This window comes from Paraburkholderia megapolitana (assembly GCF_007556815.1).
Taxonomy (GTDB): Bacteria; Pseudomonadota; Gammaproteobacteria; order Burkholderiales; family Burkholderiaceae; genus Paraburkholderia; species Paraburkholderia megapolitana.
This window is the reverse complement of sequence record NZ_CP041743.1, coordinates 1,092,795-1,204,971: the sequence shown is the minus strand read 5'-3', so window position 1 is coordinate 1,204,971 and position 112,177 is coordinate 1,092,795. Positions and strand designations below refer to the sequence as shown.

The following is a 112,177-nucleotide window of genomic DNA, read 5'->3' as shown; positions in this document are numbered from 1 at the left end:
CGCGTTTCGCGCAATGCGCTCAATGTGCGGTCGCAACTCTCGATCACGGCCCCAAGTAGCAGGCTCGGCAGGATTGCGATCCGGTAACCCATTTCGGCAACGTCGCGCAAGCCGATGTCCGGCGTTTTGCCACCACGCACGATATTGAGCAGACACGGCCCGTGTACGGCACGCGGCACCGCCGCTACTTCGTCGAGCCCCTGCGCCGCTTCGACGAATGCGATGTCGGCGCCGGCATCGAGCGCCGCGTTCGCGCGCCATATGGCTTCGTCGAAACCGATCACGGCACGCGCATCGGTTCGCGCGATCAACACGAAGTCCGGGCTCGTGCGCGCTGCGACCGCTGCACGGATCTTCGCGATGAATTCCGCGCGCGACACCAGTTCCTTGCCATCCAGATGACCGCATTTTTTCGGCGCGAGCTGATCTTCGATATGGATGCCCGCGACGCCGCGCAGTTCGTATTCGCGCACCGTACGCGTCACGTTCAGTTCGTTACCGAAGCCGGTATCCGCGTCGGCAATCACCGGCACACTCGCGCTACGTGCAATCACGCCGGCGTTCTCGACCATCTCGGTCATCGTCAGCAAACCGTAGTCGGGGTAGCCGCGCGCCGCCGCCGTACCTGCGCCAGTCATGTATAGCGTGCCGAAACCGGCCTGCTCGGCGATGCGCGCGGTCAGCCCGTCGTATACACCGGGTGCGACCAGCAGTTCGCCAGTGGCAAGCTGCTCGCGCAATTTCATTGCTTGTTTCATGGGGTTTTCTCCTTCAATGCGTCGGTGATTCGAAAGCGTTGAACAGGTCGCGTGTGCGCAGCGACCGCAGGTCGAGCGCGAGACTAAAAAGTCGTTGTGGATCGATGTGGCTGCCCGCCCAGTCGAGACAATCGGCAAGCTTGGCCGTCAGTTCGTCATCGGTTAACGGGTCCTGCGTCGAGCCGTGCAAGGTCTCGATAGAGCGTCGTTCGCAGGTTCCGTTGCGCAGTGTGAGCGTGATGTCCGCGCGACGCGGCAGCATGGGGGTGTCACCGTCGGATGCATCGACGCACTCGAAAAACTGCTGGATATGCGGGCGGTTGACGGCTTCATCAGTGAATGTGGCAAGACGGATGTGTCCATCGGCCAGTGCTGCGGCCACTGCATATTCGAGGCTGAACTTGCCTTCGAGCCCGGTTTTCGGTCGATGGTGCGTGAGCGGTATCAGCGCAGCGCGACTCGTGTAGATCGACACGCGTTCGACGTCGGCGAGCGTGACGCCGCGCTCGCGTCGAAACGCGAGCAACCCGTCGAGCACACGATGAGTCGCATAGCACATCGGATACTGTTTGACGTCGAGACCGCTGCGCTCCAGTTCCCGCGCATCCGGGCCGAGCGCATGCAACGCGGCGCCAATGTCCTCGCCGTGCGCATACAGGTTCGCGTAGCCGTGTGGGCCATCCAGCGCATCGGCCGAAGCACAAAAGCCTGCCTGTGCGAGCAGCGCTGCGCGTACCGCCGCCGCACTCGCCTGGCCGGCCTGAAACGACTTCGCATCGGAACCGACGTTCGCGCGCACACCCGACGACTGCGCAACGGCGAGCCCGATCGCGTGCACGATCTGCGCCTCGTCCAGACGCAGCAGATGTCCGCACGCCACCGTGGCAGCAACTGCGCCTAGCGTCGCGGTGCAATGCCAACCCTTCTCGTACTGTGCGGCCGCGATCACACGCGCCAGCCTGCACAGTGCTTCGAAGCCGACCGCGTAGGCGGACGCGAGGCGTTCGCCCGACAGATCCTCCGCCTCGGCAAGTGCCATCAGCGCGGGCCAGAGCACGACGCTCGGGTGTCCACGTAGCGGCACAGTAACGTCGTCGTAATCGAGTACGTGACCAGCGACGCCGTTGTAGAACGCCGCCGCTTCCGCGCTCGCGGTTGCTGGCTGTCCCCACAGGTGCGCACGACTGCCTTGCATCGACGACACATCGACATCGACAAGCCCGGCGTGCTCCAGATAGCGCAACGCGGCACGTGAGGCAGGTTCGTTGCGTCCGGCCACGGCACACGCGAAGGTGTCGGCAAACGAACGCGCACAGAGCCGATAGTGGTCGCCGTCGATACGCGCCGGGTCGAACCCGTTGGCGAACGTAGCGATCTTCATGCTTGCAGTTCGGCGGAATGGGCTCATAGGTGAGCCTCTACGGGAGTCGCTGTAACAGCACTCGCAATGGCGGCGCGAGGCACATACACGACGCCCTCCATCAGGCGACGCGCGGTGCGACTGAAACCAAGCCGTGTGTACACGATCTCGTTCGCGGCGCCGGCGCTATGCGCTTGCACAGCGACCGCCATCACGCCAAGCGGATGACCGATACGCAACGTGCCTCCCGTTGCGTCAGGCACGGCCTGATGCACGATGGACCCCGGTACGCGCGACATCGCAGCCGTGCACATCGAACCGGTACCCGCCATGCTCTCGTGGCAGCGGTTGTAGAAGATCAGACGCGCGCGCAGATCCATCGTCGCTGCGTCAACCGTTTCACCTTTCGCATCGGCATAGGTGGCCGGGGGCGCAATCAGCACCACCAGCGGCAATGCCGGCGAATCGCGTTCGGCTTGCGTCCAGTGCTCGCACAGGCCAATCCGCTGGGCGGCCTTGCCGCGCGCTTCGCGTAGCGTGTCGAGCAACGCGCGCATGGTGTCGATCTGATCGGGAAGCTCGCTGCCGCTCACACCGACGTCGCTCGCGCGCAGGAACACGCAGGGATTCGCGACATCGCCGAGCGTGACTTCGAGCGTGCGGCCGTCTTCTAGTGCGATCGTGTCTACCGCACGACCGGTCGGTAGCACGTGGCCGGTTTTCGCTCCGATCGTGTGCGTGTAGTCCATGAAGATTTCCGCGCCCGTGCCCGGTACGCCGGGAATCGCAAAGTCGCCGGTTACGCTTGCCACGCCGTCGCTTACCGGAACATGCGCCACAAGAATCTTCTTCGTGTTGGTGTTGAAAATGCGCATCGTGGTGATCGGCCCTGTTGCATCGACGAGGCCCGTATCGATTGCAAACGGTCCGACACCCGACGAGATGTTGCCGCAGTTGCTCGTGTAGACGACGATGCCGCGCGCCGGCGGCACGATCGCATAGGTGTAGTCGACATCGGCGTCGGGGCGCGTCGACGGTTTGACGATGGCGATCTTCGAGGTGACGAGACGCGAGCCGCCAAGCCCGTCGATCTGCAGCAGATCGCTACTACCCAGCGCAGCCATCAGAACGGCGTCGCGCTGCGCGCCAGGCTCGGGAAGATCGCGATCGTGAAAGAACAAACCCTTGCTCGTACCCGCGCGCATGATCGTGCATGGCACGGCAAGCAGTTCGGGATGTCTCGTGACCAGCATGATGTACTCCTCCGAGTCGTGGTTGATGTAGCGTGACGCTCTCGCTCATGAACGGCTTGCGTTCGCGGCGCTACGCGGACTGCCGGTCGCACCGAGCGCAATCGAATCGGCCTGGCTGTCGAGTGGCCGGTTACGCGTCTCGATGCCAAACAACCCAACGACCAGGCCTTGCACGACCAGCAGCGCTGCAAGAATCGCGGTCACCCGGTTGACTCCACCGCCGTTCAGGAAAATCGCCACGACGACCTGGGGCGCGAGCATCGATGCGAGCCGCCCCGCCACGTTCGACATCGCCGTGCCGCGCAGGCGCAACTCAGTAGGAAACAGTTCGGGCACGTAGGTCGAAAAGGCCAACGCGCCGCAAAAGTACAACGCAGCGAACAGCAGCAATCCGAGCACGGTCGCCACGACCAGCGAATGCGCGTGCGGATAAAGCAGGCCCAGCACCGCCGCGACGAACGACATGCCGGCGATGCCCCGCTTCCTGCCCCAGCGATCCGAGAGCAGTACCGCCAGCCCCGCGCCGAGCAGCGCGCCGGTCGCCATCAGCGATGCATAACCAAGCGACGACGACAGCGTCAGCCCTCTGTCGACGAGAAACGTCGGCATCCAGATGATGAAACCGAACAGCGCGCTAAAGCCCACGACGTTGACCGTCATGCCGAGCAGCGTTGCACGCAGCAACCGGCGGCTGAACAGATCGGACACACGAAAGTCGCGCCGCGGGCTCTCGATGGCGACGGCCGGCTCAGGTAGCGCCGCCCCGCGCGCCACTTCGGCTTCGATCTGCGCCACGATCGCATCGGCCTCATCGTATCGACCGACCGATTCGAGCCAGCGCGGCGATTCCGGCAGTTTCTTGCGCGCGAACCAGGTAGCGAGCGCGCCGACGCCGACAATCACGAACATCCAGCGCCAGCCGAACGCGGGGATGATCAGGTAACCGGCGACTGTCGCAGCAAGCAGGGACGAGTTCGCGGCAAGCGTGAGTATCGCGGCCCACCTGCCGCGCCGCGCGGGCGGAATGAATTCGCCGAGCATGCCGTAGCCGACGATCACTTCGGCACCGAGCCCGAGCCCCATCAGGAAGCGCAGACCGATCAGCCAGTGAATGTCGGGCGCAGCGGCTGCCGCCAGCGATGCAAAACCGAACAGCAGCAGGTTGAACTGCAAACTGAAGCGGCGCCCGAACCGGTCGCCCGTCACGCCGGCCACGATTGCGCCGATCAGCATGCCGAGAAAACCTGCGGAAACGAAGTGCGCGTTCTGCGCCATCGTCGACCAGCCGCTACGCACCATCGCGACCATCACGCCGCCGGCCAGATAGAGATCGAAGGTGTCGAAGAAGATGCCTGCGGCGATCATCGCGGCGAGCCGGCGGTGGAATGCGCCTTCGGGCAATCTGTCGAGCCGCTGGGCAGCGGTGTAGCGCATGGCGTGTCTCCGGGCCTGGGCGTACGCAAGCGTCGCACGTCCAAATTTGCTCGTGATGATGTTGTTATATTACTAGTACATCTTAGACGAAAGCACCCTATCGTTTACCTGAATTCAGTCGATTTCGAACAGGGCAGCCTGATGCTCCCGGAGAGCCTCACCTCGCGGGAAGAGTTCGCCTCCCCATACTCACCATTCGTTAAACAATGTGTGGTGCATTGACCGGCCGTAACCTACGACAGCATAATTTTCACGCAGGTCCCAGGGCGTTATATGCCGAGCCCATTTTTCTAATACTTAATGTCGTCAAGGGGAAAGTATGAAATCGATTGTCAAAATGATCACAGGCGTTTCGCTAATCGCAGCGAGCTTTTCTGCGTTCGCCAGCGGCTCCACAATCGTTCTACAATGTTCGACGCCCTCCGGCGGCACCTGCACTGCGACCGCGAGTACAGTTCCGCTGAACAACCCTGCCAGCACCCTCAGTTTTATCTGGCAAGGGCAGAATGTGTCCATAACCAACCTGAACAGTACGTCGGTCACTGTCCAATGTTTAACCAATCAAGTGGGGACTCTTACGGCGTTTAGTGGGTCGCCAAGCGTGCAATCGTCTACTCGCGCCCCAGTAGCATCTGCAACGGTAACCATCGACTGTAGCCCCGCCCCTCCAGCACCGGGGTCGGTGAGCTAGCACTTCGATCCGAAGGGGAACACTTTGCGTTCCCCGAATTGCGGACAACGCGCGCGATAACGCCACCACAACGCCATGTTTGGCTTCAATCGATATGACGCCTCGTGGTGCGAAGAGCACAGAGATCACGCCGCCTGAGTGTCGATTCGAACCGGCAGCACAGTGCTCCCGAAAAGACTCACCTTGCGACGAAATGAAGAGCCATCGAGGGCATCGCGCGCACAATCGGTCCGTTTATTCTGCGGCAGCAGGCACTTCCGTACCGAGACGGTCGAACAGCGCGGTATATTCCGCGGACGGCAGCAGTAGATTCTTCACCAGCTCCGTCCCGCGTCGCTTGCGCTTGCCTTTGCGGTCCCAGCGGTTGTCTACCGTGGTAATGCTGATCGCACGCAGGCTCGGGTCAGCAGGCACCGCGACCAGTTCGAGTACAAGACTCTTCTAGGTGGGTTGGGAGCGATAGGCTTCGGGGGCGATCCGCGTGAGCGCTCGAACGCGGCGCGCAATGCATCGGATGTCGCATCGACGGCTGCGACATCGACCTTGAGCGTCGTTTCGGCCCACTTGCCGGCGCGCTCGGAATAGATCCGCCTGCTCCCGACCCATGCCACCAGTAGCGCGACCGCGAAGATGATGACGGCTTCCCCGAACCAGATCCACAGCATGTTCTGCGTCGACGCTTCAGCACCGTGACTGCCGGGATGAGCGGATATCGCGACGTGATAGTTCTGCGCGAGCCAGTTGATGAAATCCGCCCACTTCGACGGGCCCGCCAGCACCAGCTGCCAGGCCAAGGCAATGCCGTGATCGAGTTGCAGCATGATCCAGATCAGCCAGTACCGCCATAATCCAAATGCCGCAAGGATCAGCGCCGCGGACAAATTAAATGGCAGTGAGCGCGATTTACCAGCCTGTGCTGTCTGTAGAAAACCCGTCGCATGGTTCGAGAAGACAGGTAAACTCCGCCGTTGAATAACAAACACCTGCGCGTGCATTCGCCGGTTCCTGCCTGGACGCACGCCTTTTCGGGGTCCCCGCCGCCGATGCTCCATTCACTCGATCGTCGTTCTGGCCAGACACGGCGACCGGCCCGCGCCGCGATGCTCGCGGGCGCTGTGTCGGCGCTGACGGTGGTGGTGCTGGTGGGCGTGCTGGCATCGACCGCGTACGCGGATGCCGATACCGGCACCGACACATCGGCGGGCAGCACGCCGCTCGTGCCGACCGATGCCGCCCGCGCACTGCTCGCGAAACCGGATGGATCGCCCGTCGCCGCGCTCGCGGTGTTGTCGCTCGATTGTCCGATGGGTAACGGGCCGGTGCGCACCACATGCACCGACAGCTATCTGTTGAGCCTGCAGGCAAACTCCCGCATCAACGGTTATCGCGATGCAGACCAGTTGCCGCCGGAGTGGTATCACGATGCCGCGCCTGCCCGCGTCGCGATGCGCAACGCGCAGTGGCTGACATGGCTCGGCCCGCTCGCCGCAACCGCGCCATTCGATCCCTACCGGATCGCGGCGCAATTCTATTTCGAACAGACCGGCAATCTCGTTGCCGCACAGGACATGCTCGCGCCGCTTCAGCAGCGGCACGACAGCCTGCCCCCCGCCGAGCAGGCCCGCTTGCGCTACCTGAACGTGCGTCTGTGGCTCGCGATGAACCGCGACCGCGATGCATCGAATGGTCTGCGCACGATCGAGCAGGCGGACGGCACGCTCGACCCGACTGTGCTCGATTACGCGTGTCGTTTGTGGTTTGTTCGCGCGCCCGCTGAAATCGAACCGTGGCGCACGCAGTTGCCGCCGCCCTGGCCGGCGCTGCTCGACCGGCGCGCGGCGCCGGCCGCACCTGGTTCGACAGACAGCGAGTTGAGTGGCCTGCTGTCCACTCACCCAGCGTCGCCCTATGTCACCGATGAAGAGTTCCGCAGCGCCGACCTGAAGCTCAGGCTCTTTGTCGGCGAACGGATGTCGGACTGGCCGTTTGCAACGGACGCCGCCTCGCAGTTGCTGGCGGCGTTGCCGCAAGCGGGTATCGGCGTCGAGCAGTGGTGGGATGTGCAGAATCGTGCGTGGCACGCAACGCACATTGCGCTGCCCACGCTACCCGACGATCCGGCCGCGCTCGCCGGCATCGCCGGCGATACGCAGGCGCTCGACGCTTTACTGCTGCCGAAGCCCGTCGATAATCGCGCCTTTACATCCAGTGCGCTGGACGGCGCATCGGGCGAAGCCGCCCTGCAACGCCAGATCGAACTGCAACTCGCACAACGCGCACCCACCGGTGCTGCACGCGCTCAGGCGTTGCTCGCCGCGGAACGCAACGCCGGCAATCCGACGCGGATCTATCGACTCGTCGAGCACGACCCCGCGATGCTCGACGGCGTGCTCGCCACCGACTGGCCATCGCCGTTACTGCTCGTCGCCGTGCAGTCATACGAGACCAGCAACGACGATACGCAGCGCGCGCACCACCGGATGCTCGGGCGCAAATACTCCGATGCGATACCCGATCTCTCGATCGACGACCCATCGCAGTCGAGTGTTCCGCATACGCAGATCGATACGCAGGAGAACCGGATTCACGCGCTGCTACAACTCGACGAACCGCGCGAAGCGGGTCGCGTCGCATTGCATGATCTGCAGCAGGTTCACGGGCGTCCCGATCTGAACAATGGCTTGATGGAGAACGCGCTCGCGCAGGTCGTGGAGGTAATCCGGTATCAGGACCGCTATGGCCGCAGTGACAATGCGCGGGCGCTCGCCTGCGCGGCGCGGCCGGTCGCGGGCACGCTCGTGACCGACAGGACCGCATCGGGACGCGCGGTGCTGGACCATACGCACGGGTGTGCTGCGCAGTAGTGTCTATCGTCGCTCGCAGTGGATAGTTCGAGACCGGCGGCTCGCACGCGCACCGCCGCTCAGAGCGCGCGATACACCGCGACGGCGATCAAGACCAACGTCTGCAACGACGACAGCACGACTGTCTTGCGCAGCAACCCCGCGACACCGCGTACGCGTAGCTCGATGGAGCGGCCCGCTTTCGTCGCATCGATCCAGCCGAGTTCGAGCAACGCCTGATCGAGCGTTTGCAGTGCGCTGAACTCGGCGCGTAACTCAGCGGGTAGGTCCGCAAGCGCGGCAAAGAGACGCCGGTCGATCGCGACGCGAATCAGCAGCCAGAGCGCGCTCAAGCTAACCGCAGCGCTCACGCACGCCGCCGCCACACCAGCCCACGATCCCCACGCGAGCCCGGCCGCCAGTCCGAACGTCAGCCACGCGGCGAGCTGGGTCCATAGCGAGGCGATCAACGCGGCGTCGAGCATGCCGCGCGCCGCCGCGATCTTGAAGCGCACCGGGTCGCCCGCTTCACGCATGACGGTTCGACTCCGCTCGCGCAGCATCAGCAGTAACGATCGCGCGCTGCGCGATGTAATGCTGGATCGGTGCCACGCCTTGCGTGGACAGCACGATCTGCGGTCGCGCGGCGCGCAGCAGTGCGACCGCCTCCTGTGCATCGTCGAGCCGCAGATGGTCGGCGAGCCAGCAGCACGTGCTCAACGCACTGCGCGAATAACCGAGCGCACAGCAGACCAGCACACGGTGGCCGCTCGCACGCAGCGTATCGATGGCGGCGACGGTCTGGCGGATCTGTGCGAGCGTCGGCAGCACGAGGTCGAGCTGCGGCACGCAGACATAGGCGAGCGTCGGGCGTAGTCTGACCCAACGCGGCATTTCCGCGGCGAGATCGACGACCGCGGTGATCCCTGCATGCCGCAGCGCGTGCGAGGTCGGTATGCGACCGACGAACACGTCGTCGCGAATCAGTGTCAGCGCAGGATGGCGCCACGTCCACAGACGCGAATTGACGAACATCCCGAAGATCGTGGGCGCAAACAGCATGAGCGCAGGCCACGGCATGTTGCCGTGCCGATCCTTCTGGAATAGCGCCGGATCGGTGCGCCAGTAAACAATCGCGACACACAGCAGTGCCAGCGCAATCCAGCCGAGCAGCAGCGACCAGGCCGGCGCAACGGGAATCGTGAAGCAGGCGGCCGCAATTCCTATGGCTGCGCCCATCGCGTATCGCCAGGCGAGTCGCTGCGCCTGGCGATACGCGGCTGCATCGACGGCCGATGTGCGAACGCCAGGCATCGGAAACAGGAACAACGCAAAACAGCCGACCGCTGCTCCAGTCGGAACGTCGATCATGTGATGCTGGTACGTCGTGAACACCGACAGGCCGATCATCGCGAACCAGACATGCACGACACCGCGCCAGAAGCCGTGCAACCGGGTCGCGTAGAGCACCCACAGCACGACGAGCAGACCGATATGCAGCGATGGCGCCTGATTGAACGGTTTGTCGAAACCCGCGAGCAGTGTGAACAGCGCGCCCGAAACGCCGCTCACCGGCGGACGGTCGAAACCGAAGCGCAACGGCCACACGACGAAACACACGAAGGAAATACACTGCGTCGTCAGCAGGCGTTTGGCGTGGCCGAGCAGTTCATCGCGCTGCGTCCACAGGAAAAACGACGCTGCATACAGGAAATCGATCGACCAGTACGGCACGATCGTCCATGGCCAGAAGGGGATGTGCCGCTCCCATGCAAACGCAAACGAAGGCACATGCGCGTGTTGCCCCGCGAGCCAGTTCGAAAGCCCGTAAGTCACGAAGAACACCGCGCCCAATCCGGCAAGCAGCAACACTTTCAGCGCAAATGTCGCATTGCGCTGCGGCGTGGAAGTGGGCAATGCGTCGCCGTACACCGGCACCTGTCTGCGGATCTCGCTCATTGCGTCGCCACCCGCTGCGCGAGACTGACGGTGAAAATGCCCCAGTCGTCGATACGCTGTTCGAGCTTGCGAAAACCTGCCCGCGCAACGAGTTCGTCGAGTTCGGCCTGTGAGCGTCGCCGCATCACCCATGCAGGTTCACCGCGATGGTTCTTCAACGTACGCGCGATGAATTCAAGCTGCGGGTGCCACGGCTGACCGGTGTACACCAGATAGCCGCCCGCTGGAACCGACTGCGCGAGCCCGCCGAGCGAAGCGCCGATCGGCGCGTTGTCGCTAAAGAGTTCGTACAGGCCCGAGACGATCGCGAGCGTCGGTTGCGGTGCGAGCTTTGCTAGCGACTCTGCATCGAACGCATCGCCCTGTTCGAAACGGGCGATCGGACCGAAGCCCTTCTCGACGATCAGCGCGCGGCCGGCTTCGACGTTCGGCGCGCTGTAATCGCGCAACAGGATGTTTTCAACCGACGATCGCCCACGCGCGGCATTCGCGATCGCATCGAGCACATAGCGCCCATGGCCCGCCGCGATATCGACGATCCGCACCGGTTCGCCGGCCTGCTGCAGGCGCTGGATCGCCTCGGCGATCAGCTCCTCGATGTTCACCTTGCGTTGCCGGATGCCGCGCCAGCCAATCGCGTCGAGATAGTTACGATCGATCAGCCTGCCGATACCGAAGCGCCCTTCCGCGCGATTGCGATACACGTAGTCGAGCGCGGACCCCGAATCGAAGCCACGTTTGAAGCCAAGCGCGACACCTGCCGAAAACAGGCTCGTCACACGCAAGCCACCACGCACCATCGCCCAGTAAAGACGCATCGGCAACGATGCGGGTGGCTGCTTCAGCTTCGCAAATTCGTCGTGGAACGGCCCGCGCAAATCGGCTTCGACCAGCGAGACCGCTGCGCCCGGCGCATCGTACTCGCGCAGCACGAAGGTGCGAATCTGCGCGACGGCGGTGCCACGCTCAAGTTCGCCGAGCGTGTCGTGATGAAAATTGTCGAGCACGATCCGCTCTTTGCGCGTGGAACTGAGACGCTCGAAAAATTCGTCCTGTGGTTCGCGGCGCACGACCCAGTCGTCGCCGGAAATCAGCAACTGCGTAGGCACCTTGATCGCGGCCGCATCTGCCACCACGCGCTTCGCCGTATCGTGCAGATCGAGCAGCATGTTGACGGCGATCGGACGCGTGATGAGCGGGTCCTTGCTGTAGCTCTCGATACGTTCGGGGTCATGTGTGAGCAGCTTCGGCTTCACGTAGCTATTCACGAAGAAGAGCCCGCGTAGCCGGTACATCAACCGCAGGCCCGGTATCGCGAGCGGCACGTAGAGCTTGATGCTGAAGGCCGGCGACGCGACCACGAGGCAGCGGACGGGCGGTGCATAGTCGTGCACCCACGTCGCGGCGAGCACGGCGCCGACGCTCTGTGCGATCACCGCGATGTCTTCGACGGCAATGCCGTAGATCGTGCCGATGTGATCGACGAACGTCTGGATATCGCGCACGGACGTGGCCGCATTCGGACTGTAGCCGCGCTGGCCCGGCGAGCGGCCGTGACCGCGGGCGTCCCATGCGAAGAAGGCGTGCTCGGGCAGATCGAGTTCGTCGACGAGGTGCGCCATGCGCGCAGAATGCTCGTGCCCGCGATGAAACAGGATCACGGCGCCTCTACATCGCGCGCCGGTGGCCGGCCAGTAGCGATAGAACAGGGCCTCGCCGTCATGCGTGGCAAACGTGTGTTCTTCGGCAATACGCGCTGTCATCGGAATGTCCTGAAACATTGGAAAGGCGCGTCGTGCAGCGGCGCCCCGAACCTGGCGTCGGGTTCCCCCGTCACCGGCACCTAACGCACTTCGGCTACACCGTTGCGCACGCGCTTGATCGTCGTGATCGCAGCCAGCACGACGAGTGCCCACCAGATCCACCCCGCGACCGGTGCGAGCGGCAACCCGAGGCCGATCCACAGACCGAACGCACCAACTGCCACGGCCCGGTCGCTCTTGCCGAGCGGCCCGTCGTAGCGTCGGCTCGCCCCGGCGAGCGGCCCGACCAGCCCCGCGCATTCGACGACCGCAGCCGCGAGCGCAAACGCCCAGATCTGGGCAGGAAGGAAAACGGGAACGGCCAGAAAAGGCAGTGCGAGCGCGATGTCCGACACCACGTCGCCCAGTTCGTTGAAGTACGCGCCGAGCGCGCTTTTCTGGCCGAATTCGCGGGCCAGCATGCCGTCGATCGCGTTGAGCGCCATCCGCAAGAACAGCCACACGGGGATCAGCAGAAACCAGGCGCGATGTGCGCCCAGCCCGGCAATCAGGCCGACCAGAATCGAGCCCGCCGCCGCGAAAACCGTGACCTGATTGGCAGTCACCCCGGACTTGGCCAGCACGCGCACCAGCGGGCGCAACAGGTTCTGAAATTTCGGCTTCAGTGCGTATACGCTCATGGTCTATTTTTCGCCCGGTTTGACGCAATCGCCGCGTTATCGGCCGGTTATACGCTTTACGCGGATGGCGCGTCGGAATCGTATATAGCCGGCACGGAAACGGATTTTATCGATTATTCAAAGTGGCGTTATCGTCATTTAATCCGCGGAAAAGGTCAAGGACCGCATCGGTTAACCTTTTTTACAGCACGGGCAGTATCGGATTGTGCATCTGCGTCACAATTTATCGATCGCCGGCCGATGTATGGTGCGCGCCGAGGAAAATCGTCATAATCCGTCGAGCGAAACACGCGATCCCGACGGACGCGGTTTAACGGGTTCGCCTCGATATATTCAGGCAGCGCTTCTGGCGTCGCGATAAACGGGAATATGAAGAAAAAATGTTAACCCTCCCCGATATGAACAACGCTGCGACCGGCGGCGTCGAGAGGCGAATCCGATGAGTATCTGGCACGAATGGCAACGCGATGGCTTACTGGGAATCGTCCATCTCGTGGCGGGCGCCTATCCGGTGTGGCACAAGGGCGCTCCGAGCGCGGCGCAGCGCATCTATTTTTCGAATCACACGAGTCACGTCGACACGCTCGCCATTCTCACCGCGCTGCCGCGCGAGCTGCGCTCGCAGATCAGGCCGGTGGCCGCGCGCGACTACTGGCAGACCAGCAAGACCAAGATTCACATCGCGCGCAATCTGCTGAACGTGGTGCTGATCGATCGCAAGCACGAAAGCGACAGCGATCCGCTCGACCCGGTGCGCGAAGCGCTGCGCCTCGGCCACTCGATCATCATCTTTCCCGAAGGCACGCGCAGTGCCGAGACGCTGCCGCAAGCGTTCAAGAGCGGCCTGTACCGGCTCGCCACTGAATTCCCCGATATCGAGCTGTGCCCCGTCTACCTCGAGAACCTGCAGCGCATCATGCCGAAGGGTGCGATCTGGCCCGTGCCGCTGATCTGCAAGGTGCACTTCGGCGCGCCGCTGTCGCTCGCCGCCGATGAAGCGAAGGCAGATTTCCTGCAGCGTGCCCGCGACGCCGTCGTCGAACTCGCGCCGGCCCACTGACGGACCGGCACCCCGCTTCCCTTAAACCACCAAGACAAATCATGCGAACCGTGTTCTGGGAACTCGTAGCCGGCGTAACCGGCTTTCTGGCGATCGCGTCGGTCATCGGTGCGATCCTCGCGTGGCGCGACGGCGGCAAGAGCACGACGATCGCCAACCTGAACCAACGTATCCGCGCATGGTGGGGAATGATCGCGATCATGGCGATCGCGATTGGCCTCGGGTCGGGCGCGACCTACATCGTGTTCGCGATCGCCTCGTACCTGACGTTGCGCGAGTTCATTACGTTGACGCCGACATCGCCGAGCGATCACACCACGCTGTTTATCGCGTTCTTCATCGCGATTCCCGTGCAGTACATCCTGCTATGGGTGAACTGGTACGGGATGTTCTCGATCTTCGTGCCGGTGCATCTGTTCATCACACTCTCGCTGGTATCCGCGCTGACGCAGGACACGAAGGAGTTTTTGAACCGCAGTGCGAAGATCCACTGGGCGTTGATGGTTTGCGTCTACGGGCTTAGCTACGCACCCGCACTGCTGATTCTCGACATCGAACACTACCAGGGCGAAAACGCCCTGCTGCTGTTCTTCTTCCTGCTCGTCGTGCAGATCAGCGATGTGTTCCAGTATGTCGTCGGCAAGCTGTTCGGCAAGCGCAAGATCGCGCCGCAGTTGAGTCCGTCGAAAACGGTTGAAGGTTTTATCGGCGGTGGACTGCTTGCGACGTTATGCGGTGCGTTGCTCTATCGCGTGACGCCGTTCAGTTTTGGTGCGGCGTTTTTTATGTCACTGGCGATCGTGTTGTCGGGTTTTGTCGGCGGTCTCGTGTTGTCGGCCGTCAAGCGCTCGCTCGGTGCGAAAGATTGGGGGTCGATGATCTCGGGTCACGGTGGCGCGCTCGATCGGGTCGACTCGATCTGTTTTGCGGCGCCGGTGTTCTTTCATCTTGTGCGTTATCTGTACGTAAAGTGAGTCCGCGTGGCGTTTGCAGTCATCGGACTGGCCTGCCGAAGCAGGCCAGTCCCAGCAGGAGGCAGGTTCTATAGCTTCGAACCGTGCGGAGCCGACCAGATCTGATTAACCTGCGGCGATGCATCCGCCGCACATTGATAGATGTCGACCGGCGTTCCCGCAGTCGATACGGTGCCTTCGAAAACATCGAGACACCCCTGGCTATTCTTCAGATTGCCCGTGAGCGTGTAGGAGAAAACCTGTTTCGTGTCGCGTACGTTGCACGAATTCAGCGTGGCCCACAGCCCGGAAGCAGGGTTGATCGAACCGGGCGCCGCCGTTGCATTGGCCGAGAGACAAAGTGATGTACCAGCCAGCGCGATCGTACCGTTAGCCTCGCGCTGCCATTGTTGAGCCGCCGAGTTCGAGCAGGTATCGACGACAACGCCCGCACCGCTCTTCGCAGCTCCACCAGAAACAGACAGGCAGAGTGCAGGTGTCGCGAACCCCGGTTGAGTCGTTTGGATCTGACCGGTCGGAACGAGCTTGCCGCCGCCCTCAATCCGCAACATCAGGTTGTCGTGCGAACCGATCGTCTGGGTTACCGACGTCACCGACGATTGCGTCGTACCGTTCCACAGGTCGCGTACCGAATAGCGACCGTTTGCCGCTGGGGAAAGACCCAATGACGCAAGCTTCAGCGTGTAGGATTGCTCGCTGCCGCCCTTGTTCAGAACGAGTGCCGCCAAGCTACCATCCTTGAGCGGTTTGACGATCACATCGAACCCCGCGTTCGCAGCCGGGTTGTCGCGCATCACACGATAGCCGCCTGCGCCGAGCGGGTCCTGATCGATGGCGACCACGTTTTTGTTGCTCAGGATCTCCAGCGAATTCCGCAGATGTGTCGTCGTAGGATGGACCAGTTTGCGGACATCGGTACTGAGGATCAGCGGTGCGCCCATGATCGACCAGAGGCCAAGCTGGCTTCTTTCTTCCGCTGTCGACAGGCCGTTATCGCCAATCACGAGCTGATCGGCATCGTTCCAGCTACCCGGTGCCATGTAACGCGACAACGCAATCGTGTCGTCATAGGACTGATAAACCCCTTCTTCGTATGCATTGGCGTTGTAGAAATCCCAGGGGTCGACGAGATTCGACGGATTCGTCGTCATGATGTCCGCCGACACCCGCCACATTTGCCCAAGCTGTTTGGCCAGCGCCAAAGCCGGGTACTTCTCGGGCTGGTCAGGCGAGTATCCGGCCGGCAGCGACGGATCGAAGAGGATCGGACGTTTCTCGCTTTTCAGGGCCGCCTGCATCTGCTTGTCGAGCGTCCCTACGTCGACATTGCCTGTCGCGCCGCAGTTATCGAGCTTGAGAAAATCGACACCCCAGTACGCGTAGGAATTCGCATCGACCTGCTGATGCCCTTGCGCACCTGCTTGCGCGCCTTGACACGTCGTCGCGCCCGCCGTGTTGTACACGCCACCCAGCAGCCCGAGGTTGTGCAGCGTGCTCATGTACGAAGTCAGTTCGTAATCGAAACCGGGTTGTGAAGACCCGGCCCATTTGGGATCGCCGTGCAGGTAGCCCGCCGCATTGCGCACCATCCAGCAGTCGTCCACCACGACGGTCCGGTAACCGACGGCACTCAAACCGGAGTCATACAGCGCCTGCCCCTGGTCTTCCATAAATTGCTGGAACGAATACGTGGCCTGGTTACCACCATTGAGCGGTGCCTGCGGTGTGCATTGAAAACGGGCCCAATCGTTGAATCCCATGGGCGGTACCTGAGCGAGCGGCACAGGTTGTTGCTGGGCATGCACATCCAGACAAAACAACCGGAGCACCATCGCTAACACCAGACCGAATCTAACCAGAGCTATTCTCGACATCGCGACACCTCTGAATGGTTCAATATTTGAGAAGTCCGCTACGTCACAAACGGCGGACCGCTTTTTATGTTCGGGTTACATACCGATACGAGCAGGTGGGAGACGGAAATCAGACAGATCAGGCGTGGCTTCCGGCGGGTTCGTCGCTTGCCGGTTGCCGGTCGGTATGTGTAAATACATTACATCGTTAAATTTTGACTGTCATCCGTGCCAAGCCTTGTTGGTGGAAAATTATGCGTAAACAGCGTTAATTCCAGGGTTTGTACTGTATGACCCGCATGTGATCTTTGAGTTTAAATTGATCATTCACGTATATTATTTACATCGACAACACCGATCATTCGACCATGGCAAAACAGGAACCGGACTCCGATCTCTTTGCGCTTATCCGCGCGCGCCTTCCCGAGCTCGCCGATGCACAGCGCAGCGTTGCCCGGGTGTTTCTCGACGATCCCGAATGGGCCATGCAGGCCCACGTTTCCGATATCGCGGCGCGCGCCGGCGTAAGCGATCCGACAGTCGGACGCTTCTGCCGCGCTGTCGGATACGAGGGTTTGCGGGAGTTCAAATTGCAGGTCGCGCAGCAGATCGCGCGCGGTAGCGCCGCGCTGCATCGCACGGTGACGGCTAAAGATTCGGTAGGCAAGATCGTTTCGAAGGTGTTGCGCAGCTCGGCCGACAGTCTGCTCGATGTAGAACGGCAGTTGCCGCTTGAACGCATCGAACGTGCCATTGCCGCGCTCGTGAATACCGCGCGAGTCGACTGCTATGGTGTAGGCACCACCTCCGGCTTCATCGCGACGGATGCGCAATCGCGGCTAGTCCGTATGGGTCTGCATGCGCAGGCTTATACCGATGCCAACATGCAGCTCTTTTCGGCGGCTACGCTCGGTCCCAGCGACGTCGTCATCGCGATCTCGCACTTTGGCCGCATGCCGTTTCTTCTGGAAGCCGTCGCGGTGGCCAAAGAGCGCGGTGCGATCGTGATCGGTATCTGCGAGCCCGGCACGCCGCTCGCGGACGCGTCCGACATCGCGCTGACCTTTTCGCTGCCGCCGTCGGTGAACGTCTATGTCGGTAGCGACGCGTGTCTCGCTCATCTTGCGATCATCGACATCCTGATCGTCGGCGTGACGTTACGGCGCGGTGCGACGAGCCTCGGTCAGTTGCGTCGTTTGCAGGACATTCTGTCGCCGCATGGGCTTGAGTTCTTTCCCACAACTAAGGCAAAGAAACGGAAGAACTAGAAGCACAGGTATGAGACAACCTGGCCGGTTCCAGCAAGAAACATCAGTTTTCACCCCGTACCGTTCGACCCACAATGAGCCACCCATCGCCAAGAAGACCGATGGTTCCGCACACAGCGATGTGGTGGCCTCACTAGCGTTTCCCAGCTGTCACATCGACTCCCGCTCTGCCTGGCCGTCGGAGATACGATGAAAGATCAAAGCAAGAGAACACTGAATGCGGTGGCTTCTGGCCACGCGCAGGTGACGCGTCGCAGTTTTATCAAAGGATCGGCGACGCTGTTTGGACTGTCGCTCGTGGGTACCCTGTCTGCCTGCGGCGGAGGCGATTCCCCCGGTAATTCCGCAGTGGCTCGCGCAACCCCGCGTCCGCTTGCGAATCAATCGTCGTATCTGCTTCCGGGCGAAGATGGGCCACACGCAGCGACTTATATGGCGTTTGCCTCGGGCTCTGAAGGTATCTGGACACCCGTTACCCCACAGAGTACCGACGCCGGTATCGACCGCATCCGTGCCGATCTGATCGATGTCGCTAAAGCCATTGGCACCTATGAACCGGTCATCATGCTGGTTCTACCTGTCGATCTAAACTTTGCCCAGAGCTTGCTGAGCGCGCCAAGCGGTGCGAATCCGGATATTCATGCGGGCTACGTCGCCCGAGTTGCCGGCGTGGGCGGTGTCACGTTGACTGCTGTAGTCGACGGGTTCGACGATATCTGGACCCGCGATACGGGTTGCCTGTTCGTGAAAGACACGGCGAACGGCAATGCGCAGTGTGCCGTGAATTTCAACTTCAACGGCTGGGGTAATGCCAATACGGATGGTCTCAATCTCAACGCGGGGATGACCGTGCCGCCATCGGTGGCGGCAAGCAGCAACAAGTCGAAGGCCGGCAGATTTTTCCAGCCGTTCTCGCACGATCACACGGTAGCGGGCCGGATGGCGAATGCGAATAACGCAAACGTCGTTCAGAGCACGCTGACACTTGAGGGCGGAGCCATCGAATTCGACGGAGTGAGCACGGCCATCCTGACTGAATCGTCGGTGCTGCACGTCAACCGCAACCCGCAGCTGTTCAACATTCCTGGCGGCGTAATTGCAAATGCAACGCTGCTGCCTACCGCCAAAAGCACCGTACTCGCGGAATTGCAGCGCACGCTTGGCGTGCAAAAGATCATCTGGATTCCCGGGACCGTTATCTACCCCGCAAACAGCGGATCGGGTGGAGGCCACGGTGCTACCAGGCCAGCGGACGAAACCGACATCACGAATGGACACGTCGATTTTTACGCGAGATTCCTGGCGCCTGGCGTCGTGGCCTACGCATACGACGCATCGAATTCGACCGGTGAGCGAGCGTTGACCGAAGCGAACTGGCAGCACCTGCACAATCAAACGGATGCAACCGGAAGAACGCTGCAATTAATCGAACTAACGACACCCGAATACTACGGAACCTCCAACGGCACGACATTGAACAACAGTCAGTTAAGTAATTTTGCAGCCGGCTACGTCAACTTCTACACCTGCAACAACGCCATCATCGTGCCGAAATTCAACGACTCAGTGGCGGACGCTGCTGCAATCGCGGCGATTCAACCTTACGCCGGCTCGCGTGCGATTGTTCAGGTCGATATTCTGGGTATTGCAGCAGGCGGTGGCGGGATACATTGCGTCACCCGGGAAGTCCCCGCTTAAGCAGTGAATCAGCCGGGTTGCTGCTGGGTCGTACAGTGGATTCCTCCACCGCCGGCAGCAACACCGTCGATGTTCAACTGAATGACATCGCGCCCCGGGAACAGGTCCACGAGAACATCGCGCGTATTGCGATCCGCCTTCCTGTCGCCGAACTGCGGCGCGATGACCGCGCGGTTGCACACGTAAAAGTTGATGTACCCGGCCGCAAAGTCATCGCTCTCATACTCCTTGCGTACCGTCGACGGTCCCTCCAGCACCACGACTTTCAGCTTGCGACCTTTGGCGTCGGTGGCCTTGCGCAAGATGTCCAGATGACGTCTCGTCACCGCATAGTCATAAGACGAGGGATCCTGATCCAGCCCGGCAACGACGACACCGGGGCTCGCAAAGCGCGCATAAAAATCGGTGTGTCCGTCAGTGATGTCCTTGCCCTTGATGCCTGGCAACCAGATGATCTTTTGTACCCCGAGCAGGCGACGCAATTCAGCTTCGCACTGCGCTTTACCAACACCAGGATTGCGATTGGCGTTCAGCACACAGCTCTCGGTGATGATGGCCGTACCCTCGCCGTCTACCTCGATGCCACCGCCTTCCAGCACCAGATGCGTTTCGATAAATTGCGCACCGGCTTTACGCGCGATAAACCCTGCGACTTCCGCGTCCTGTGCGTGCTCCTGCTTGTTGCCCCAACCGTTGAAATTGAAGCCCACCGCCCCGAGCTGGCCCGACTGCCCTTTGACGAAGACAGCTCCGGTATCGCGCATCCACAGATCGTCGATCGGTTGAACCACGAGGTTGACCGACGGGCCGCACAGTCGCGCCGCAACGTCATGGTCTTCTTCGCGCACCAGCATGTTGAGCGGCTCGTGGGCCGCAATCGCCTTGGCGATGCTGGCCAGATTCTCTCTGACCACCGGCACCATGTCGTCGCCCCAGATGTCTTCGCTCACGCCGAATGCCATCCACGTCGCGGCGTGCGCGGCGCCTTCATCCGGCATATGCCACGCGCTGTTGTCCGCCAGCGCGACCTTGCTAAAGCCACTGCCCAGTGCGCCCATCATCAAGGTTCCTCCCGAGGCCGCCAGCCCTCGCTTCAGAAAATTACGTCGTGTTGTCATGCCAATACCTCATATGTCTTGACGGGCGCGTGCCCACTAACCGATCAGGGCTTGCCTACCTTGAAGCTTAGCCACGTCCTGCCTTCCAGACGACTGGTCGCCGGCGATTCGACTACCGGGGTAAACAACGTCTGCCTCTTCTGCTCCCCGGGATAGATGCCCGGATTGTTCACCAGCATCGGGTCCATCAACTTCAATGCCGCCTGATTCGCATTCGCGTAGCGCGTTGCATTGGAGATCTTCGCGATCACGTCCGGCCTGAGGATGTAGTTGATAAACGCGTGAGCATTGTCCGGATGCTTCGCTGTCTTGGGAATGACCATCCCGTCGAACCACATTAGCGTGCCTACACTAGGTATGTCATAGGCGATGTCGCGTTTCTTGTCCAATTCTCTGGCTTTCTGCGACGCCAGATTGATCGCTCCCGAGTACCCGACCATCACGCATAACTCACCGTCCATCAATTCGTTCGCGTTGGACGAATTGACGAATACGCTGATATACGGCCTGATCTTCATCAACATGACTTGAGTGGCGGCGTAGTCGTCGGCAGTGGGATGCACCGGGTCGCGACCGATATAGCGCAGTGCTAGCGGCAACACCGTACTCGCGGAATCCTGCAATCCCAGCCCGCAGTGCGCCGCCGCGAGGCGCGAAGCAATCGCCGGGTTGAACAGCAGTTCCATGCTGTTCGCGGGCATATCCTTGCCGAGGATCGCGCCGACCTTCGTTCGATCGTAGCCGACGCCCACGGTGCCCCACATATACGGCACACCATACTCGTTACCCGGATCGGACTTCGCAACCAGCTTCAGCAACGCGGGATCGAGATTCCTGAGGTTGGGTAGCCGACTCTTGTCGAGCTTGCGAAATGCGCCGGCCTGGATCTGTTTTGCCATGAAGTCGTTGGTAGGCCAGACCAGGTCGTAGCCGCTGTCTCCCGTCATCAGCTTCGACTGCAGCGTCTCGTCGCTGTCGTAGGAATCGTAGCGAACCTTGATGCCGGTTTCCTTTTGAAACTCCGATAACGTGTCGGGCGCGAAGTATTCGCTCCAGTTGTATAGATTGAGCACCTTCTCTTCGTCCGCCCATATGCGGCCTGCACACAGACACAAGCTGAGTCCCAATGCGGCGGCAATCGCGAGCCCATGTTTTTTCATCGTGGTCACCCTAGCGATAGCACGACGAAACACCGTCGCTCGTCAGCAAGCTGCGATACATCTCCGGCCGACGATCGCGGAAGAAACCCCACGACTGCCGGTCCGCCTGGATCGCATTCAGATCGAACGTATGCAGCAGGATGGTTTCGTCGGTGCGATTGGCTTCCGCCAGTTTCGCGCCGGTGTGATCGGCGATGAAACTCGATCCGTAGAACACACCGGTTAGCGCGGTCTGTTGCGGATTGCCGTTGCCGAATCCCACTTCACGACCGATACGATTCGCCGCAACGACCGGCACCATGTTGGCCGCGGCATGGCCCTGCATCGTGCGTTGCCAGTGTCCCGCGGAATCGAAGTCGGGGCTGAACGGCTCGGACCCGATGATGGTCGGAAAGCAAAGAATCTCGGCGCCCATCAATGCAAGGCTGCGTGCAGTCTCCGGATACCACTGGTCCCAGCAGATGCCGATACCGATCTTGCCGAAGCGCGTGTCCCATACCTTGAAGCCGGTATCCCCGGGCGTGAAATAGAACTTCTCCGTATAACCCGGGCCATCTGGAATGTGAGTCTTGCGATAGATGCCAAGCACCTTGCCGTCGGCATCGGCGACAGCAACCGAGTTGTACGCGGCGTTGCCCGCGCGTTCGAAAAAACCTATTGGCAGCACGATGCCGAGTTCGCCAGCCAGCCTGGCAAAATGCGCTATGCGCGGATTGCCTTCGAACGGCTCGGCCAGCTCCAGGTGACGCACGTTCTGGTCCAGACAGAAGTACGGCATCATGAAAAGCTCTGGGCACAGCACGAGATTTGCTCCTTGCGCCGCAGCGTCGCGGATCAACCGCTCGGCAGTCGCCATGTTCTCTTCGAAAGACCAACTGCCCGATGCCATCTGCACGGATGCGACGGTGATGTTTCGCGGCGACATATGAAGTTTCCTTTGACCCGGTTCAAACCGGCTTAAACAGAAGGAGCGGTAACGGCAGGCTGCTGCTGCGTCGAGCAATGGATACTGCCGCCACCGATCGACAGCGTCGGTATCGGCAGCAATTCGACACGACGCCCCGGAAAAGCCTGGGCGAATACGTCCGATGCGGCTCGATCCTGTTCAACGCCAAACGCAGTCGAAATCACCGCGCCGTTGACCAGGATGTAGTTCGCGTAGCAATCGCAGTAGCGCTCGGAGCCATAGCGTTCGGTCACGATTGGAGACGGTAGATCCAGCAGATCGAAGCGACGGCCCGTGACATCGGTGGCCAGTTCCAGCGCGCGGCGGTTCTCGCGCATCACATGGAAGTACTCGCCCTGGTCCGGGCTAGCCGTCTGACACAGCATCTTGCCTGGCGCGATGAACGAGGCAATACCGTCGACGTGTCCGTTGGTTTCCACTTCGTCCGGATTGCCCGGTAGCCAGATGATCTTCTCCACCCCCAGCATGCGCCTGAGTTCAGCTTCGATTTCCGCCCGGTTCATATGCGGATTGCGGTTTGGATGCAGCAGGCAACTCTCGGTCGTGACGAGCGTGCCCTGTCCGTCGACATAGAAGGCGCCGCCTTCCAGCACCATGTGCGAATTGAAGATCTGCGCGCCTGCCGCGCGAGCGATGTCCTGCCCGAGTTGCTGGCAGCCGTCGTAGGGCTGGTACTTCTCGCCCCAGCTGTTAAAGCGGAATACCGCCGCACCGAGCTGACCTTGATCGCCCTGCAGGAAGATCGGCCCGCAATCGCGCACCCAGTTGTCTTCCGCCGCGACGGCGAGGACTTCGACCGTATCCCCGACGAGCGCACGCGCCGTATCCGCCTGGCTGTGGTGAGCCGTCACGATGCAACGCTGGTAGCGGGCAATCGTCCGGGCAACCAGAGCGAATTCCTCGCAAACCCGTTGATAGTGATCGCCCCACAGCATCTCGCGGTCCTTCAGGACCGGCCAGCCGAGCCACGTGGTCGCCATGGTTTCCCATTCCGCGGGCATGCGATAGCGCTGGTTACGGGCGTCAAAACGGCTCATCTCTCGATCTCCTCGTGGATAGGGTTGCCGCAGCAAGCACAACACGTGGAGCATTCTGACGCGGGTTATACTTGATGAAAAATGATGTTTATTGGTCTAATTAATCAATTTTTATCATATCTTCATGCCGCGCATCCCTTCCTTGAAGCTGTTGATGGGTTTTGAAGCCGCCGCCCGGTTGGGCAATTTTTCGCGGGCAGCCAGCGAGCTGAACCTCTCGCAGTCGGCAATCAGTCATCAGATCCAGCAACTGGAAGAGCAACTCGGGCAACCGCTGTTCCGCAGAATCGGGCGCGGTGTCGAGCTGACCGTGGCAGGCAAGGTTCTGCAGCGCAGCGTGCTGCGTTCAATGGAAACGTTGCGCAGCGGGCTCGGGCGCATCGCGACTTATCTGGACCCTGGGCTCGTGGTACTGGTCTGCCCGGCGTCGTTGCTGCACGGCTGGTTGCAACCGCGTCTCGAGCAGCTGCAACAGGCGCTTCCCGATCTTTGTCCGTTGTTGTCCACCGACGAAAGCGCGCGCTATGTGGATGAGATCGACGTCGACATGACCATCGGCGCGCGACCGCTGCAACAGCCTGGGTTATTCGAAGTGCCGTTCCTGCAGGATGAGTGGGTAACTGTCTGCAGCCCGGCGCTGGCTGCGCAACTGGACGGTGTGCCGCAGGCGAAGCGGCATCTGCACACCGGCGTGATCTACCTCGAAGAGAATCTGACCAGCGAGAGCAACGCACCGATATTCCGCGAGCAACTGTCGTCGTATCGCACGAACGCGATTTACGACGATCAACGGTTGGTGCTCGATGCGGCGTTACGCGGGCGCGGCATTGCCTGTCTCTCCAGTCTGGTCGCGCAAGGCAGCATCGATCAAGGGGAACTGGTCACGTTAGCGGACTATCCTCGCTTGCCAGGCACGACATGGTGGTTGTCACGGGTTGCGGGCCCGTCGCGTTCGCCGATCGTGACGCAGATGTTCGAGTGGCTGCTTTCGCAGGGGAATCATTCCGCGGCGGGGTGAAGGCGGGTCATTCGCCGAAGTTCGCGTTCGCGCATCCCGTACTCGTACATTCGCGCTCGCGTTGCCGCAAGTACGTGAGCCGCTGCTGCGTCATGTCGGCCGCACACTGCAAGTTCACGAAGTAGCCGCTCTGCTTTTCATCGCTGCAGGTCGTATCGCGCTGCCTGATCCACGCAAGCTGCCCGTGCCGGAGCGCATCCTGCTGGGCAGGCGGCAGCGCGTTTCTGAGCCGCGTGTATTCGGCGTTCAGGTCGCGATCCGTTTGCACGAACTGGGTGCTCATGCAGTAAACCTGATCGAACGCGTTACGCGGCTTCGCACAGCCGGCCGCATGCGCACCGAACGGCAACGACACGGCGACGAGCGCCAAAGCGAGTTGCTTCATGACAAGGTCTCCCTGGTGATAAGGCTCTGCGCACCGCTACCCGCACGGTGTCCGTGCATTCAATGCGCCTGGCACGCATCGACACCGTCGGCAATCGCGTGCGCGAGGTGCGCAATGGTATCGGGTTGCGCAAGACGCGCTTCTTCATCGGGATTGACGATCACACCTGCTTCGACCAACACGGCCGGCATCGGCGCGGTCTTCAGCACGACGAGATCGTCGAAGCGATGAATACCGAGCCGCTCGTCGATCAACGGCCGGTTCTCGCCATGAATCGGCGTCGCGTGATACAGCGACGGTTTTTCGCCGGCGGCCAGCATCCGCTCGCCGATCGCTTTTGCGCAACGCAAGCTCTGCTCGTAGTGCGGATTGCGTTGCGAAACGAAAATCGAATAACCGCGGAATTCGCGCTGACGTCCCGCGTCGATCCACGCCTGCTGGATCGAGTCGTGATGAATCGAGATGAAGAAGTTCGCATCGGGCGCGGCCGTTGAGCGGTCCTGCAGCGCGATCTCCCTGCCGTCCGCGGATGTGCGCAGCACGCGGTCGCCGTGATCTTGCAGATCCTTCGTTACCGCGGCGCTCAGATCGAGGTTGTAGCGATACTCGACGCGGCCGCTCGCACCGGTTGCGCCCGGATGCTGCGGCGTGTGACCGGTGTCGACGATGATGTAGGCGGCGCTGCACGGCAATGCGATGCACAGCGCGAGCGCTGCACACAGGCGGTGGGGAAAACGTACAAACGACAGCCCATGTTGAATCGATCTTTTCATCTGGCTTTCCTGAAGGTTCTCTCGAACAGGTCTGCTCGAACAACCGTTTGCGTTTCTCATCGATCGCAAGATAATCGTTGTGCGCGGATACCGCAATTCCCTCCCGGGCCTGATTTCATGATTCCGTTCGTGTTTCCTTCCTGTCGGTTAATCGGTTTGGGGTCGTTCCTGACGCTCATGAGCGCTCTGCTGTGTCCGCCCGCGATCGCTGCCGGCGCGGTATCTGTCGAGCCAACCGTGAGTGGGATTCAATCATCCATTCAGGCCCGCGGTGCAAAAGCAACCGTTGCCGTGCTGATGCGCAATGACCGCTGGTGGGGAATTGTCACTCGCATCCGTGACGGGGAGACTGCCTGGATCGAACTGGCGCCGGCGCTCTCCGCAGGAGAAGGAGCTGCCTACGATCTCGCTAACGCCCTGTCTTACGCGCTGTTGAGAAATGCACCGGCGGTATTGGCCGCCCTCAACGCCGATCACGGAGCGGCACTCGATCTTGCACGCGTTTGCAACAGCCGGTATCCGTACCCGATCAAGGCATTTCCGCGCGAGGCCGAAGGGTATGGAGAAAAAAGAAGCGCAGCAGTGGCCGCCGTCGACGACCCTGCACTGAGTCAGGTGAAATCCGCATGTTTGACGGCGCTGGCACGCGGACCATCGCGCGGCTACTAGCGTGCGCGCTTCATCGTCAGCCGTGCTTCGAGCCCGCCTTCGGGACGGTTCTGCAACGTGAGCGTCGCATCCAGCGCAAGAGCAAGCTGCCGGGCGATCGCAAGCCCAAGTCCGGTCCCACCGGTGTGACGGTTGCGCGACGTCTCGACGCGATAGAACGGCTCGAACACCGATTCGAGCGATTCGGGCGGAATACCCGGGCCGTTATCGAGTACCGCGATCGTCACCGCCCCTTCCTGCTGCGCCGTCACGCGAAGCGCGGCTGACCCGCCGAACTTCAGCGCGTTGTCGACGAGGTTGCCGACTATCCGTCGCAACGCCTGGGGCCGCGTAACCAGCGCCGCGTCGATGCGCCCTTCCAGCGACACATCCTTGCCGGCGTCGACGTAGTCGAACACCATGCTGTCGAGCAGCGCGTCGAGATCGGTGCGGCACGGTACTTCGGCCGAACCGTGCAGCGTGCGCGCATACGTGACCCCCTCCTTCACGAGGTTTTCCATTTCCTGCAGGTCCTGCCGCAGTTTTGCGTGCTGCTCGCGATCGTCCATCACGTCGATGCGCAAACGCATGCGTGTAATCGGGGTCTGCAGATCGTGCGAGATCGACGCGAGAATCTGGATGCGCTCGGTCATATAAGTTGCAATACGGTCCTGCATGGCGTTGAACGCCCGCGCGGCGCGCGCCACTTCGGATGGTCCGTTCTCCGCTAGTCGTGCTGCTTTCAGGTCGGGGCCGAGCGCGTCGGCGGCTTCCGCCAGATCGTGCAGCGGTCGCGTCGCGAGCCGCACGGCCAGCCAGCAGCAGGCCGCCAGCACGATCAGTTCAAGGATCAGCACGAGCGGCAGCCAGCGCGACAGCGGGACCCCGGACATCGGATGCATGTCGATGGTAAGCGGCGTGCCGTCGCTCAAGCGCAGATGCACCTGCAAATGCTCACTGTCGCCAGGCACGGCGTTAGCACTCACCGCATAGTGCTTGCCGATGCCGTCCTCAATCGACGCCGCCACGCGGGCCGACAGACGTGCGTCCGGCGGTGCTCCGGTGGCACCGGGTTCAAGCATGAACTGGTAGCTGCGTCGCGCGAGACGCGGCAGCCATGCAGCGCGTTCGGACGGCGGCAGATGATCGAGCAGCGCCACCGAGCTCGTCACCTCGCGCTCGATGTATCCCATCATCATGTTGGTGGTCGCCTGATCGCGCTCGGTCATCGTGAGCCAGAACGACAAGGTCTGCGCCAGTGCGAGTCCGACGCAGAGAATCAACGCCAGCCTTGCAAACAACGTACGCGGTCCACGCCAGACCGCCCGCAGCGACTGCCAGTTCATTGCGGACCTTCAGTCGTCGTCACCGCTGCGCAGAAGACGTAGCCTTCGCTGCGCAGCGTCTTGATGTAACGCGGCTCGCGCGCAACATCGCGCAGGCGCTGACGCAACCGGCTCACCATTAGATCGATCGAACGGTCGAACGGATCGGACTGGCGGCCCTGGGTCAGATTGAGCAACTGGTCGCGCGTCAACACGCGCTGCGCATTGTCGAGAAACACGCGCAGCAGGCGGTATTCCGCACCGCTCAGTGCAACCATCGTGTCTTCTGCATCGAGCAGATGGCGGGCCGTCGTATCGAGCCGCCACTCGCCGAAGCTCAGCATCTGTACGGTCTCACTGACCTCCATGCCGGGCGGCAGCATGCGCGCGCGGCGCAGCACCGAGCGAATCCGCGCGAACAGCTCACGCACCGCGAACGGCTTGGCCAGGTAGTCGTCGGCGCCCATCTCGAGGCCGACGATACGATCGGTTTCTTCGCCGCGAGCCGTCAGCATCAGCACGGGCACCGAGCGAAACTTGCCCGCGCGCAGTTCCCTGCACAGCACCAGGCCGTCGTCGCCCGGCAGCATCAGGTCGAGCACGATCAGGTCGGGGGCGCCGTACTCGAGCGCGGCGCGCATTTCGCGGCCGTTCGCGGCCAGCGACACGCGCATGCCGTTTTTCTCGAGGTAGCCGGCGAGCAGTTCGCGGATACCGCGATCGTCATCGACGATCAGGACGTGGTCGGTCTTTTCCATCGGTCAATCATACCCTTCGCCGTTTGACCTGCACCCGCGCAGCGTCGATCAGCGTGCAGTTGAGCGGGTACACCGCCTCGGTCGCTAAACCGCCCGCGATCAGGGCCAGCATGGCAAGCAGGCGCTTCATGCGTCCTCCACGACGGACAGGCTCGCGCCGTCGGCGACAGTCGCTTCGAGCGCATAGGGATCGACGCCTTCAAGACAACCGAGGTTGATCCGCCACTGATGTGGCGACTTGCGGGTCTGGTGGAACGGATAGATGCCGCAGTGGCGGCAGAAGTAGTGTCTCGCTACGTGTGTATTGAACTGATAGAGCGTGAGTGCTTCGCTGCCGCTCAGTACGCTCAGGTGATCCGCGTCGACGAGCGGTGACATCATGGCGCCCTTGCGGCGACACAGGCTGCAATTGCAGCGCGTCGCTGGCGTAACGGCCGTGCGCACCTCGAATTTGACCGCGCCGCAGTGGCACGATCCCAGCAGCAATCCAGCACTCATTTCATTCTCCGCATCGAGCAATGGCTGCTTTATAGCGCAAGCCGCGCGGGGTTTTGTGTCGTAATGTATCCGGTCGTACGGGGGATACAAAACATTGCACCAGGTGCTGTTTATATCCGGTGGGCCGCCGGTTGTGGCTAGCGTTGTTCGTTCGACAGATGCCCGTTATTTGCTTCAGCGGACGGCCAGTTCTGTGACTTGAAGTACTTGCCCAGCTCGTTGCCGATGTGCTCGATGCTATCGTTCGCTTCCGCGGCGAGGCCTTGTCGCAGGCCTCCAGGAATACTTAGCGCAGCGCCGCCGGCGGCCACGGCGTTACTCGACGCGAGGCCAAAACCCGCGCCTGGGAGCTTGCCTGTGGTGCTCTCCGTTTCGAAGATGACCAGGGGTTGCGCGGTGACAGCCGAACCGAACAGCGTGACGCGCGTTCGCAGGGCCGCACGACCCGCGCCATAGCCGATCAGGATGCGCAGCCACTCTGTACCGCCTCGAACCTCGAGTACGTTGCAGTGAAGCGTGAGATCGGGATGTGCGGCAGGCGAGACAATCGTCAGGTTTCGCGACTTGAGGAACGCTATCAAGCCCTCGTTCAGGCGGTTGATTACCTGGTTGGCGTCATTGAGCTGCTGCTTTTGAGCGGAAGCGTCCTGCAGCGGCGGCGCGACGTTTTCCACGATCACGGCAACGGTTCGCGGCGCGGGGATTTGCGTGGCTAGAGGCGCGGTCTGCACACTTTTTACGTGTGTACCGGCGCAACCGGCAAGGACAAAGAGCGCTGCAAGGACGAGCAGTCGCGCGGCGTGCGATTCGATCCGGTTCATGGTGACGTGATGCGGTAATGCGAGATGTCTGGCGTTGTTCAGCGCCCGATTATGCAGAACCAACATTGTCGGAACATTGCCGCCAGCAGAAAAACGTAATCAGGGTGCCGGGCGAACTCGCCCGGCACCGGCTCTCGACACCGTCACGCAAAGACTACGTCCCGCTCTTCGGCTGCTGACGGTTTGCCACCGATGCCGGACATCCGCTGCCCGCAGGCGCAGACGGTGTGCCTGGAACGCCATCCAGATTCACGCCAACGACGCGATAGCACGGCGTAGCCGTTGCGCTCGTATCGACCCAGCCGCCCGTCGCATCGGTTGTGCAGTTCGTACATGGCGTGGACCAGCTGCCGTTGGGTTGCTGCATCTGGACAGAGTAGGTGGGAGAACCCGCCGCGCCCTGAAATTCGACGTGCCCACCGGCGGTAGAAGTAATCACCGGTGCGCCAACGAGTTCATGCGCAGGTGGAGCAGACAATCCATCCACGGTATAGCTGGAATTGCGCAGCATCTGGGCCCGTTGAGCCATGTCCGCGGCGGTGTTGGAAAGCGTGGTGATACCCGTGTAGTAGAGCGCCCACCAGTTACCGTCTTCGGTCGTTTCGCAATTCGGCTGGCATCCTTCGTTCGCTGGAATCGGCAGCCATCCCTGCCCACTCGCATGACCGACGAGTGCCCAGAAATTGTTTCCCGCTATGTTTTGATCGGAAGCAACGCCGCCCAGGAATGTCTGGAGTGCCGTCGTGGTTTGATAGTCGGTATTGTCCCAACCGTACTCGATCAGCGCATAGACCTTGCCGGCGGCTACGACCTGTGCCGCGATTGAGTGAATTCCTGGCGAATTGCCTGTGGCCTTTTCGTTGTACGCCGGAACCGAAAACCAGTGCGGATACCATTCCTCACCATACACATCGACGCTGGACACAGTGAGTATGGACGACGCCGGAAGGTTGACTACGTCTCCGCTATTGTCGATGAACAACTGCTTGCTATCGATGGACTTGAAGTAACCCGATACGGTCCCCAACCAGGCAGTAAATTGTTGATCGGATACCGCTGACGTAAACACGAGGCCGGTGCTGGACGCCGTGGCCCCGGCAATATTGAGTACATTGCCATCCACCCATCCGACGAACGTCGGGTCGTCCTTATAGGCGAGACCCGTCAGCGGATTGACGTGGTTCAGTACCGTCTGCATGTGCCGCTCGTAATCTCCGATCAGGTCCGCGTTGGTAAAGAACGCCGCTGCGCAACTGGCCGCGGAGATGTTGCGCCAGGTGCACCACCAGTTATGACTCTGATTGCCCGATGCACTTCCGTTTGCATCGCCATCGAACTCGCCAATCAGCTTGATGCCGTATTTTCGCGCTTCGGCAACCACCATATCCATTTGCGCGAATGCAGTGTTATTGAACACGCCCAGCGCCGGTTCGATACACAGCGGACATCCAACCGTATCGCCAAGCGTCTGGGCACGGACCACGGTGGCGCCCATTTCATGGATGGTGGCGAGCGCATCGTCCACCTCGTATTGCGTCGGATAGCTATAACTACCGACGGGTATCGACGTCGACGGTATAGGGCCGTAGTTCTTCAATCCGAGGTACTCGATGTTCCCGCCCGAGAACCGAAACGGATGCCCAGCAACCATCAACTGTGAACCTTGCCGTGTGACGAAAGCGTTTGCATACTGCGCAGCGCTGAGGCCCGCAACATTCGAGCGTTGAGCAGCGGTACCGGCGATATCGGGCGGGGATGAATCTACTGAAGAGCCACTACACGCAGCAAGAAAAACAAGAACCACTCCGGACATCGCATACTTGATTGCCTGCATCACACTGTTCTTCACAGAACCACGCACAATCGTTGTCATGGTGTGTCTCCGTCAGAATTTCTTTCGAATATTTGATAGATTTCCTAGGGCATTTTTTTGATATCTGATTCTGCACGCAGCAGCCGGCCAGACAGATCTGGCTGCCACTCGTGGTCGGTGCTTGTCTGCCTGTTCGCAGAAGTTTTTACTAACTGGATTTGAGAATAAACGGCAATACAAGAGTGTATTAATGAAGGTGTATTTTCAATGCGTAGTTTCGCGCATTTTTTGTTTGTTTACCTAAACATACGAAACTCTGATGTCGTGTCGGTTCGACAAAAGGAAAACCTCAACCTGGCCGGCAAGACCAGGTTGAGGTTCCGAATTGTCCGCGGCGATTGACCGACGCAAAACCTAGAACTTGTAGCTCGCAATCGTCGCCAGATTCGCCGACACACGACCTTGCACAATCGGACTATCCGCGGAATCGCCGACGAAACGCGTCAGTACGCCCGATGTCGAGACCGACCAATGTTTGTTGAACATGTGCGTCCAGGTCAGGCCGACATCGACCGCATTGAAACCGCCGCCAACGCTATATTTCCGGATGCCTGAGGCCGCGCTTTGCGACCCGGTTACGCCAAACATCGTCTGGTTGTAATCCGACGAGCCGATATGCGCGACCGCCTTCGTCGTCAGCACATCCGACGCCGTCACCATCAACGGTACCTCGACAGCGACGCGATACGAATCGCCGATGCTGCGATTGCTGAGCGGTATGTCCGCACCGACGCTTACCGAGCCCACATTCGCGAAACGGTAACCCGCCGTCAGGGACGTGATTAGCGCATTCGGTACATCGCCCATGCCGCGCAGCGTGTCCGAACCGCTTCCGAACGACTCGTTGCTGTCCTTGCGACCGATGGCATAGTTCAACGAAGCGTCGATATAGAAGTTGTGCGGCAGATTCAGCGTGTACCCGACGCCGCGCGTCGTGTCGATGTAGATGCCTACCGGCGTCACCACATTGAGGTACGGGATCGGCGTGAAGTGATACTCGTTGCTGCCGAGATACCGCGGAGCGAGGTCGACGCCGGCGCCTACCGTGACGTCGTAACCGTCGGCGAAAGCAGCCGACGAAACAGCAAAACCGGCCAACGCCAGGACAAGGTAAAAAGCAGAACGTAACTTCATCAGAGATATCCGGAGACAGTAAAACTACCCGGCGTGCATGAACGCACGGGCGTGTAACGACGAGGCGCACAGCCACAACGGCCGGCGTCCGAGAGTGATGGTGCAACGACGCTGCGGATTCTACCGACCCAACATTGTGGGAACATTACCTGTCCTCGCGCCTTGCGGAAGGCACGAATGCGCGGTTGCCACCGGCTCGCCGACGACTCACAATGCAGTCGACCCTTCGCTGCAACCCACCCGCCACCCATGCGTATCCTGCTCATCGAAGACGAACTCGAACTGGCCTCCGCGATCGAGAATGCGCTGGACAAGCGCAACATCGCCGTCGATTGCGTGTCGACGCTGAGCCAGGCACGCTATGCGATTCGCGAGTGTCAGTACAAGGTGGTACTCCTCGACCGGGGTCTGCCCGATGGCGATGGGCTGACCGTCATTCCCGATCTGCGCGCAGCGGTTCCGGGCATTCCAGTCATCGTTTTAACGGCGGCAAGCGAAATCACGGCACGCGTCGAAGGGCTCGATGCAGGCGCCGACGACTATCTGGCCAAACCCTTTTCGATGGACGAGCTGACCGCACGCCTGCGTGCACTCGCGCGCCGCTCACCGGTCATGCAGACGCATAAGATCACCGTGGGCGAGCTCGAAATCGACCTTGTTTCACTCGTCGCTACCATTCATGGCGAGCCACTCGATCTACCGAGGCGCGAATTGCTCGCACTACAGGCACTCGTCGAAAGCGCAGGCAAAACGGTACGACGCGATCAGCTCGTCGCACGTGTCTATGGTCTGAACGAAGACATTCATTCGAACGCGCTGGACACGCACATCTCCCGCCTGCGCAGCAAACTCGCGCAGCGCGGCGCCGGTGTCGAGATCCGGCCGGTTCGCGGCATCGGTTATCTACTGTCCACGACAGAATGAAATATCTGCGGAACCTGTCCATTACCCAGCGCATTTCGGTGACGCTGATCGGGACGTTGCTGACTGTCGCGATTGCATCGGGGCTGCTGACGCTGACGAATTTTCTGCAGTGGGATCTTTCCGGCTATGTGATGGATGGGCGTATCGACAGCACCATCGTCGCAGCAGTGTCGCGCACATCCGGTGGTCGTCTCGTTCTGAAGTCCACCGCGGAGCTCGAAGCGCTCAAGCGTGAAGCGCCTGGATTGTGGTTCATCGTGCGTGACCAGAGCGGCGATCAGGTCAGCATGGGGCAGGTCTCTGCCCCATGCGCATCCATAGTCGCCACGTTGCCCCGTCTTTTCAGCGGAGACGTCACGGATATCAGCGAGCACGACAACCTCTCGTGCAAGTTCAAGACGATGCGTACGCATCTCGGCGAGGCGCAGATCGTCTATGGCGGCGGCCCGCTGATGCCGATCTGGAAAGGCGCCGGCATCGCCGTGCTGCAGTATCTGGAAGCGCCGTTTTTTCTGCCCCTGCTGCTCGTCAATATCGTGGCCATTCCGGTTGTGGTTGCATTGGCGCTGCGCAGGCTGAAGGACGTCGTGCAGCTTGCACGCTACGTCGACATCAATCGTCAGGGTCTGCGTCTGCCCGAAGAGGGTCTACCGCGTGAGATTGCGCCGCTGGTGCGCGCATTCAATGCCGCGCTCGAACGCCTCGACGCCGGACGCGCACAGCAGGATCGCTTCATTGCAAACGCGGCCCACGAATTGCGCACACCGGTCGCCATCATCCGGGCACGTCTCGACGCACTGGAGAGCGGGCCGCTGAAGGTGAAGCTCGAGCAGGACGTCGAGCGTCTCGGCGAGCTGACCGACGCGCTGCTTGATCTCCAGGCGCTCAAAAGCACCATACCGCGCATGGAACCGCTGAACCTCGTCGCGCTGGTCAGCGAAACACTGGCCGATCTCGCGCCCGTTGTTCTCGCCGCGGGCCACGACGTCGAATTTGTCTGCGGTACCGAGCGACTCGAGGTTTCCGGTGACGCCGCTTCGCTCAAGCGGGTCATCGTCAACCTCGTGCAAAACGCGATCAAGCACGGCGGCGATGCCATTACGCTCACGGTGACCGTCAGGACGGAAGCCGCTCATGTTCTGATGGAATTCGCCGACACCGGCCCAGGCATCCCGCCTGCGTGGCGGGACCAGATGTTCGAGTCTTTCTCGCGCTATACGCGCCATGGCTCGGGAGCCGGCCTCGGCCTCAGCATCGTGCGAGAGATCGCCGTGATGCACGGTGGCCGCGCCACTTATTTCGAACCGCCCACGCATGGCACGGGCATTCGCGTGAGTCTGCCGCGTATCGAAGCCGGCAAGGACTTCTCCATCCAGAACGTTAACGTTTGACTTATCGTTTCGTTCAAGAAGTTTGACTGTCGTAACGCCGCGCACCTCACTAGTATTTCCTCAAGGATGCCGCTCGATACAGCCGCATCCGAACCGACGATTCCACCTTCGAGATCTGGGTACCACACCCTCAGTTCCGGCCATCGTCATCCAGACACTGCCGCGCTAACAAGCTCTTGATCAGTTCAATCAGGACGATGTCGATTGCCATCGCCTGGTAACACGACTCGTGCGCGGTTTCTTTTTAAAACTTGAATCCCGAGAGGTAACGAATCATGACTGACCTGTCACGACGCAAAATACTCGTGGGCGCGGCCGCTTCCGCTGCGGCGCTCGGCGTGGCCGCTTCGGCCAAAGCTGCTTCGTTCGGCAATCCGGACCGGCCGCCCGAAGGGCAGATCAACGCAAAGAGCCCGACGAGCCTGAACGATCCTGGCCCGCAAAATCCGGCACTAGCCGGTCAGTTTCCTTCGTTTCAGAATCCGCCTGCGACGGACATCAATGGCATGCCGCTGTTCTGGGCCTCGTTCAACAATGCGCACACGCGCTTTCAGAATGGCGGCTGGGCGCGCGAAGTGACGCAAGACGACTTCGCGATTTCCGAAGACATCTCCGGCGTGAACATGCGCCTCGCCGCTAACGGCATCCGCGAGATGCACTGGCACCAGCAAGCCGAGTGGGCGATCATGCTCGACGGCAAGTGCCGCATCACGATCCTCGACGAACAAGGTCGCCCGCAGGTGGCCGACGTAAAGACCGGCGACCTGTGGTACTTCCCGCCAGGCCTGCCGCATTCACTGCAGGGTCTGGGGCCTACGGGTGCGGAATTTCTGCTCGCGTTCGATAACGGCCACGCCTCCGAATTCAACACGCTGCTGCTGACCGACTGGATCGCGCATACGCCACCCGATGTGCTCGCCGCCAACTTCAACGTCACCGCGGACGCGTTCAAAAACATCCCCGTCGACAATCTATGGATCTTCCAGGGCGATGACCCCGGACCGTTGAATGCTGCCCAACGCGCGGTGCAGACACCGCTCGGCCAGCCTGCCCATCCGTTCATCTTCTCGCTCAGCGATCTGCCGCCGACAAAGCGCACCAAAGGCGGCATGGTGCAGATCGCCGACAGCCGGAATTTCACGGCGTCCGCCAACGTCGCCGCCGCACTGGTCACGATCCACCCGGGTGGCATGCGCGAGCTGCACTGGCATCCGAACGCCGACGAATGGCAGTACTACATCAAGGGCGAAGCACGCATGACGGTGTTCGACACAGGTCCGAAAGCGGCGACCGCCGACTTCCGCGCCGGCGACATCGGCTATGTGAAGAAGAGCCTTGGTCACTACGTGCAAAACACGGGCAACACCGACCTCGTCTTCCTCGAGATATTCAAGGCCGATCACTTCGCTGAAGTGTCGTTGTCGGACTGGCTGACCCATACGCCGCCGAAGATGGTCATGGAGCATCTGAACATCACGGCCGAGACACTCGCGAAGTTCCCGAACAGCCGGCCCGACGTCCTGCCGGTTTGACGGATTCGATCAACGTCTTATTGCGTCGCCACCCGGAGCACTGCCTGCTCCGGGTTCCCTTTCGATGAGTCCAGGGTCACACGATGTTTCCACTCAAACTATTTCAAGCGAGCGCCGCGTCGATATCGGGCGCGACACAACAGACCGAACTCGCTGTGCGCGACGTGCTGACGGGGCGCCGCAAAGGTCTACTCGCGTTTCTGCCGTTCGTCGGCCCCGCGGTGATTGCCTCGGTCGGTTATATGGACCCGGGCAACTTTGCGACGAACATTCAGGCGGGTTCGTCTTGCGGGTATGAACTGCTGTGGGTCGTCGTCATTGCGAACGTCGTCGCCATGCTGTTTCAGGCGATGTCCGCGAAGCTCGGCATCGTCACGGGCCGCAACCTGGCGGAGCTGTGTCGCGAGCAATTCCCGAAGCCCATCGTGCTGGCAATGTGGTGCGGCTCGGAGATCGCCGCAATGGCGACCGATATCGCGGAGTTTCTGGGCGGCGCCTTAGGCATATCGCTGCTGTTTCATGTGTCCCTGCTCTGCGGTCTGATAGTCACCGGTATCGTAACGATGATCATCCTGTTGCTCGACCGTGGAGGTTTTCGTCCGCTCGAGCTCGTCATCGCGGCGCTCGTCGCGGTGATCGGATTGAGCTACGTGTGCGAACTCTTCATTGCGCCGCCCGACTGGCACGCCACGCTGATCGGTAGCATCGTGCCGCGTTTGCACGGAAGCAATGCGATTACGCTCGCCGTCGGCATCATCGGCGCCACGATCATGCCGCACACGCTGTTCCTTCATTCGGGGCTCACGCAGAACCGTACCCCTGCGCGCAATGACGCGGAACGCAGCCGGCTCCTGTGGTTTTCGAACCGCGAAGTCCTGATCGCGCTCGGCATGGCCGGCTTCGTGAATCTCGCGATGGTGATGATGTCGGCGGCTGTATTTCCACGCTCCGCGGACGGCATTTCGGATATCAGCGTGGCGTATCACTCGCTGATTCCGCTGCTTGGCGTGGGCGCCGCTACCGTTTTCCTGATCTCGCTCATGGCATCGGGCATGTCGAGCTCGGTGGTCGGCACGATGGCTGGTCAGGTCATCATGCAAGGCTTCGTCGACTTCAGGATTCCGGTCTGGGCGCGCCGCATCATGACCATGGCACCGGCTTTCGTGATCGGCCTGCATTTCAATGTGGTCAATGCGATGGTGATCAGCCAGGTGGCGCTCAGCTTCTTTCTACCGATCCCGCTGGTCGCCCTCGTCGTGCTCTCGTCACGTCGCGGTGTCATGGGCACATTCGCGGCCGGCAAAACGACGATCGTGATTGCGACGCTCGCCACGATCCTGATCGTCGCGCTGAACCTGGACTTGCTCAAGCAGGTTCTGTCCTGAGTGGAATCCCAGCCGATGGGTGACCGGCGGTACTTCATCAACTGGCATACGTCGCACCTTCTGCGAGCAAAAACGCCTTGAAGGCCTGAGCGACGGGTGCCAGTTGCTTGTCCGCCCGGTGGACGACATGCCACTTTCGCAGCACCGGAAAACCCGCGACATCGAGCACGGCAAGCACACCGGCCTGCAATTCCAGCGCGACTGTGTGGGCAGACAGGAAACTGATGCCCATGCCGGCGATCACGGCTTGCTTGATGGCCTCGGTATTACTGATTTGCAACGGATCATTCAGTGCGAGTCGACCGTTGAAGCACTGCTGCATCGCATACCACGTGTCCGAACCTTCTTCACGCACGACAAATCGTTCGTTCCTCAGTTCGGAAAGGTCGATGTGGTGCTTGCCAACCTGCGGATGCTGCGGCGACGCAACGATGAAAAACGCGTGCGGCGCGAAGGGCGTGCTGATGAATTTCGACTCCGTCGGTGCGTCGACCATGATGGCAAGATCGATCCGGTTCTCCTCCAGACGGCACAGCAGACCGTCGTGATTCTCAATCATCAGATCCAGTTCGACCGCTTCGTTCCGGTTCGAAAACCCGGCCAGCAGCCGCGGCAAGTGATATCCCCCCGTGCTGATCACTCCGACGCTCAGGCTACCTCCAGCGAGGCTCCTTATCTTCGCCAGAGTCTCTTCGGCTTCGCGGAAGCAGTGAATGATCGCGCGACTGTGGTGGAGCATCTCCTGCCCTGCGGGTGTGAGGTAGATTTTCTTTCCGAGCTGCTCGAAGAGCGCAACGCCCGCATGCTCTTCCAGATGCTTGATCTGCGTCGACACTGCTGGCGGCGATAGATGCAACTCGTTTGCCGCGCGGGCAAAACTCAGGCGACGTGCAACGGTTTCGAAAGTCTTGAGTTGACGCAAAGTAGCGTTCTTCACAGTGATCTGCGTGAGGTTGGGGGCTAACCGGAGAGTCGGTTGAATCGGTTGAAGCGGCCCTAGAATAAACCGCGCATGGCATCGACAGGCATGTCATGAACATTGCAAGTTTTTCATCTTCAGTGCGATGACCTGGCAATGCAATGTCGACACCGTTTCGCTAAACGAAAGTATCGCCGTCTATCGACTAATCCCCATGCGACGCAGATCGATCCGGTTGATTGGCAACCAGCGGCGCGTAATTTTCGTAAATTTCTGGATCTGGAAATGGATATTTGCGGCTTCGCAAATAATGGAATCATGCGACTGGCATCGGTAGCGTGACTCATGCCTTTGTGGCGCGTTCCGGTGCGTCAGCGTCTTCAGTTGCCCGCCACCGTGCTCCCGAAAAATCTCACCTTCAGTCATGGGCTAACGCTAACGCTTCGCGCAATGCGCTAAGCGCAGGTGTTTCATAGCCGTTGCGCCAGATCATCCATGTATCGGCGTTGCCGATTGGCTTCTGGCGTAGCCGGGTTGTTTCGGGCGCCAGTTCGATCACGCTGCGTGGGATAAAACTGATGCACGAGCCCGAAGCGACACAAGCCAGCATGGCGTGATACGAACCGACCTCCTGGATATCGATGACGGTGTCGGTCGGTTGCGAACGCAACCAGTCTTCCGCGATCGATCGATAGGTGCAGCCCTGTTTAAACGCCGCGAGAGAATGGATTCTCAAATCGGACGCCTCTCGTACCGTCGGGTGGTCCGGCGGCAACACCAGCACCAGTTGCTCGGTGTAGACCCGAACTCCCGTCAGCCCCAGTTCGGCCAGGTCCTGCGGCGTCTCACCGGTTGAGAGCGGAAGCGCCGCGAATGCGCAGTCGAGCGTGCGATCTTTCAATGCATCGATGAGCTGGCGAGACGGGGCGGTACTCAACCGAAGCTGCACGCCAGGCCACATCTGGTGATAGCGAGCGAGCGGCTCCGGCAGACGGCTCGCGACCGTGCTTTCCATTGCCCCTATGCGCAGCAGACCTTCGGGTTGCCCGGGGCGAAGTATCTGACGCGCTTCTTCTGCCAGCGCCAGCATCCCCTTTGCGTAGCCGAGAAATTTTTCACCCTGCGGTGACAACTGCATTCTCTTGTTTTCCCGCACGAACAGCGTCACGCCGAGTTCTTCTTCGAGCTGTTGAACGCGCGTCGTGACGTTGGACTGCACCCGGCCGAGCCGCTGGGCTGCCCGGGTGATGCTGAGCTCCTCCGCAACGGCGCAAAAAATTTCCAGAGTCGAGTGATCCATGTATTTCTCAAATTAAGAACAAGTTAACTTTGTTATTCTCTAATCGAGATGCTAAGCTCAGTACGTCGATTCTGCAAGTGCTGGTTGCGTATCGGACGCGATCGAAGATCAAACAAAGGATATGGATCATGACGATGACAGAAAAACCGGAAGCATTCCGCGAACTGATGGCGATCCGCGCGGGCAAGGACATTTCGCAAAACGAAGTCGCTATCACGGGTGCTGACCCGATGTTTGCGTCGCCTTTCCGGATCGGCGAGACGTTGGCGAGCGCGCTCGCCGCACGAGCGGTTGCGGCAAATGACCTGTGGGAATTGCGAACCGGGCGTCGACAGTCTATCGGTGTCGACATCATGGCAGCGGCGGCAACGTCCCTGGGTGGGGAAGATATGACGCTCGTCAGAGGAACTGACGGGGAATATCGGCCGGCGCCGATCGCGGACTCGCTTGAACAGATGGTGGCGCTTACCCAGCCCTGGCAGACCGCCGACGGACGCTGGTTCTTGCCACATTTCAACCTGCCACATCTCGAGCGTCGTGTCCTCGACGTGCTGCAATGCGAGAAAACGCCGGAGTCGGTGGCTGCAGCGGTGCGCCGCTGGCGAGCCGACGATCTGGAAGAAGCGATCGCTGCGGCCAATGCCTGCGGCGGAATCGTACGCACACCCGAGGAATGGCTCGAGCATCCACACGGCGCCTATCTCGCGTCCCGTCCTGTCGTCGAAATTACCAGGGTGGCCGACAGCGAGCCGTTGCCGTTACCGGCTGGCGGTACGCAGCCGGCTTCCGGTATTCGCGTACTCGACTTGACCCGCATCCTCGCGGGGCCGACGACCGGCATCGGTCTGGCGGAGCACGGTGCCGACGTCCTGATGGTGACGGCGCCGCAACTGCCTCAGGTGCCGCCCTTCGTACGCGATACGAGCCACGGGAAGCGAAGCTGCTTCCTCGACATCAACGTGCCGACCGATGCTGCCCGGTTAAGAGAGCTTGTCGGCGACACCGATGTGTTCATCGACGGTTATCGGCCGCATCGTCTCGCCTCACACGGTCTGGGTATCGATGATCTGGTGAAGCTACGTCCGGGTCTCGTCCACGTCAGCGTGAACTGTTACGGCTCCGGCGGCCCGTTCGCGGACCGGGCCGGCTGGGATCAGGTGGCTCAGGCCGTGACGGGCGTATGCGACATCCAGGGTACCGCGACGAAAGCGGGGCGCCCGAAGCTGACGCCCGTGTATCTGTGCGATTTTCTCACCGGCTTCCTGGCGGCTTTTGGCACGATGCTGGCGCTTGCCCGTCGGGCACGGGAAGGCGGCAGTTATCACGTGCAGGTGTCGCTATGCCAGTCCGCCATGCTGTTGCAACGGCAGGGATTGATCGACCGTTTTGAAAACGCGCCTGGACGTTTATCGCCGGAGGCGTTCAACCAGTACGCCGTGGACGACTACGGCACGCCGTTCGGCGATCTGCGAAGCCTCGGGCCGGTCATCCGTATGTCTGAAACGCCGCCTCGCTGGGACAAAACGATTCCGGTACTCGGAGGCAATCGCGCGGAGTGGCTGCCTCGCGAGTCGTCAGGCACGCATGCAGGCTAGAACCGCACCTTCACCTGAAAGCCGATCGTGAACGGAAGATCGTCGGAAGGAATCGGCGGGATGACGATGAAGTTTGCCCCCACGCGCTTGTATTCCACCATCACGATCGGCGCTGCAACAGGGCCGATCGTGTGATTGCGGCCGAGGCCCCAGTTGCCGTAGTTGTAGCCGGAGATGATGCCGCCCATCGCGGCGAGCCGGACGTAGCCCCAATGCAGAAACTCCGGTGCCCAGACACCGCCGCCGTACCACGACGGACGACGCAGCGAATTGCGAAAGCCGCCGCCTGTTACCGCCCATTCGTTACCGAGCCAGCATTCGACGCCGAGGCCTGGATTGAACTGCTCGAAATGCTTACCGGGATCGGGGTCGATGTGATACGAGCCGAGCATCGCGTCGACCCAGACGCCGCCGCTGCACCAGTCGGCTGCATGAGCGAGGGAGGTCGTCGCCAGACCGGCGACGAATGCGGCAAGCGCAACCACGCGCCTTGTTCTGTTTCTCGTATGCCAAAAGCGCATGTCTTCTCCGTCACCGGTCGAGCGCCGGTGTCACGATGGTGATGTCGATTGAGTCGGGCTGTGCCCGTCGCACTGTACCTCACAACGCGCTGCGGCACGGTGGAGGGCTTACTCTGGACGACGGGTACGGGACCTGCGACGGCAAGCGCATCGCCGTCAGCAATCAGGAGGAAGAACGATAGCGGAGCCTGATGGCAGGCCGGTGAATGCCGCTCGGGCATTCACGGCAAGGGGGATCGGCGTCTGATAGCGCAACGTGTTTCAGAGACCGAGGTCCGACAACCCCGGATGATCGTCGGGACGGCGCCCGAGCGGCCAGCGGTACAGGCGATCGGCTTCGCGGATCGGCAGATCGTTGATGCTCGCATGGCGACGCGCCATCAAGCCATGCTCGTCGAACTCCCAGTTCTCGTTGCCGTACGAGCGAAACCAGCTGCCGGAATCGTCGTGCCATTCGTAAGCGAAGCGCACCGCGATGCGATTGTCGGTGAACGCCCACAGCTCCTTGATCAACCGGTAGTCCAGCTCCTTCGCCCACTTACGGCGCAACAGCCCGGCGATTTCCGCGCGCCCCGTGACGAATTCCGCGCGATTGCGCCATACGCTCTGCGGCGTATAGGCCAGCGATACGCGCTCGGGATCGCGGGTGTTCCAGCCGTCTTCGGCGGCTCGCACTTTCTGGATCGCGGTTTCGCGTGTGAACGGCGGAACGGGGGGACGGGTTTCGATCGGGTCGCTCATGGTGGGTCCTTGGGTTGTCGCTAAGGTGGGTACAGATCAGGTTGATTCGCGTCGCGTGTGCGAGCGCGTTGCCACTGATGCAGACGCGGCATCGAGCAGTTGTTCGGCTGCGGCGCGGGCATCGAGCGCCGCATCGGGGTCGCCGCTGACGAGTGCCACCCCGATCGCCCCGTCGATCAGGATCAACCACTGACGGGACAGGCGCGCGGCACCTCTACCGCTCACGCCACCTGACGCCGCGTATTCATCGCACACCGAACGCACGAAATCGAGCAGGCGCTCCTTGTGCTCGCGCGCGACGACACGGATCGGGTCGTCTGCCTCGGCGATTTCACCGGATGCGTTCAGGAAGGCGCAGCCATGAAAGTTGTCGGAGGCGAACCACTCGCGCAACACGTCGAACATGCCGAGCAGACGGGTGCGCGGAGTACGCCCACGTTGCTCGGTACCGGCGATGAACCAGTTCATCCAGCGTTCGTCGCGCCGCTCCAGCGCGGCAGCAACGAGCGCGTCCTTCGATTCGAAATGGGTATAGAAGCTTTTGCGTGCGGTGCCGGACAACCGGACGATCGCATCCACACCGGTGGCGTGGATGCCGTCTGCGTAGATCAGCGCTTCGGCTGCGTCGAGCAGTCGTTCGCGTGCGCCGGCGGTAGTTTGCGGGTCAGTGGAGGTCGTCATGTGTGAACGGTAGAACGATCATTCCACCGCGTCAAGCAACCCATGTTCGATGTAGTGTCTTGCTGCCGTGTGCAGCCGCAAATGAGCGGTGGCGTCACGATTACGCCAGATCGGTTATCGTGGCATCGCTCCCTTCACCGGATACCCGTTCATGAACCCGCTTTCAGTCCGCGCTGTTTTCACACGTACATTTTCAGCGATCGCGATGGCAGCTGTAGCCGCTGTGGCTGTGCTCACAGCGTGCACGCCGCTCCAGATCGTGACGCATTCGGTCAGCCAGACGGAAGCTCGCGTGCCAACCGGGCAATACACGCTCGATCCGCACCACTGGAGCGTGATCTTCGACGTCGATCATTTGAAATATTCACGCTTCACGATGCGCTTCGATCGTGTGGACGCGCAACTCGACTGGAATCAGGGCGGACTGGACAAGAGTCAGGTGACGGTCGCGATCGATGCCAATAGCGTCGACACGAATGTGCCGATCCTCGACCGGCTCGTCAAAGGCGCGGATATGTTCGATGCCGCGAATCATCCGCAAATCCGCTTTGTCAGCACGCGGTTCGAGCGCACCGGCGACGCGCGCGGCACACTCACCGGCAATCTGACGATCCGCGATGTGACGCAGCCCATCACGCTCGACGTCACGTTCAACGGTTTCTCACCCGATCCGCTGACGAAGCAGGACACGCTCGGCTTTTCAGCGGAAGGCCGCTTTAGCCGCGCGAAGTTTGGATTGGGAACCTGGTACCCCGCGGTCGGCGACGATGTGCACGTGCGGATTCAGGCGGAGTTTGTGCGGCCGCCAGCTGGCAACTAAACCAGCCCGCGGCCAAACGGTAATTACGCGGCAGTCCAGTCGAGGATCACCTTGCCGCTTTCGCCCGAGAGCATTGTGGCGAACGCTTCCTGATAGTCGTCGACGGGGAAGCGGTGCGTGAGGATCGGCGAGAGGTCGAGCCCGCTTTGCAGCATCGCGACCATCTTGTACCAGGTCTCGAACATCTCCCGGCCATAGACGCCCTTGATTTCGAGGCCCTTGAAGATCACCTGGGTCCAGTCGATCGCGGTCTGCGAGGGCAGAATACCAAGCAGCGCAATCTTGCCGCCGTGATTCATCGCTTCGAGCATGCTCGTGAACCCGCTCGGCACACCGGACATTTCGAGGCCCACATCGAAGCCCTCGGTCATGTGCAGATCGTCCATCACATCGCGCAACGATTCGCGCAATACGTTCACCACGCGGGTCGCACCCATCTTGCGCGCGAGTTCGAGCCGGTAGTCGTTGACGTCGGTGATCACGACGTTGCGCGCACCGACATGCTTCGCGATCGCCACGGCCATGATGCCGATCGGTCCAGCACCGGTAATCAACACATCTTCGCCGACCAGATTGAACGACAGCGCCGTGTGCGTTGCGTTGCCGAACGGATCGAAAATCGCGGCGAGATCGTCGGAGATATCAGCCGGAATCTTGAACGCGTTGAACGCGGGGATCACCAGAAACTCGGCGAATGCGCCTTCACGATTCACACCGACGCCCACTGTATTGCGACACAGATGGCGTCGACCCGCGCGACAGTTGCGGCAGAAGCCGCACGTGATGTGTCCTTCACCGGACACCCGGTCGCCAATCGAAAAACCCCGTACTTCCTGGCCCATCTCGACGATTTCGCCGACGTATTCGTGGCCGACGTGCATCGGCACAGGAATCGTTTTCTGCGCCCAGTCGTCCCACTTCCAGATATGAATATCGGTGCCGCAGATCGCCGTGCGCGTGATGCGGATCATCACGTCGTTGTGGCCGACTTCAGGTTTTTTCACGCGCGTAAGCGTGAGGCCAGGCCCGCGTTCGAGTTTTGCAAGTGCTTTCATATGTGCCTCTGATTCTTCAAATGATGCCGAGCGAGCGGCCGACACGGGCGAATGCATCGACAGCCTGGTCGATCTGTGCGGGCGTATGCGCCGCGCTCATCTGCGTGCGGATGCGCGCGCGGCCTTTCGGCACGACCGGGTACGAGAAGCCGATCACGTAAACGCCCTCCTGCAGCAGTGCATCGGCCATGCGCGATGCGAGTTGCGCGTCGCCAAGCATCACGGGAATGATCGGGTGTTCGCCGGGTACGAGCGTAAAACCGAGTGCGCTCATCGCGCCGCGGAAGTGGGCGCCGTTCGCGCGTACGCGTTCGCGCAGTTGCGCACCTTCGTCGCTGGCGAGCAGTTCGAGCACTTTCAACGACGCGGCTGCGATGCTCGGCGTGAGCGTGTTGGAGAACAGGTAAGGACGTGAGCGCTGGCGCAGCAGTTCAATGACTTCGCTGCGCGCGGCAACGTAGCCACCGGACGCGCCACCGAGTGCCTTGCCGAGCGTACCGGTGATGATGTCGACGCGCGACAGCACGCCGCAATATTCGGGCGCGCCGCGACCATGTTCGCCGATAAAGCCGACCGCGTGCGAGTCGTCTACCATCACGAGCGCGCCGTAACGATCGGCGAGATCGCAGATGCCGGCGAGGTCTGCGATGATGCCGTCCATCGAAAATACGCCGTCGGTGGCAATCAGCTTGAAGCGCGCGCCCGCTGCATCGGCTTCGCGTAGCTTCGCCTCGAGATCGGCGAGATCGTTGTTCTTGTAGCGAAAGCGCTTCGCTTTCGACAGACGCACGCCATCGATGATGCTCGCGTGATTCAGTTCGTCGCTGATGATCGCGTCGGATTCATCGAGCAGCGTTTCGAACAGGCCGCCGTTCGCATCGAAGCAGCTCGAATACAGAATGCAGTCGTCGGTGTGGAGAAAATCTGCGAGTGCGCGTTCCAGTTGCTTGTGCACGGTCTGCGTGCCGCAGATAAACCGCACCGACGCCATGCCGAAGCCGTCGTTGTCGAGACCGGCTTTGGCGGCTTCGATCAGGCGTGCGTCGTTGGCAAGACCCAGGTAGTTGTTCGCGCAGAAATTCAGTACGCCGTTGCCGGCGGTCAGGCGGATCTCCGCCGACTGCGGGCTGTCGATCACGCGCTCGGTCTTGTGAAAACCGTCTGCGCGGATCTGTTCGAGTGTCCCGCGCAAATGGGAAAGATAGGCGTCACGCATGAATCGGGCTCCTGAAAGGGTGGGCCGGCGGCACGACAGATTGATTCTGCGATCGCTCGAGGGAGGGTAAACGTACTCGCCCGCGTCGTGTCCTGCTATAGTCGGCTGTCAGTTTTATCGAAAATTTTCGCTTTTCCGAACTAGAATTCGATATATCGAACAACTCTAAACGATAGGTCAGTAAATGGCAAGTTCGACAAGCCGGCGTCCGGCATCGCCCGCCGCTCCCACAGCCGCTGCTTCGCTCGCGGCGCCGCCGCGCGTCGGCGAGCAGATCCAGCGGCTGCGCAGCGAGCGCCGCATGACGCTCGACGATCTGTCGCGCGCGGCGGGCGTGTCGAAATCGATGCTGTCGGAAATCGAGCGCGACAAGGCTAATCCGACGATTGCCGTCGCCTGGCGCCTGACCCACGCGCTCGGCGTCAGCCTCGATTCGCTGTTCGCCGTGCAGAAGGCGCCCGAAGCGATTGCCGTGTCCGGCCCGCACGAAATCCCGACCTTGAGCGGTCACGATGCCGGCTACCAGTTGCGCGTGTGGGGGCCGATCGAACTGGCAGGGAAGTTCGAATGGTACGAGTTGACGCTGCAGGCCGGGGGCGCTCTGGTGTCGAACGCACACGAACCTGGCACCCGCGAGCATCTCACGGTCCTGCACGGCACGATCGAGGTGGAAGCGGCCGGCGCGACGAAGCGCCTGAAAACCGCGGACACCGCCCGTTATGTCGCAGACGAACCGCACGCGATCCGCAATGCCGGCAAGGGGGAGGCCAAGGCGTTGCTGATCGTGATCCATGGATAAGCATCTCCAGTGAGCAGGGCCGGTCACGCATCATGCGTTAGCCAATAAGCCGAGGTTGCGGCAATCACTGTATGTTTGTACAGTAGATGCCCGACGACCGGAGCCGAACATGAACGACCCCACCGATCACGACCTGGCCGCCCGGCGCTTCCAGACCGCGGCGCGCGACCTCGAACATATCGTCCGCAATATCTCAGCACGCTACATTGTGCGCGGCGTGCCGCTCACGTGGCGGCTGCTGCACGCAATCGAAGCCGAAGCGCTGGCCGATCTCGGCCTCGCAAGCCGGCATGACGAAATCATGTTGAGCCTGTTTCAGCGGCCAAGCGGCCTGTCTTACCCCGAAACGGACGATCCGGTCAGCTTCGGCGCGTCGAATGCGCTGCCAGCCGTGTTCGCGTTTGCGGTCACAGCCTATGAAGAGGCCGAGCGCCGCGCGGCAACACAACTCGCGTCGTCACAAACGCGCCGTCGTGCACAACCGAGGCGCGGGCGACCCTGGGGCGGCTAGCGTCCGGCGGGCTCGGCCGCCTCTCGGCACTGCGTGTGGGCGATCTCCTGGAAAGTCTCACCAGTCAGGTTCTTTCGACGGCGATATCACCTGAGTGCCCTGTGACGACCTGCAGATATCCTACAATTACGCAACTAACTGAAATAGAGATCATGTCCTCGCCGACCGCCTCAAGTACCGGGCATCCTCGTCCGCACGCCACCGATCTCTTCGATCAGGAACGTGAGGCATGGCGTCGCGATCCACACACCGCATTCGATACATGGCTCGCGAGCCAGCGTCTGCGCCGTTCGTCCGCCGACGTATATCGTGCTCAATGGGGCTTCTTCCTCGACTGGCTCAACCTTCGGCACAAGCATCTGATCACGGTCGATATGCCGACCATCGCGGAATTCGTCGCGCAACTGCCAGTACGAAAACCACAGCGTGTCCGCTATTTACGACTGATCGAGCGGGTTCTCGATCACGTGCGTTCGATCGAACTGGCATCGACCAATCCCGCGCGCTTCATCGCGCAGGACGGCGAAGCCGCGTGGCGCGACGCACGCGATAATGAACCCACCGGTTTTCTGAGTGCCGCTGAACGGGCAACGCTGATCGCCCAGTTGTTCTCACCGGTCGTGACCTTGTCGAACTCTCAACGCTGGCGAGAGCGTCGCGACCGCGCGCTCACCGCGCTCTTTCTCGGTGGCGGAATCAAGACAGGAGAGGCGGCAATGCTCTCGGTTAGTTGCGTGAGTGCCGGCTCCCAGTGGGTTACGGTCGACGCGCCCGATCCATCGTTGACGCGGCGTACCCGGCTGTCGCCGTTTGCTGTAGCCATCCTCGATGCGTGGCTGGCAGAGCGTCGACTTTCCGGGCAGACGGGAGATCTGGTCTTTCCGGCGTCGCCCGCCGGCCGGCCGATGCACAAGGCGACCGTGCTTCGCGCAGTGGACGCGCAAGTCGAAGCGTCTGGAATCGCGGAAGCAAGGGCCGCGCGGGCAAGCCCACATACGCTGCGCAACACTTTCGCGGCCGATCTGTTCGAAAGCGGGGTGGCGCCGGAACTGGTCGGGCAGTGGCTGGGGTTCGCTCAGGCGGTTTCCGCGAACCGGCTGCATCGGGCGTGGAAAGCGTGGGCGGAAAAGCAGGAATCGGTGGCGGGTAACGGTAGCGAACCAGACCCAGGCGCTCCCGCCGATGCCCCGTCAGTCAAACCACCCGCCTGATTCGCGTCCCGAACTGCCTCACCTTCTAGGTCCCGAATTCCCTCACCTTTAGGGGTTTCGGCCATTCGGGCCTCGCAAAAATCACGCTGCGGAGGTGTCGATAGCAGCGGAAATGAAGCGGGTAACCGCCTCCAGCCGGGAATCGCCCGGCCCGGAGGTGTGGTCGCATTCCGGGCAGAAGAGTTCGTACCGGTGATCGACCTGCGAGAGCTCCGGCTCACCCTCCGAACACTTTGGGCAATGCTGCGGAAGCGCAACGTGTCCATCGGCCGCGGTGCCAATCCGGGTAAGCTCCCCGGCGCTCAAGCGTCCCGTCGACGCAAGCGACCACAACAGTCCGCCGACATTCGCGTCGATCCCTTGCTGGGCATGCAACTGTGCGGTCTCCTGGGTCAGGCGGTCGATTTCATCCGACTGCTCGCGCAACTGGGCGTCAAGCCGATCGCCGCGCGCCTTCGCCGCCGCGAGCTGCTGGATGAAATCGAACTCTTTCCGGCTGTTGTCCCTGACGCCGGCCTGATAGGTCGCGGCCATGCTGCGCAACGAATCCAGCTCGACCAGCATCGGTTTGACGCGGCGCTCTGCTTCGGCAATCGCGTCCTTGATCTGTTGCGCATAATGCTCGGTACTTTGGCGCATTTCGACGTGCAAAGCGTCGATTCGGTCGCGTAAAGCTGCATTTGTCGATTGCTCGGTATCCACACGCTTTTGCAGCGTTTCGTTTTCGGCTTCCAGCCGGCGCACCGCGGTCTGCAGCCCTTCGTGATGGACTGCGCCGTGCGTATTGGCGGTAGCGATATCGGCCTCGAGTATCCGAATTCGTTCGCCGGCGGCCTGTGCCCGGTCTTCGCTGCGCTGCACCGCTTCATCCGACGCTTCGCGGCGAATCTCCGCCTCACGTACAGCCTGTTTCGCGGCGGAAAGCTCGGCGTGCATTTCGCTGCGCTCGGCGTCGAGCGTCGAACGGGCCTGATTGAGCGCTTCGTCGAACAGTGCGCCGAGCAGTTCGCCGGCACGCGTCTCGAGCGCTTCGGGAATCGCACCGGCTCCGACGCGGGTCTGTGAGGTCGAACGAATGCGTTCCCAGAAGCTGTCGATGTCTTTGGGAATATCGCTGGCACTGCCTGTTTGGGTGAGATCTCTTACCGCCGCCATGGACGGGCGGATGCCCAGATCGAAGAAGAGGCGCTTGCACGCATGCAGGGAAAGATCCTGTCGCCGGGCACCGCTTTCGCGTAGTAGTTTGAGTTCTTCGCGGATTGCCTGACGTTCCTGATCTAGATTCATATGCCGTTCCAGTGTTTGGCTACGACGAATCATAACAAATTACGTAGTGAATGCTACTTTTTGCTGTAACAGAGCTATCTACGCGAGATACATGTCATGCAATGGGCCTGCCCTTCACGTTATACCTCTGTGATCTAAGGTTTTCCGTGAAACAAAGCGAAGTATGGCAGTTAAGTCATTGTTTTGTTTTGATTTTTACAACTTCCCAATGATTTGGCACTGTTCCACGCCGGAGGGGAGATGCTTTTTTACTGAAGCACGGGTTCCAACTGCTTGAGAGTAATAAAAGTAAACACCCTTGAACCTAGTTAAAAACGTTAACGCCATGGCAAACCTTTACCTGGTAAGGGTTCCAGCGGTATGAGGTGAGGCTTTGCGGGACAGATGGTGAGTCCATCCGGGACGCGCGGGTGATGGGGTTCAGGAGCGTGGGTGAGTCACTGCGGGACACCAAGTGAGTGGGTTCAGGGGCGGTCCAGATAATCGGGATCTCCAAAGGTGAGGTTTTGCGGGACCTGGTTCCCGCTCTCCCTTGATGTGTCCAATCCTTGCTTCGATGCCGGAAATCCTGACGGTGAGGTTTTTCGGGAGGTGTTTCTGATTCGGTTTTGGGCGTGAATGGGAGGGTCCGGATAGCCAAGGTGAGCCTTACCGGGACAAAACGGGGCACGGACGTGAGGCTATTCGGGAGTCGAAGGGCTGAAAGCCCCGAAAAACAAGGGTTTCCGGGGTTCAGGTGAGATTTTTCGGGAGTGTCGGCCCGTGGACGGACTCTGATTCGACCAAGGGTAGTTCATCGATGGTCATGCTGAAATGCCAAAGGTGAGGGATTTCGGGAGCGTCGTTGAGGCAATCCGGTTGCATCAAAATAACGGCTCATGGGCGATGGGTGAGGCTTTTCGGGAGGCATTTTTGTTCTCTGGAGGCTCAAGGGTGAGCGAATACGGGAACAAGTTTGCGGTCACTTACGGCGAAAGCGCGCAGGAGACTGAATGGTGAAGGCCGGCTACGAACACATGAATCCGCTGAGGTGAGGCTTTGCGGGGGCAGCGAAACGATGGTTTCTGCGCGCCTGAATGTTCTTAAGGTGAGGCTTTTCGGGATCAGTGGGCTCATGTTGCATGTTGTGTTTCCTTCATAAGTCCCGGAAATGACTGGATATTTTCCCAGGGATCTCGAATGGTGAGTGTTTCCGGGAGCGAGGGTTCCGGGTAGCGGTTCTCCGGCAGGATCGTTCGATCACGCGTTAGGTGAGGGTTTTCGGGACCCCTGGACGGTCTATCCATTGTGAACACGGGGTCGTCCTTTCGCTTCGCATGGCACGCCCGGATACTTAAGGTGAGGGTTTGCGGGAGCGACACTTTGTTCCTGCGATTGGCTGAGGTTCGGTGATCGAGGTTTCTTGCTGCAGACACCGGGGAGGCGCGACCTCTGAAGCGTCTCGACTGCTATGGGCACGGGTGGCGGCGATCGCCCTGAGTTTCCGGGAGGACGGTCGGACAGTGATGACAGGCCGCTCTCCGTGGCTGCTGCGCCTATCCTGAGTGAGCCTTTGCCAGAGGCGGTCGAGCCGTTATCGGGTCGCACGTCCCGGCGGCCTTGAGATAGCGCCCGGTTTTGTTTTCCATGGTTGCCGTCAGGGACGCCGCCAGGAAAACGCCTCAAGTTTCGTGCGCATTTTCCGTCGCAGAATTACGACAAATTGATTGGTGAGCCGATACGGGATGGGCGCGAAGCGGTCGGATGCATCGGTAATCGATGCGGAATTTGTGGAATGTCCGGGGCACAACGGTGTCGGCGGATCGCCCAAAATCCTGAAGGTGAGGATCTTCGGGAGGCGGTCGAGGTGAGTGACGATCCGTAAACCCGCTTCACCCGAAATGGTGAGATCGGCCCTATAGACGCACATCACCCCAGCCGGTATTCTCTGCAAAAATCTCTCCTCGACCCGACGGTATGGCTACGAAGCGCGCGAAGAAAACCGATGTGGTGAGTCCGAGTTCGGCGGAACTGCGTAAAGCCGTCGAGGCGATCGCGATCCAGCCGAAAAGCGGCAAGATCACACTGCTGACCCGAAAGCTGTTCAATGTGCTGCTGGCCGTTGCCCAGCAGGCCGACGAGTCCGGCGATACCTACCGGGCGCTGCTGTCGGACATCGTGGCCAATTCGGCGTTCGATTCGAACGACACGGCGCTCGTCAAGGAGCACCTGCGGCGCATGGTGTCGGTGCAGGTCGAATGGAGCACGGGGACGTCGAGCCAGAAGCCGGGCCGCAAGTGGGGCATCTCCACGCTGATCGCCGACGCGGAAATTCTGGAAGATCCCGCTACGCGCCGGGTCTGGGTCGAATTCTCGTTTGCGCCGAAGATCAAGAAGAAGCTGCTCGACCCGGTTCAGTACGCGCGTCTGAGCCTGCAGTTCCAGAGCCAGTTGCGCAGCAGCGCGGGTCTCGCACTCTATGAGATCTGTGTTCGCTACCTGACCAATCCCAGCCATCTGACGATGCGCGAGTCGTGGGAATGGTGGCGCCCCATCCTGTCCGGCACGCCCGATACGGAAGCCGGCGACGAAGCCAAGCGCGAGTACAAATACTTCAAGCGTGACTACCTGAGGCCGGCCATCGCGGAAGTGAACGCGGTGACCAACATTTTCGTCGAGCTGATCGAGCACCGCGAAGGCCGACGGGTGGCCGAGATCCAGTTCCGCGTCACCGAGCGCAAACAGCCGATGCTCGCGCTCGACGAGCACCCCAATGTCTTCGACAGCACCCTCGTCGACCGGATGGTCAAGATCGGTATTCCGTTGAAGGAAGCGCAAACCCTGTACGCCGACAGCGAGGAAAACCGGATTCGGGCTGCCCTGCAGATGACCGAGCAGCGCATGCGCAGCACCGCGCTGCCGCCGGTCCGCAGCGCCCCGGCGCTCTTCAAGGACGCGCTGAAGAAGGGCTATGCGCCGCCGGTCGAGGAACTGCAGGTCGTGAGCAGCGGCGGTGGCGCCAAGGCGCTGCCGGGCGCGCCTGCCGACGATCTGAAGGCGCGTCTGCTCGGCGAATACTCGGCCTATCGCCGCAAGGAAGCGCGAGCGCTGTACGACGAACAGGGTGAGACGGAGCGGGACGTGGCCCGGCAGTCGTTCGAAGAGGACGAATTGCCGACACTAGGCGGCCACATGCGCGACGACTGGCGCCGGCGCGGTCTGGATTCGAAGCTCGGCGAGACCGCGTTCTTCGACTGGCTGGCGCGCCGCACGTGGGGTGAACCGACCGACGGCGATCTGCTCGCGTTCACCCTGAGCCAATCCCGGGCGGCCTGAATTCGCGGCTGAACGCGGAGACCGTGGTTACCGCTGACGGCAGCGGCAACCACGTCTATTTGAGCAGCAGAATCTGTTCGATTTGCTTCAGGATGTCATCCCGCTTCTCTCTCGACAGACCCCGCAGCCGGAGTTCGAGGCGATCGTCGCCATAAGACTTCAGATCCCCGACCGACACCCCTTCCAGCTTGATTTCGAGTCGCTGAGCGTAGCGCTGGCGGCCGGCCGGTTTGGTGCTTTCCTGCGGGCTCGCCCTGCCCTTCACGATATCGGCGACCTGGCGGGTGCTCAGATCGTCCGAGAGGATCTTGTTGATCAGACGAAGCGTCGAGTCGGCGCCGCGTGCCGAGTGGTAGCGGCCGACCTGATAGGCCATGTTCGAGCCGAACCGGTCCGTTCGCACAACCATTTCGTGCATGACGACTTCGGGTAACTTGGCGATCGACAGTGCGACCGCGACCGTCGATTCATCGAGACCCAGATGTTCGGCCAGCTCTTTCTGGCTTTGAAAATGGCCGTCATCGAGAAAGCGTTTCCAGACTACGGCGTTATCGAAAACCGTTTGCGAGTCGCGCTGGACGTTGAGATCGTAGCCGAGTTTATAGCTTTCGATGCCGATGGGCAGATCTACGACGATCGCCTTCACCGTCTCCTTGTTGGCTTCCTTGAGCGCGCGTACCCGGCGGCCGCCGTCGCTGACGAAATAGCTGCCGGGATTGTCGTAGTCGGGGATGACATGAATGGCCTGTTGCTGTCCCTGTTTGGCGAGATTGACCGCCAGTTCCGCGATAGACGACTTCAAATAAAAATGCCGCGGATTAAACGGACTCGGTTTGATCGCTTTGAGTGCAAGCTCGATAACTTGCCCTGGACGATAGCCGTGCTCAAGACGCCATGCCCGGTAGGCCGGTGATTCATTAGCATGCTCGGTGGACTCGGCTGCGTCGCTGGATATAGCGGCAACAGCGGAGACGCTGGCCGGCTGACTCGAGCGACCGGCGATTTCATTGTTCTTTGTCGAACCGGGTTGCACGAGGCCGTCGATTGCATTCAGACGATCGAGTGCGGTCCGTTTCTCGCTGCTGGTCGTGTCCGGACGCGCTTGAAAGCCTTTGGCGAACTGGGAGGGTTTCATTCAGGGTCCTTTATGCGCATAAATTCAGGGGAGCAAGGCGGCGATCTCGTCGGCGCATGCCCGGATTTCAAGGCTCGCGAGCCTGGCTCCTCGATCGTTCATTTGCAGAACGGTCTGGCCGAGCGCCATCGCCTGTTTGTAGGCTTCACGGGTGGGGATCTGTGTCTTGAGTAGAGGGAAGCCCAATTCTTCCAGCGCGCGCTTCAGTTCGCGCGTCAACATCCGCTTTTCTTCGGTCTTGTTCAGCAGGAAAACGGCCTTCAGATCTTCGTTCATCACCTGAGCCTGCTGGATCAGTTTGACGAGACCTACGCTCGACCAGTAATCCGCGGGAGATGAAGAGGTGGGAATAACCGCGATGGTAGCGGCGAGGAGAACGACGCCAGAGACCTTTTCCGTGATGGACGGAGGACAGTCGACGACGATCAGATCGTAATCGCCGACGAACTTCTTGATCTCGCGATGAATCTGGCCGCCGGCTTCAGAGAGGTTGACGACCGGGAATGGGATGCCGGATTCGCCGTCAGACGACGCGCTAGCCCAATGGATGAGGGTATTTTGCCCGTCGGCATCTACTACAAGGACTCGCTTACCTTTTTCATGGAAAGCAGCGCCAAGGTGCATCGCGATTGTGCTTTTCCCGACCCCGCCCTTCTGCTGAGTTACCGCGATGATTTCTGCAGCCAACGTTCACCTCCGTTTTTAGAAGCTGATGGATTTTACCGTGATGAATTTCAATATCAATCTTTTTGTCGTTAGGACACGACGAACTGGCCGTTCGGGGGAGGTTTTATGCGCATAAAGTGCCCCGGCTCAGAGGCTACGCAGTCTCTATGAAGGCAATTTGGTTGTGCAGTGAGGTGTGTGTCTCACGCCGGTAGCGACAGGTGCTCGTCCGAGGACCGGGTTTTATGCGCATAAAGTCACATCCGCCTCTGGCTAACGGAGGGTGCTAGCGGGAAAGTGGGAAAATAGCTGCCGGGCTGGAGCAATACCTGATTCGAAGTGAGCGGACGATGGGAAGCGCAATCAATTGGCGCAACGATCGCGCGTGCCTGATCAAAAGGGCCTACTCATCGGCCGATCGCTCCAGTTCCACTGAGCGAAGGTCCCGCGCGGCCCAACTACCCACTAACTCACGCTTTCGCACGAACGGCAGCGCCCACCGCCAAAAACCCGACGAAAGAACCATCGATGATCACGATCTATCACAACCCCCGTTGCTCGAAGTCCAGGGAAGCCTGCCAGCTGGTCGAGCAGACGTATAACGCGACGAATGAACCGGTCGAAATCGTCGAGTACCTGAAGCATCCATTGACGGCCGCCCAACTGAAAAAGCTCGTCAGGATGTTGAACTGCTCGCCACGCGATCTGTTGAGACAGACCGAGGCCGAATACAAGGCACTGAACCTTGGAGATTCGGATCTCACAGACGACCAGCTATACCAGGCGATCGAAGCTCATCCGATCCTGCTGCAACGTCCAATCGTCGTGAGAGACGGCCGCGCCGCGATCGGCCGGCCGCCGGAAAACATAAAAACCTTATTCGACTAGGAAATCGAAAAGATCTCCGAAATCTTCAAATCCGAAGGTTCAATCGCCGTTCAGTCGTTTCACCAACTGCCCGAGACTCCCCGTGAAGCGCCACGCCGACAGACCCTCGATCACAGCCGCTTTTCCCGCAGCCAACGCGCCGCCAAAGCGAGTACGACGCCACACGGAGCATCCTTAACCGCCGCCGGGTTCGCCGCCGCAACGACACGACGTGCCGCTACAATCTGCGCCAGCCACACACCTGCATGAACCACCGTGGACCGCCGCATACCGCAATTCGCAACACAATCGAATTCGCAACAAGATCGACCCGAAAACCAGAAAGGGACGCTGTGCATCTGACGACAACACTCACTCCGTGGTCCCCCCACGACACCCGGCTGATCCTTTCGTGCGCACTCGGGCTCGTGCTGATCATCGTTTTCATCAGCGCATTGAAGCTGGCGCCGTTCCTGTCGATCCTCGTCGGCACGTTCGCTGCCGGCTTCAGCGCCGGACTGCCGCTCGAAGCCATTGCCAGCGCCTTCAGCAAAGGGGCGGGCGCCTTGCTCGGCGACGTCGGCCTCATCATCGCGCTGGGTGCGATGCTGGGCGCACTGATGGCCGAATCGGGCGCGGCGGACCGACTCGTATCAACGATCCTCGATCACTCCACGCCGCGTCGTTTGCCGTGGATGATGGCGCTCGTCGCAATCATCATCGGGTTGCCGCTTTTCTTCGAAGTCGGTCTCGTGATGATGGTGCCGATCATCTTCGTGATGGCGCGCCGTTCGCAACAGCCTGTCCTGCGTATCGCGATTCCCGCGCTGGCCGGCCTGACGACGTTGCATGCGCTGCTACCGCCGCATCCAGGTCCGCTGATCGCGATCAGCGCCTTGCACGCCGATCTTGGCGTCACGCTCGGCCTCGGTCTGATCGTCGCGGTGCCGGCCGTCATTCTGGCCGGTCCGCTGTACGGTATGTGGCTGTCGAAGCGGATGCATGTCGTCGAGCCGGAGGAGATGGGCAAGCTGTTCGCGGCGAAAGCGCCAGACGGCGAATTGCCCGGCTTCCCGATCTCGCTGATCACGATCCTGCTGCCGGTCGTGCTGATGCTCGGCCGCACGGTGGCGAAGCTATGGCTCGCACCCGATACCTTCCTCTCGAATGCGCTCGATTTTCTCGGCGAACCGCTCGTTGCACTCGGCTTGACCGTGCTCTTCGCCATTGTCGCGCTGGGCTGGTCGCGCGGCATGCCGCGTGAGCGCGTCGGCGGCATCCTGCGCAAGAGCCTGCCGCCGATCGCCGCGCTGCTGCTGACGATCGGCGCCGGCGGCGGCCTGAAGCAGGCACTCGTCATTGCCGGCATCAGCACGACGATCGGCAAGATCGCGATCGGCGCACATCTGCCGCTGATCCTGCTCGCCTGGCTGATCGCCGTCGCACTGCGCCAGGCCACCGGGTCGGCAACGGTCGCGACCACGACGACGGCGGGCATCGTGGCGCCCGTCGTCGCCGGTCTCAGCGTCACGCACAACTCCCTGATGGCGCTCGCGATCGGTGCCGGCTCGGTGTTCTTCTGTCACGTGAACGATGCGGGCTTCTGGATGGTGCGCGAGTACTTCGGTCTGCAACTGAAGCAGACCGTGTTCGTCTGGTCGATCTTGCAAACCATCGTCTCGGTGGTCGGACTCGTGTTGACGCTCGCGCTGTGGGGGCTATTGACCTGACGCAGCGAGGGGCGCGGCAACTGGCAGCAATTGAAGGTGCGATGGCGCAGCGGTCACACGTGGACCGCGTAAGCTAGGCAGGCGCATCACATTGCCATCGATAAAACCCACACGGAGCCCACGATGCTCGAACTGAGACCGTCCTGTGAAGGATGCGGCAAATCGCTATCGGCGGATGCGCCCGACGCGATGATCTGCAGCTACGAATGCACGTTTTGCGAGGTCTGTGCGTTGAGCACGTTACGCAACGTGTGTCCGAATTGCGGCGGCAATTTCCAGCACCGGCCGATCCGCCCACGCGCAATGCTCGCGAAGCACCCTGCGGCTACGCAGCGGCATCCAGCGTCGATCAATCAGGAAAGCCACGCAGCGTTCTTCGAGCGCTATCGCACGACACCGCCCGGCGAGCGCTGACATCGTGAGGCTTGTCCTCGGCGACAACTCAAGACAACGCACGCAACGCAGCACACCGCGCATCATTCGTCGGCCTGCACGCTACCGGCACCGTCAAGGCCCCCCGCTTCCCGCGCCGCTGCACGCAGCAACGCGATGTGTTTGCGGTAATTGCGGCAGCCGCTGCAGGTCGGCAGATGAACCTTGATCGCGAGCCATTCGCCGACCCCCAACGGTCGATCCAGCGCATCGGACAGCAGCCGCGTGATGTTCTTACACTTCCCCATTCGCATCCTCGCTGGAAAGACCTTTCTCGGTGAGACAGGTGCGCAATCGTAGACGCGCACGGTAAATCAGCACGCTGCAGTGGTTGGCCGACATCTGCAGTTCCTTGCAGATATCCGCGGTCTCGAGATCGAGGAACTCGCGCATCATGAACACCCGCCCGATCTGTTCCGGCAGATGATTGAGACACATCTCGAACAGCGTCCAGAACTGCTGCTGCCGCAACGCGTGCTCGGGCGTCGGCCACGGACGGGGCTTCGCTTCGCGCGACCAGTGGCCGTTGTCCTTGAAGAGCTCACGATCCAGCAACGACTCGCCATCGAGTTCCGCTTCCAGCGACGACAGGTTGACCGTCCGTTGACGGGCCCGCAGCGTGTCGACCAGCTTGTGACGCAGGATGCCGAATACCCATGTCTTGTGCTCCGATTGCGCGGCGAACCGGTCGGCCTGCGTCCACGCGGCGGCCAGCGCTTCCTGGACCGCGTCTTCGGCCGCGGCCGCGTCGCGTAGCTGCAAGCGTGCAAAACGCAGCAGATCGCGCCGCAACTGCGCCAGATAGACGGGGTCGTCGAACGCCGGACCCGCAGCGGCGGTCATGCCGACTCCAGCGAAAAGAGTCGACGTGACGACGACGCACCGGTGTCGCGGTCTCCAGACGGATGCTGCGGATGATCAATCGTGTTCATGGCGAGATGGGTGAGGTACCTGTTTCCGGTTCGTCACCCATTTTCCCGCACGTTGCCGCTTTCGACCATCCGCGTTCAGTCTGTTTTCCCGAAAGCTTCTGCGATTGGTCGGGCTTCGGGCGCCGAGATGACAGCGTCGGCAGTTTTTCTTTCAATTTCCCTTAACCGACCTCATGCGCGCCCGGTTTTCACGGGATTGTCACGCCATCGCCACGAATCAATCCCCGTGCTGCAAACCCGTGAGGACCGGAGCCTGGCTTGATGGACAAGGTCGGGCGCTAACTTATCCACAAGGTTATTCAGCGAAATTGTGGATATCTTCCGTGGCATCCAGGTTATCCACCGAAGCTCCCCAAACCGCATCGTCGGCAGTCCGGTTCGGGTTGTCTTTGCCTATGATTACACTTGGCCTTCCCGCGCTTCGAGCGCTCCACCCTCAAGGAAAAGAAGATGGCTCACCACATCGCGATCATTGTCGGCAGCCTGCGCCGCGACTCGACCAACCGGCAGCTTGCGCACGCGCTGACTTCGCTGGCCCCCGACGATCTGTCGTTCGAGTTCCTCGACATCGGTTCGCTGCCGCTCTACAGCCAGGACTACGACGCCGAGTTTCCCGAGGTGGCGCAACACTTCAAGCGACGCATCGAAGCCGCCGACGGCTTGCTGTTTGTCACCCCCGAATACAACCGCTCGATCCCGGGCGTGCTGAAGAATGCGCTCGACTGGGGTTCGCGCCCGTGGGGCAAGAGCGTGTGGGCGGGCAAGCCAGGCGCGGTCATCGGTACGTCGCCGGGGGCGATCGGCACGGCGCTGGCGCAGCAGCATCTGCGCAATGTGCTTGCCTATCTCGACGTGCCCACGCTCGGGCAACCGGAAATGTTCATCAAGCACGATGTCTCTCGGATCGACGAGAGCGGCGCCATCCTCAACGACGATACGCGGGCGTACCTGCAGTCGTTCGTGGATCGCTACGTCGCGTGGGTCGCGCATCATCACGCAGGCTGAATCCGGCTTTCAAAGCGCTACGGAGGCAAAGCCTGCGGGCGGCATCCGCCCGCTCCCGTGCGTCACACGTGGTGATGACCCGTCACGCGCTCCCAGCCGTGGCGTACGGCCGCCTTGACGCGTTCCCATGTCTCGCCGGGTTCGTCGGTTGCGCTGGGCGTGCCGTTCGTTTCCCAATCGTGCTGGGCCTCGAGTTCCAGCTCGTCCCATGAGCGGTCGTGAAAGCGCGCATCGCGCGCGAGCGTTGCGCCGTACCGGTACGCGGGTACGTAGTCTTCATAGCGCGCATTCTCGCTGGCGTACTGCTCGTCGTAGTGACTGCGAAAGTCCTCTTCATCCTCCATGAACTCGTCTGGCGTATCGGCTATCGGGGCGGTCGACGGTATGAGACTGCGTGCCGCCGATGGCCGGGCAGCGGCTGCCGGTTCGCTGTCGCGCGGGTCGGGCCGCAGCACGGCGCCTGAACCCGGTGCGGCCCCGGCGGCGATGACACCGAAGGCGGTATCGTCGGTGGAAAGCGGGCGCGTAACTGGCGCGACGGCGGCCGCGCCACCGATCCCCAGTTCGTCGAGTATCGAATGCTCGCGACCCGCATCCGGATCGGCCAGTGCCGCTTCCCAACCCGGCGCGCGTTCGCCGACATCGGTGGCGCCGAGCTTCGTCAGTAGCCGGCTGGCGAGTTCCGCATGGGCTTCGCTGGCAGCGTTCACGCAGACGAGCACTGCTCCGCGCTGCACGGCATCCCTGTAGCGCTCCGCTTCCACCGTGCGTGGCCCCGAGGCGAACAGGTTGGCCAGAAAGCGTTCGATGTTCGCGAGCACGCCCGCGCCGCTACCGGACGTAGCGGTTGCGTCGGGCGTGGATTCGGGGTTCGCCTGCAACTCGATGTCGGCTTGCGCGAAGCCGGTCCGCACGAGGGTATCGCGTGCGCCTTCGGCGTCGGCATACCTGTCGAACAGGCCGATCACGATATGTTTCATGGCTGCCTCCCGGCAATGGAACGAAGCGCGAGGCGCGCTTCCTCGGGTAGCAGGCTGCAATCATCGTGCCGGTTGCGCGGCGCTTCGGCCGCCGGCCCGGCAAGCCTTGCGCAGCAAGGCCGCGCGACGGCGCCGCAAAAGAGCATCGGGCACGGCAGACGTATTTTCTACAATCGACAGCCCGTGTTGCACGGGGCCGTCACACCCAGACACAAGCTCAAGTCTCAGGCTGCGCGTGCGCCAGATCCCGCTGGATCGCCTGCAGGATCTGCTCGAGCAGCGCGATATCGAACGGCTTCGACAGCACCTTCACATCCACATGACGGGCCCGGTCGAGCTCCTCCGCGTAGCCCGTGACGAGAATCACCGGCAGCTTCGTTTCGAACGCCTGAACCGCTTCAGCGAGATCGATGCCGTTCATGGCGCCGGGCATGTGGATGTCGGAAATCACCAGATCGAACGGCAGCGGCTCGCCGGTGCGTGCCTGCTTCGCGTGTGCATCGTCGAACAGGCGCAGCGCGGTGTCTGCGTTGAACACCCACGTCACCTGGTGGCCCATCATCTGCAGCAGCGCTTCGGTGCCGGCGGCGACCTCGTCGTTGTCCTCTACTAGCAGGATCCGCAAACCGTGCGGCGTGCCGGTGTGTTCGAGCGGGGCTTCGCGCGGCCGCTCGAATTCCGGCGCGGCGGCTGCCCGCGGCAGGTACAGTCGCACCGACGTGCCTGCGCCAATCGCGCTGTCGATTGCCGCGAGGCCGCCCGAGCGTTCGCAGAACGCGAACACCTGCGGCAGCCCGAGGCCGGTGCCCATGCCCTTCGGCTTGGTCGTGAAGAGCGGTTCGAAGGCACGCGCGAGCACGTCCGGCGGCATGCCCACACCGGTATCTTCAAGCGAGAACTGAACGAACTCGCCGATCAGCGGAAAGCCGTCTTCATGGCGGAAACTGATGTTGGCCGCGCGCACCGTGAAGCGGCCGCCGTTCGGCATCGCATCGCGTGCATTGACGGCGATATTGATCAGCGCGAGCTCGAGTTCGGCGACGTCGACGCGCATCGGCCATACGTCGATGCCGATGTCCATCACCAGCGAAACCTTCGCGCCCAGCGACGCCCGCAGCAACTCGCGGCACGACGGCAGCCAGCGTTCGACGGCGAGCGTCTCGTTGTGCAGCGGCTGCTTGCGCGCGACGCCGAGCAGCTGCCGCGTGAGCGACTGGCCGCTCTTGAGCGCCCGCTCGACCGCCGACAGCTCGCGTTCGAGCCCCGGCACGCCGCGCCGGCGGACGATCTGCACGTTCGCCGAGACGATCATCAGCAGGTTGTTGAAGTCGTGCGCGACGCTGCCGACCAGGTTGCCGAGCGCCTCCATCTTGCGCGACTGACGGTACGCGGATTCGATCGAGCGGCGCATCGACGCTTCGGCCTGCCAGCGCTCCCACGCTTCCTCTTCGGCGCCGAGGCGCTTGAGCGACAGCCAGATCACGCACCACAGCACGATGGACGGCGTGAACATCGACAGGATCAGTACGCTCAGATGCCGGTACCACTCGGCCCAGATCGCGGAGGTGCGATAACCGCACGATACGTACACGGGGTAGGCGCCGACGCGCCGGAACGCGAGAATCAGGTTGTCGCCGTCGGTGCTCGAGCGGGTCCGTACCACGCCGTCGCGACGACCTTCCGCGAGCGCCGCGGCGAACGGCGATCGCGGGTCGACCGTGGCGGATCCCGATACCTGTGCCGGGTAGTGCGCGAGAATTGCGCCGTCGCTACGCAGCAGGGACATGGTCATCGGTGCGTCGCTGCCGCCCAGCAGCTCGCGATAGAACGCGCTGAAGTAGCCGGGCCGCAGCGCCACCGATACGACGCCCTCAAAGGTGCCGTTGTCGTCGCGTCGCGCCACCCCGGTGTTGAACACCTGTTCCCCGGCGACCTGGCCGATCATCACGCGCGAGACATGGTCGAGGACCCGGCCGTCACGAATCCCGGTGAAATCCTCGCGATTGAGGATCGATGCCGGCGGCGCCGGGAAATAGCGGCTGCTTGCGAGCAACGCCCCGTCGCTGCCGAAGATCGAGACCGCCGAAACCTGCGGATAGCCGCCGCCCATCACGCGCAGTTTTTCGTGGATGACCCCTTCGGCTTCGCGAATGCCGTGGTCGTCGAGGTCCTGTACGAGATCGACGACACGTGCATCGAGTGCCTCGTTCATGTCGAACACCTTCAGCGCGTGCTCTTCGGCGACGCGCACGGTACGCAGCGTGACGTCGGTGGCATCGGCTTCGCGTGCCCGCAGATCGTTGAAGGCCATGATCGAGACGTAGATGCATGGCAACACGATCGCGGCGACGAGCAGCGCGATCAGCGTGGCGCGCCGGACGGCGAAGTTGTGTTCGGGCACCGTCGGAAACGGCGCGTCCTCCTGCCTGGCAGAAGCAAGACGGCTCGCGGGCGACGGTTCGGGCCGGTCAGGTGTCATCGTAAGTAGCGCTTAAATGCACAGGAAGTATGGCCGGTTTTCATCTTACGACAAGGATCGGGACGAATCCGGAAGCGCAAACGTACACAAAAGTATAAACGGCGTATTTAGCGGGCAGATTAATTTGAAAATCCCATGAAGAGACTGGATAAAGGGCAATTCTATTCGTAGAAGGTGAGCAGCGAGTCCGCGAGAGCACTCTCGCTGGCTAAAGAAGTGCCATTGCGCCGCCGTTAACGTGCACGACCCGGCGCACGTGCCTGCCGCACGCCCCGGCGCGCCAACCCATCTGGTATTCCGATCCGCCGCCATGCCTTTGCCCATCGTGATCGCCGACGATTCGCTGCTTGCCCGCAGGGTGCTCACGAGAGCACTGCCGCCGGAGTGGGACGTCGACATCAACTATGCGACGAATGGTCGCGAGGCGCTGGCGTTATACCGCGCAGGCAAGGCGTCGGTGATGTTTCTCGATCTGACGATGCCGGATATGACCGGTTATCAGGTGCTCGAAGCGTTGCAGCACGAAGATCTGAATACGTTCGTGATCGTCGTCTCCGCCGATGTCCAGCCGATGGCCCAGGCACGCGTGCGCTCGCTCGGCGCGGCGGCGTTCATCGCGAAGCCGGTGAGCCCCGAGGCGGTACTGCCCGTCCTCAAGGAGTACGGGTTGTATGTCTGAGCCAGTCCTCACCGAAGATCAGCGCGATGCGCTGCAGGAGGTCGCCAATCTGGCGATGGGGCAGGCCGCGACGCGTCTCGCGCGGTTGCTCGATGCGTTCATCGAGCTGTCGGTGCCGCGCGTGCGGGTCGTGGCCGTGAGCGACGCAGCCGACACGCTGCGCGAGATGACCGGTATCGACGAGCCGGTCACGGCCGTGCGCCAGGGCTTTCGTTCGGATATCAAGGGCGAGGCACTGGTGCTGTGCCGCAGCGGCAGCATCGCGCAGCTTTGCGCACTCGTGAACGATCCCTATCCGCGTTCGGCCTACGAGGCGACGAACGAGGAAGAGCTGACTTTCGACGTCGCGAACGCGCTGACCGGCGCGTGCGTGTCGTGCATCCTCGACCAGCTCGGCCGGACCCCGGTGTTCTCGCCGCCAGGCATGCTGGGTGCGTCGCTGTCGCTCGACGAGGTGTTTCAGCCCGGCGTGCTCGCGTGGGAAGTTGCGTTGCTGATCGAAGTGAATTTCGCGCTCGAGGACCACAGTTTTCGCGCGCACTTCGTGATGCTGATGGCCGAAGATTCGATCCGCCTTATGAATCTCGCGCTCGACGCGCTGCTGTCCAGCTTATGAATGCGCCGGCCCTTTCCCTCAGCGATCTGGTTGTCGAACGGGTCGGCTTCGGCATCTTCGTGCTCGACCGCGAGATGAACGTGCTGATGTGGAATCGCTTCATGCAGGATCACAGTGGCCTCGCCGCGGAGAAAGTAGTCGGGCGCCCGATCTTCGACAATTTTCCTGAGCTGCCGCGCGCGTGGTTGAGCCGCAAGCTCGAGAGCGTGTTCCAGCTGGGCAGCTTCGCGTTCAGTTCGTGGGAGCAGCGCCCTTATCTGTTCAGGTTCGACCACGACCGGCCGATTACCGGCGGCGTCGACTTCATGCAGCAGGACTGCACCTTCATGCCGCTCACGCGCGAGCGCGAAGTGGTGGCGGTGTGCGTCACCGTATCCGACGTGACGCACGTGAGCATCGTGCAGCGCGAACGCGAAGAGGCGGTAGCGAAGCTGCAGGAATACGCGGACCGCGACGGCCTGACCGGCATCGCGAACCGGCGTTTCTTCGAGGCGAGGCTCAGCGACGAATACACGCGCTGGCAGCGATACGGCGGCGATCTGTCGGTGCTGCTGTTCGATCTCGACCACTTCAAGACGATCAACGATCAGTTCGGCCACGTCGTCGGCGATGGCGTATTGCGCGAGATGGCACAGCGGGTCGCGGATGTGGTGCGCGTGGAAGATACGTTCGGCCGTTTTGGCGGCGAGGAATTCGCGCTGCTGCTGCCGGGCACGCCGCTCGGCGTGGCGATGCAGGTCGCCGAGAAGATCCGTCACACGATCGGCGATGCGCCGGTCGACGTGCAGGGCGTGAGCGTGCCGGTCACGGCCAGCGTCGGAGGGGCGGCGGCGCGCGCGGGCGTGCCGACCTACGAGGTGCTGATCAACGAAGCCGACGCCGCGCTGTATAGCGCGAAACGGCAGGGACGTAACCGCTCCATCGCATTTGCCTGAACGCAGGTGGCGCGCGCCCGTCGGGCCGCATCTGCCCAGGCGAAAACCGTCGATAGCCCCCCAAACTGCGGGTCAGGGCAAAGATTGGTATACTTTTCGCCGCTTCCGGTGTCCCAGCCGGTTTCGCGCGTGTCCGCGCGCGCGGGCGGCTTGCCCTGCGGGTAGGCATGACTTCTTCACCGCCTTTGGGCGCTTCAGCGGAGATTGTCTTGGCCGTTTCCAATCTCGTCGTGGACGATACTCAAACAACCGATGCCGCTGCCGTTACGTCAGGCAGCTCGTTTTATCTGGCGATGCGCATCTTGCCGGCCGCGCAGCGCGACGCGATGTATCAGGTGTACGCGTTCTGCCGCGCCGTCGACGACATCGCCGACGGCGATCTGCCGCGTGCCGAGCGCGCCGCCGCGCTCGAGCGCTGGCGTGCCGATATCGACGCCTGCTATGCGGGTGCGCCACCTGCGCCGCTCGCGGCGCTGACGCGGCACATCCACACGTTCCAGCTCCAGCGCGAAGACTTCCACGCGATGATCGACGGCATGGCGATGGACGCCGCCGAAGACATCTGCGCACCCGACGAAGCCACCCTCGATCTCTACTGCGACCGCGTCGCGAGTTCGGCGGGGCGGCTATCGGTGAGGATATTCGGGATGCAGGAGCAACCGGGGCGCGACCTCGCGCATCACCTCGGACGCGCGCTGCAGCTCACGAACATCCTGCGCGACATTGACGAAGACGCCGGCATCAATCGTTGCTACCTGCCGCGCGAACTGCTGGCGAGCGAAGGTATCGCGGCCGCGAGCCCGACTTCGATTGCCGACGATCCCGCGATCCCGCGTGTCTGCGCGCCGCTCGTCGAACGCGCGAAGCAGCATTTCGCAGCCGCCGACGCGATCATGGACGCCGCCTCGCGCAACCACGTGCGCGCGCCGCGCATCATGTCCGGTGTGTATCGCTGTCTGCTCGAGCGCACGGTCGACCGCGGCTTCGACATTCCGCGTACGAAGGTCAGCAAGCCGCGTATGCGGCTACTGTGGATCGTCGCCCGCTACGCTTTCTTCTGATGGCGAAACTCGTTCACGTGATCGGCGCAGGTCTTGCCGGTCTCGCCGCCGCCGTCCAGTTGCAGCGGCGCGGTGCACGGGTGGTGCTGCACGAAGCGGCGGCCCAGGCGGGCGGGCGCTGTCGCTCGTATTACGACCGCACACTCGGCGCGACGATCGATAACGGCAATCACCTCGTGCTGTCCGGCAATCACGCGACGCTCAACTACGTGCGCGCGATCGGTGCCGCCGACGAACTCGTCGGCCCCGCACAGCCCGAGTATGCGTTCATGGATCTGGCGAGCGAGGCACGCTGGACGGTACGACTTTCGCCGGGACGCGTGCCGCTGTGGGTCTTCGACGGCGCCGCGCGGGTGCCCGGCACGCATGCGGCCGATTATCTGTCGCTCGTACCGCTGCTGTTCGCCAAGCCGGGCCGCACGATGGCGCAAACGATGCGCTGTAACGGCGCGTTGTGGGATCGCCTGCTGCGGCCGCTGTTTCTCGCGGTGCTGAATGTCGAGCCGCGCGACGGTACCGCTGAGCTGGCGGGCGCGGTGCTCCGCGAAACGCTGGCCGCGGGCGGTCAGGCATGCCGGCCGCTGGTGGCGCGCAACGGCCTCGCGAGCGCCTTCGTCGATCCCGCGCTGCGCCTGCTGCAGCATGGCGGTGCGGAGATCCGGCTTGGCTCGCAGCTAAAATCGATTGAATTTGCCGAGACTGGGCGAGCCGCCGCGCTCGACTTTGGCGACCTGAGCATCGAACTCGCGGATGGCGATGCGGTGGTGCTCGCGGTACCGCCCAACGTCGCGCAGACGCTGGTGCCCGGCGTGCAGACGCCGGGCCGCTTCACGGCGATCGTCAACGTGCATTTCGCCGTCGATCCCCCCATCGGCCACCCGCCGATGCTCGGCTTGCTGAACTCGACGGCCGAATGGCTGTTTGCCTTCGACGGCCGCCTGTCGGTCACGATCAGCGGCGCGGACCGGCTGATCGACATGCCGCGCGAAGAGCTCGCGCGGATCGTGTGGGCCGAAGTGGCCCATGCGGCGAGCCTGCCGGTCGAGCCGATGCCGACTTGGCAGATCGTCAGCGAAAAGCGCGCGACGTTTGCCGCGTTGCCCGAAGAAGAGATGCGCCGCCCCGGCACGCGCACTCGCTGGAATAACCTGATGCTCGCGGGCGACTGGACGGCTACCGGCCTGCCCGCGACGATCGAAGGGGCGATCCGTTCCGGCCAGAAGGCCGCGGATGCGCTCCTGAACGAACCGATGGAACGCCGATGAACGACCTGTCTCTTGCCCACTCGACCGACGCGACCGCGCCGCTGCCCGATGCTGCCCACGGCGGCGGCGTACCGGATGCCGCGCTCAATGCCGCCGTCGAGCACGCAACCACGGCGATTCTCGACGCGCAGCGTCCGGATGGCCACTGGGTCTACGAACTCGAAGCCGACGCGACGATTCCCGCCGAATACGTGCTGCTCGTCCACTATCTCGGCGAAACACCGAACCTCGAACTCGAACAGAAGATCGCGCGTTATCTGCGCCGTATCCAGCTGCCGGACGGCGGCTGGCCGCTCTTCACCGACGGCGCGCTCGACGTCAGCGCGAGCGTGAAGGCGTACTTCGCGCTGAAGATGATCGGCGATCCGGAAGACGCCGAACACATGCGCCGTGCCCGCGAGGCGATTCTCGCGCACGGCGGCGCGGAAGCATCGAACGTCTTCACGCGCATCATGCTCGCGCTGTTCGGCGTGGTGTCGTGGTACGCGGTACCGATGATGCCGGTCGAGATCATGCTGCTGCCGAAGTGGTTTCCGTTCCACCTGTCGAAGGTGTCGTACTGGGCGCGCACGGTGATCGTGCCGCTGCTGGTGCTGAACGCGAAGCGGCCGGTCGCGCGCAATCCGCTTGGCGTGCGTATCGACGAGCTGTTTCGCGGCGCGCCGGTTACGACCGGGCTGCTGCCGAAGGCTGGGCATCAGAGCCAGAGCTGGTTTGTGTTTTTCCGTGCAGTGGATGGTGTGCTGCGCCTCGTCGATGGGCTGTTTCCGCAGCACACGCGGCGCCGCTCGGTCGATGCAGCGGTTGCGTTCGTCGATGAACGGCTGAACGGCGAAGACGGTCTCGGCGCGATTTTCCCGGCGATGGCGAACGCCGTCATGATGTACGACGTGCTCGGCTATCCGGCCGACCATCCGCAGCGTGCTACCGCGCGCCGCGCGCTCGACAAGCTGCTGGTGATCCACGATGACGAGGCGTATTGCCAGCCTTGTCTGTCGCCGGTGTGGGATACGTCGCTGGTGGCGCACGCGCTGCTCGAAACCGGCGACGCGCGCGCCGAAGAAGCGGCGCTGCGCGGGCTGCAATGGCTGCGCCCGCTGCAGATCCTCGATGTGCGCGGCGACTGGATCTCGCGTCGCCCCAACATCCGTCCCGGCGGCTGGGCGTTCCAGTACGCGAATCCGCACTACCCGGACGTCGACGATACGGCCGTGGTCGCGATGGCGATGCATCGCGCGGCCGCGCTCACGCATTCGAATGTCGATCGCGAAGCCATTGCGCGTGCGCGCGAATGGGTGGTCGGCATGCAGAGCAGCGACGGTGGCTGGGGCGCATTCGAGCCGGAAAACACCCAGTACTACCTGAACAACATTCCGTTCTCCGATCACGGTGCGTTGCTCGATCCGCCCACCGCCGATGTATCGGGCCGCTGTCTGTCGATGCTCGCGCAGCTCGGCGAACTGCCGGCTGCGAGCGAGCCGGCGCAACGCGCGCTCGACTACGTGCTCAAGGAGCAGTTGCCGGACGGCAGCTGGTACGGCCGCTGGGGCATGAACTACGTGTACGGCACGTGGACCGCGCTGTGCTCGCTGAACGCGGCCGGTATTGCTCACGACGACCCGCGCATGCGCCGCGCCGCGCAATGGCTGATCTCGATCCAGAACGACGACGGCGGCTGGGGCGAGGACGGCACGAGCTACAAGCTCGACTACCGCGGCTACGAACGGGCGCCGAGTACCGCGTCGCAGACCGCGTGGGGGTTGCTCGGCCTGCTGGCGACCGGCGACGTCGATCATCCGGCGGTCGCGCGCGGCATCGCTTACCTGGTGCGCGAGCAGCGCGAACATGGCTTGTGGGACGAGACGCGCTTCACCGCAACGGGTTTTCCGCGCGTGTTCTATCTGCGCTATCACGGGTATCGCAAGTTCTTCCCGCTGTGGGCGCTGGCGCGCTATCGACAGTTGAAACGCGACGGCGAGACGCGCGTCGCGGTCGGGATGTGATGGCGTCGTCCCAACTGCCGGTCATCGTCGTGACCGGCATGGCGTTCGAGGCGCGTATTGCGCGTGGCGCAGGTGTCGAAACGGTATTCGCGGCGCGCGCCGATCTGCTCGAACGCGCTCTGAACGAGGCCGTGGCGCGCGGCTGTTCGGGCATCGTCAGTTTCGGTACGGCTGGTGGTTTGGCACCGGAGCTCAAGGCGGGCGCGCTGATCGTGGCCGATGCGGTCGATGGGCCACTCGGCCGTCTTGCCACCGATCGATCGTGGAGCGACCTGATTGCTGCCGCGCTGGCCGCTACGCCGCTCGGTGCGCGTTTGCACCGTGGCTTGCAGGCCGCGGTGACCGCGCCGCTTACCGGTGCCGCCGCGAAGGCCGCGCTGCACCGGGCGACGGGCGCGCTCGCAGTCGATATGGAATCGCATGTCGCGGGCGCAACGGCTGCGGCGCACGGATTGCCGTTCGCGGTATGTCGCGCGATCGTCGATCCGGCGTGGCGCACGTTGCCGCCCGCGGCGACCGCCGGGTTGCGCGACGACGGCCGGACCGCGCTCGCGCCGATCCTGCGCGAGCTGATCCGCCAGCCGTCGCAACTGGGCGCGTTGCTCCAGCTTGCCGGCGATGCGCGTGCTGCGCGGAACTCGCTGGTCGGAGCGCGTCGGGCACTTGGTGAGGCCGGCGCATTGCATCCCCTCACGACGCGCTGAGCACGGAGCGGCCTCAGGCAGTATTTCCGTCGATCACAGCAAAACAGCCCGGCATGCATGAGCATGTCGGGCTGTTTTGTGTTGAGGCGCAGCGGCGGACGACCGCCAGGCGACGTTTTACGGCGCAGCGGGTGTCGACGCTGCTGTAGCAGGCGCCGCTGCGCCGCTTGCCGAAGGTTGAGCCACTTTCGTGGATGCGCCGGTGGCGGTGGCGGGCGCGTTAACCGGTGCTTGTGCTGCGCTATTGCCTGACGCGGATTGAGCGGGTTTGGCAGATGCGCCGGGGTCGCTGTAGTTGGGTACATCGACCGGCGGTTGTGCCGCGCCTGTGCCCAACGCTGATTGAGCGGGTTTGGCCGATTCGCCAGGATCGCTGTAATTGGGAGCGTTGACCGCCGGTTGTCCCGTGCCACTACCCGATGCAGGCGCCGCGGATTCACCAGGGTCCGCATAGTTCGGCAAGCCACCGGCAGCACCCGCCGCCGCGCCCGAAGCTGGCGCATCCGGATCGCCATAATCCGGCAGCGGCGCCGCAGGGGAGCCGTTGCGATGCACGCGCGATTGCCGCTGCTGCGTATACGCGTCGCGCACGAACGTGTACTTGTCGAGCGCGGCCTGCTGCAACAGATCCGTCGCGCCGAGCAGATCGGAGCGCTTGCTCACGAACTGCGCCACATACAGCGGATTGCGCAGCGCCGGCTCCGCGTAGTTCAGCGGATTGAAACGCACATCGACCGCGAGGCCGATGCCGTCGCGTACCGAACTCGGGCCGAACAGCGGCAGCACCAGATACGGGCCCGCCGGCACGCCCCAGCGGCCCATCGTCAGGCCGAAGTCCTGGTTGTGCTTCGGCAGACCGGCCGGTGTCGCGAAATCGATCAGGCCGCCTATGCCGAACACCGAATTCATCGCGAAGCGCATTACGTCTTCGGTAGCGTCGGTGATGTTCAGCTGCAGCAGGTTGTTGGCCGCATTGCCGAGATCGCCGAGATTCGCAAAGAAGTTGGTGAGCGCCGTGCGGATCGGCTCCGGCGTCACTTTCTCGTAGCCCTTGGCGATCGGTACGGCGATGTGCGTGTCGATCGCGTCGTTGGCCTTGAAGATCACGCGATTCACCGGCTCGAAGGGGTCGCCTGGCTTTCTGTCAGGGCCTGTCGCACAGCCCGTGACGAGGCCTGCTGCGAGCAGCGCCAGTGCGGGGTTTCGCATCTTCATCCGTCAATCCCTTGCAATTTTTTCCTGGCGCGCTTCGGGCGCGGCTTACCCATCAATACCGGCTGGAAAACGACCGCGCCGATCAGCGTACAGAGCAGCGACAGCGCCAGCAGCCGTCCCATGCTCGCCGTACCCGGATGGTGCGACAGCCACAGGCTGCCGAACGCGGTCGCCGTCGTGGCGGCGCTGAACATGACTGCATGCGTGAGGCTCGACTGCAACAGCCCGGTCTGGCCGTTGCGCCATGCCATCACGAAGTAAATCTTGAAAGCTACGCCGACGCCGAGCATCAGCGGCAGCGCGATGATATTCGCGAAGTTGAGCGGCATGTCGAAAACCACGCACAGCTCCAGCGTCACGACCGCCGACACCAGCAGCGGAATCAGCGTACGCAGCACGTCGCCGAAACGACGCAGCGTGAGCCACAGCAGGATCGTGATCGACAGCACCGACCAGCCGGCGGCTTGCAGGAACGCCTTGATGATCGTGTTGGCGGAATGCAGGATCGAGATCGGTCCACCGATCGCGCCGGGCTCGGCGGCCTTCACCGCGTTTGCGAAACGGCGCAGCACGGTGTCGTCGCCGGGATCGGCGCCTGCGGCGATCTTCGGCGAGATGTCGACGAGCGCGCGGCCGTCGGGTGCGAGCCAGTCGCGCACGATCTGCGGCGGCAACGTGGCTTGCGTGATCAACGTCGGCTGCAGCAGTGCTGCGAGCTGCTGCAGCGCGAGTTTAAGCGGATCCGACATCGCGTGCTCGGCGCGGTCGCGGGTGGCGGCGTCGGCGGCGGCGAGCTTCATTAGCGTGGCCGACAGATGCTGCGCTTCGGCGGCGCCGGGGCCGGGATGGTCGTCGGCGGCGAGCGACAACTGGTTCGCCGCGCGTTTGAGCGCGGCCACGCGCACCGCGTCGGTGGCGGGCGGCGCGGGAGTCTGCGTGAGCGCGGGCAATAACTGCTGCGCGGCCGCATCGATCAGCGCGATCTTCTGCGGCTGATCGGGTGGGATAAAGGTGGCGAGCGTCGTGATGCGGCCGACTTCGGGCAACGTCGAAAGGTGCGCCACGATGCGCGCCGCGTCCGCCTGCGACGACGCGAGCACGTGCACGTCATTTACCGCAGCCTCGGGCGAATCTTTCAACGACAGCAGCGTCGCCATCGATTCCGTATGCGGGTCCTTCAGATGCAGCGGGTTGAAATCGAAGCGCAGATGCGTGAGTAGCGGCAGCGCGCCGATCACGACGATGAGCGTGCCGATCAGCACTGGCTTGCGGTGCCGGTCGAGAAAATCGTCGACCGGTGCGAGCTGCCGGAACCCCGGCGAACTCGCTTCGCCCGGCGGATTCAGCACCTTGATCAGGGCGGGCAGCAGCGTCATGTTGGTCAGATACGCGACGAACATCCCGACGCCGGCGATCTTTCCGAGTTCGGACACGCCGCGATACGCGGTGGGCAGGAACGAGAAGAAGCTTTCGGCGACGGCGATGGCCGCGAGCGTCAGCGGTACGCCGATGCTGTGCGCCGTCTGCACCAGTGCGGCGGGAAGCCGGTCGTCGCGATGGCGCTCCTCGCGATACTTGACGCCGAACTGCACGCCGAAATCGACACCGAGCCCGACGAACAGCACCATGAACGCCACCGAGATCATGTTCAGTGCGTCGACCATCATGAGCCCGAGCGCCGCGGTGATCGCGAGTCCGACGAACAGCGTGACGAACACGGCGAGAATCAGACGGCCCGAGCGCAGCGCGAGCCAGAGGATCACCAGTACGACGATGAAGGTGGCGATACCGTTCAGCGCCGCACCGTCCTGCACCGACGCGAACTCTTCGTCGGCGAGCGGCTGCTCGCCGGTGAGCCGGACCTGCGCGCCGTAGCGCGTGTCGAGATTGAGTGATGCAGCCGCGGCGCGAATGGCCTTCGACGCCCGTGCGCCTGGTTCGAGCGCGCCGAAGTCGACGACCGGCTGCACGGTGATGAACGCGCGTGCCGGGTTCGTCGCGACATCCTTGTCGACGAGCGCGCGCCACGAGAACGCTGCCGGCTGACCTGCCAGCACACGGTCGAGCGTGATCGCGCTTTGCGACAGCAAGTGGCTCATGTCGGGCAGCTTCACCTGGCCGATCTGCAGCGGCAGCAGCAACGTCGTGTTCAGCGTGCCGGCCAGTCCGGTCAGGCTTGGATCGTGCGCAAGCGTATTGACGAGCGGCCGCGCCTGGACGAGCTGCGAGGTCGTCGATTCGACGTCTTTCAGCGACGGGAACAGCATGCCGTTACGTTCGAAGAACGGGCCGCCGGAAGGCTGCGAGACCGCGACGAATTCGCGGGTCTCCTTGCGCAGGGCGTCAGTCAGCGCATTGGCCGCGGCATCGGCGAATTCCGGCGCCTGGGCTTCGACGACGACGAGCAGCGTCGTGCCGCGCTGCGGAAAAGCCTGGTCCATCGAGTCGCTGAGCGCCGACCACTGCTTGTCCGTTTCGACGAGACGGCTGATGTCCGTGTTGATCTTGAAGTGATGGGCGACGTAATACCCGCTTGCGACAGCGAGGACCAGCGACAGCGCGATGATCTGCAGCGGATAGCGTACCGAGACGGCGACGAGACGGACGATGGAAGACTTGAGCATGAGGCGAAAAGGCCTGTCACGGAATGCTGGGTTCACAGGAAGGTCACAAGTATACCGATGCGGCGACTTGTCCCTCGCTTAGGGCTGCAAGGCTGTGCGGGGCAAAGCCGGTATACTGGTTCGCGCCGGTAACCTTGGGTTGTCCGGCGCTCTTTTTTCCTGTTCTGGCGAGCGTATGAAACGTTATTTCTCTGCTTTTCTGGCTGCTGCCGTGGTGTCGACCGCGGCCTTCGCGCAAAGTGCGCCCGATGCTATCGTCAAGAACGCCGTCGAAGGCACGGTCAACGCAATGAAGGCCGACCCGCAGGCGCGCGGCGGCGACATGGCGAAAATTACCCAACTCGTTGAAACGCGCTTCGTGCCCGCCACCGACTTCCAGCGCACCACGCGCATCGCGGTCGGCAAGGCATGGACCACGGCAACGCCCGATCAGCAGAAGCAGTTGTACGAGCAATTCCAGTTGCTGCTCGTGCGCACTTATGCGACTTCGTTGGCCCAGCTGCGCGATCAGGACGTGACGTTCCGCTTTCTGCCTGTCAACGTGGCGGCATCTGCGCAGGACACCGTCGTCCAGTCGCATGTGATCAGCAAGGGCGGCGACGATGCGATCGACTACCGGATGGAAAAGACACCGTCCGGCTGGAAGGTCTACGACATCAACATGATGGGCGCATGGCTCATTCAGGTGTATCAGACGCAATTTGCAGACCAGCTCGCGAAAGGCGGGATCGACGGTCTGATCAAGTTCCTCACGAACCACAACGCGCGTAACGCGGGCTGAAATTTTCAGGTCGCAGGAAATGAAAAGAGCGCGACGGTCGATGCCGTTGCGCTCTTTCAGTCGTAGGCAGGCAACCTGACCTGATCGCCGCTTACGTTTGCGTTTCGCCTGTGGCCACCGGCTGGGCAAGCTTGGCCGGCAGTTTGAACTCGACCTTCTCTTCGCGACCAGCCATCGTCGTGACATCGACGGGACCGAGTGCACGCAGCGCGTCGATGACGTGCCTGACCATTTCTTCCGGCGCCGACGCGCCCGCCGTGATGCCGACGGTCTGCGCATTCGCGAACCATTCGGGCTTCACTTCCGAGCCGTCCGCGACCAGATAACTCGGCACACCGGTTTCGCCGCCAATCTCGCGCAGCCGGTTCGAATTCGAGCTATTCGTCGCGCCGACCACCAGCAGCACGTCGACCTGGGTGCTCAGTTCGCGTACCGCGGCCTGGCGGTTCTGCGTCGCATAGCAGATGTCGCGCGTGTCCGGACCGACGATGTCGCTGAAACGGGCCATCAGCGCATCGATGATGCCGCGCGTGTCGTCGACGGACAGTGTGGTCTGCGTCACGTAGGCGAGCGGCGTGTCGAGCGGCAGCTCGAGCGTCGCGACTTCGGCTTCGCTTTGCACGAGGATCACCTTGCCGGGAATCTGTCCGATCGTGCCTTCCACTTCCGGGTGGCCTGCATGGCCGATCAGGATCAACGTGCGTCCCGCCGACACATATTGCCGCCCCTGCACGTGGACCTTGGTGACGAGCGGGCAGGTCGCGTCGAGTACGTCGAGACGGCGCTGTTCGGCGGCGCGCTCGACCGTTTGCGCGACACCGTGCGCGCTGAAAATCGCGACTGCGCCCTCGGGCACTTCATCGAGTTCTTCGACGAAGCGCGCGCCTTTCTGGCGCAGGTTATCGACGACGTGCCGGTTATGGACGATTTCGTGGCGCACATAAACCGGTGCGCCATGTTGCAGCAATGCGCGATCGACGATTTCGATGGCGCGGACCACGCCCGCACAAAAGCCGCGGGGTTGGGCAAGGATGACTCGCATAGGCTGGCGAACTCCGACTGACGCGGGTTTCGAAGAAGTCGGCAAGCCGGCTTTATCGCCGCGATCATCATTAATATTGGCGTCCTGATACCGACGCAAAAGCCGGTACGCAAAACTAAACGCGCATTCTAACGCTATCGGGGCCGGTTTGCTTCCGTGGAACAGGTCTCCACACAGGCGGTAACGGACTATTTCGACACATGCATCGCCGGGGCGGAACCCTTAAACTAGACGATCCTGCAGTTTTTCTTACAACTGCATTACCGTATGGATTGATTTGAGGCTCGCTGGATGGAAGTCGATCACTACGAAAACCTTCCGGTCGCAAGCATATTGCTGCCGAAGGTGCTGCGCGCTCCGATCGACGTGATCTACAACGTAGCGCGCACCGCGGACGACATCGCCGACGAAGGCGACTGGTCTCCCGTTGAGCGCCATACGCGCCTCGCCGACTTTCGCGCCGGGCTCGATGCCTTGGCGGACGGCCGCTCCGCGCCGGTTCACCCGCAGCTGTTCGCCGAGCTGGCGAAGGTGGTCGCGCAATACAAATTACCGATGCAGCCGTTCTACGATCTGGTCTCCGCGTTCGATCAGGATATCGACGCCAGCCGCTATGCCGATTGGCCTTCGCTACTCGACTATTGCCGGCGTTCGGCGAATCCGGTCGGGCATCTGATGCTGCATCTGTTCGATGCGGCGACACCGGACAATCTCGCCGATTCGGATTCGATCTGCACGGCGCTGCAACTGATCAACTTCTGGCAGGACGTCGCCATAGACTGGCAAAAGGGCCGTATTTACATGCCACAAACCGACCTCGCGCGCTTCGGCGTAACCGAAGCGCAAATCGCCCAGGGCGTAACCGACAATGCCTGGCGCGCACTGATGGCGCACGAAGTCGCCTATGCCCGCGCGATGATCGTGCGCGGCGCGCCGCTCGCGTTGCGCATGCCTGGGCGCTTCGGCCTCGAACTATGCGGCGTCGCGCATGGCGCGCTGCGCATACTCGAACGGATCGAAAAGACGAACTACGATGTGTTTCGCCATCGCCCGGCGCTTGGCGCTTTCGACTGGTGTGTCGTCGGCGTGCGTTCGCTCGCGATGTGGCTGTCGCGGCGCGTCGGCGTGCGCGTACCGTCTATCGAGGGCAGTGCATGATGGCGATCCTGTTTGTACTGTCGTGCGTTTCGCTGCTGATCTGGTGTGTGTTGCTGTTCGCGCGCGGCGGTTTCTGGCGTGCGCGGCCGGCGCCGTCGCTTACCGTGCAGCCGCGCGAGACGTGGCCGGCGGTCGCCGCCGTCGTCCCGGCGCGCAATGAGGCCGACGTAATCGCCGAGGCGGTTTCGTCGCTGCTCACGCAGGAATATGCGGGCGCGTTCCATGTGATCGTCGTCGACGACCACAGCACCGACGGCACCGCCGATGCAGCCCGTGCCGCGGCGCTGCAACTGCAATGCCCCGATCGCCTGACCGTGATTGCCGCGAAACCGCTGCCCGCCGGCTGGTCCGGCAAGGTGTGGGCGCAGTCGCAAGGCATCGAGGCGGTCCGTACGCTCGGCGTGCCCGCCGATTTCCTGCTGCTCACCGATGCCGATATCGGCCATCCCACCGATGCCGTCGCGCAACTGGTCGAGCGCGCCGACGCCGAACAGCGCGATCTCGTCTCGCTAATGGTCCGGCTGCGTTGCGACTCGTTCTGGGAAAAGGCGCTGATTCCGGCGTTCGTGTTTTTCTTCGCGAAGCTGTATCCGTTCGCGTGGGTCAACAATCCGCGCAACCGGACGGCGGCAGCCGCCGGCGGTTGCATGCTGGTGCGGCGCACGGCGCTCGAAGAAGCGGGTGGGATCGAATCGATCCGCGCCGAGCTCATCGACGATTGCAGCCTCGCAGCGCGTATCAAGCATCGCGGTGCTGGCCGTCATCCGATCCGCCTCGATGTGGCGGCGCGCAGCGTCTCGCTGCGTCCGTACGACAGCTGGCGCGATATCTGGAACATGATCGCGCGCACCGCGTTTACCCAGCTGCGCTATTCGCCGTGGCTGCTTGCGGGTACGCTGGCGGGCATGGCCATCATCTATCTGCTGCCGCCGTTGGCGGCGCTTGCACTCGGTCCGACCGGGCTGCCCGCCTGGCTCGCGTGGGCGGCGATGTGCTGCGCCTACGCGCCGATGCTGCGCTATTACGGCCGCTCGCCGCTGTGGGCGCCGTTCCTGCCGCTCATCGCGCTGTTCTATGTCGGCGCGACGTTCGCGTCGGCGGTACGTTACTGGCGCGGCAAGGGTGGCCAGTGGAAGGCGCGCGTGCAGGCGCCGGTCCAGGAACGCTAACCGGTCCCGCGAAAATGAACCGCCTGCTCTGCGCACTCGCCCTCACGCTCGGATTGATCCAGGGCGGTCTGGCCAGCGAGAGCGCGCAGGGCACGCCGCCCGCTGGTCAATTCCCCGCCGGTCGATCCGATACGCAGCAGGCCAGCGATAGCGTGACGGGCCACAGCGCCGCGCAAGACAATAGCGAGCACCTTCGTCAGCGCATGACCGACTATCTGACGCGCAAGTTCGGCGTGGCGAGAGACAAGGCGGAGCAGATTGCGAAGGCCGTGAATGCGTCTTCGGAAAAGTACGCGCTACCGCCGGCGTTGTTGCTCGCCATCATTTCGATCGAGTCGCGCTTCAAGGAAAAGGCCAAAGGCACGAACGGCGCGACCGGGCTGATGCAGGTCGTGCCGGGCGCGCATCGTGATCTGTTGCGACACGTGAAGGATCTGACGCAGCCCGATACCAACATCGAGGTCGGCTCCGCGATTCTCTATGGATACCGCCGTTCGGCGGGCGGCGATCTGAATGCGGCGCTCAAATCGTATGGCGGATCGAAGGCGTATGCGCAGATGGTGAGTCAGCGTACGAAGGCGTTCGCGGGGGTGGTCGGAGACGACGATGCCGACCGTGCGATGTTGCCTGCCGTCTTTCGTACCGCATCCGGCACCGCATTCCGGTCCGACCAGGGCGGCGCATGCGATACCCGCTGGACCACCTTCTGTATCGGCCCGGTCGTCTGGCTGGGCAACGTTTCTTCGGCGTCGGGCAGCGGCCTGCCCGCCGCGCCTGCTACCGTGAGTGGACTGAGTGGCGGGCTGTTTCCGCCGCCGTTGCCGGTTTCACCGTGAGCAGCGCTTCGGCTTCACGCTGAGCGACGCGCATCAGCGCTGCGTGAGCAGCATATACAGCTGAATCACCATATCCGGCGAGAACGTGAACGGCACCCAGCCATGACCGGTATGACGCATCACTAGCAGACGGTCGCCGTTCGATTGCTTCTGCACGGCCATTACCGGGTTTTTCGTCGAGACGAAGCGCCAGCCAGGCGGCAGGTTTGCCGGTGGTTCGGGTTGCATCGATGCGCGCGCGTTCGCGAGTTCTTCGATCAACTGGCCGACCTGTGTGGGATGCAGCGATACGGTCTGGTCGCCGATCGTCATCGTGATTTCGTCGCGATTCGGGCGGTTGATTTTCAGCGTGGGCTGGTCGGCTGCATCGATCGCGTTGGCTGCGTCGGCTGTGTCAGATTCGGCGGGCGCGGCCGCAGGCAGCTGCGCTTCTGCTGTCGCTTCAGCGTTGCCAGGTTGCGTGGCGCTCGCGGGCGTTGTCTCGGCCTGCGGTGTAGCGGCAGCCTCGATAAGCTGGTTGATCTGATCGACGCCCGCTTCGAGCGCGCCGATCTGTTCGTCAAGATTCATGCGATGGTTCTCTCATAGGACCCGCGATTTTACTCGCTGCGGGTCAGCCGACGCTGTAACAAAATGCTCACGCGGGCGGCCCGGCACGCCGGCTCAGCGATTTAGATACCCCGCCTGCCTGAACCAGTCGATCGCATCGCTCAACCCTTCGCGGTATGGCCGCGCGCGGTAACCGAGTTCGCGTTCCGCTTTCGCCGACGAGAAATACATCTTGTTCTTCGACATCCGCAAACCGTCGACGGTGACGAATGGCTCGCGCTTCGTGAATTTCGCGACCATCTCGGCGCCGAGCGCGAGCGGATAGAGCGGCCAGCGCGGCAGGGCGATGGTTGGCGGCTTGCGGCCGGTGAGCGTGGCGATATCCGCGAGCATCGTCTGCAGCGGCAGATTTTCTCCGCCGAGGATGTAGCGCTCGCCGATCTTGCCGCGTTCGAGCGCGAGAAAGTGTCCGGCGGCGACATCGTCGACGTGCACGAGATTCAGGCCGGTATCGACGAACGCGGGCAGCTTGCCGAGCGCCGCTTCGACGATGATGCGGCCGGTCGGTGTGGGTTTGACATCGCGCGGGCCGATTGGCGTCGACGGGTTGACGATCACGGCCGGCAGACCGTCCTGCGCGATCATCCGTTCCACGGCGCGCTCGGCCAGCACCTTGCTGCGCTTGTAGACGCCGATCGCGCGTTCGGGCGTGAGCGGCGAGGTTTCGTCGGCGGAAGCGCCCGAGCTCGTCACCTTCAGCGTCGCGACGCTGCTCGTGTACACGATACGTTCGACGCCTTCCTTCAGCGCCGCACGCATCGTCGCTTCGGCGCCTTCGAGATTCGCGCGTTCGATCTCGAGCGGATCGGGCGCCCACAGCCGGTAGTCGGCAGCGACGTGCAGCAGGTAGCGCACGCCGCGCAGGGCAGCGCGCATCGATGCTTCGTCGCGCATGTCGCCCACGACGACTTCCGCGTCGAGTGCTTCGACGTTGCGTCTCGGGCTGGTGGCGCGTACGAGGACGCGCACTGCAAAACCTTTTTCCTGCGCGATGCGCGCGACCGCCGAGCCGACAAAGCCCGAGGCGCCGGTGATGAGCACGAGATCGCGGGTCTGATCGGTCATTCTGGTTCCGGTGATGGCAAATAAGTCGTCGGATTGTACGTGGCGCGGCGCTGGCGTGTCGCGTGGCGCGAGAGGGTAATGCGCGCAACACGCCCAATACGTAAACGCCGCGACGCGACTAGAATGCCGGCTTGAAAGTTTTTGCGAGGAGCTGAAGTCATGACGGGTCCCGATCTGGATGCGCGGATCGAAACGTATTACGTACGCGTGCGTGGTGTCGTGCAGGGCGTCGGTTTTCGCCACGCGACCGTGCGTCAGGCGCACGCGCTCGGTATTCGGGGGTGGGTTGCGAACCTCGAAGACGGTTCAGTCGAAGCGATGCTGCAGGGCACGGCCAACCAGGTGGACCGGATGCTGTCGTGGCTGCGCCACGGGCCGCCGGCCGCCCGCGTGAGCGAAGTGACCGGCGAAGAACGCGTCACTGAAAAACGCTTCGAACGTTTCGAGCAGCATTGATCGATCGCGGCGCACGCCGCGATCGGGAACATCTGCTGGCTCTATCAGCTCAGCGCGCGACGAGCAGGCTCTCCGCAAACCCCCAGTCCCGCTCGAGCCACTGATGCTCGCACGCAAAGCCCGCGTCGTGCGCCATCGCGTCGACCTCTTCCGCAAGGTATTTGTGGCTGCTCTCGGTCCAGATCGTTTCGCCTTCCTCGAGCGTAACCGTCAGCTGCGCGGCGCGAACATGGGCGCTCACGCGGCGGGTGGCGCGCAGATGCATCTCGATGCTGCGCGCGTCGCGGTTAAAGCGCGCGACATGTTCGAACGCCTCGAGCGGGAAGTCGCCACCCAGTTCGCGATTGATGCGCGCGAGCAGGTTCAGGTTGAACGCGGCAGTGACACCGATCGGATCGTCGTAGGCGGCGAGCAGCACGGGCACCGGTTTGTCGAGGTCGGTGCCGAGCAGCAGGGCATCGCCGGGGGCAAGCATGGCGTGGATCTCGCGCAGAAAGCGCGTCGCCGCGAGCCGTGCGAAGTTACCGATCGTGCTGCCGAGAAACAGCACCAGCAGCCGCTCGCCGGCCGCACGCTGGCGGCTTACTTCCGCGAGCCCGGCAAGATAATCGCGCTCGTAACCGACAATCGAAATCCGTTCGATATCACCGAGTTCGCGCCGGCACAACTGCAGCGCGGTGCGCGAAATTTCAATCGGGCAGTAAGAAGTAGGGCGTTTTTTACAGAGTGCTTCCAGAATGCGGCGCGTTTTGCGTCCGCTGCCGCTGCCGAGTTCGGCGACGGTCACGTCGTGCGGCAGGTGCGCGACGATGTCTGCGGCGTGCTGCGCCATCAGACGTTCTTCGGCGCGCGTCACGCCGTACTCGGGCAACACGGTGATGACTTCGAACAGCGCAGAGCCGACTTCGTCGTACAGGTATTTCGACGGCAATTCCTTTTGCGGGGCGTGGGTCAGGCCAGCGCGGACTTCGGCGGCGAAGGCGGGCGATACGTCGGGCGAGAGGGCAGGCTGAGTCATGCGTTCTCCAGTGATCGGTGTTTCGCCGGGCCGCGGGGGCGGTGTCAGTCCGGCGTTGAGGTGCCGCGTGTGCGGCCATGATGCGGGGCAAATGCGCGGTGTGCAGCGAGGGGCGCAGACGCCACGGGAAGCGCGGGCTCGTAGCAAGGGTTCGGGGCCGGCCGTGGGTCGGGGCCTCCGGGCGAGCCCGATGGTGAAAAAACGATGTAGCAAGAAACGCGCTTGCTTCGCGGCTGGATCGATGCGACCGATAGGGCCGATATCGCCGATCCAGGTCGCGCCGGCGCGACATGAAGTTATGTTCTAGTCCATTTGCCGCCGATTCGCACGGACTGAATGTGCGGTGCATAACGCTACCGCGGCGCTGACAACGGCGAATCCGTCTAGAATGCCGCGTTGAATTGAAACTGAAATGACAGCGTGCGCCTTGATCGTGCGACATGCTGCGCGCCGGGATAAACCTCTGATGAAACACCGCAGCATCGCGCCGCTCTGTACAGCGACGAACCGCCCGCCTGTGCAGAACCCGCAGGACCGCCGATGAGCGCTGCAAGCTCCAAAAATCCGCCCAATCACGAGGAACCCGGCCGCGGTATAGCGCTTTCGGTGGGGGCGTCGACGTTGTTTGCGCTGCTGTCGGCGTATGCGACGCTGCTCGCACCGCTTACCGGCCTCGATATCTTCGCGTGGCGTGTCGTCTGGACCGTGCCCGGTGCGCTGCTCCTGCTCGCGTTGCGCGGCCGCCTTCCGCAATTGCTTGCTCTCGCGATGCGCGCGGTGGGCCGACCGTACGTTGCTCTCGCTTTGCTCGTCAGCGCGGCATTGCTCGGCGCGCAACTGTGGTTATTCCTCTGGGCGCCCCTGCACGGGCGGATGCTCGAAGTATCGCTGGGCTATTTCCTGTTGCCGCTGACGATGGTGCTGGTCGGCCGCTTCTATTTTCGCGAGCGACTCGATGGGCTGCAGTGGCTGGCGGTCGCCTGCGCAGCCGTCGGCGTTGCACACGAGCTATGGGTGACCGGTGCGTTCTCGTGGCCGACGCTGCTGGTCGCGCTCGGTTATCCGCCGTACTTCGTGTTGCGCCGCAAGATCAACGCGGACTCGCTGACCGCTTTTGCGCTCGAGATGCTTCTGCTGTTGCCGGTCGCAGTCGTGCTGATCGTCACCGGCGGTTCGCTCGCGCGAATCGCTGGCCGCGTGGACATGTGGTGTTTGCTGTTACCCGGACTGGGCATGCTGAGTGCGTGCGCGCTCGCGTCGAATCTGAAGGCGAGCCGTCTGCTGCCGATGGCGCTGTTCGGTATTCTCGGTTACGTCGAACCGGTACTGCTGGTGCTCGTTTCCGTGACGCTGCTCGGCGAGACGCTGTCCGCGCAGCAACTCGCCACCTATATACCGATCTGGATCGCAGTCGCACTGACCGCACTGCATGGCGTGCGGCTCGTGCGCTTCGCGCCCCGTTGAGCTTGAGTGGGGTCTCAGTGCCCTGAATGCGCCGCGGTGCGGCCCGGGTTGATGCGGGTCGGTCCGACCTGCGCTTCGATCGCTTCACGCAGCGACGGTCGCCAGCCAAAACCGAACAGCGCTTCGGCGAGCACGAACAGCGGGCCGACCAGCAGGCCCATCACGTCGTCGACGAAGGCCGGCTTGCGACCTTCGTAGGCATGACCGACAAACTGAAAGACCCAGCCGACCACGAACAGACCGATGCCGGCAACGAGCCACGTTACCGTGGACTGCGTGGCGAGCCAGCGGCCCACAGCGAGACACAGCGCGGAGAAAATCGCCATCATCACGCCGAGCGGCACGTCGAGCACGAGGTAATAGACGGTTGCCCCGACGAACAGCACCCATGCCGGCGACAGCATGAACGGCAGCCCGCCGATCGCCCACGACGGCCGGCTCAGTAGCACGGCCAGCGCGAGTACGATCATCGGAATGCCGACGAAGTGCGTGGCGATATTGCGCCGGTCCCGGTGATAAGCGGCGTACTGGGTGAGTTGTTCGGTTAGCGTTCTCATGAGTGACGCTCCTGATGCAAAGCCCTCATAATCGCGGGCAACCGGTAATAAAACCTTCAGCTAGCCGACAATCCGGCATAACTGCCCACCCAGGAGACAGGTCCCCATGGCCTCGCGTGCCTCGCCGTCCGAGCCGTTTGCAGGCGCCGCACTGATCGCGACGCTCGAGCGCAGCGCGTGGTTTCGCGCTGCACCGGAGGCGTTGCGTGCGCAACTGGTGGAATCGGGCCGCCTGCAGCGGCTCGCAGCCGGCGAGCGGCTTTTCATGCGCAACGATCCCGACGATGGCCTCTATTGTGTGCTCGATGGCCTGATGCGCATCGGCGCGGCCAGTTTCGCGGGCAAAGAAGCGCTGCTCGCCGTGATCGAACCGGTCAACTGGTTCGGCGAGATTACGCTGTTCGACGGCCGTGAGCGTACACACGACGCTTATGCTGAGCGCGACTCAGTGCTGTTTCATGTGCGGCGCGCGGCGCTTGCGGCGATGCTCGAAGGTACGCCCGAATGGTGGCATGCGTTCGGCCTGTTACTCACGCAAAAGCTGCGCTTCGCTTTCGATGCGATCGAGGAGGCCGCGCTGCTGCCGGCCGCACAACGCGTGGCGCGGCGTCTGCTGCTGATGGCCGGCGGCTATGGAGAGTCGGGCACGCTGCGGCGCGTACTCAAGGTGCCGCAGGAAGACCTCGCGATGATGCTCGCGCTGTCGCGGCAAACAACGAACCAGATCTTGCGGCAGTTCGAGATGCAGGGCGCATTGCAGCTGCGTTACGCCGAAATCGAAATCGTCGATGCGCAGAAGCTGGCTGAGCTTGCCAGCCTCGCGCCGCGTTGAAACTACTGCGGCAAAAAAAAACGGGCCGCCTCTCGGCGACCCCAATGCGTGGATTTCCCACTCTAGGGATCGACTCTTAAGCACGGCTTAAATCCGCGTGCCTCAGCGCGACTCGCACTTCCGGTTCTAATTACTCGACCTTACTGATTCACGTCGCAGCCAGCGGCTTGCAGTGCCTGGTCTGCGGCCTTCGCAGCGTCACGGAAGGCGGCCGAGTCCGGCGCAAAGCGCTGTTTTTCCTGCGCGGCGAATGCGTCGCGGGTTAATACGCGGCAACGCATCCGCTTCGCCCACGGACTGTCGTCGTCGCTGACGATCACGAAATCGCCTGGAAAGCCCGCTACATAGCGCACCGTAAATTCATCGCCCTCATGTGGATAAAACGCTGAGTTGTGCGGCGCATAGATGTTCAGGTCGTCGTCTTCGAACGTGGTTTCGACAACCTTGCCATCGGCGGTGCGCAGCAGCACGTTGTAACCGATGACACGGTGATTGTTATATCTCGTGCTGGTCCCGTAAGTACTGGTAACAGCTGCCTGACCCTGCTCGCCCATGCGATAAATGAGCAGCACACCGAGGTACGGGCCGAAGATGATGTTCACGACGGTCAGTACCACGGCCAGTGGGATCAACCAGCCAAAGTGGCGACGCAGACCTTTCAGAAATACGGCAGAGGCGAGTATCAGTGCAATGAGAACGGGCGGCATCAAGAAACGCCAGCGGATCAGCGCCCATAGCACGTGCAGGGGTAGCGCCAGTGTGGCGCCGATAGCAGGCGCGGCGTGTGCTGCGGGACGCCATGCGGCGGTTTCGCCGGTACTTGCGCCTGCGCCTGCATTTGAGTTTGCGTTGGCCGACGCATGCACGTGCGCACCGGCCGCGCCCAGTGCCAGCGCCTCCAGACGCGCACTCCAGGCCGCATGATTCGAAATGGTCGCGGGCGTTTCCGCATGCACTACCGCGACGTCAGAACCATGCAGCGCGGCGATCTCGTTGCCGGATATACGGAAGATCCGGTCGGTGGGATCGTCGGTGGTGATGAACAGTGGCGGGATCGGGGGTACGCCGAGATCGCGGGTGTTCGCCTGCGCATGGGCGGCATCGACGAAGTGATAGAAGTCGAGTGAGAGCGTGGCGTCCGGCGACGTATTGCTCGCGGCGCCGCTTTTATGCGTCTGCCAGAAGCAGTTGGACTTGCCCGGCTCCGGGTGACTCGACGAGCGGTCGATCACGGTGTCCGTGTCGGTCTCATTGTCGGCCGGCACGATCAGTTGCTCGGCATTGGCTTCCTGCACGAGCTTGCAGGCATCGGCGTCCGGAGCGTTTGCATCCGATGCGGCGGCGTGGGCCGTAAGCGAAAACGTAGCGAAGATAGCTAACGCAGCCAGGGCCAGCACACTGATCGCATGCGTGAGCCATCGGCTGCGTCGTGCAAGCAGGTTTTCTGCAGGATGCCGCATCCATTCCCCCGGATTTCGACGTGTCACGCGGCATGCTGCTTGCAGTGGACACGGCGAAAAGATCGAATAGCCCGGAGTATCGAGAGGAGGCTCAGCGTCTGTCAAGGCAGGCGTACGCCGCCGACGTAGCTGACGGATACCTGCAACACAAGAACGGTGCGACGCAGCGAGAGCGGTTCAGCGGCTGAACACGCTGTGTTCAGCATGCACGGTCTGTCGATCGACTGCCTGCAGACGCCAGTAGCCGGTAGCCGGCGTATGGGCCTGCACGCACGACCACGCAGCCGGACCTTGCGCAGAGCTGACGCGCTGCCTGCGGTCGACCGACAGACCGCGCAGCGTGCACAGCGGTGCATCGGTGCTCGGCGCGCACAGCGTCGTGACGCCGTCGACATCGCGCACTTCGCCCCACGGGGGCAGATCGATTCCGTCATGCGCTTCGCGCGACCACCGATGTTCATCGGTATCGAGCCAGAGCACGGCGTAATCGTGGTTGACGGTGGGATCGGAACCGTTGATCAGGATGGTGAGTCGCATGGCAATTCCACCGAGGGTATAGCTATACGAGTGTAGACGGGGGTGCGCATTATGCAAGGTGTGCGGCTATCGGTGGGATTGAAAAACACAATTGGGGAACCCCTTGCCCAGCTTCTAGATTTAGATACACGCTGGCGGACCGCGTGCCCCGCTGTCGTTGCATCGCTTACGTGGACATCGGACAGACGATCGTTCGCTTTACCCCCCTCGCGCACCCCACATACACGGCTTTCCAGGAGGTTTAGATGTCGCAACTCAAGGGAACGAAGACAGAGGACAACCTTAAGGCAGCGTTTGCCGGCGAATCGCAGGCAAACCGTCGCTATCTGTACTTCGCCGCCAAGGCGGATGTCGAGGGCCAGAATGACGTCGCCGCGTTGTTCCGTTCCACCGCCGAAGGTGAAACCGGTCATGCGCACGGCCACCTCGAATATCTCGAAGCATCGGGCGACCCGGCCACCGGCCTGCCGTTCGGTTCGTCGCGTCTGAATCTCGAGGCGGCGATCGCGGGCGAAACGCACGAATACACGGACATGTACCCGGGTATGGCGAAGGAGGCGCGCGAAGAAGGCTTCGATGAAATTGCCAACTGGTTCGAAACGCTCGCGAAAGCCGAGCGCAGTCACGCGAACCGCTACACGAAAGCACTCGACGCCCTGGTGGATTGACGTGCCCGCGCGCGCCGGAAGGGTCTAGCGGCGCGCGTTGGTGACGCTATGGATGCGTGCGGCAAGGTCCGCACGCACGGGCACGACCGTGTGCGGCACGTGCGCGACAAAACCACAATCCCCAGGAGACTGACGATATGCCCCACAAGGAAGGCAGTCTCGAAGCGCCCACCCGGCATCCGCTCGACTGGCTCTCGGACGGTTTCTACGATCAGGACGCGCTCGACAAGGAACTGGCACGCGTCTTCGATATCTGCGCCGGTTGTCGACGTTGCGTGTCGCTCTGCGGCGCGTTTCCGCAGCTCTTCGATCTCGTCGATGCAACCGACGGCGGCGAAGTCGAAGAAGTCGACAAGCGCGAATTCGGCAAGGTCGTCGATCAATGCTATCTGTGCGACCTGTGCTACATGACGAAATGCCCGTACGTGCCGCCGCATCAGTGGAATGTCGATTTTCCGCATCTGATGCTGCGCGCGAAAGCGGTCGACTATCAGCGCGGCGACGTGAGCGTGCGCGACCGGTTCCTGTCGAATACCGATGCATTGGGCCATCTCGCCGGTATTCCGATCGTCACCCAGACGGTCAACGCTGTGAATCACACGGGTGCCGCGCGCGGGTTGATGGAAAAGGCGCTCGGAGTCGACAAGGACGCATGGCTACCCGATTTCGCCACGCGCAAATTCCGTAGTGCGGCGAAGAAGTCACCGGCCACGCCCGTGAACGACGGCGAGCGCACGCCCGGCAAGGTCGCGATTTACGCGACCTGCTACGTGAATTTCAACGAACCCGGCATCGGCCACGATCTGCTCGCCGTGCTTGCTCACAACGGCATTCCGTATGAACTGGTCAAAAGCGAAGCCTGTTGCGGCATGCCGTTGCTCGAACAGGGCGACCTGAAGGGCGTCGCGCAGAAGAAAAAGAAGAACCTGCCGGTGCTCGCGAAATACGCGCGCGAAGGCTATGCACTGATCGGTGCGATTCCGAGTTGCGTGCTGATGTACAAGCACGAACTACCACTGATGTTTCCCGACGACGCCGACGTGCGCGCCGTCAGCGAAGCGTTCTGGGACCCGTTCGAATACTTCGTGGCGCGCCATCGCGACGGTCTGCTGAACACCGACTTCAAAACCGCGCTCGGCAAGGTTTCGTACCACGTGCCATGTCATGGCCGCGTACAGAACATCGGTCGCAAGACCTTCGAAACGCTGACGCTCGTGCCCGATACGAAGGTGACGGTGGTCGAGCGCTGTTCGGGGCACGCGGGCACGTTCGGTGTGAAGAAGGAATTCCACCGCATGTCGATGCAGATCGGCACGCCGGTATTCAAGGCGATGGCGCAACCGCAGCCCGACTATATTTCGTCGGATTGCCAGCTCGCGGGCCATCATATCGAACAGGGCATCGAGGAGAACGGCCTGCCGAAAGCGCAGCTCGCTCACCCGTTGACGCTGCTGCGCAAGGCGTACGGTATCTGACGTCCATGCTGTAATCGAATCGCGAGGATCCCCGATGAGCATTGCCAGGAATTCGTTGCTGTCGCTCGAAAACTATTCGAAGGCGCGCAAGACGATGCGCGCGCAGGTCATCGAGCACAAGAAGCTGCGCACTGTGCCGCTCGGCAATCACGTCACGTTTCTGTTCGAGGACGAGCTGACTATCCGCTATCAGATTCAGGAGATGTTGCACATCGAGAAGATCTTCGATGAGGACGGGATTCAGGGCGAACTCGATGCGTACTTGCCGCTCGTGCCCGACGGTAGCAATCTGAAGGCGACGATGCAGATCGAGTACGCGAACGAAGTTGAGCGGGCCGCCGCGCTCGCGCGGTTGATCGGCATCGAAGATCGCGTGTTCGTCGAGGTGGACGGCGAGCCGCCGGCCTACGCGATCGCCGACGAAGATCTCGAACGCGACAACGCGCAGAAAACTTCCGCGGTGCACTTCGTGCGCTTCGAGTTCACGCCGGCGATGAAGACGCGGCTACGCGACGGGGCGTCGTTGAAGATCGGTTGCGATCATCCGCACTATCCGGTGCCTGTGCAGACGGTTGAACCGCAGGTGCGGACGGCGCTGCTCGCGGACTTCAAGTAGCCGCGCGCGGCGCCTACGGTTCACGCGAAAATCACGCGAGATCCAGCGAACCCGTCATATCGCCGGGCGGCACCTGGCCGTTCTGCGCGAACGCTCGATCGCGCGCAAGCACACCATCGAGCGGCGCGAGGCCGTGCACGCGCGTGATCAACCGAAGAATCGAATTCGTGTCGTAGAGCGTGTGATCGACGTAGCCCTTCTTCGCGAGCGGCGAGATCACGAGCGCGGGGATGCGCGAGCCCGGGCCCCAGCGGTCGCCCTTCGGCGGCGCGACCGGGTCCCACCAGCCGCCGTTTTCGTCGTGTGTGACGATCACCACCGTGTTGGCCCACTGCGGACCGCGCTGCAAATGATCGATCACATTGGCGATATGGCGGTCGCCCGATTCGACATCCGCGTAGCCCGCGTGCATGTTCAGGTTCCCCTGCGGCTTGTAGAACGTGACAGCCGGCAGGCGGCCCGCGTCGATATCGGCGATCAGCCGGTTGGTCGATGCGTCCTCGCCGACGCCGCCGTCGCGCAGATAGCGGCGGCGCGCATCGGTGCCCGGCGCGTAGTTCGCGAAGTAGTTGAACGGCTGGTGGTGATACTGGAAGTCGGGCACCGCGCCCATATCGCGATGATCGAGTGCGTACTGCCATGCACCGCTGTACCACGCCCAGTCGACGCCTTTTGCCGACAGGCGATCGCCGATGGTCGCGTACGTTTGCGGCGGCAGCACTTTCGGATCGGCCGGGTTCGCCAGCAACGGATTGCCGCCCGCGGCGGGTCGCACGAAGCTCGGTTGATACGGCGGCGCCATCGTGTTGACCGCGTAGCCGTCGGGCGTGAAGAGACCGTCGTTGATGAACTTCGGTGGGCCGTCGATCGCGGACGCCGGCGAATCTGTCGCGACCTTCAGACGCGTGCCAGTTGGATCGTCGCCTTCCACCACCGAGACGAAACGCTTCGCCGGGCTCTTCAACAGATCCGGATAGAGCGGCGCCTGCGCGGAGATCAGGAAGATGTGATTCAGCCACGAGCCGCCGAACGCCGCCATGAAGAAGTGATCGCAAAGCGTGTATTGCCGCGCGAGATTCCAGAGCCGGAGTGTTTCGGCGGAATTGCGGTAGTGGCCCATCACGAGGCCGCCCGAATCGGCCCACGCGACGAACTGATCGTTGCGCCCGGCGTTGATCTGCATCTGGTTCTGATAGAAGCGATGCCACAGGTCGCGCGTAATCACGCCGTTCGGCAGCGGTGCCCCCTGTGCATCGGTGAGATGAAACGGGCCGTTGCGCAGGCCCGTGATATCGCCTTCGGCGATCGCATAGCGCTTGCCGTCCACTTCCTGTGCCTGCGGCACGAGTCCGCCCCAGAACTTCGGTAGCTGCGCGAGCGGTGTCTTGCCGTCGCGATCGAGTTGCGTGGACCGCGCGGCCGGCACCGTGTCGAGCGGATGCAGTGTGCCAGGGAAGTTGCCGTACAGATTCGCGAAGCTGCGGTTCTCCGCGTAGATCACGACAATGTTGCGCACCTGGTCGCGCAACGCCGCATCGAGTCGCAGATCGGCCGCGCTACGCGGGCCGCCGCCGTTTGTCGAAGTTTGCTCCGCAGTCTGGCAGCCGCTGAGGATCACCCCCATGCCGACGGCGGCGATTCCGGTGAGGACACGGCGGCGCTCGGGATCGTCCGGCGTATCGTCGCTGGCGGCAGGCAGGTTCGGATCGTTGAGATCGTTCTCGTTCATCGGCGTGGCTCCTGAATCCGTGGGCGAAAGTGGCAGCATCGGCTACGCATGGCGGCGAGCCGCGGCAACGTGCGACAGCGTGCACGCGCTGAGCAACGCGCATCGTGACATGCGGTGGGTGCGGACCGCAACCTGGGCCGGATGGGAGGGTGCTGCTTCGCTTCAGCAGATCGGCGAGAAGCGCTATGAGCGCTATGCGATGAAAGGGGAATGTGGGGTCGAGCCGTGACGCGGCGCGCGCTCACGGCGTGTGTTTACAGTTCCTTGCGATAGACGACGAATCCCGGGCGACTGGCCACGTCGTCGTAAAGCCGCATCGCAGTCGTGTTGGTTTCCTGCGTGATCCAGTACACGCGCGATGAGCCGCTAGCCTTGGCACGCGCATAAACCGCTTCGATCAGCGCACGGCCGACACCCTTGCCGCGTTCGCTAGCGAGCGTAAACAGATCCTGCAAGTAGCAGGTCGGCCCCACGAGCGTCGTGCTGCGATGAAACAGGTAATGCACGAGTCCGACCAGTTGCCCGTCGCGTTCGGCGACCAGCGCATGCATCGGTTCGTAGCCATCGAAAAAGCGATTCCACGTGAGGTCGGTGATCGCGCGTGGAAGTGCGGTTGCACCGGTGCGCCCATAGAACGCGTTGTAGCCGTCCCAGAGCGGCAGCCACGCGTCGAAATCGGCGGGCGTTACGGGGCGGATCGGGAGTGTGTCTGTCACGGGTCGGGCTCCTTGGTGCATGGCTTCGGCATGGCTTCGATTGTTCGATAGGAAGCAGGATAGAAAATTTGTGGCACCATTGTTAGCTCCACCTCGAAAGCAAAATCTGGAGCCACGCATCTTGGACTACGCGCTGCTGATGTCGAACTTCGCGAAGCGGACAAACGGCCGCAAGCTGACCCAGCAGAATCTGCTGTACGAGAGCCTGCGTCAGGCGATACTCGACGGCGATCTGCGCTACGGCACGCAGCTCGTGCCGACGCGCGCGCTGGCCGAGCAGCTCGGCATTGCGCGCAATTCCGCGTTGTACGCATACGAGCGGCTGACCGAGGAAGGCTTCATCACGACGAGCCGGCATGGCTCGGTGGTGAGCCGCGTGGCGTTTTCCGCATCCGCCGATCTGCGCGGCACCGGCGGCACCGCGAGCCGTCTGTCGCGACGTGTGGCCGACCTGCCGCGCGAGCGCGGCGGCCCCGACAATCCAACGCCGTTTCGCCCGGGCGTGCCTGCACTCGATGAGTTTCCGGTGGCGCAGTGGCGTGCGTCGGTGGAGCGCGCATGGCGCACGATCGATCCGCACGAGCTCGGCTACGGCAACAGTGCCGGGCACCCTGCGCTCAGGCGTGCGATTACAGAGTACGTGCGCGTTTCGCGCGGCGTGCGCTGTTCGATGGATCAGGTCTTCATCACGCAAGGCACCCAGGCGAGCCTCGATCTATGCGCCCGCCTGCTCGCCGATCCTGGCGAAACCGCGTGGGTCGAGAATCCCGGCTATCACGGCGCGAAGGCCGCGTTTCAGACGGCGGGGTTGCGGCTCGAGCCGATTCCGGTGGATGCATCGGGTATCGCGCCGACGCCGCGCCACTGGCGCGAGACACCGCCGCGGCTCGTCTATACGACGCCGTCGCACCAGTATCCACTCGGCTGCGTGCTGAGCCTCGAGCGGCGCCGCTCGATCATCGAGAACGCCATGGCCTGCGGCGCGTGGATCATCGAGGACGATTACGACAGCGAGTTGCGGCACAACGGGCCGCCGTTACCGGCAATCCAGGGGCTCGCGGCGCATGCGCCCGTGGTCTATCTGGGCACCTACAGCAAGACGATGTTTCCGGCACTGCGGATGAGCTTCATGATCGTGCCGGCGCATCTCGTGCAGCAGATCGATGAAGCGTTGGGCGAGATCGCGCGTCAGGGGCGCGTGGCGGAACAGATCGCACTGGCGCACTTCATCGACAGCGGCAAGTACGCGCGTCATCTGCGACGGATGCGGCGGCTCTATCAACAACGCCGGGTCGCGCTCGTCGCCGCGATCGACCGGCAGATGGGCGATCTCGTCACGCTGTCGGCGGATGGCGGCGGCATGCATTTAACCGTGCGTCTCGATGCACCGTTGCAGGATCGCGAAGTCAGCGACGCAATGCGCGACCACGGGCTCTACATCGCGCCGCTCAGCACGTATTGCCTGCCCGGCACCGATGCCAGCGATTACAACGGCTTCATCCTCGGCTACGCGGGCGTGCCGGCGGAGAAAGCCGATGCGCTGGTCGCACGGCTCGCGCGCGTGATCCGCTCGCTTGGCGAGCACAAGCCAACGCAGCGGCTCGAGGCTGTACGCCTGCCGAGTACGGAACTGGTGTGAAATCCCGGCCGCGCGAGCGCGCAGCCGATTGCGCGTTTCAGTGTCGCGATTGTCGCAGCGTTTCGCGAACTTTCTTCGCGACGAGAACCGACATGTAATCGAGGATCCGGGCATCCGCCTTGTAGTCGGCCAGCGTGTCGGCGTAGATCTTCGAGACTGTCTCCGCAGGGGTGTTCGTTTCAGCGGCGATGGCCTTTACTACTTCGTCAACGTTCGGCTGAGGCTGAGCCATGGGATTCTCCGGGGGAAGGGCAGTCGGACGACAGACAACGGAGGTTTTCATTAGAGGGCATCGAAAATCACGATGCCAATTAAATCAATCTATCGCGTGTGACACCCGTGACCCGGCACTTTTTCTGTCGCAATACCGGCGGCCCTGAGCCGTCGCTACGAAAAATTGCTCAACCGTTTGGTTGAATAAAGAGTGGGATATACCTATACTCCGGCACATGGCGAATCCCGAATCTTCCCTCGACGATGTCTTTCACGCGCTGTCCGATCCGACCCGGCGCGCAATGCTCGCCAGCCTTGCTGACGGCGAGCGCAACATCGGCGAACTGGCCGAGCCGTTCGAGATCTCGTTCGCGGCGGCGTCGAAACACGTGAAGGTGCTCGAAGGCGCGGGGTTGATCCGGCGTCGTATCGAAGGTCGCTCGCATATCTGCCGGATGGAGGCGGGGCCGCTTGCCGCGGCCGATCAGTGGCTGCGTTTCTACGAACGTTTCTGGAGCGCGCGACTCGACACGCTCGAACAGCTTCTGCAGCAGGACGATGCCACATCCGATGGCATGCCTTTACCCAATCGTAAGGAGACACCCAGATGAGCGACGAAAGCGATTTCGGCGTCGCAAGCGGCACGCAGACGGTGCGTTTCGAGCGCCTGCTGCCGGGGCCGATCGAGCGCGTATGGCGCTATCTCGTGGAGTCGGACAAACGCGGGCAGTGGCTCGCGAGCGGCGACGATGTGCCGGCGCAGGTCGGTGGCGAGTTTCAGATGTTCTTTCATCATGGAAATCTGTCGCCGGAGAAGACGCCCACGCCCGAGCGCTTCAAAAAATACGAAGACGGTGTTTCGTCGATGCATCGGGTGACGCGCTACGAACCGCCGCATACGCTCGGCTTCACGTGGAGCGATGGTGCGGATGGTGGTCGTTCGGATGTACTGATCGAACTGGCGGCGCTTGGCGACAAGGTGCGTTTCGTATTGACGCATCGCAAGCTGTCGGGTCGTCACGCGCAGGTCAATGTTTCGGGCGGCTGGCACACTCATCTGGCCGTGCTAGTCGAGCGGCTGAACGGGCGTGTGCCGGTGTCGTTCTGGACGTTGTTCGAAGGTGTTGAGGAACAGTACGAGCGGTGCTATCCCAAGGGATGAGGGACGCGCACCGCGCTTCGGAGGCGATGGACGTCATACGGCATCGCCCCGGTCATTGAGAAACTGGGTAATCAAACTGCGAGCGCGATGCCTTCGCGTTGCAGCACACGCTGTACCGCGGGGCGCGCCAGCGACCGCTGCATATGCCCACTCCACGCAAGGTAGTTTGCGCGCATGTCGATACCGATCCGCATGCCCCAGGCGTACAACACCAACAGAAACGGATCGACAATCGTATAGCTACCTGGCACGGCCCATTCGCGACCGTCCGCGAGCGCTGCTTCGATCTTCGCGTACGCATCGAGCACGACCTGTTTGCCGTTCGCACGAATCTCGTCGTGGTTGGCTTCGATGCCGGTGAAGCGCGCGGGTCGCCAGATCTCGCCGTAACCAATCGCGTGTATCCAGCCGACCAGCCACGCGAGCCATTCATGGCAGCGGGCCTCGCCGGCGGCGTCATTCACGGGTAGCAGGCCGGCCGCCGGATGCTGGCGCGCGAGATACGTGAGGATGGCCGGTAACTCGGTGAGCACACTGGTCTCGCCGGGCAACCGCAGCGCAGGCACGCGCCCTTTTGGATTGATCGACAGATACGCTTGCTGTTGTGTCGCACCTTGCGCAATCGGTACGGCTTCGAGTTCGTACGCAACGCCGAGCTCTTCGAGCGCGATATGGACCGCCATCGAACAGGCGCCGGGGGAGTAGTAGAGGGTGTAGTTCATGAAGCAAGTTTATGAGCCGACCCGCTCGCCTTCAAACGATGATTTGTACGGTCACGGCATTAGTGATACTAATGCGGTCATGGCTTTTTCTTCCCGCATCCCACCGCTGCAAACGCTGCGCGTTTTCGAAGCCGCTGTGCGGCTGCGCAGCTTCACGCGCGCCGCCGACGAACTCGCGCTGACGCAGGGCGCGGTCAGCCAGCATGTGCGCGCACTCGAGTCGCAACTGGATGTGTCGCTATTCGAACGCACGCCGGGCGGCGCCATACCGACACCGCGCGCGCATGATCTTGCGCTCCAGGTGCGTCAGGGCCTGCGCGTGCTGGAGCGTGCATTCGGCGAGACGACGCATGGGCGTGCGCCTGTTCGCGCGCCGGACAACGCACCTGCCCGGCTGACGATCAGCGTGCTGCCCGTTTTCGCCGAGCGCTGGCTTGCTCCACGCCTGCCGCGGTTCTGTGCCGCGCATCCGGAGATCGCGGTGGACATCCGCCCGGGTGTTGCACTGGCGAAACTCGATCACCGCGATCGCGTGGACGTGGCACTGCGCTATGGTCCCGGCGAGTGGCCGGGACTGCACGCCGACAAGCTGATGGATGAGGAAGTCTTTCCCGTTGCGAGCCCGCATTATCGCGGCGGCAAACTGCCGCGCCGCTTCGCCGATCTCGCACACTGCACGCTGTTGCGGCACGCGGCGCAGCCATGGGAGCCGTGGTTTCAGGCCGCTGGTCTCGACATGACCGAACCGTCTGGCGCGGTGTCGTTCACCGATGGCGCGAAGTTGCTCGATGCGGCGTTGCGCGGCGACGGCATTGCGCTCGCACGCCGCTCGGTGATCGAAGCGGATCTCGCGTCCGGGCGGCTGGTGCAATTGTGGAAGCGCAGCGTGATCGATGTGCATGCGCATTTCATCGTCTGGCGGCCGGACAGTGGGAAGCTGCCGGCGATCGACGCGCTGCGCGCGTGGCTGCATACGGAAGTGGGCGCGGCAGCGTTGCGCTGAAACCGCCAGCCCGGGCGGCCGCGCAATTCGCGCCGATTCGATCGTTTTTCGGGCTCCCGTTTTATCTCACCTATTCGCCTTGTTGCGACTGCGGTCTTTTGTCATTCTAGTTGCATTAGAAAACTACATTTCCTACACTGCGTGAAAGTTTCAATTCGGAACTTGTTCTCATCAGGGATCGACATGCGTGCAGGAAAGGTCGAGTCGTTGCCGGAAGCTGCGGTCAGCGGTACGCCGTGCGCGGCATTGCCGATGAAGCAATCGATGGTGCTGTTGTTTGCCGTTGCCTGCGGTCTGAGTGTCGCAAACGTGTACTACGCGCAGCCGTTGCTCGACCTGCTGGCCCGTGACTTCAATGTGAGCCGTGCGTCGATCGGTGGGGTGATCACGGCAACCCAGGCAGGTTGTGCGTTGGCGCTGGTATTGCTCGTGCCGCTCGGCGATCGTGCGAACCGACATCGGTTGATGGCTGTGCAACTGGTGTTGCTGGCCATCGCGCTGGTCGCGGTGGCGATGGCGCGGACTGCACCGTTGTTGCTGGCAGGCATGCTCGCGACGGGTCTGCTCGGTACCGCGATGACGCAGGGGCTCATCGCGTACGCGGCGACCGTTGCGGCGCCGCGGGAACGCGGACGCGTAGTCGGTGCGGCGCAGGGCGGTGTCGTGATCGGCCTGCTGCTGGCGCGCACGATGTCGGGACTCATCGCGGACGTTGCCGGCTGGCGCGCGGTTTACTTCACGTCGGCGGCGCTGGCGGTTGTCATGCTGCCGGTGCTCTGGCACACGTTGCCTGCGCAACCGGCTCCACGCGTACGCATACCGTATCTGCGGCTGCTGGAATCGATGTTCACGCTACTCGCACACGACCGCGTGCTGCAGATTCGCGGCATGATCGGCATGCTGATGTTCGCAGCGTTCAGTGTGTTCTGGAGTGCGATGGCATTGCCGCTCAGTGCGCCACCGTTCGCATTGCCACATACGGCGATCGGTGCGTTTGGCCTTGCGGGTGCGGCCGGTGCGCTGGCGGCGGCGCGTGCCGGTCACTGGGCGGATCGCGGCAAAGGCGAATGGACAACCGGCGTTGCGTGGATTGTGCTGCTGCTGTCGTGGCTGCCCGCAGCGTTTCTGTCATCGGGCCTGTGGACACTCGTGATCGGTGTGCTGTTGCTCGACCTGAGTGGACAGGCGATACACGTGGTCAACCAGAGCATGATCTTTCGTACGCGTCCCGATGCGCACAGCCGCCTGGTGGGTTGCTACATGCTGTTCTATGCGACGGGTAGCGGCGCCGGCGCGCTTGCGTCGACGCACGTCTATGCGTGGGCGGGATGGACGGGCGTCTGTGTGCTCGGTGCGACGATCACGCTTGCCGGGCTGCTGTTCTGGGCCTTCACGCTGCGTGCGATGCCGCGACACGACGCATAAGACCATGCGTCGTGTGTTCCCAACATCGCACGGTTACGCCAGCAGCGCGCAGAACCGCTCCATGTCGACGTTACCGCCACTGACGATCACCCCCACGCGCTTGCCCTGCAACTGCGCCTTCATCTGACGCGCCGCCGCGAAGCCGAGGCACCCGGTGGGTTCGACGACAAGCTTCATCCGCGATGCGAAGAAGCGCATGCAGTCGACCAGTTGCGCGTCCGTCGCGGTCAGCACATCGTCGACGTCGCGACGAATGATCTCGAACGTATAAGCGCCGAGGTGCTGCGTCTGTGCACCGTCGGCGATGGTCTTGGGCGTGTCGATATGCACGATCTTGCCAGTGCGAAACGATTGCTGCGCATCGTTGCCAGCTTCCGGTTCGACGCCGTACAGCTTGCAGTCGGGCGCGAGCACGCGGGTGGCGAGTGCCGACCCCGACAGCAGGCCACCACCGCCAAGACACACGAACAGCGCATCGAGCGGACCGACTTCGTCGAACAACTCTTTCGCCGCAGTACCCTGGCCGGCGATCACATCGGGATGATCGTACGGCGGGATCTGCGTGAGGCCGCGTTCTTCGGCGAGCTTGCGGCTAATCTGCTCGCGGTCTTCGGTGTAGCGGTCGTACATCACGACGTTGCCGCCGTAGCCCTTCGTCGCCGCGACCTTCGAGGCGGGCGCGTCGTGCGGCATGATGATCGTCGCGGGAATGTTCAGCAGCGCAGCCGACAGCGCGATGGCCTGCGCATGATTGCCCGACGAAAATGCAACGACACCCGCGCGTCGCTGCGCGTCGTCGAATTTCGACAACGCGTTGAAGGCGCCGCGAAACTTGAACGCGCCCATGCGCTGCAGGTTCTCGCATTTGAAGAACACCTGCGCGCCCAGTTCTGCATCGATCGTGCGCGAGCGCATGACGGGCGTGCGATGCGCGTGGCCTTCGATGCGCCTGGCGGCGGCTGCGACGTCGTCATAAGTGGGCAGCGTAAGCATGTTCATTCCCTCGTGAGCGTGACTGGTTGAGCCCGGCGGCTTGCGCGCGCCAAGCGCCGTTCATGACTATTCTTTCGCATCGCCGTACACGGTTGCACGCGATACGCCGAGATACTGCGCAACGATCTCCATCGCGCGGCGCACCTCGAGGCAGCCCGACTGCTTCAGCTCCTGCATCAGCAGGCGCCGGTCTTCAGCTTTCAACGAACGCGGCGCGGTGGAGAGGCTCGCCGCGAACCGGTCGATACGGCAGCGGATCGTATCGGCCCCCGCGGGGTCGAGCGATTCCTGCGGTGCCGCATTCGGATCGGACGTGCCGAACTGCGTGAGCATGGCCTGCATGCCGCGAAATAGTGTGAGATCTACGTTGACGCACAGCGCCGCGACGTAACGGCCAGTCGAGTCCTTGATACCGATCGACGTACTCTTTGCCTGCCGCCCGTCGACGAACTGATTCGGGTAATTCGCGAGCACCTGTGGATAGTCCGCGTCGCCAATACGCGCGAGGCCGAGTTCGGTAGCGGGTGCGCCGACCTGTCGACCCGACAGGTTGTTGTGGATTGCGACGATGGCGTGTTTCGGATGCAACAGATCGTGCACGACGACTTCGCAAAACGGTGCGAAAGTCTCGCCGAGACCGTGCGCGACCTGCTTGAGCTGGTCGATCAACAGCGTCTGTTCGGGAGTTCGCTTGGTCTGCTTTGCCATCTGGATATAATGTCTAAAGATGGACAATTCGTCAAGGCGCGGCTGGGTGGCCCCTGGGTGGCCCGGTTGCACGACCTCTGCTCGGGTTTTGTCCTACCATATCGCGCGTACCGATCAGCGGCCGGTTGCCGACAGGAGAATGCAGTGTTGCGATCCAGATTCGTAGTGGCCGTTGCGGGAATGTGGGCGGTACTCGCACTCGGTATGGCCGGCAGCGCGGTGGCGTCGGACAGTGTGCCCGAGCGCTCCGTGGACTTCACGATCCACGACTTTCATTTCTCCGACGGCTCGACGCTGCCGGAAATTCGCATCCACTACGCGACGCTCGGCACGCCGCAGCGCGACACGCATGGCACGGTGACCAATGCAGTTCTGTTGATGCACGGCACGACAGGCACCGGCCGGGCTTTCCTGACACCGACGATGCGTCGCGAACTCTTCGCGCCGGGTGCGCCGCTCGATGCGCAGCGCTACTTCATCGTGATGCCCGACGGACTAGGCCGCGGTGGTTCCAGCAAACCGAGTGACGGCCTGCGCACGAAATTTCCGCATTACGGGTACGGCGATGTGATCGAAGCGAATCACCGTCTGCTGGTGGACGGGCTGCACGTGGATCATCTGCGGCTCGTGCTCGGCACTTCGATGGGCGGCATGCAGACGTGGATGTGGGGCGAGCGTTATCCGGAGATGGCTGACGCGTTGATGCCGATCGCGAGCCAGCCGATCGCGATGGCCGGTCGCAACTGGTTCTGGCGGCAGATGGTGATCGGTGCGATCCGCAACGATCCTGGCTGGAACAACGGCGACTACACGACGCAACCCACGCAATGGGCGCGCACGATGCCGATCTTTTCGGTGATCACCGGTAACGCCGCGCGGATGCAGGCGGCTGCGCCCGATCGCGACTCCGCCACGCGCCTCTACGATGCGACCGTTGCGGACGCGCAGAAAATCGACGCAAACGATGCGCTGTACTGGTTCGAATCATCGTGGGATTACGACCCTGCGCCGCAACTGTCGCGGATTCGCGCGCCGCTCTACGCCGTCAACTTTGCCGACGACCTGATCAATGCCGCCGATCTCGGCGTCATGCAACATGCGATCACCGCGGTCCCGCACGGGCGTTTCGTCGAGATTCCGGAGACCGCGCAGTCGTACGGCCACCAGACGCTCGCGCATCCGGAGGTGTGGAAGCCGTATCTGGTCCAGTTGCTCGACGACAGTGCGGCCGCACGTGCTCAGTGAGACGCTCAGTAAAACGTTTAGTGAAGTTTGTCAGGTTTGTGACTGACCGGCTTGAGCGGCTCCTGCCCCGCAGCCGGGAAAAACGCATTCCACGCGGCGCGGACGCCTTCGGCGGCGGCCGCTTCCGCAGCGATCGTTTCATTTGAGCCGGACCGCGCAGGATCTGCACTGAGTCCGCGCCAGTGCGTAAAAACGAGCAGCGGTTGCTCGCTCCATATGCCGGCATCGAACCGGGCAAACGCCGTCTCGCCGCTCACGAGCTGAACCTCATACCACCCGTCGCGAACCGGCGCGTGGTGATTCAGCGGAAACCATCCAGTCGGCTGGATTTGCATCATGACCTCACTTTTTGATCAGTAGGACCTGAACCTCGTGCAGGGTTCGTGCCTGGGTGACGGTGAGAAACGAATTCAGAAGGCACATCGAGTACGCCCGCAGACGGCCGAGATGTCCGCATTCTTCGAAATGAAGTGAACGTCACCTCACGTATCGACCGCGAATCCCTGCGAATTGAGAAACGGCTTCACGAAAATCCACAGATCGCCCTTGCTGCTGTCGAACGGAAAGACATCAAACGGTTAACCGTCGGTTCTACGACTGTCCCCGGATATTTAATGCATTACGCATTGAATTTTGCGATAGAGGATATTCCCCTACGTTGCATCTATCAAATCATCGTTTTTCTAGACAATACAGTTAGATTACGAAGACAATACAGTTGTATTGCGAGGCATTTTATCTCAAAAATGGAGCTGGTCTTCGTGTCGCATTGATCAAAACAAACGAGGCTTTATGAAAGAACCGAGGGTAGTAGTTTTCTTTATCAATCCCCCAAACAGCAATGATGTCGGCACTCAGCAGGCAGACGGAAAATATGTTTCGAAAGGGGTTCAACATACCGACTGGGCAAATTTCCCTCATCTCGGAATTCTGTCCCTTGCTTCATATGTCGACTCGCTACCTGATATGGAGTCGATTTATATCGATGGTGTAGTACATGATCTCGATAACATCATTGCGGCAATCAGCGACCGGGCCAACCGAACGCTTGCGGTTTGTCTAAGCACGATTACGGCGAATTATGAAGCGGCCATCATCCTCGCACAGACGATCAAGAGCATTGACCCGGCCATCGCGGTTATCATGGGTAACGATCATTTTTCGGCGATGAGTCAGGAAATCCTCGCTCACCATCGAGATCTGATCGACTGCGGGTTCATCGGTAACGAAATCTACGCAGGGCTCGGAGACTACCTAAAGGATCGTCAGCAGGGTCGATCCGACGGCGTCTACCCCGGCTGCACTCGTTGGCTTGGTGGGAAACTCGTAGTCGATCCCCAGATTCGCGAAGGAGTTAATCGCATCATTGACTATCAGTTGATTGACCGCGCATTACCTCATTCACCCATTTATTCTTCTAATTTCACTCGTCGCCTAGGTGAGCGGATTCATCAACTGACCGGACGACAGGCTTACCGTGGAGTTCCCGTAGAAATCGGTCGTGGTTGTATAAAATTTAGTGGTGACGATGCCTGCTCGTTCTGTTCGATTCAATACGGAGGTATGTGGAAGAATGAATTGCCGGCTACGCAAGCCTGGCAGGCGATTCACCAGGCCTGGTCGGCCGGATACGATTACCTCTATATCACTGCGGACGAACTGCCGCTGACCTTTGCACGGCTGATGCTTGATATGGCCGAATCGCCTCCAGACTGGTGGGGAGCACTTGCATCAAACGAGCGTCCGATTCTTGTCGGGTACGCCAGAGCCGACGGTATGGAAAAAGAGCAGGTATTGAAGGCCATGCGACACATCGGCTTCCGGATTCTCTTCGTTGGCGTAGACGCGGGCGCGGCATTATCATTGCAGGCACTCAACAAGCCGCTCAAAAACAAGAATCCCACATTCGCGGCAAAACGGATGTATGAGTCGAATTTGCGGGCGCTGCAAAACGCTCGTGAGCATCGTGTTTCGATCAAAGCTGGCTTTGTACTCGGTCATTTAGGAATGAACGAATCTCTGCTGGCGGAAAATGTTCAAATGTATACCGAATTCCTGCGCAGTGGAAAGGATGTGATAATCAGTGCGGATATCGAACTTCTTTCTCCGGAGCCTGGCTCAAAAGATTTCTATTATCTGACAAATCCGGATTCGGCTGATATGTTCTCAAGGCAGCTCAATTTGGAAATCGCACCTCACCATTTTCGTGATCAGATCGCGTCAAAATATCGTGGTATCGACATATTTGACCGGGAGAAGGCAATTGATGACTACATCAAGGTTTTCATGCCATCTCTTTCCAAAGAACAACTTTCAGATGCGCGCGACCAAGTAAGAAAGGAGTGCGCCAGACTCGGTATCGTGATCGGAGACGAAATATGATGGCAGGAAATGCGATGCTCGCATTTGTCCTCACGTGCCTCGGATTTGGATTTATCCCCGGCCCGGCCTTGCTTCAGACCGTCTCGCTCACGCTGCAGCATGGCCGTCGGACGGGGTTACTTTCGGCATTAGGGATCCATCTCGGAGCATTCTTCCAGATATGCGTTGTTGCGATTGGCGCTGTCGTCGTGCTCAAAACTTCACCGTGGCTCTATCACGCGCTGAGGGTCGCGGGAGGAATCTACCTGATCTGGCTCGGCATCCAACGTATTCGTGTCCGGCCGGGCAGCGACGTACCGAGAGCTGTATCGAGAAACGTAATCTCATCAAGCGCACTCATCGAAGCGTCGAACCCAAAATCGGCATTGTTCTACATGTCGTTCCTGCTTCAGTTTACCGATCCGGCGTCGACACTCCAGATCGGCTGGCAGCTATTCCTGCTTGGAGCGAGCGCCAACCTTTTATTTTCGATAGCCGACTTGGTTTGCATCATGCTCGCGCATCCTCTTCGCAAGAATGTTATGCCCGGGGGCCTCATGATGACGATAGGTCGCTATGGTGCCGGCATACTTTTCATTGCACTTGGTGTAGCCGCGATCATTGAACGGTAAGGGTCGATTTCGGCGCCCGTCTATCAGTTGTAGATAATTTGGCGCGCGACATTGAAGTACTGCTGCGCCTCGATCTATAAGGATCAAACGGACTCAGCGGCGCGGTGCAACACGATGGTCGGCGCGTCCTTATACATCGCGCGACTATGTTCGACGAACCCGCATCGGCTGGCCACACGTAGCGATGCAATATTTTCCGGTGCAATAACGCAAACGGTGTCCGCAGCCGGCCAGTGCACATCGGCCCAGCGCAGCGCGGCCTGCACGGCCTCGGTGCCGTACCCCTTGCCGTGCATGGACGGCGCTAACGCCCAGCCCATCTCGGGATAATCCCCTAGCGGTGGCTCGAGATCGCGCTTGAAATCGGCGAAGCCCACTTCACCGACAAAGCGCCCGCTGGCTTTTTCGCGCACCACCCAGAAGCCATAGCCGAGCAGCGTCCAGTGCCCGATATAGCGCAGCAACCGTGCCCACATTTCTTCGCGCGTCGACGGCTTCCCGCCGATAAAACGGGTAACGGTCGGGTCGGACCACATCGCGAGGCAGTCGTCGAGATCGTCGCGAACGTGCGGCCGCATGATCAAGCGGTCGGTTTCGAGGTGCAGGGCAGAGGACATAGGCGGGCATCGCTTCGTCAAAACGGACCGCAGATGATCGCAGATTTGCGGGCCATACGGACAGGAGGGGTTATGCTTTCGCGGCGTGACGTGGCGCGCGCTGCAATCCAGCGTGACAAGCCTGCATCCGCACATGGAGCAAGGAGGCCCGATGAAACGCAAGACACTCAACGCATCCCGGCTACAGGACGAAGTCAGCCGGCGCATACACCGCCTTCATACGGTCGTCGAAGATGGTGTGAAGATTCGTGTGCCGCGCCCGCAGTTGCAGGAACCCGACAAAACCGGCTGCAACTGGACGATGAAGCACTTTGGCAATATCGCGGGCTTTGAGCGCGATGTGGCGGCCGTGCTCGATGAGGTGCAGGCCGAGTACAACCTGTCTGAGGAAACGACATCGGCAGCGGCAGACGATCCGTTTGGGGATTTTCCGGGCCGCTAGAAGGGGATTTTCAGGGGGTGGGTTCGGCAGGTGTGCCGCGGCGGTCGGGGCCCAGAAGGCCAAACCGCCCGGCGGTGCATCAGTTCAGTTGGCCAGCAATTCGATTGCGCTAACGATCAGCGTGAACGCGCCAATACAGCCGCCCAGTGTTACCGCGCCTCGCATGAAGTCCGACATGGATGTCTCCCCGCAGTCATTGAAAGCGCTATTTAAGCTTTAATGAAAGGAAAAAGAAAGGTTTTCAAAAAAGAACCGGCATCGCGGCGCTGGGTTCGCCGGGATGCCGGTTGCATGTACAGCAGTCGACGGGTTAGTGCTTACTCCGGTCGCAACCCTCAGTGCGTCGGTGGCGGGTCGTCGTTCAGCGTGTGCACGAAGGCGATGATGTCGCGCATCTCCTGATCGGTCATCGCCGGTTTGTCGCCGAAGTTGCGATCGAACGGCGCATCCGTCACGTCCACGTTCTTCTGGTACTTCGCCGGAATGTCGTCGTACTTGTCGACCTTGCCGTCGGCCCCTTTCGGGTAGAACTTGCCCGGGTTCGTATTGCGGTCGTTATAGAACGACATCACCTGATCGAGCGTGTGATAGACGCCGTTGTGGAAAAACACCTGGCGCGTCGCCGAATTGCGCAGAGTCGGCGTGAGGAACATCGCGCAGTACTGCGTCTGGTCCTTCAGGTCCTGGCGGAACGGCCCGCAGACCCCAAGATCGAAGAACTTCGGATCGCGGTTCTGCGCGAGCGCGCGATTGCGCGGCACGCCGAGCGCTTCGTACTGGTAGTCGGTGAACATCGGCGGCAGGCCGTCGCTGCCGGGCTTCGAGAGGTGGCAGCCGGCACAGTTCGCCTTGTTCGGATCGTTGAACAGATGCAGGCCGCGCAGTTCGGCCTGCGACAGACGTTCCTTGCCTTCGAGCCAGCGATCGTACTTGCTGTTATACGGGTGGAACGACGGGTCCTCGACCTGATAGCGCGCAATCGCGAACATCGCCTCGGAAACGGTCAGTTGTTTGTCGTCGAAGATGCGCGGTCCGAATAGCTGCGTGAACTGCTTGCTGTACGGCGCGTTCTCGAGTTTTTGCGCGACGGTGTCGATGCTTGTGTTCGCCATTTCCACCGGGTTGAGCAGCGGGCCAAACGCCTGCTGCTGCAGCGTGTCCACGCGACCGTCCCAGAACAGGCCGCCCTGCGGGACCATCTGCGGTGCGGCGGGCGGCGCGGCGCCCGCGGTTTTCTGCGCCTTGACGACCCCCGCCGACGAAGCCGCCAGCTGCGCGACACTCGGCGCGTCGTCGTTCTCGCCCTGATCCGGACCGATCATGAAATTCGGCTGACGATACAGATACATCAGCGAAGGCGGCGGACGATAACCCTGCAACGCCATCGACGTCCCCCCGAGCTGCGCATCGAGATCGTTAGGCGGTCCGTACGCATGCGAGGGGCTATGGCACGACGCGCACGACTGCTGCCCCGAAGCAGACAGCTTCGGATCGAAGAAGAGCTGCTTGCCGAGCAACGCGACCGCGCTGAGCGGCGCGACCGGCAGCCGCGTCAACGTCACCGGATGAGGGTTGGCGCCGGTCAGATTGCCGACTGCCTCGCCGATCGGGTCCGGCATCTGGGCCGGAAACGCGAGCGCGAACGCGCCGAAGCCGAGCCCGGCCACGACGACGACGGCAACGAGGGAAAGCAGCAGCCGACGTCCGCGGCGAACGGGCTGCACGGCGGACCCGGCCGGCGTCGAAGATCCGGAAGACGGGGCAGGCGAAGTAGAAAGCTCGGTCATGTGGCGTTTTCTATGCGGGACTGACAAGCAAAAGAGCCGTGTGGCAACCGATGATCCGGCTGCAACACGGCGGGAGACCTATTTGGCGGCCGACGTCTTGGCGTCGGCCGCTACTGCGGTGAACAACGGCGCTGCTTGCCGGAATCAGAGTGCCGGCGGCGTGCTGACCTGCGTGCCGAGCGTCGGATCGAGGTACAGCGGCGTCGTGTTCGCGGTGCCGCTCAGGTTGAGCAAGCCGCGGATGTCGCCCGCGGTTGCGTCGAACGCACCGCCACCAAGCCGCGTGCCGCCCAGCCAGTTGTCCTCGATGAAACGCACCACCGATGCCTGGTCGATGAGCGTGTGATCGACGTAGTTCGTCTTCGCCCACGGCGAGATCACGAGGAACGGAATCCGCACACCGGGACCGCAGCGACCGTTGACCGGACCGGTGCCAGCAACGCCCGAGAGCGGCGAGCCGGTACCGCATACAGCGTTGCCGTTCAACTGGTCGATGGCGCTGAACGAGGGGTTCGTCGGCGTCGTGTACTGATGGTCGTACCAGCCGTCCGAGTCGTCATACGTGACGACGACCGCGGTGCTGTTCCAGTCCGGCTGCTGCTGCAGGAAGTTGATCACCTTGGTGACGAAAGCCTGTTCGTCGAGCGGATCCGAGTAGCCAGCATGCCCGTCCTGCGCGGCCGGTGCCTTCAGGAAGCTGACCGACGGATAGTTGCCGGCCTGCACCGCTGCGAAGAAATCGTCGGTGTCGTACTCGTGGTTCGCCGGTTCCGGCGTCTTGCCGTCGGCTTCGAGGCTCTGGCCGATGGCCGCAGTTGCGCTCGGGCGCGTGTGCTGCGGGTTAGCCGTCGATGCGAAGTACTGGAACCAGTTGTGGTGCGGAACGTAGTCGGCCGTTGCAGCGTTCACGGCGGTCGCGATCGTGCTGCGCTTGCAGCCGGTCGTGCCGTTGCCGTTGGTCGTGCCGAGGTTGAAGCCGCCCATGAAGCCGCCCCACGTGATCTTCTGCGCGTTCAGCAGATCACCGATGTTCTTGCCGGTCATCAGCGCGGTATCGGTGGTGCTGGAACACACGTCGTTGCCCGGATCGACGTCGTTGATCATCGTCAGGCCGCCCTGGCCGTCGTTGATGTAGTACGAGGTGGCGGCGAGCGTCGACGGCTGCTTCGTCGTCTTGACGATCTGCATGCCGTTAGTCTGGCCCGACACGACTTCGAGTGCGCCCGGTGTCGACGGACCGTAGGTCGACGTATACGCGTTGTCGCTCATCGCGAATTTCTGCGCGTAATTCCACAGCGCGGTGACCGTGTTGCCGTCGAAGTAGCCCATGACCTGGCCCTTCGTGCCGAATGCGCCTGCACCACCGCTCGTGCCGTTGCCGGTGTATTTCGGGAACAGGTCGGCGGCGCCGTTGTCCTCAGCCTGCTGTTCCGGCGTGTACGAGTGGTTCTGGTCGGCGGTCGCGGCCTGCGTGCGATCGAGACGGAACGGGTTCGCAGCGTTTGCGCCGTTGGCGGTGTTCGTCGAGTTCGGGTTCGCGGTCAGCAGCGAGCCGGTCAGACCGTTGACGGTCGGCGTGCCGGACGCGGCGTTGAAGGTCGGCTCACCGCTCGGGTTCGTCGCGTTCGGGTAAGTCCCGAAGTAGTGGTCGAACGAGATGTTTTCGTTGTAGATCACAACGAGGTGCTTGATGGGGGTGGCCGTCTTCAGCGCGTTCTGCGCGGTGACGCTTTTAATGTCGTTGTTGCTGCCGCAGGCATACATCGCGAGCGCCAGTCCAGTGAGCGGGACAGCGATCAAGGCTCGACGAAACATATTGCGAGGCTCCACTTGGTTGGTTGATTTCATTGTTCGGGTCTCCGGTATCGGCGGACTGCGCGCCATGCGTGTGGGGTCGGCGCACTGCCAATGCGGAGCCGGTTGGGGCGTGCATCAGAGCGTTCGCATTGGAACATTCAGGTGTGAAGCTATAGAGACGGCTCGCTTTCGATGTTCTTACCAAAAGATGCAGTTTCGAAAGGAACCGTGAGAGGGGCTGCAAGATTTGGGAAAGAGCCCGGGTGGATGAAGGGCCCGCGTCCGCGTTGCACGGAGCGGGCAGGTACGGTCTTGCGCGGTGCGCAAGACGATGCGGTTATGACGCGACGGTTTGTCCCGCGAATGCGCGCAGCGCTTCGCCGGCGAGGCGATAGCGCACCCACTCGGACTGCGGGCTCGCGCCGACCGTTTCGTAAAAGCGGATGGCCGGCTCGTTCCAGTCGAGCACGCTCCATTCGAAGCGTCCACAACCATCGGCGATGGCCTGTTGCGCGAGATGATGCAGCAGGCGCTTGCCGGCGCCGGTACCGCGAAACCGCGGCGAGATGTACAGGTCTTCCAGGTACAGCCCCTTCTGCGCGAGCCACGTCGAGTACGAAAAGAAATACACCGCAAAGCCCGCGGGCTCTCCGTCGATTTCGCAGATCAGCGCGTGCGCTGGCGAGCCGGTTGAGAAGAGGCTCGTGCGGATGGTGTCGGCGGTGGCCACGACTTCATGCTCGGCTTTCTCGTACACAGCAAGTTCGGTGATGAATTGCAGGATCAGCGGTGCGTCGTGTTCGACGGCTGGACGGATGTGAATCGGCAACGGTGAATCCTCCTTGGTGCGCTCGTAGGAGCGCGACGTGTGGTTTATACAATCGCTACGCACTATCCTACGACGACTTTCCGCAATCACGTGCAAATTGACAACCACGTCACGCCGCCATTACAGTCATCGCATGAACGCACACTTCATCACCACCACGACCACCACCACGACCGCCATGGGCGGGTCGCGGGGAGATCGCATGCGCTGATGTAGACGCGTCGCAAGACACCCAAAGCCCCGCCCGCAGAGGACGGGGCTTTTTTTATTCTCCGTCCGGCTCGCGTGCACAACCCGAAGGAGAATATCGTGGAAGACGTCGATCACCGGGCGCTCGGCAATGCGCTCGATCTGTTTCACCAGCAGGACGAAGGTCCCGGGATGATTTTCTGGCATCCGCGCGGGCTAGCGTTATATCGCGCGGTGGAAGGCTATATTCACGCGCGTATGCAGCAGGCCGGCTTTCGCGAGATCCGTACGCCGCAACTGCTTGCGCGCTCGTTGTGGGAACAGAGCGGTCATTGGGACAAGTTCGGCGCGAACATGTACGCACTCGATAACGACGGTCATGTCGCGTGCCTGAAGCCGATGAGTTGCCCATGCCACGTGCAGATCTTCAACAAGCGCGTGCGTTCCTGGCGCGAGTTGCCGGTTCGCTACGCGGAGTTCGGTGCAGTGCATCGTGCGGAGCCTTCCGGCTCGCTGCATGGCTTGATGCGTGCACGGGCCTTCACGCAAGACGACGCACATGTCTTCTGCGCGGAAGAACAGGTA

General features: G+C 62.1%; 106 protein-coding genes (2 of these 106 only partly in view). 48 read left to right on the top strand and 58 right to left on the bottom strand.

All coding sequences use genetic code 11. The features are described from left to right. The 5 genes from FNZ07_RS05160 to FNZ07_RS05140 all read right to left on the bottom strand — a co-directional run. Nucleotides 1-758, bottom strand: partial view of an isocitrate lyase/PEP mutase family protein gene (locus tag FNZ07_RS05160; RefSeq protein WP_091012093.1) — the 5' portion only. The gene continues 148 nt to the left of window position 1, outside the view; 758 of the gene's 906 nt are visible here — the first part of the coding sequence; the start codon lies at nt 756-758; its stop codon lies off the left edge, out of view. A 13-nt stretch (nt 759-771) separates the two neighbouring features. Then, nucleotides 772-2,139 carry an MmgE/PrpD family protein gene (locus FNZ07_RS05155; protein WP_170275669.1) on the bottom strand — a complete coding sequence of 456 codons (1,368 nt, stop codon included), beginning with the start codon at nt 2,137-2,139 and terminating at the stop codon, nt 772-774. Nucleotides 2,140-2,162: 23 nt separating this feature from the next. Then, nucleotides 2,163-3,371: a 2-methylaconitate cis-trans isomerase PrpF family protein gene (locus tag FNZ07_RS05150; RefSeq protein ID WP_091012088.1), complete on the bottom strand. Its 1,209-nt coding sequence runs from the start codon at nt 3,369-3,371 to the stop codon at nt 2,163-2,165. A 45-nt stretch (nt 3,372-3,416) separates the two neighbouring features. After that, nucleotides 3,417-4,805 carry an MFS transporter gene (locus tag FNZ07_RS05145; RefSeq protein WP_091012086.1) on the bottom strand — a complete coding sequence of 463 codons (1,389 nt, stop codon included), beginning with the start codon at nt 4,803-4,805 and terminating at the stop codon, nt 3,417-3,419. Between the two features lie 1,059 nt (nt 4,806-5,864). Continuing rightward, complete coding sequence (locus FNZ07_RS05140) at nt 5,865-6,491, bottom strand: hypothetical protein (RefSeq protein ID WP_091012082.1); 627 nt, start codon at nt 6,489-6,491, stop codon at nt 5,865-5,867. A gap of 48 nt (nt 6,492-6,539) precedes the next feature. Between FNZ07_RS05140 and FNZ07_RS05135 the strand changes: the two genes are divergently transcribed. Beyond that, nucleotides 6,540-8,360 (top strand): hypothetical protein, encoded by a 1,821-nt coding sequence (locus FNZ07_RS05135; protein WP_143098068.1) that lies wholly within the window; start codon nt 6,540-6,542, stop codon nt 8,358-8,360. Nucleotides 8,361-8,419: 59 nt separating this feature from the next. Here the strand turns inward: FNZ07_RS05135 and FNZ07_RS05130 are convergent, their stop codons facing one another. The 4 genes from FNZ07_RS05130 to FNZ07_RS05115 all read right to left on the bottom strand — a co-directional run bounded on the left by FNZ07_RS05130 (nt 8,420) and on the right by FNZ07_RS05115 (nt 12,741). Next, nucleotides 8,420-8,875 carry a hypothetical protein gene (locus tag FNZ07_RS05130; protein WP_091012078.1) on the bottom strand — a complete coding sequence of 152 codons (456 nt, stop codon included), beginning with the start codon at nt 8,873-8,875 and terminating at the stop codon, nt 8,420-8,422. Beyond that, on the bottom strand, nt 8,868-10,298 hold the full coding sequence (locus FNZ07_RS05125) for a phosphatase PAP2/dual specificity phosphatase family protein (RefSeq protein ID WP_091012076.1): 1,431 nt from the start codon (nt 10,296-10,298) through the stop codon (nt 8,868-8,870). The genes FNZ07_RS05130 and FNZ07_RS05125 overlap by 8 nt, the downstream gene beginning before the upstream one ends. Continuing rightward, entirely contained in the window at nt 10,295-12,061 is a 1,767-nt protein-coding gene (locus FNZ07_RS05120; RefSeq protein ID WP_091012836.1) for a bifunctional alpha/beta hydrolase/class I SAM-dependent methyltransferase, read from the bottom strand. The genes FNZ07_RS05125 and FNZ07_RS05120 overlap by 4 nt, the downstream gene beginning before the upstream one ends. A gap of 80 nt (nt 12,062-12,141) precedes the next feature. Then, a complete protein-coding gene (locus FNZ07_RS05115) occupies nt 12,142-12,741 on the bottom strand; it encodes a CDP-alcohol phosphatidyltransferase family protein (protein ID WP_091012073.1) in 600 nt (199 codons plus the stop codon). Between the two features lie 439 nt (nt 12,742-13,180). Here FNZ07_RS05115 and FNZ07_RS05110 point away from each other — a divergent pair, with 439 nt between their 5' ends. Together FNZ07_RS05110 and FNZ07_RS05105 are read left to right on the top strand one after the other, a co-directional pair. After that, nucleotides 13,181-13,801 (top strand): lysophospholipid acyltransferase family protein, encoded by a 621-nt coding sequence (locus tag FNZ07_RS05110; protein ID WP_091012071.1) that lies wholly within the window; start codon nt 13,181-13,183, stop codon nt 13,799-13,801. A gap of 41 nt (nt 13,802-13,842) precedes the next feature. Beyond that, on the top strand, nt 13,843-14,775 hold the full coding sequence (locus FNZ07_RS05105; RefSeq protein ID WP_091012069.1) for a phosphatidate cytidylyltransferase: 933 nt from the start codon (nt 13,843-13,845) through the stop codon (nt 14,773-14,775). Between the two features lie 68 nt (nt 14,776-14,843). Here FNZ07_RS05105 and FNZ07_RS05100 read toward each other — a convergent pair whose 3' ends face one another. Continuing rightward, on the bottom strand, nt 14,844-16,535 hold the full coding sequence (locus FNZ07_RS05100) for a ricin-type beta-trefoil lectin domain protein (RefSeq protein WP_170275668.1): 1,692 nt from the start codon (nt 16,533-16,535) through the stop codon (nt 14,844-14,846). Between the two features lie 461 nt (nt 16,536-16,996). On the opposite strand from FNZ07_RS05100, the gene FNZ07_RS05095 reads away from it, so the two are divergent. After that, nucleotides 16,997-17,896, top strand: coding sequence for a MurR/RpiR family transcriptional regulator (locus FNZ07_RS05095; RefSeq protein ID WP_091012065.1), 900 nt, complete (start codon nt 16,997-16,999; stop codon nt 17,894-17,896). Nucleotides 17,897-18,085: 189 nt separating this feature from the next. Next, on the top strand, nt 18,086-19,594 hold the full coding sequence (locus FNZ07_RS05090; RefSeq protein ID WP_091012063.1) for an agmatine deiminase family protein: 1,509 nt from the start codon (nt 18,086-18,088) through the stop codon (nt 19,592-19,594). 8 nt (nt 19,595-19,602) lie between these two features. Here the strand turns inward: FNZ07_RS05090 and FNZ07_RS05085 are convergent, their stop codons facing one another. Genes FNZ07_RS05085 through FNZ07_RS05070 form a run of 4 tightly spaced genes read right to left on the bottom strand, consistent with a single transcriptional unit; the run spans nt 19,603 to nt 23,876 of the window. Continuing rightward, the gene (locus FNZ07_RS05085; RefSeq protein ID WP_091012060.1) at nt 19,603-20,712 is read right to left on the bottom strand and encodes an agmatine deiminase family protein; all 1,110 of its coding nucleotides are present in this window, start codon (nt 20,710-20,712) and stop codon (nt 19,603-19,605) included. Nucleotides 20,713-20,756: 44 nt separating this feature from the next. Next, nucleotides 20,757-21,872, bottom strand: a complete 1,116-nt coding sequence (locus FNZ07_RS05080) for a polyamine ABC transporter substrate-binding protein (RefSeq protein ID WP_091012833.1) — start codon at nt 21,870-21,872, stop codon at nt 20,757-20,759. Between the two features lie 10 nt (nt 21,873-21,882). Next, nucleotides 21,883-22,797, bottom strand: coding sequence for an N-carbamoylputrescine amidase (gene aguB / locus FNZ07_RS05075; protein WP_091012057.1), 915 nt, complete (start codon nt 22,795-22,797; stop codon nt 21,883-21,885). Between the two features lie 32 nt (nt 22,798-22,829). Then, nucleotides 22,830-23,876 carry an agmatine deiminase family protein gene (locus FNZ07_RS05070; protein ID WP_091012055.1) on the bottom strand — a complete coding sequence of 349 codons (1,047 nt, stop codon included), beginning with the start codon at nt 23,874-23,876 and terminating at the stop codon, nt 22,830-22,832. A 124-nt stretch (nt 23,877-24,000) separates the two neighbouring features. On the opposite strand from FNZ07_RS05070, the gene FNZ07_RS05065 reads away from it, so the two are divergent. Beyond that, nucleotides 24,001-24,894: a LysR family transcriptional regulator gene (locus tag FNZ07_RS05065; protein ID WP_091012052.1), complete on the top strand. Its 894-nt coding sequence runs from the start codon at nt 24,001-24,003 to the stop codon at nt 24,892-24,894. A 7-nt stretch (nt 24,895-24,901) separates the two neighbouring features. Here the strand turns inward: FNZ07_RS05065 and FNZ07_RS05060 are convergent, their stop codons facing one another. Then, nucleotides 24,902-25,279, bottom strand: a complete 378-nt coding sequence (locus tag FNZ07_RS05060; RefSeq protein WP_091012048.1) for a lysozyme inhibitor LprI family protein — start codon at nt 25,277-25,279, stop codon at nt 24,902-24,904. Nucleotides 25,280-25,338: 59 nt separating this feature from the next. Further along, the gene (locus FNZ07_RS05055; RefSeq protein ID WP_091012045.1) at nt 25,339-26,052 is read right to left on the bottom strand and encodes an N-acetylmuramoyl-L-alanine amidase family protein; all 714 of its coding nucleotides are present in this window, start codon (nt 26,050-26,052) and stop codon (nt 25,339-25,341) included. A 117-nt stretch (nt 26,053-26,169) separates the two neighbouring features. Here FNZ07_RS05055 and FNZ07_RS05050 point away from each other — a divergent pair, with 117 nt between their 5' ends. Next, nucleotides 26,170-26,721 (top strand): periplasmic substrate-binding domain-containing protein, encoded by a 552-nt coding sequence (locus tag FNZ07_RS05050; RefSeq protein WP_091012042.1) that lies wholly within the window; start codon nt 26,170-26,172, stop codon nt 26,719-26,721. Here FNZ07_RS05050 and FNZ07_RS05045 read toward each other — a convergent pair. The 7 genes from FNZ07_RS05045 to FNZ07_RS05020 all read right to left on the bottom strand — a co-directional run bounded on the left by FNZ07_RS05045 (nt 26,718) and on the right by FNZ07_RS05020 (nt 33,109). After that, complete coding sequence (locus tag FNZ07_RS05045) at nt 26,718-28,046, bottom strand: ATP-binding protein (protein ID WP_091012040.1); 1,329 nt, start codon at nt 28,044-28,046, stop codon at nt 26,718-26,720. The two genes, FNZ07_RS05050 and FNZ07_RS05045, sit on opposite strands and share 4 nt — an antisense overlap. Next, nucleotides 28,043-28,783, bottom strand: coding sequence for a response regulator (locus tag FNZ07_RS05040; protein ID WP_091012038.1), 741 nt, complete (start codon nt 28,781-28,783; stop codon nt 28,043-28,045). Before FNZ07_RS05040 ends, FNZ07_RS05045 begins: the two co-directional genes overlap by 4 nt. A 7-nt stretch (nt 28,784-28,790) precedes the next feature. After that, nucleotides 28,791-28,913 carry a hypothetical protein gene (locus FNZ07_RS34255; protein ID WP_266253833.1) on the bottom strand — a complete coding sequence of 41 codons (123 nt, stop codon included), beginning with the start codon at nt 28,911-28,913 and terminating at the stop codon, nt 28,791-28,793. Continuing rightward, a complete protein-coding gene (locus tag FNZ07_RS05035) occupies nt 28,910-29,281 on the bottom strand; it encodes a GFA family protein (RefSeq protein ID WP_091012036.1) in 372 nt (123 codons plus the stop codon). Before FNZ07_RS05035 ends, FNZ07_RS34255 begins: the two co-directional genes overlap by 4 nt. Nucleotides 29,282-29,418: 137 nt before the next feature. Continuing rightward, a complete protein-coding gene (locus FNZ07_RS05030; protein WP_170275667.1) occupies nt 29,419-30,102 on the bottom strand; it encodes a DUF4410 domain-containing protein in 684 nt (227 codons plus the stop codon). A gap of 154 nt (nt 30,103-30,256) precedes the next feature. Next, nucleotides 30,257-31,975 (bottom strand): glycoside hydrolase 5 family protein, encoded by a 1,719-nt coding sequence (locus tag FNZ07_RS05025; RefSeq protein ID WP_091012032.1) that lies wholly within the window; start codon nt 31,973-31,975, stop codon nt 30,257-30,259. A gap of 354 nt (nt 31,976-32,329) precedes the next feature. Continuing rightward, entirely contained in the window at nt 32,330-33,109 is a 780-nt protein-coding gene (locus tag FNZ07_RS05020) for a MipA/OmpV family protein (protein ID WP_091012029.1), read from the bottom strand. 249 nt (nt 33,110-33,358) lie between these two features. On the opposite strand from FNZ07_RS05020, the gene FNZ07_RS05015 reads away from it, so the two are divergent. The 4 genes from FNZ07_RS05015 to FNZ07_RS05000 all read left to right on the top strand — a co-directional run bounded on the left by FNZ07_RS05015 (nt 33,359) and on the right by FNZ07_RS05000 (nt 38,341). Further along, a complete protein-coding gene (locus FNZ07_RS05015) occupies nt 33,359-34,033 on the top strand; it encodes a response regulator transcription factor (RefSeq protein WP_091012027.1) in 675 nt (224 codons plus the stop codon). Continuing rightward, nucleotides 34,030-35,424: a sensor histidine kinase gene (locus tag FNZ07_RS05010; RefSeq protein WP_091012025.1), complete on the top strand. Its 1,395-nt coding sequence runs from the start codon at nt 34,030-34,032 to the stop codon at nt 35,422-35,424. The genes FNZ07_RS05015 and FNZ07_RS05010 overlap by 4 nt, the downstream gene beginning before the upstream one ends. Nucleotides 35,425-35,699: 275 nt before the next feature. Further along, nucleotides 35,700-36,956: an oxalate decarboxylase family bicupin gene (locus tag FNZ07_RS05005; RefSeq protein WP_091012023.1), complete on the top strand. Its 1,257-nt coding sequence runs from the start codon at nt 35,700-35,702 to the stop codon at nt 36,954-36,956. A gap of 83 nt (nt 36,957-37,039) precedes the next feature. Next, nucleotides 37,040-38,341, top strand: a complete 1,302-nt coding sequence (locus FNZ07_RS05000; protein WP_091012019.1) for an Nramp family divalent metal transporter — start codon at nt 37,040-37,042, stop codon at nt 38,339-38,341. A 37-nt stretch (nt 38,342-38,378) separates the two neighbouring features. Here FNZ07_RS05000 and FNZ07_RS04995 read toward each other — a convergent pair whose 3' ends face one another. Both FNZ07_RS04995 and FNZ07_RS04990 read right to left on the bottom strand, forming a co-directional pair. Next, nucleotides 38,379-39,284, bottom strand: a complete 906-nt coding sequence (locus tag FNZ07_RS04995) for a LysR family transcriptional regulator (RefSeq protein ID WP_091012015.1) — start codon at nt 39,282-39,284, stop codon at nt 38,379-38,381. A gap of 394 nt (nt 39,285-39,678) precedes the next feature. Next, entirely contained in the window at nt 39,679-40,560 is an 882-nt protein-coding gene (locus FNZ07_RS04990; RefSeq protein WP_091012011.1) for a LysR family transcriptional regulator, read from the bottom strand. A gap of 128 nt (nt 40,561-40,688) precedes the next feature. Between FNZ07_RS04990 and FNZ07_RS04985 the strand changes: the two genes are divergently transcribed. Next, nucleotides 40,689-42,155 (top strand): CoA transferase, encoded by a 1,467-nt coding sequence (locus FNZ07_RS04985; RefSeq protein ID WP_211367887.1) that lies wholly within the window; start codon nt 40,689-40,691, stop codon nt 42,153-42,155. Here the strand turns inward: FNZ07_RS04985 and FNZ07_RS04980 are convergent. The 3 genes from FNZ07_RS04980 to FNZ07_RS04970 all read right to left on the bottom strand — a co-directional run bounded on the left by FNZ07_RS04980 (nt 42,152) and on the right by FNZ07_RS04970 (nt 44,098). Continuing rightward, entirely contained in the window at nt 42,152-42,676 is a 525-nt protein-coding gene (locus FNZ07_RS04980) for a hypothetical protein (RefSeq protein WP_091012009.1), read from the bottom strand. The two genes, FNZ07_RS04985 and FNZ07_RS04980, sit on opposite strands and share 4 nt — an antisense overlap. A gap of 261 nt (nt 42,677-42,937) precedes the next feature. Beyond that, a complete protein-coding gene (locus tag FNZ07_RS04975; RefSeq protein WP_091012006.1) occupies nt 42,938-43,417 on the bottom strand; it encodes a nuclear transport factor 2 family protein in 480 nt (159 codons plus the stop codon). Between the two features lie 36 nt (nt 43,418-43,453). Next, nucleotides 43,454-44,098 carry a TetR/AcrR family transcriptional regulator gene (locus FNZ07_RS04970; RefSeq protein ID WP_091012004.1) on the bottom strand — a complete coding sequence of 215 codons (645 nt, stop codon included), beginning with the start codon at nt 44,096-44,098 and terminating at the stop codon, nt 43,454-43,456. Between the two features lie 151 nt (nt 44,099-44,249). On the opposite strand from FNZ07_RS04970, the gene FNZ07_RS04965 reads away from it, so the two are divergent. Beyond that, complete coding sequence (locus FNZ07_RS04965) at nt 44,250-44,918, top strand: YceI family protein (RefSeq protein WP_091012001.1); 669 nt, start codon at nt 44,250-44,252, stop codon at nt 44,916-44,918. A gap of 23 nt (nt 44,919-44,941) precedes the next feature. Here FNZ07_RS04965 and tdh read toward each other — a convergent pair whose 3' ends face one another. Further along, nucleotides 44,942-45,973: an L-threonine 3-dehydrogenase gene (gene tdh, locus FNZ07_RS04960; protein WP_091011998.1), complete on the bottom strand. Its 1,032-nt coding sequence runs from the start codon at nt 45,971-45,973 to the stop codon at nt 44,942-44,944. A 16-nt stretch (nt 45,974-45,989) separates the two neighbouring features. After that, on the bottom strand, nt 45,990-47,189 hold the full coding sequence (locus FNZ07_RS04955) for a glycine C-acetyltransferase (protein ID WP_091011995.1): 1,200 nt from the start codon (nt 47,187-47,189) through the stop codon (nt 45,990-45,992). A gap of 184 nt (nt 47,190-47,373) precedes the next feature. Between FNZ07_RS04955 and FNZ07_RS04950 the strand changes: the two genes are divergently transcribed. The 3 genes from FNZ07_RS04950 (at nt 47,374) to FNZ07_RS04940 (ending at nt 49,710) form a co-directional block, all read left to right on the top strand. Further along, complete coding sequence (locus FNZ07_RS04950; protein ID WP_091011991.1) at nt 47,374-47,988, top strand: helix-turn-helix domain-containing protein; 615 nt, start codon at nt 47,374-47,376, stop codon at nt 47,986-47,988. 109 nt (nt 47,989-48,097) lie between these two features. Continuing rightward, a complete protein-coding gene (locus FNZ07_RS04945; protein WP_091011989.1) occupies nt 48,098-48,499 on the top strand; it encodes a DUF2471 family protein in 402 nt (133 codons plus the stop codon). Between the two features lie 152 nt (nt 48,500-48,651). Next, complete coding sequence (locus tag FNZ07_RS04940) at nt 48,652-49,710, top strand: tyrosine-type recombinase/integrase (RefSeq protein WP_091011986.1); 1,059 nt, start codon at nt 48,652-48,654, stop codon at nt 49,708-49,710. 81 nt (nt 49,711-49,791) lie between these two features. Here FNZ07_RS04940 and FNZ07_RS04935 read toward each other — a convergent pair whose 3' ends face one another. After that, on the bottom strand, nt 49,792-50,997 hold the full coding sequence (locus tag FNZ07_RS04935) for a DNA-binding protein (protein WP_091011982.1): 1,206 nt from the start codon (nt 50,995-50,997) through the stop codon (nt 49,792-49,794). A gap of 1,956 nt (nt 50,998-52,953) precedes the next feature. Here FNZ07_RS04935 and FNZ07_RS04930 point away from each other — a divergent pair. Next, entirely contained in the window at nt 52,954-54,312 is a 1,359-nt protein-coding gene (locus FNZ07_RS04930) for a replication initiation protein (protein WP_091011976.1), read from the top strand. A 55-nt stretch (nt 54,313-54,367) separates the two neighbouring features. Here FNZ07_RS04930 and FNZ07_RS04925 read toward each other — a convergent pair whose 3' ends face one another. Both FNZ07_RS04925 and parA read right to left on the bottom strand, forming a co-directional pair. Next, complete coding sequence (locus FNZ07_RS04925; protein WP_091011973.1) at nt 54,368-55,447, bottom strand: ParB/RepB/Spo0J family partition protein; 1,080 nt, start codon at nt 55,445-55,447, stop codon at nt 54,368-54,370. Nucleotides 55,448-55,471: 24 nt separating this feature from the next. Continuing rightward, nucleotides 55,472-56,134: a ParA family partition ATPase gene (parA, locus tag FNZ07_RS04920; protein WP_091011970.1), complete on the bottom strand. Its 663-nt coding sequence runs from the start codon at nt 56,132-56,134 to the stop codon at nt 55,472-55,474. Nucleotides 56,135-56,641: 507 nt separating this feature from the next. Here parA and arsC point away from each other — a divergent pair. After that, nucleotides 56,642-57,001: an arsenate reductase (glutaredoxin) gene (gene arsC / locus FNZ07_RS04915; protein ID WP_091011967.1), complete on the top strand. Its 360-nt coding sequence runs from the start codon at nt 56,642-56,644 to the stop codon at nt 56,999-57,001. Nucleotides 57,002-57,040: 39 nt separating this feature from the next. On the opposite strand, the gene FNZ07_RS34250 is transcribed toward arsC, so the two are convergent. After that, nucleotides 57,041-57,166, bottom strand: a complete 126-nt coding sequence (locus FNZ07_RS34250) for a hypothetical protein (RefSeq protein ID WP_281250546.1) — start codon at nt 57,164-57,166, stop codon at nt 57,041-57,043. A gap of 167 nt (nt 57,167-57,333) precedes the next feature. Here FNZ07_RS34250 and FNZ07_RS04910 point away from each other — a divergent pair, with 167 nt between their 5' ends. Both FNZ07_RS04910 and FNZ07_RS04905 read left to right on the top strand, forming a co-directional pair. Beyond that, a complete protein-coding gene (locus tag FNZ07_RS04910) occupies nt 57,334-58,710 on the top strand; it encodes a GntT/GntP/DsdX family permease (protein WP_091011964.1) in 1,377 nt (458 codons plus the stop codon). 123 nt (nt 58,711-58,833) lie between these two features. Beyond that, the gene (locus FNZ07_RS04905; RefSeq protein ID WP_091011961.1) at nt 58,834-59,124 is read left to right on the top strand and encodes a DUF1272 domain-containing protein; all 291 of its coding nucleotides are present in this window, start codon (nt 58,834-58,836) and stop codon (nt 59,122-59,124) included. Nucleotides 59,125-59,186: 62 nt separating this feature from the next. Here the strand turns inward: FNZ07_RS04905 and FNZ07_RS04900 are convergent, their stop codons facing one another. Together FNZ07_RS04900 and FNZ07_RS04895 are read right to left on the bottom strand one after the other, a co-directional pair. After that, the gene (locus FNZ07_RS04900; RefSeq protein ID WP_177228279.1) at nt 59,187-59,396 is read right to left on the bottom strand and encodes a zf-HC2 domain-containing protein; all 210 of its coding nucleotides are present in this window, start codon (nt 59,394-59,396) and stop codon (nt 59,187-59,189) included. After that, nucleotides 59,377-59,985, bottom strand: a complete 609-nt coding sequence (locus tag FNZ07_RS04895; RefSeq protein ID WP_091011957.1) for an RNA polymerase factor sigma-70 — start codon at nt 59,983-59,985, stop codon at nt 59,377-59,379. Before FNZ07_RS04895 ends, FNZ07_RS04900 begins: the two co-directional genes overlap by 20 nt. 539 nt (nt 59,986-60,524) lie before the next feature. Between FNZ07_RS04895 and FNZ07_RS04890 the strand changes: the two genes are divergently transcribed. Next, nucleotides 60,525-61,079: an NADPH-dependent FMN reductase gene (locus FNZ07_RS04890; protein ID WP_091011954.1), complete on the top strand. Its 555-nt coding sequence runs from the start codon at nt 60,525-60,527 to the stop codon at nt 61,077-61,079. A 62-nt stretch (nt 61,080-61,141) separates the two neighbouring features. Here the strand turns inward: FNZ07_RS04890 and FNZ07_RS04885 are convergent, their stop codons facing one another. Both FNZ07_RS04885 and FNZ07_RS04880 read right to left on the bottom strand, forming a co-directional pair. Next, on the bottom strand, nt 61,142-62,059 hold the full coding sequence (locus tag FNZ07_RS04885; RefSeq protein WP_091011951.1) for a hypothetical protein: 918 nt from the start codon (nt 62,057-62,059) through the stop codon (nt 61,142-61,144). Between the two features lie 217 nt (nt 62,060-62,276). Further along, the gene (locus FNZ07_RS04880) at nt 62,277-64,538 is read right to left on the bottom strand and encodes a hybrid sensor histidine kinase/response regulator (RefSeq protein ID WP_091011948.1); all 2,262 of its coding nucleotides are present in this window, start codon (nt 64,536-64,538) and stop codon (nt 62,277-62,279) included. 310 nt (nt 64,539-64,848) lie between these two features. Between FNZ07_RS04880 and FNZ07_RS04875 the strand changes: the two genes are divergently transcribed. From FNZ07_RS04875 to FNZ07_RS04845, 7 genes are all read left to right on the top strand, one after another. Further along, nucleotides 64,849-65,217 carry a response regulator gene (locus FNZ07_RS04875; protein ID WP_091011945.1) on the top strand — a complete coding sequence of 123 codons (369 nt, stop codon included), beginning with the start codon at nt 64,849-64,851 and terminating at the stop codon, nt 65,215-65,217. After that, nucleotides 65,210-65,833, top strand: coding sequence for a chemotaxis protein CheC (locus tag FNZ07_RS04870; RefSeq protein ID WP_091011942.1), 624 nt, complete (start codon nt 65,210-65,212; stop codon nt 65,831-65,833). The genes FNZ07_RS04875 and FNZ07_RS04870 overlap by 8 nt, the downstream gene beginning before the upstream one ends. Further along, nucleotides 65,830-66,768, top strand: a complete 939-nt coding sequence (locus FNZ07_RS04865; RefSeq protein WP_091011939.1) for a sensor domain-containing diguanylate cyclase — start codon at nt 65,830-65,832, stop codon at nt 66,766-66,768. The genes FNZ07_RS04870 and FNZ07_RS04865 overlap by 4 nt, the downstream gene beginning before the upstream one ends. A 209-nt stretch (nt 66,769-66,977) precedes the next feature. Further along, entirely contained in the window at nt 66,978-67,829 is an 852-nt protein-coding gene (hpnD, locus tag FNZ07_RS04860) for a presqualene diphosphate synthase HpnD (protein WP_091011937.1), read from the top strand. Next, nucleotides 67,829-69,094 (top strand): hydroxysqualene dehydroxylase HpnE, encoded by a 1,266-nt coding sequence (gene hpnE, locus FNZ07_RS04855; protein ID WP_091011934.1) that lies wholly within the window; start codon nt 67,829-67,831, stop codon nt 69,092-69,094. The genes hpnD and hpnE overlap by 1 nt, the downstream gene beginning before the upstream one ends. Continuing rightward, complete coding sequence (gene shc / locus FNZ07_RS04850) at nt 69,091-71,097, top strand: squalene--hopene cyclase (RefSeq protein WP_091011931.1); 2,007 nt, start codon at nt 69,091-69,093, stop codon at nt 71,095-71,097. Before hpnE ends, shc begins: the two co-directional genes overlap by 4 nt. Further along, nucleotides 71,097-71,801: a phosphorylase gene (locus FNZ07_RS04845; RefSeq protein WP_091011929.1), complete on the top strand. Its 705-nt coding sequence runs from the start codon at nt 71,097-71,099 to the stop codon at nt 71,799-71,801. The genes shc and FNZ07_RS04845 overlap by 1 nt, the downstream gene beginning before the upstream one ends. A gap of 117 nt (nt 71,802-71,918) precedes the next feature. Here the strand turns inward: FNZ07_RS04845 and FNZ07_RS04840 are convergent, their stop codons facing one another. Further along, nucleotides 71,919-73,016, bottom strand: coding sequence for an MlaA family lipoprotein (locus tag FNZ07_RS04840; protein WP_091011926.1), 1,098 nt, complete (start codon nt 73,014-73,016; stop codon nt 71,919-71,921). Further along, entirely contained in the window at nt 73,013-75,640 is a 2,628-nt protein-coding gene (gene hpnN / locus FNZ07_RS04835) for a hopanoid transporter HpnN (RefSeq protein WP_091011923.1), read from the bottom strand. Before hpnN ends, FNZ07_RS04840 begins: the two co-directional genes overlap by 4 nt. A 175-nt stretch (nt 75,641-75,815) precedes the next feature. Here hpnN and FNZ07_RS04830 point away from each other — a divergent pair, with 175 nt between their 5' ends. Further along, nucleotides 75,816-76,421, top strand: coding sequence for an MlaC/ttg2D family ABC transporter substrate-binding protein (locus tag FNZ07_RS04830; protein ID WP_091011921.1), 606 nt, complete (start codon nt 75,816-75,818; stop codon nt 76,419-76,421). Nucleotides 76,422-76,512: 91 nt separating this feature from the next. On the opposite strand, the gene ispH is transcribed toward FNZ07_RS04830, so the two are convergent. Next, complete coding sequence (ispH, locus tag FNZ07_RS04825; RefSeq protein ID WP_091011918.1) at nt 76,513-77,463, bottom strand: 4-hydroxy-3-methylbut-2-enyl diphosphate reductase; 951 nt, start codon at nt 77,461-77,463, stop codon at nt 76,513-76,515. 291 nt (nt 77,464-77,754) lie between these two features. Here ispH and hpnC point away from each other — a divergent pair, with 291 nt between their 5' ends. The 3 genes from hpnC to FNZ07_RS04810 are packed head-to-tail and all read left to right on the top strand — an operon-like array spanning nt 77,755 to nt 80,626. Further along, the gene (hpnC, locus tag FNZ07_RS04820) at nt 77,755-78,621 is read left to right on the top strand and encodes a squalene synthase HpnC (RefSeq protein WP_091011916.1); all 867 of its coding nucleotides are present in this window, start codon (nt 77,755-77,757) and stop codon (nt 78,619-78,621) included. Further along, a complete protein-coding gene (locus FNZ07_RS04815; RefSeq protein ID WP_091011914.1) occupies nt 78,618-79,790 on the top strand; it encodes a glycosyltransferase in 1,173 nt (390 codons plus the stop codon). Before hpnC ends, FNZ07_RS04815 begins: the two co-directional genes overlap by 4 nt. A 14-nt stretch (nt 79,791-79,804) precedes the next feature. Next, nucleotides 79,805-80,626, top strand: a complete 822-nt coding sequence (locus FNZ07_RS04810; RefSeq protein WP_091011912.1) for a lytic transglycosylase domain-containing protein — start codon at nt 79,805-79,807, stop codon at nt 80,624-80,626. A gap of 33 nt (nt 80,627-80,659) precedes the next feature. On the opposite strand, the gene FNZ07_RS04805 is transcribed toward FNZ07_RS04810, so the two are convergent. Next, entirely contained in the window at nt 80,660-81,196 is a 537-nt protein-coding gene (locus tag FNZ07_RS04805) for a hypothetical protein (RefSeq protein ID WP_091011910.1), read from the bottom strand. A gap of 93 nt (nt 81,197-81,289) precedes the next feature. Next, nucleotides 81,290-82,300, bottom strand: coding sequence for a hopanoid-associated sugar epimerase (gene hpnA, locus FNZ07_RS04800; protein WP_091011907.1), 1,011 nt, complete (start codon nt 82,298-82,300; stop codon nt 81,290-81,292). Nucleotides 82,301-82,459: 159 nt separating this feature from the next. Between hpnA and FNZ07_RS04795 the strand changes: the two genes are divergently transcribed. Beyond that, a complete protein-coding gene (locus FNZ07_RS04795; protein WP_091011904.1) occupies nt 82,460-82,756 on the top strand; it encodes an acylphosphatase in 297 nt (98 codons plus the stop codon). 49 nt (nt 82,757-82,805) lie between these two features. On the opposite strand, the gene egtD is transcribed toward FNZ07_RS04795, so the two are convergent. Continuing rightward, nucleotides 82,806-83,774 (bottom strand): L-histidine N(alpha)-methyltransferase, encoded by a 969-nt coding sequence (gene egtD, locus FNZ07_RS04790; protein ID WP_091011901.1) that lies wholly within the window; start codon nt 83,772-83,774, stop codon nt 82,806-82,808. Between the two features lie 540 nt (nt 83,775-84,314). Here egtD and rarD point away from each other — a divergent pair. Continuing rightward, complete coding sequence (gene rarD, locus FNZ07_RS04785) at nt 84,315-85,238, top strand: EamA family transporter RarD (protein WP_091011899.1); 924 nt, start codon at nt 84,315-84,317, stop codon at nt 85,236-85,238. A gap of 14 nt (nt 85,239-85,252) precedes the next feature. Here the strand turns inward: rarD and FNZ07_RS04780 are convergent, their stop codons facing one another. Continuing rightward, the gene (locus FNZ07_RS04780; protein ID WP_091011897.1) at nt 85,253-85,795 is read right to left on the bottom strand and encodes an Mpo1 family 2-hydroxy fatty acid dioxygenase; all 543 of its coding nucleotides are present in this window, start codon (nt 85,793-85,795) and stop codon (nt 85,253-85,255) included. Nucleotides 85,796-85,901: 106 nt separating this feature from the next. Between FNZ07_RS04780 and FNZ07_RS04775 the strand changes: the two genes are divergently transcribed. After that, on the top strand, nt 85,902-86,627 hold the full coding sequence (locus FNZ07_RS04775; protein ID WP_091011895.1) for a Crp/Fnr family transcriptional regulator: 726 nt from the start codon (nt 85,902-85,904) through the stop codon (nt 86,625-86,627). Nucleotides 86,628-86,767: 140 nt separating this feature from the next. Here FNZ07_RS04775 and FNZ07_RS04770 read toward each other — a convergent pair whose 3' ends face one another. Together FNZ07_RS04770 and FNZ07_RS04765 are read right to left on the bottom strand one after the other, a co-directional pair. Further along, nucleotides 86,768-88,087, bottom strand: coding sequence for a hypothetical protein (locus FNZ07_RS04770; protein ID WP_091011893.1), 1,320 nt, complete (start codon nt 88,085-88,087; stop codon nt 86,768-86,770). A gap of 177 nt (nt 88,088-88,264) precedes the next feature. Then, nucleotides 88,265-88,624 (bottom strand): DUF3564 domain-containing protein, encoded by a 360-nt coding sequence (locus tag FNZ07_RS04765; RefSeq protein ID WP_091011891.1) that lies wholly within the window; start codon nt 88,622-88,624, stop codon nt 88,265-88,267. Between the two features lie 245 nt (nt 88,625-88,869). Here FNZ07_RS04765 and FNZ07_RS04760 point away from each other — a divergent pair, with 245 nt between their 5' ends. The 3 genes from FNZ07_RS04760 to FNZ07_RS04750 all read left to right on the top strand — a co-directional run bounded on the left by FNZ07_RS04760 (nt 88,870) and on the right by FNZ07_RS04750 (nt 91,383). Then, nucleotides 88,870-89,292, top strand: a complete 423-nt coding sequence (locus tag FNZ07_RS04760; protein ID WP_091011889.1) for a rubrerythrin family protein — start codon at nt 88,870-88,872, stop codon at nt 89,290-89,292. Nucleotides 89,293-89,429: 137 nt separating this feature from the next. Next, on the top strand, nt 89,430-90,767 hold the full coding sequence (locus tag FNZ07_RS04755) for a heterodisulfide reductase-related iron-sulfur binding cluster (RefSeq protein ID WP_091011887.1): 1,338 nt from the start codon (nt 89,430-89,432) through the stop codon (nt 90,765-90,767). A 34-nt stretch (nt 90,768-90,801) separates the two neighbouring features. Continuing rightward, nucleotides 90,802-91,383, top strand: coding sequence for a DUF3501 family protein (locus FNZ07_RS04750; protein ID WP_091011885.1), 582 nt, complete (start codon nt 90,802-90,804; stop codon nt 91,381-91,383). Nucleotides 91,384-91,414: 31 nt separating this feature from the next. Here the strand turns inward: FNZ07_RS04750 and FNZ07_RS04745 are convergent, their stop codons facing one another. Then, complete coding sequence (locus FNZ07_RS04745; RefSeq protein ID WP_091011883.1) at nt 91,415-93,112, bottom strand: acid phosphatase; 1,698 nt, start codon at nt 93,110-93,112, stop codon at nt 91,415-91,417. A 254-nt stretch (nt 93,113-93,366) separates the two neighbouring features. Then, nucleotides 93,367-93,849: a GNAT family N-acetyltransferase gene (locus FNZ07_RS04740; protein ID WP_407670668.1), complete on the bottom strand. Its 483-nt coding sequence runs from the start codon at nt 93,847-93,849 to the stop codon at nt 93,367-93,369. Nucleotides 93,850-93,949: 100 nt separating this feature from the next. Between FNZ07_RS04740 and pdxR the strand changes: the two genes are divergently transcribed. After that, a complete protein-coding gene (gene pdxR, locus FNZ07_RS04735) occupies nt 93,950-95,467 on the top strand; it encodes a MocR-like pyridoxine biosynthesis transcription factor PdxR (RefSeq protein ID WP_091011878.1) in 1,518 nt (505 codons plus the stop codon). Between the two features lie 37 nt (nt 95,468-95,504). Here pdxR and FNZ07_RS04730 read toward each other — a convergent pair whose 3' ends face one another. Further along, entirely contained in the window at nt 95,505-95,699 is a 195-nt protein-coding gene (locus tag FNZ07_RS04730) for a DUF3562 domain-containing protein (RefSeq protein ID WP_091011876.1), read from the bottom strand. 217 nt (nt 95,700-95,916) lie between these two features. Here FNZ07_RS04730 and FNZ07_RS04725 point away from each other — a divergent pair, with 217 nt between their 5' ends. Together FNZ07_RS04725 and FNZ07_RS04720 are read left to right on the top strand one after the other, a co-directional pair. Continuing rightward, the gene (locus FNZ07_RS04725; protein WP_091011873.1) at nt 95,917-96,291 is read left to right on the top strand and encodes an ArsR/SmtB family transcription factor; all 375 of its coding nucleotides are present in this window, start codon (nt 95,917-95,919) and stop codon (nt 96,289-96,291) included. Then, complete coding sequence (locus FNZ07_RS04720) at nt 96,288-96,842, top strand: SRPBCC family protein (protein WP_091011871.1); 555 nt, start codon at nt 96,288-96,290, stop codon at nt 96,840-96,842. Before FNZ07_RS04725 ends, FNZ07_RS04720 begins: the two co-directional genes overlap by 4 nt. Before the next feature lie 71 nt (nt 96,843-96,913). On the opposite strand, the gene FNZ07_RS04715 is transcribed toward FNZ07_RS04720, so the two are convergent. Beyond that, complete coding sequence (locus tag FNZ07_RS04715; protein ID WP_091011868.1) at nt 96,914-97,564, bottom strand: glutathione S-transferase family protein; 651 nt, start codon at nt 97,562-97,564, stop codon at nt 96,914-96,916. Nucleotides 97,565-97,643: 79 nt separating this feature from the next. Here FNZ07_RS04715 and FNZ07_RS04710 point away from each other — a divergent pair, with 79 nt between their 5' ends. Further along, nucleotides 97,644-98,567: a LysR substrate-binding domain-containing protein gene (locus FNZ07_RS04710; protein ID WP_091011866.1), complete on the top strand. Its 924-nt coding sequence runs from the start codon at nt 97,644-97,646 to the stop codon at nt 98,565-98,567. A gap of 183 nt (nt 98,568-98,750) precedes the next feature. Next, entirely contained in the window at nt 98,751-99,992 is a 1,242-nt protein-coding gene (locus tag FNZ07_RS04705) for an MFS transporter (protein WP_407670667.1), read from the top strand. 33 nt (nt 99,993-100,025) lie between these two features. On the opposite strand, the gene FNZ07_RS04700 is transcribed toward FNZ07_RS04705, so the two are convergent. After that, the gene (locus FNZ07_RS04700; protein WP_091011864.1) at nt 100,026-100,991 is read right to left on the bottom strand and encodes a threo-3-hydroxy-L-aspartate ammonia-lyase; all 966 of its coding nucleotides are present in this window, start codon (nt 100,989-100,991) and stop codon (nt 100,026-100,028) included. A gap of 60 nt (nt 100,992-101,051) precedes the next feature. Beyond that, the gene (locus FNZ07_RS04695) at nt 101,052-101,693 is read right to left on the bottom strand and encodes a helix-turn-helix transcriptional regulator (protein ID WP_091011862.1); all 642 of its coding nucleotides are present in this window, start codon (nt 101,691-101,693) and stop codon (nt 101,052-101,054) included. 180 nt (nt 101,694-101,873) lie between these two features. Here FNZ07_RS04695 and FNZ07_RS04690 point away from each other — a divergent pair, with 180 nt between their 5' ends. Continuing rightward, the gene (locus FNZ07_RS04690; RefSeq protein ID WP_091012827.1) at nt 101,874-102,938 is read left to right on the top strand and encodes an alpha/beta fold hydrolase; all 1,065 of its coding nucleotides are present in this window, start codon (nt 101,874-101,876) and stop codon (nt 102,936-102,938) included. Between the two features lie 17 nt (nt 102,939-102,955). On the opposite strand, the gene FNZ07_RS04685 is transcribed toward FNZ07_RS04690, so the two are convergent. Beyond that, complete coding sequence (locus FNZ07_RS04685; protein WP_177228278.1) at nt 102,956-103,276, bottom strand: hypothetical protein; 321 nt, start codon at nt 103,274-103,276, stop codon at nt 102,956-102,958. A 454-nt stretch (nt 103,277-103,730) separates the two neighbouring features. Here FNZ07_RS04685 and FNZ07_RS04680 point away from each other — a divergent pair, with 454 nt between their 5' ends. Both FNZ07_RS04680 and FNZ07_RS04675 read left to right on the top strand, forming a co-directional pair. Beyond that, nucleotides 103,731-105,320, top strand: coding sequence for a B12-binding domain-containing radical SAM protein (locus FNZ07_RS04680; protein ID WP_091011860.1), 1,590 nt, complete (start codon nt 103,731-103,733; stop codon nt 105,318-105,320). Then, nucleotides 105,320-105,931 (top strand): LysE family translocator, encoded by a 612-nt coding sequence (locus FNZ07_RS04675; RefSeq protein WP_091012824.1) that lies wholly within the window; start codon nt 105,320-105,322, stop codon nt 105,929-105,931. Before FNZ07_RS04680 ends, FNZ07_RS04675 begins: the two co-directional genes overlap by 1 nt. 83 nt (nt 105,932-106,014) lie before the next feature. Here FNZ07_RS04675 and FNZ07_RS04670 read toward each other — a convergent pair whose 3' ends face one another. Next, nucleotides 106,015-106,548, bottom strand: a complete 534-nt coding sequence (locus tag FNZ07_RS04670) for a GNAT family N-acetyltransferase (RefSeq protein ID WP_091011858.1) — start codon at nt 106,546-106,548, stop codon at nt 106,015-106,017. Between the two features lie 151 nt (nt 106,549-106,699). On the opposite strand from FNZ07_RS04670, the gene FNZ07_RS04665 reads away from it, so the two are divergent. Then, nucleotides 106,700-106,990: a hypothetical protein gene (locus tag FNZ07_RS04665; protein WP_091011856.1), complete on the top strand. Its 291-nt coding sequence runs from the start codon at nt 106,700-106,702 to the stop codon at nt 106,988-106,990. A 335-nt stretch (nt 106,991-107,325) separates the two neighbouring features. Here the strand turns inward: FNZ07_RS04665 and FNZ07_RS04660 are convergent, their stop codons facing one another. The 3 genes from FNZ07_RS04660 to FNZ07_RS04650 form a co-directional block, all read right to left on the bottom strand. After that, nucleotides 107,326-108,777, bottom strand: a complete 1,452-nt coding sequence (locus FNZ07_RS04660; RefSeq protein WP_091011853.1) for a cytochrome-c peroxidase — start codon at nt 108,775-108,777, stop codon at nt 107,326-107,328. A gap of 144 nt (nt 108,778-108,921) precedes the next feature. Beyond that, nucleotides 108,922-110,592: a phospholipase C gene (locus FNZ07_RS04655; protein ID WP_091011850.1), complete on the bottom strand. Its 1,671-nt coding sequence runs from the start codon at nt 110,590-110,592 to the stop codon at nt 108,922-108,924. 319 nt (nt 110,593-110,911) lie between these two features. Further along, complete coding sequence (locus tag FNZ07_RS04650) at nt 110,912-111,403, bottom strand: GNAT family N-acetyltransferase (protein WP_091011847.1); 492 nt, start codon at nt 111,401-111,403, stop codon at nt 110,912-110,914. 309 nt (nt 111,404-111,712) lie between these two features. Between FNZ07_RS04650 and thrS the strand changes: the two genes are divergently transcribed. Beyond that, nucleotides 111,713-112,177 carry the 5' end (the start) of a threonine--tRNA ligase gene (thrS, locus tag FNZ07_RS04645; RefSeq protein WP_091011845.1) on the top strand. The gene runs 801 nt beyond the window's last position, so 465 of the gene's 1,266 nt are visible here — the first part of the coding sequence; its start codon is at nt 111,713-111,715; its stop codon lies off the right edge, out of view.

What these genes read in the sequence shown, in the direction of transcription:
- FNZ07_RS05010 (WP_091012025.1), top strand. Translation starts at nt 34,030, where the DNA reads ATGAAATATCTGCGGAACCTGTCCATTACCCAGCGCATTTCGGTGACG.
- FNZ07_RS04845 (WP_091011929.1), top strand. Translation starts at nt 71,097, where the DNA reads ATGGCGTCGTCCCAACTGCCGGTCATCGTCGTGACCGGCATGGCGTTC.
- FNZ07_RS05090 (WP_091012063.1), top strand. Translation starts at nt 18,086, where the DNA reads ATGAAAGATCAAAGCAAGAGAACACTGAATGCGGTGGCTTCTGGCCAC.
- FNZ07_RS04945 (WP_091011989.1), top strand. Translation starts at nt 48,098, where the DNA reads ATGAACGACCCCACCGATCACGACCTGGCCGCCCGGCGCTTCCAGACC.
- FNZ07_RS04755 (WP_091011887.1), top strand. Translation starts at nt 89,430, where the DNA reads ATGCCCCACAAGGAAGGCAGTCTCGAAGCGCCCACCCGGCATCCGCTC.
- FNZ07_RS04955 (WP_091011995.1), bottom strand. Translation starts at nt 47,189, where the DNA reads ATGCGTGACGCCTATCTTTCCCATTTGCGCGGGACACTCGAACAGATC.
- FNZ07_RS04965 (WP_091012001.1), top strand. Translation starts at nt 44,250, where the DNA reads ATGAACCCGCTTTCAGTCCGCGCTGTTTTCACACGTACATTTTCAGCG.
- FNZ07_RS04750 (WP_091011885.1), top strand. Translation starts at nt 90,802, where the DNA reads ATGAGCATTGCCAGGAATTCGTTGCTGTCGCTCGAAAACTATTCGAAG.
- FNZ07_RS05115 (WP_091012073.1), bottom strand. Translation starts at nt 12,741, where the DNA reads ATGAGCGTATACGCACTGAAGCCGAAATTTCAGAACCTGTTGCGCCCG.
- FNZ07_RS05125 (WP_091012076.1), bottom strand. Translation starts at nt 10,298, where the DNA reads ATGAGCGAGATCCGCAGACAGGTGCCGGTGTACGGCGACGCATTGCCC.
- FNZ07_RS04680 (WP_091011860.1), top strand. Translation starts at nt 103,731, where the DNA reads ATGAAAGAACCGAGGGTAGTAGTTTTCTTTATCAATCCCCCAAACAGC.
- FNZ07_RS04805 (WP_091011910.1), bottom strand. Translation starts at nt 81,196, where the DNA reads ATGAATCTTGACGAACAGATCGGCGCGCTCGAAGCGGGCGTCGATCAG.
- FNZ07_RS04940 (WP_091011986.1), top strand. Translation starts at nt 48,652, where the DNA reads ATGTCCTCGCCGACCGCCTCAAGTACCGGGCATCCTCGTCCGCACGCC.
- FNZ07_RS05150 (WP_091012088.1), bottom strand. Translation starts at nt 3,371, where the DNA reads ATGCTGGTCACGAGACATCCCGAACTGCTTGCCGTGCCATGCACGATC.
- FNZ07_RS04890 (WP_091011954.1), top strand. Translation starts at nt 60,525, where the DNA reads ATGGCTCACCACATCGCGATCATTGTCGGCAGCCTGCGCCGCGACTCG.
- FNZ07_RS05030 (WP_170275667.1), bottom strand. Translation starts at nt 30,102, where the DNA reads ATGAACCGGATCGAATCGCACGCCGCGCGACTGCTCGTCCTTGCAGCG.
- FNZ07_RS05120 (WP_091012836.1), bottom strand. Translation starts at nt 12,061, where the DNA reads ATGACAGCGCGTATTGCCGAAGAACACACGTTTGCCACGCATGACGGC.
- FNZ07_RS04660 (WP_091011853.1), bottom strand. Translation starts at nt 108,777, where the DNA reads ATGACCGAGCTTTCTACTTCGCCTGCCCCGTCTTCCGGATCTTCGACG.
- FNZ07_RS05015 (WP_091012027.1), top strand. Translation starts at nt 33,359, where the DNA reads ATGCGTATCCTGCTCATCGAAGACGAACTCGAACTGGCCTCCGCGATC.
- FNZ07_RS04875 (WP_091011945.1), top strand. Translation starts at nt 64,849, where the DNA reads ATGCCTTTGCCCATCGTGATCGCCGACGATTCGCTGCTTGCCCGCAGG.
- aguB (WP_091012057.1), bottom strand. Translation starts at nt 22,797, where the DNA reads ATGTCGCCGCGAAACATCACCGTCGCATCCGTGCAGATGGCATCGGGC.
- FNZ07_RS05045 (WP_091012040.1), bottom strand. Translation starts at nt 28,046, where the DNA reads ATGAACTGGCAGTCGCTGCGGGCGGTCTGGCGTGGACCGCGTACGTTG.
- FNZ07_RS04810 (WP_091011912.1), top strand. Translation starts at nt 79,805, where the DNA reads ATGAACCGCCTGCTCTGCGCACTCGCCCTCACGCTCGGATTGATCCAG.
- FNZ07_RS04880 (WP_091011948.1), bottom strand. Translation starts at nt 64,538, where the DNA reads ATGACACCTGACCGGCCCGAACCGTCGCCCGCGAGCCGTCTTGCTTCT.
- ispH (WP_091011918.1), bottom strand. Translation starts at nt 77,463, where the DNA reads ATGCGAGTCATCCTTGCCCAACCCCGCGGCTTTTGTGCGGGCGTGGTC.
- FNZ07_RS04930 (WP_091011976.1), top strand. Translation starts at nt 52,954, where the DNA reads ATGGCTACGAAGCGCGCGAAGAAAACCGATGTGGTGAGTCCGAGTTCG.
- FNZ07_RS04990 (WP_091012011.1), bottom strand. Translation starts at nt 40,560, where the DNA reads ATGGATCACTCGACTCTGGAAATTTTTTGCGCCGTTGCGGAGGAGCTC.
- FNZ07_RS05145 (WP_091012086.1), bottom strand. Translation starts at nt 4,805, where the DNA reads ATGCGCTACACCGCTGCCCAGCGGCTCGACAGATTGCCCGAAGGCGCA.
- FNZ07_RS05060 (WP_091012048.1), bottom strand. Translation starts at nt 25,279, where the DNA reads ATGAAGCAACTCGCTTTGGCGCTCGTCGCCGTGTCGTTGCCGTTCGGT.
- FNZ07_RS04905 (WP_091011961.1), top strand. Translation starts at nt 58,834, where the DNA reads ATGCTCGAACTGAGACCGTCCTGTGAAGGATGCGGCAAATCGCTATCG.
- FNZ07_RS04985 (WP_211367887.1), top strand. Translation starts at nt 40,689, where the DNA reads ATGACGATGACAGAAAAACCGGAAGCATTCCGCGAACTGATGGCGATC.
- FNZ07_RS04775 (WP_091011895.1), top strand. Translation starts at nt 85,902, where the DNA reads ATGGCCTCGCGTGCCTCGCCGTCCGAGCCGTTTGCAGGCGCCGCACTG.
- FNZ07_RS05025 (WP_091012032.1), bottom strand. Translation starts at nt 31,975, where the DNA reads ATGACAACGATTGTGCGTGGTTCTGTGAAGAACAGTGTGATGCAGGCA.
- FNZ07_RS04740 (WP_407670668.1), bottom strand. Translation starts at nt 93,849, where the DNA reads ATGCACCAAGGAGCCCGACCCGTGACAGACACACTCCCGATCCGCCCC.
- FNZ07_RS04730 (WP_091011876.1), bottom strand. Translation starts at nt 95,699, where the DNA reads ATGGCTCAGCCTCAGCCGAACGTTGACGAAGTAGTAAAGGCCATCGCC.
- FNZ07_RS04830 (WP_091011921.1), top strand. Translation starts at nt 75,816, where the DNA reads ATGAAACGTTATTTCTCTGCTTTTCTGGCTGCTGCCGTGGTGTCGACC.
- FNZ07_RS05130 (WP_091012078.1), bottom strand. Translation starts at nt 8,875, where the DNA reads ATGCGTGAAGCGGGCGACCCGGTGCGCTTCAAGATCGCGGCGGCGCGC.
- FNZ07_RS04665 (WP_091011856.1), top strand. Translation starts at nt 106,700, where the DNA reads ATGAAACGCAAGACACTCAACGCATCCCGGCTACAGGACGAAGTCAGC.
- FNZ07_RS05095 (WP_091012065.1), top strand. Translation starts at nt 16,997, where the DNA reads ATGGCAAAACAGGAACCGGACTCCGATCTCTTTGCGCTTATCCGCGCG.
- FNZ07_RS04815 (WP_091011914.1), top strand. Translation starts at nt 78,618, where the DNA reads ATGATGGCGATCCTGTTTGTACTGTCGTGCGTTTCGCTGCTGATCTGG.
- hpnC (WP_091011916.1), top strand. Translation starts at nt 77,755, where the DNA reads ATGGAAGTCGATCACTACGAAAACCTTCCGGTCGCAAGCATATTGCTG.
- FNZ07_RS04745 (WP_091011883.1), bottom strand. Translation starts at nt 93,112, where the DNA reads ATGAACGAGAACGATCTCAACGATCCGAACCTGCCTGCCGCCAGCGAC.
- FNZ07_RS05135 (WP_143098068.1), top strand. Translation starts at nt 6,540, where the DNA reads ATGCTCCATTCACTCGATCGTCGTTCTGGCCAGACACGGCGACCGGCC.
- FNZ07_RS05155 (WP_170275669.1), bottom strand. Translation starts at nt 2,139, where the DNA reads ATGAAGATCGCTACGTTCGCCAACGGGTTCGACCCGGCGCGTATCGAC.
- FNZ07_RS04975 (WP_091012006.1), bottom strand. Translation starts at nt 43,417, where the DNA reads ATGAGCGACCCGATCGAAACCCGTCCCCCCGTTCCGCCGTTCACACGC.
- FNZ07_RS05085 (WP_091012060.1), bottom strand. Translation starts at nt 20,712, where the DNA reads ATGACAACACGACGTAATTTTCTGAAGCGAGGGCTGGCGGCCTCGGGA.
- FNZ07_RS04715 (WP_091011868.1), bottom strand. Translation starts at nt 97,564, where the DNA reads ATGAACTACACCCTCTACTACTCCCCCGGCGCCTGTTCGATGGCGGTC.
- FNZ07_RS04725 (WP_091011873.1), top strand. Translation starts at nt 95,917, where the DNA reads ATGGCGAATCCCGAATCTTCCCTCGACGATGTCTTTCACGCGCTGTCC.
- FNZ07_RS05020 (WP_091012029.1), bottom strand. Translation starts at nt 33,109, where the DNA reads ATGAAGTTACGTTCTGCTTTTTACCTTGTCCTGGCGTTGGCCGGTTTT.
- FNZ07_RS04970 (WP_091012004.1), bottom strand. Translation starts at nt 44,098, where the DNA reads ATGACGACCTCCACTGACCCGCAAACTACCGCCGGCGCACGCGAACGA.
- shc (WP_091011931.1), top strand. Translation starts at nt 69,091, where the DNA reads ATGAACGACCTGTCTCTTGCCCACTCGACCGACGCGACCGCGCCGCTG.
- FNZ07_RS05080 (WP_091012833.1), bottom strand. Translation starts at nt 21,872, where the DNA reads ATGAAAAAACATGGGCTCGCGATTGCCGCCGCATTGGGACTCAGCTTG.
- FNZ07_RS04780 (WP_091011897.1), bottom strand. Translation starts at nt 85,795, where the DNA reads ATGAGAACGCTAACCGAACAACTCACCCAGTACGCCGCTTATCACCGG.
- FNZ07_RS04705 (WP_407670667.1), top strand. Translation starts at nt 98,751, where the DNA reads ATGCGTGCAGGAAAGGTCGAGTCGTTGCCGGAAGCTGCGGTCAGCGGT.
- hpnE (WP_091011934.1), top strand. Translation starts at nt 67,829, where the DNA reads ATGGCGAAACTCGTTCACGTGATCGGCGCAGGTCTTGCCGGTCTCGCC.
- egtD (WP_091011901.1), bottom strand. Translation starts at nt 83,774, where the DNA reads ATGACTCAGCCTGCCCTCTCGCCCGACGTATCGCCCGCCTTCGCCGCC.
- FNZ07_RS05000 (WP_091012019.1), top strand. Translation starts at nt 37,040, where the DNA reads ATGTTTCCACTCAAACTATTTCAAGCGAGCGCCGCGTCGATATCGGGC.
- FNZ07_RS04870 (WP_091011942.1), top strand. Translation starts at nt 65,210, where the DNA reads ATGTCTGAGCCAGTCCTCACCGAAGATCAGCGCGATGCGCTGCAGGAG.
- FNZ07_RS04895 (WP_091011957.1), bottom strand. Translation starts at nt 59,985, where the DNA reads ATGACCGCCGCTGCGGGTCCGGCGTTCGACGACCCCGTCTATCTGGCG.
- FNZ07_RS05105 (WP_091012069.1), top strand. Translation starts at nt 13,843, where the DNA reads ATGCGAACCGTGTTCTGGGAACTCGTAGCCGGCGTAACCGGCTTTCTG.
- FNZ07_RS04670 (WP_091011858.1), bottom strand. Translation starts at nt 106,548, where the DNA reads ATGTCCTCTGCCCTGCACCTCGAAACCGACCGCTTGATCATGCGGCCG.
- FNZ07_RS05100 (WP_170275668.1), bottom strand. Translation starts at nt 16,535, where the DNA reads ATGGGATTCAACGATTGGGCCCGTTTTCAATGCACACCGCAGGCACCG.
- FNZ07_RS04685 (WP_177228278.1), bottom strand. Translation starts at nt 103,276, where the DNA reads ATGATGCAAATCCAGCCGACTGGATGGTTTCCGCTGAATCACCACGCG.
- FNZ07_RS04950 (WP_091011991.1), top strand. Translation starts at nt 47,374, where the DNA reads ATGGCAAGTTCGACAAGCCGGCGTCCGGCATCGCCCGCCGCTCCCACA.
- FNZ07_RS04760 (WP_091011889.1), top strand. Translation starts at nt 88,870, where the DNA reads ATGTCGCAACTCAAGGGAACGAAGACAGAGGACAACCTTAAGGCAGCG.
- FNZ07_RS04795 (WP_091011904.1), top strand. Translation starts at nt 82,460, where the DNA reads ATGACGGGTCCCGATCTGGATGCGCGGATCGAAACGTATTACGTACGC.
- FNZ07_RS05005 (WP_091012023.1), top strand. Translation starts at nt 35,700, where the DNA reads ATGACTGACCTGTCACGACGCAAAATACTCGTGGGCGCGGCCGCTTCC.
- arsC (WP_091011967.1), top strand. Translation starts at nt 56,642, where the DNA reads ATGATCACGATCTATCACAACCCCCGTTGCTCGAAGTCCAGGGAAGCC.
- FNZ07_RS05055 (WP_091012045.1), bottom strand. Translation starts at nt 26,052, where the DNA reads ATGAAAAGATCGATTCAACATGGGCTGTCGTTTGTACGTTTTCCCCAC.
- FNZ07_RS04935 (WP_091011982.1), bottom strand. Translation starts at nt 50,997, where the DNA reads ATGAATCTAGATCAGGAACGTCAGGCAATCCGCGAAGAACTCAAACTA.
- FNZ07_RS05110 (WP_091012071.1), top strand. Translation starts at nt 13,181, where the DNA reads ATGAGTATCTGGCACGAATGGCAACGCGATGGCTTACTGGGAATCGTC.
- FNZ07_RS04720 (WP_091011871.1), top strand. Translation starts at nt 96,288, where the DNA reads ATGAGCGACGAAAGCGATTTCGGCGTCGCAAGCGGCACGCAGACGGTG.
- FNZ07_RS04675 (WP_091012824.1), top strand. Translation starts at nt 105,320, where the DNA reads ATGGCAGGAAATGCGATGCTCGCATTTGTCCTCACGTGCCTCGGATTT.
- FNZ07_RS04925 (WP_091011973.1), bottom strand. Translation starts at nt 55,447, where the DNA reads ATGAAACCCTCCCAGTTCGCCAAAGGCTTTCAAGCGCGTCCGGACACG.
- FNZ07_RS04885 (WP_091011951.1), bottom strand. Translation starts at nt 62,059, where the DNA reads ATGAAACATATCGTGATCGGCCTGTTCGACAGGTATGCCGACGCCGAA.
- tdh (WP_091011998.1), bottom strand. Translation starts at nt 45,973, where the DNA reads ATGAAAGCACTTGCAAAACTCGAACGCGGGCCTGGCCTCACGCTTACG.
- FNZ07_RS04765 (WP_091011891.1), bottom strand. Translation starts at nt 88,624, where the DNA reads ATGCGACTCACCATCCTGATCAACGGTTCCGATCCCACCGTCAACCAC.
- FNZ07_RS04980 (WP_091012009.1), bottom strand. Translation starts at nt 42,676, where the DNA reads ATGCGCTTTTGGCATACGAGAAACAGAACAAGGCGCGTGGTTGCGCTT.
- FNZ07_RS05065 (WP_091012052.1), top strand. Translation starts at nt 24,001, where the DNA reads ATGCCGCGCATCCCTTCCTTGAAGCTGTTGATGGGTTTTGAAGCCGCC.
- FNZ07_RS04865 (WP_091011939.1), top strand. Translation starts at nt 65,830, where the DNA reads ATGAATGCGCCGGCCCTTTCCCTCAGCGATCTGGTTGTCGAACGGGTC.
- FNZ07_RS04700 (WP_091011864.1), bottom strand. Translation starts at nt 100,991, where the DNA reads ATGAACATGCTTACGCTGCCCACTTATGACGACGTCGCAGCCGCCGCC.
- hpnN (WP_091011923.1), bottom strand. Translation starts at nt 75,640, where the DNA reads ATGCTCAAGTCTTCCATCGTCCGTCTCGTCGCCGTCTCGGTACGCTAT.
- FNZ07_RS04695 (WP_091011862.1), bottom strand. Translation starts at nt 101,693, where the DNA reads ATGGCAAAGCAGACCAAGCGAACTCCCGAACAGACGCTGTTGATCGAC.
- FNZ07_RS05040 (WP_091012038.1), bottom strand. Translation starts at nt 28,783, where the DNA reads ATGGAAAAGACCGACCACGTCCTGATCGTCGATGACGATCGCGGTATC.
- hpnA (WP_091011907.1), bottom strand. Translation starts at nt 82,300, where the DNA reads ATGACCGATCAGACCCGCGATCTCGTGCTCATCACCGGCGCCTCGGGC.
- FNZ07_RS34255 (WP_266253833.1), bottom strand. Translation starts at nt 28,913, where the DNA reads ATGAAGCGCCTGCTTGCCATGCTGGCCCTGATCGCGGGCGGTTTAGCG.
- FNZ07_RS04840 (WP_091011926.1), bottom strand. Translation starts at nt 73,016, where the DNA reads ATGAAGATGCGAAACCCCGCACTGGCGCTGCTCGCAGCAGGCCTCGTC.
- FNZ07_RS04690 (WP_091012827.1), top strand. Translation starts at nt 101,874, where the DNA reads ATGTGGGCGGTACTCGCACTCGGTATGGCCGGCAGCGCGGTGGCGTCG.
- FNZ07_RS05070 (WP_091012055.1), bottom strand. Translation starts at nt 23,876, where the DNA reads ATGAGCCGTTTTGACGCCCGTAACCAGCGCTATCGCATGCCCGCGGAA.
- FNZ07_RS04655 (WP_091011850.1), bottom strand. Translation starts at nt 110,592, where the DNA reads ATGTTTCGTCGAGCCTTGATCGCTGTCCCGCTCACTGGACTGGCGCTC.
- FNZ07_RS05050 (WP_091012042.1), top strand. Translation starts at nt 26,170, where the DNA reads ATGATTCCGTTCGTGTTTCCTTCCTGTCGGTTAATCGGTTTGGGGTCG.
- FNZ07_RS05140 (WP_091012082.1), bottom strand. Translation starts at nt 6,491, where the DNA reads ATGCACGCGCAGGTGTTTGTTATTCAACGGCGGAGTTTACCTGTCTTC.
- FNZ07_RS04900 (WP_177228279.1), bottom strand. Translation starts at nt 59,396, where the DNA reads ATGCGAATGGGGAAGTGTAAGAACATCACGCGGCTGCTGTCCGATGCG.
- rarD (WP_091011899.1), top strand. Translation starts at nt 84,315, where the DNA reads ATGAGCGCTGCAAGCTCCAAAAATCCGCCCAATCACGAGGAACCCGGC.
- FNZ07_RS04710 (WP_091011866.1), top strand. Translation starts at nt 97,644, where the DNA reads ATGGCTTTTTCTTCCCGCATCCCACCGCTGCAAACGCTGCGCGTTTTC.
- FNZ07_RS05035 (WP_091012036.1), bottom strand. Translation starts at nt 29,281, where the DNA reads ATGAGTGCTGGATTGCTGCTGGGATCGTGCCACTGCGGCGCGGTCAAA.
- FNZ07_RS04770 (WP_091011893.1), bottom strand. Translation starts at nt 88,087, where the DNA reads ATGCGGCATCCTGCAGAAAACCTGCTTGCACGACGCAGCCGATGGCTC.